The sequence below is a fragment of the Methylovirgula sp. 4M-Z18 genome, assembly GCF_037890675.1.
In the GTDB taxonomy this organism is placed as follows: domain Bacteria; phylum Pseudomonadota; class Alphaproteobacteria; order Rhizobiales; family Beijerinckiaceae; genus 4M-Z18.
This window is the reverse complement of record NZ_CP149574.1, coordinates 4,361,518-4,473,830: the sequence shown is the minus strand read 5'-3', so window position 1 is coordinate 4,473,830 and position 112,313 is coordinate 4,361,518. Positions and strand designations below refer to the sequence as shown.

General features: G+C 61.5%; 105 protein-coding genes, 4 tRNA genes, 3 rRNA genes and 1 pseudogene. 70 read left to right on the top strand and 43 right to left on the bottom strand.

The window, feature by feature from the left end; all coding sequences use genetic code 11:
• Positions 1 to 61: 61 nt before the first annotated feature.
• On the top strand, positions 62 to 1,018 hold the full coding sequence (locus V9T28_RS20665; RefSeq protein WP_116401936.1) for a DMT family transporter: 957 nt from the start codon (positions 62 to 64) through the stop codon (positions 1,016 to 1,018).
• A gap of 30 nt (positions 1,019 to 1,048) precedes the next feature.
• Here V9T28_RS20665 and V9T28_RS20660 read toward each other — a convergent pair whose 3' ends face one another.
• The gene (locus V9T28_RS20660) at positions 1,049 to 2,665 is read right to left on the bottom strand and encodes a glucan biosynthesis protein (RefSeq protein WP_116401842.1); all 1,617 of its coding nucleotides are present in this window, start codon (positions 2,663 to 2,665) and stop codon (positions 1,049 to 1,051) included.
• A gap of 168 nt (positions 2,666 to 2,833) precedes the next feature.
• Here V9T28_RS20660 and V9T28_RS20655 point away from each other — a divergent pair, with 168 nt between their 5' ends.
• The 5 genes from V9T28_RS20655 (at position 2,834) to V9T28_RS20635 (ending at position 8,544) form a co-directional block, all read left to right on the top strand.
• Positions 2,834 to 3,253, top strand: a complete 420-nt coding sequence (locus tag V9T28_RS20655; protein ID WP_116401841.1) for a DUF3224 domain-containing protein — start codon at positions 2,834 to 2,836, stop codon at positions 3,251 to 3,253.
• Between the two features lie 582 nt (positions 3,254 to 3,835).
• Positions 3,836 to 4,978, top strand: a complete 1,143-nt coding sequence (locus V9T28_RS20650; protein ID WP_116401840.1) for a type III PLP-dependent enzyme — start codon at positions 3,836 to 3,838, stop codon at positions 4,976 to 4,978.
• Between the two features lie 103 nt (positions 4,979 to 5,081).
• Positions 5,082 to 5,702 (top strand): GNAT family N-acetyltransferase, encoded by a 621-nt coding sequence (locus tag V9T28_RS20645; protein WP_245424164.1) that lies wholly within the window; start codon positions 5,082 to 5,084, stop codon positions 5,700 to 5,702.
• 196 nt (positions 5,703 to 5,898) lie between these two features.
• Complete coding sequence (locus V9T28_RS20640) at positions 5,899 to 7,332, top strand: homospermidine synthase (protein WP_116401839.1); 1,434 nt, start codon at positions 5,899 to 5,901, stop codon at positions 7,330 to 7,332.
• A gap of 186 nt (positions 7,333 to 7,518) precedes the next feature.
• Positions 7,519 to 8,544 carry an SPFH domain-containing protein gene (locus tag V9T28_RS20635; RefSeq protein WP_158554848.1) on the top strand — a complete coding sequence of 342 codons (1,026 nt, stop codon included), beginning with the start codon at positions 7,519 to 7,521 and terminating at the stop codon, positions 8,542 to 8,544.
• Between the two features lie 311 nt (positions 8,545 to 8,855).
• Here V9T28_RS20635 and V9T28_RS20630 read toward each other — a convergent pair whose 3' ends face one another.
• A complete protein-coding gene (locus tag V9T28_RS20630) occupies positions 8,856 to 9,596 on the bottom strand; it encodes an acetoacetate decarboxylase (protein ID WP_116401934.1) in 741 nt (246 codons plus the stop codon).
• Positions 9,597 to 9,707: 111 nt separating this feature from the next.
• On the opposite strand from V9T28_RS20630, the gene V9T28_RS20625 reads away from it, so the two are divergent.
• Positions 9,708 to 10,685 carry a 2-hydroxyacid dehydrogenase gene (locus V9T28_RS20625; RefSeq protein ID WP_116401837.1) on the top strand — a complete coding sequence of 326 codons (978 nt, stop codon included), beginning with the start codon at positions 9,708 to 9,710 and terminating at the stop codon, positions 10,683 to 10,685.
• Between the two features lie 135 nt (positions 10,686 to 10,820).
• Positions 10,821 to 11,243, top strand: a complete 423-nt coding sequence (locus V9T28_RS20620) for an AprI/Inh family metalloprotease inhibitor (protein ID WP_116401836.1) — start codon at positions 10,821 to 10,823, stop codon at positions 11,241 to 11,243.
• 154 nt (positions 11,244 to 11,397) lie between these two features.
• On the opposite strand, the gene denD is transcribed toward V9T28_RS20620, so the two are convergent.
• A complete protein-coding gene (gene denD / locus V9T28_RS20615; RefSeq protein WP_116401835.1) occupies positions 11,398 to 12,381 on the bottom strand; it encodes a D-erythronate dehydrogenase in 984 nt (327 codons plus the stop codon).
• Positions 12,382 to 12,609: 228 nt separating this feature from the next.
• Here denD and V9T28_RS20610 point away from each other — a divergent pair, with 228 nt between their 5' ends.
• Complete coding sequence (locus V9T28_RS20610) at positions 12,610 to 12,954, top strand: septal ring lytic transglycosylase RlpA family protein (protein WP_245424176.1); 345 nt, start codon at positions 12,610 to 12,612, stop codon at positions 12,952 to 12,954.
• A gap of 74 nt (positions 12,955 to 13,028) precedes the next feature.
• On the opposite strand, the gene V9T28_RS20605 is transcribed toward V9T28_RS20610, so the two are convergent.
• From V9T28_RS20605 to V9T28_RS20595, 3 genes are read right to left on the bottom strand one after another with little or no spacing between them, the layout of a single operon-like run.
• Positions 13,029 to 13,775 (bottom strand): SDR family oxidoreductase, encoded by a 747-nt coding sequence (locus V9T28_RS20605; RefSeq protein WP_116401833.1) that lies wholly within the window; start codon positions 13,773 to 13,775, stop codon positions 13,029 to 13,031.
• Between the two features lie 18 nt (positions 13,776 to 13,793).
• Positions 13,794 to 14,948: a GNAT family N-acetyltransferase gene (locus V9T28_RS20600; RefSeq protein WP_116401832.1), complete on the bottom strand. Its 1,155-nt coding sequence runs from the start codon at positions 14,946 to 14,948 to the stop codon at positions 13,794 to 13,796.
• Between the two features lie 48 nt (positions 14,949 to 14,996).
• The gene (locus V9T28_RS20595; protein WP_116401831.1) at positions 14,997 to 15,836 is read right to left on the bottom strand and encodes an isocitrate lyase/PEP mutase family protein; all 840 of its coding nucleotides are present in this window, start codon (positions 15,834 to 15,836) and stop codon (positions 14,997 to 14,999) included.
• Between the two features lie 166 nt (positions 15,837 to 16,002).
• On the opposite strand from V9T28_RS20595, the gene V9T28_RS20590 reads away from it, so the two are divergent.
• Entirely contained in the window at positions 16,003 to 16,200 is a 198-nt protein-coding gene (locus V9T28_RS20590; protein WP_116401830.1) for a YqaE/Pmp3 family membrane protein, read from the top strand.
• Between the two features lie 10 nt (positions 16,201 to 16,210).
• Here the strand turns inward: V9T28_RS20590 and V9T28_RS20585 are convergent, their stop codons facing one another.
• Entirely contained in the window at positions 16,211 to 17,803 is a 1,593-nt protein-coding gene (locus tag V9T28_RS20585; protein WP_116401933.1) for a gamma-glutamyltransferase family protein, read from the bottom strand.
• Positions 17,804 to 17,936: 133 nt separating this feature from the next.
• Between V9T28_RS20585 and V9T28_RS20580 the strand changes: the two genes are divergently transcribed.
• The 7 genes from V9T28_RS20580 (at position 17,937) to fabI (ending at position 24,882) form a co-directional block, all read left to right on the top strand.
• The gene (locus V9T28_RS20580) at positions 17,937 to 18,173 is read left to right on the top strand and encodes a hypothetical protein (protein ID WP_339071791.1); all 237 of its coding nucleotides are present in this window, start codon (positions 17,937 to 17,939) and stop codon (positions 18,171 to 18,173) included.
• 64 nt (positions 18,174 to 18,237) lie between these two features.
• A complete protein-coding gene (locus tag V9T28_RS20575; RefSeq protein WP_116401829.1) occupies positions 18,238 to 19,824 on the top strand; it encodes a glucan biosynthesis protein in 1,587 nt (528 codons plus the stop codon).
• Positions 19,825 to 19,932: 108 nt separating this feature from the next.
• Positions 19,933 to 20,967, top strand: coding sequence for a CobW family GTP-binding protein (locus V9T28_RS20570; RefSeq protein WP_116401828.1), 1,035 nt, complete (start codon positions 19,933 to 19,935; stop codon positions 20,965 to 20,967).
• Positions 20,968 to 21,071: 104 nt separating this feature from the next.
• Positions 21,072 to 22,076, top strand: a complete 1,005-nt coding sequence (locus tag V9T28_RS20565; protein ID WP_116401827.1) for a WD40 repeat domain-containing protein — start codon at positions 21,072 to 21,074, stop codon at positions 22,074 to 22,076.
• 156 nt (positions 22,077 to 22,232) lie between these two features.
• A complete protein-coding gene (fabA, locus tag V9T28_RS20560; RefSeq protein ID WP_116401826.1) occupies positions 22,233 to 22,748 on the top strand; it encodes a 3-hydroxyacyl-[acyl-carrier-protein] dehydratase FabA in 516 nt (171 codons plus the stop codon).
• Positions 22,749 to 22,806: 58 nt separating this feature from the next.
• Positions 22,807 to 24,030: a beta-ketoacyl-ACP synthase I gene (fabB, locus tag V9T28_RS20555; protein ID WP_116401825.1), complete on the top strand. Its 1,224-nt coding sequence runs from the start codon at positions 22,807 to 22,809 to the stop codon at positions 24,028 to 24,030.
• A gap of 15 nt (positions 24,031 to 24,045) precedes the next feature.
• On the top strand, positions 24,046 to 24,882 hold the full coding sequence (gene fabI, locus V9T28_RS20550) for an enoyl-ACP reductase FabI (RefSeq protein ID WP_245424163.1): 837 nt from the start codon (positions 24,046 to 24,048) through the stop codon (positions 24,880 to 24,882).
• Positions 24,883 to 24,892: 10 nt separating this feature from the next.
• On the opposite strand, the gene V9T28_RS20545 is transcribed toward fabI, so the two are convergent.
• Positions 24,893 to 25,657: a haloacid dehalogenase type II gene (locus V9T28_RS20545; protein WP_116401824.1), complete on the bottom strand. Its 765-nt coding sequence runs from the start codon at positions 25,655 to 25,657 to the stop codon at positions 24,893 to 24,895.
• On the bottom strand, positions 25,654 to 25,956 hold the full coding sequence (locus tag V9T28_RS20540; RefSeq protein ID WP_116401823.1) for a YciI family protein: 303 nt from the start codon (positions 25,954 to 25,956) through the stop codon (positions 25,654 to 25,656). Before V9T28_RS20540 ends, V9T28_RS20545 begins: the two co-directional genes overlap by 4 nt.
• A gap of 110 nt (positions 25,957 to 26,066) precedes the next feature.
• Here V9T28_RS20540 and V9T28_RS20535 point away from each other — a divergent pair, with 110 nt between their 5' ends.
• From V9T28_RS20535 to V9T28_RS20520, 4 genes are all read left to right on the top strand, one after another.
• A complete protein-coding gene (locus V9T28_RS20535; RefSeq protein ID WP_158554847.1) occupies positions 26,067 to 26,897 on the top strand; it encodes a LysR family transcriptional regulator in 831 nt (276 codons plus the stop codon).
• Positions 26,898 to 27,112: 215 nt separating this feature from the next.
• Positions 27,113 to 27,706 (top strand): ribosome hibernation-promoting factor, HPF/YfiA family, encoded by a 594-nt coding sequence (gene hpf, locus V9T28_RS20530; RefSeq protein ID WP_116401821.1) that lies wholly within the window; start codon positions 27,113 to 27,115, stop codon positions 27,704 to 27,706.
• 100 nt (positions 27,707 to 27,806) lie between these two features.
• Entirely contained in the window at positions 27,807 to 28,271 is a 465-nt protein-coding gene (gene ptsN / locus V9T28_RS20525; RefSeq protein WP_116401820.1) for a PTS IIA-like nitrogen regulatory protein PtsN, read from the top strand.
• Positions 28,261 to 28,842: a tyrosine phosphatase family protein gene (locus tag V9T28_RS20520; protein WP_116401819.1), complete on the top strand. Its 582-nt coding sequence runs from the start codon at positions 28,261 to 28,263 to the stop codon at positions 28,840 to 28,842. The genes ptsN and V9T28_RS20520 overlap by 11 nt, the downstream gene beginning before the upstream one ends.
• Here V9T28_RS20520 and gloB read toward each other — a convergent pair.
• Positions 28,839 to 29,609: a hydroxyacylglutathione hydrolase gene (gene gloB / locus V9T28_RS20515; protein ID WP_116401818.1), complete on the bottom strand. Its 771-nt coding sequence runs from the start codon at positions 29,607 to 29,609 to the stop codon at positions 28,839 to 28,841. The genes V9T28_RS20520 and gloB overlap by 4 nt on opposite strands.
• A gap of 118 nt (positions 29,610 to 29,727) precedes the next feature.
• Between gloB and V9T28_RS20510 the strand changes: the two genes are divergently transcribed.
• Positions 29,728 to 30,516 carry a class I SAM-dependent methyltransferase gene (locus V9T28_RS20510; protein WP_116401817.1) on the top strand — a complete coding sequence of 263 codons (789 nt, stop codon included), beginning with the start codon at positions 29,728 to 29,730 and terminating at the stop codon, positions 30,514 to 30,516.
• A gap of 181 nt (positions 30,517 to 30,697) precedes the next feature.
• Positions 30,698 to 31,201, top strand: coding sequence for a peptide-methionine (R)-S-oxide reductase MsrB (gene msrB / locus V9T28_RS20505; protein WP_116401816.1), 504 nt, complete (start codon positions 30,698 to 30,700; stop codon positions 31,199 to 31,201).
• A gap of 45 nt (positions 31,202 to 31,246) precedes the next feature.
• Here the strand turns inward: msrB and V9T28_RS20500 are convergent, their stop codons facing one another.
• The 3 genes from V9T28_RS20500 to V9T28_RS20490 are packed head-to-tail and all read right to left on the bottom strand — an operon-like array spanning position 31,247 to position 33,622.
• The gene (locus V9T28_RS20500; protein ID WP_116401815.1) at positions 31,247 to 32,008 is read right to left on the bottom strand and encodes a short-chain dehydrogenase/reductase; all 762 of its coding nucleotides are present in this window, start codon (positions 32,006 to 32,008) and stop codon (positions 31,247 to 31,249) included.
• 42 nt (positions 32,009 to 32,050) lie between these two features.
• Positions 32,051 to 32,770 (bottom strand): SDR family oxidoreductase, encoded by a 720-nt coding sequence (locus tag V9T28_RS20495; RefSeq protein ID WP_116401814.1) that lies wholly within the window; start codon positions 32,768 to 32,770, stop codon positions 32,051 to 32,053.
• Positions 32,771 to 32,788: 18 nt separating this feature from the next.
• Positions 32,789 to 33,622: an SDR family NAD(P)-dependent oxidoreductase gene (locus V9T28_RS20490; protein ID WP_116401813.1), complete on the bottom strand. Its 834-nt coding sequence runs from the start codon at positions 33,620 to 33,622 to the stop codon at positions 32,789 to 32,791.
• 103 nt (positions 33,623 to 33,725) lie between these two features.
• On the opposite strand from V9T28_RS20490, the gene V9T28_RS20485 reads away from it, so the two are divergent.
• Positions 33,726 to 34,568, top strand: a complete 843-nt coding sequence (locus V9T28_RS20485; RefSeq protein WP_116401812.1) for a helix-turn-helix transcriptional regulator — start codon at positions 33,726 to 33,728, stop codon at positions 34,566 to 34,568.
• A 180-nt stretch (positions 34,569 to 34,748) separates the two neighbouring features.
• Here the strand turns inward: V9T28_RS20485 and V9T28_RS20480 are convergent, their stop codons facing one another.
• Positions 34,749 to 35,120, bottom strand: coding sequence for a hypothetical protein (locus tag V9T28_RS20480; RefSeq protein WP_245424162.1), 372 nt, complete (start codon positions 35,118 to 35,120; stop codon positions 34,749 to 34,751).
• A gap of 24 nt (positions 35,121 to 35,144) precedes the next feature.
• Here V9T28_RS20480 and V9T28_RS20475 point away from each other — a divergent pair, with 24 nt between their 5' ends.
• Together V9T28_RS20475 and V9T28_RS20470 are read left to right on the top strand one after the other, a co-directional pair.
• The gene (locus V9T28_RS20475; protein WP_245424161.1) at positions 35,145 to 35,492 is read left to right on the top strand and encodes a helix-turn-helix domain-containing protein; all 348 of its coding nucleotides are present in this window, start codon (positions 35,145 to 35,147) and stop codon (positions 35,490 to 35,492) included.
• Between the two features lie 118 nt (positions 35,493 to 35,610).
• The gene (locus V9T28_RS20470; protein ID WP_116401810.1) at positions 35,611 to 36,486 is read left to right on the top strand and encodes an NmrA family NAD(P)-binding protein; all 876 of its coding nucleotides are present in this window, start codon (positions 35,611 to 35,613) and stop codon (positions 36,484 to 36,486) included.
• 279 nt (positions 36,487 to 36,765) lie between these two features.
• Here V9T28_RS20470 and V9T28_RS20465 read toward each other — a convergent pair whose 3' ends face one another.
• The 3 genes from V9T28_RS20465 to rplU all read right to left on the bottom strand — a co-directional run bounded on the left by V9T28_RS20465 (position 36,766) and on the right by rplU (position 38,278).
• A complete protein-coding gene (locus tag V9T28_RS20465) occupies positions 36,766 to 37,389 on the bottom strand; it encodes a GNAT family N-acetyltransferase (RefSeq protein ID WP_116401808.1) in 624 nt (207 codons plus the stop codon).
• A 216-nt stretch (positions 37,390 to 37,605) separates the two neighbouring features.
• Entirely contained in the window at positions 37,606 to 37,872 is a 267-nt protein-coding gene (gene rpmA / locus V9T28_RS20460) for a 50S ribosomal protein L27 (RefSeq protein ID WP_116401807.1), read from the bottom strand.
• A gap of 94 nt (positions 37,873 to 37,966) precedes the next feature.
• On the bottom strand, positions 37,967 to 38,278 hold the full coding sequence (gene rplU / locus V9T28_RS20455) for a 50S ribosomal protein L21 (protein WP_116401806.1): 312 nt from the start codon (positions 38,276 to 38,278) through the stop codon (positions 37,967 to 37,969).
• A 629-nt stretch (positions 38,279 to 38,907) separates the two neighbouring features.
• Between rplU and V9T28_RS20450 the strand changes: the two genes are divergently transcribed.
• From V9T28_RS20450 to V9T28_RS20430, 5 genes are all read left to right on the top strand, one after another.
• Positions 38,908 to 39,630: an SDR family NAD(P)-dependent oxidoreductase gene (locus tag V9T28_RS20450; RefSeq protein WP_445242137.1), complete on the top strand. Its 723-nt coding sequence runs from the start codon at positions 38,908 to 38,910 to the stop codon at positions 39,628 to 39,630.
• A complete protein-coding gene (locus tag V9T28_RS20445) occupies positions 39,627 to 39,842 on the top strand; it encodes a hypothetical protein (protein ID WP_116401804.1) in 216 nt (71 codons plus the stop codon). The genes V9T28_RS20450 and V9T28_RS20445 overlap by 4 nt, the downstream gene beginning before the upstream one ends.
• Positions 39,843 to 40,005: 163 nt before the next feature.
• The gene (locus tag V9T28_RS20440; protein WP_116401803.1) at positions 40,006 to 41,106 is read left to right on the top strand and encodes a Rieske (2Fe-2S) protein; all 1,101 of its coding nucleotides are present in this window, start codon (positions 40,006 to 40,008) and stop codon (positions 41,104 to 41,106) included.
• A complete protein-coding gene (locus V9T28_RS20435) occupies positions 41,103 to 41,870 on the top strand; it encodes a hypothetical protein (RefSeq protein ID WP_116401802.1) in 768 nt (255 codons plus the stop codon). The genes V9T28_RS20440 and V9T28_RS20435 overlap by 4 nt, the downstream gene beginning before the upstream one ends.
• A 3-nt stretch (positions 41,871 to 41,873) precedes the next feature.
• Positions 41,874 to 42,098 carry a hypothetical protein gene (locus V9T28_RS20430; protein ID WP_116401801.1) on the top strand — a complete coding sequence of 75 codons (225 nt, stop codon included), beginning with the start codon at positions 41,874 to 41,876 and terminating at the stop codon, positions 42,096 to 42,098.
• Positions 42,099 to 42,188: 90 nt separating this feature from the next.
• Here V9T28_RS20430 and V9T28_RS20425 read toward each other — a convergent pair whose 3' ends face one another.
• Both V9T28_RS20425 and V9T28_RS20420 read right to left on the bottom strand, forming a co-directional pair.
• Positions 42,189 to 42,845 carry a Vgb family protein gene (locus V9T28_RS20425; RefSeq protein ID WP_116401800.1) on the bottom strand — a complete coding sequence of 219 codons (657 nt, stop codon included), beginning with the start codon at positions 42,843 to 42,845 and terminating at the stop codon, positions 42,189 to 42,191.
• 9 nt (positions 42,846 to 42,854) lie between these two features.
• Positions 42,855 to 44,075, bottom strand: a complete 1,221-nt coding sequence (locus tag V9T28_RS20420; RefSeq protein WP_116401799.1) for a helix-turn-helix domain-containing protein — start codon at positions 44,073 to 44,075, stop codon at positions 42,855 to 42,857.
• Between the two features lie 145 nt (positions 44,076 to 44,220).
• Here V9T28_RS20420 and V9T28_RS20415 point away from each other — a divergent pair, with 145 nt between their 5' ends.
• Entirely contained in the window at positions 44,221 to 45,015 is a 795-nt protein-coding gene (locus V9T28_RS20415) for a DUF899 domain-containing protein (protein WP_116401798.1), read from the top strand.
• 250 nt (positions 45,016 to 45,265) lie between these two features.
• Here the strand turns inward: V9T28_RS20415 and V9T28_RS20405 are convergent, their stop codons facing one another.
• From V9T28_RS20405 to cysD, 4 genes are all read right to left on the bottom strand, one after another.
• A complete protein-coding gene (locus V9T28_RS20405; protein WP_116401796.1) occupies positions 45,266 to 45,559 on the bottom strand; it encodes a type II toxin-antitoxin system RelE/ParE family toxin in 294 nt (97 codons plus the stop codon).
• Positions 45,556 to 45,804, bottom strand: a complete 249-nt coding sequence (locus V9T28_RS20400; RefSeq protein WP_116401795.1) for a type II toxin-antitoxin system ParD family antitoxin — start codon at positions 45,802 to 45,804, stop codon at positions 45,556 to 45,558. The genes V9T28_RS20405 and V9T28_RS20400 overlap by 4 nt, the downstream gene beginning before the upstream one ends.
• A gap of 120 nt (positions 45,805 to 45,924) precedes the next feature.
• Positions 45,925 to 47,940, bottom strand: coding sequence for a sulfate adenylyltransferase subunit CysN (cysN, locus tag V9T28_RS20395; RefSeq protein WP_116401794.1), 2,016 nt, complete (start codon positions 47,938 to 47,940; stop codon positions 45,925 to 45,927).
• A 1-nt stretch (position 47,941) separates the two neighbouring features.
• Positions 47,942 to 48,793 (bottom strand): sulfate adenylyltransferase subunit CysD, encoded by an 852-nt coding sequence (gene cysD / locus V9T28_RS20390; RefSeq protein ID WP_245424175.1) that lies wholly within the window; start codon positions 48,791 to 48,793, stop codon positions 47,942 to 47,944.
• 339 nt (positions 48,794 to 49,132) lie between these two features.
• Here cysD and V9T28_RS20385 point away from each other — a divergent pair, with 339 nt between their 5' ends.
• Positions 49,133 to 49,915 (top strand): HpcH/HpaI aldolase family protein, encoded by a 783-nt coding sequence (locus V9T28_RS20385; protein ID WP_116401793.1) that lies wholly within the window; start codon positions 49,133 to 49,135, stop codon positions 49,913 to 49,915.
• 46 nt (positions 49,916 to 49,961) lie between these two features.
• A pseudogene (locus V9T28_RS20380) lies at positions 49,962 to 50,156 on the top strand (type II toxin-antitoxin system Phd/YefM family antitoxin); the annotation flags it as partial.
• A gap of 27 nt (positions 50,157 to 50,183) precedes the next feature.
• Here the strand turns inward: V9T28_RS20380 and rfbD are convergent.
• From rfbD to V9T28_RS20365, 3 genes are read right to left on the bottom strand one after another with little or no spacing between them, the layout of a single operon-like run.
• Positions 50,184 to 51,089: a dTDP-4-dehydrorhamnose reductase gene (gene rfbD / locus V9T28_RS20375; RefSeq protein WP_116401792.1), complete on the bottom strand. Its 906-nt coding sequence runs from the start codon at positions 51,087 to 51,089 to the stop codon at positions 50,184 to 50,186.
• A 26-nt stretch (positions 51,090 to 51,115) separates the two neighbouring features.
• On the bottom strand, positions 51,116 to 51,748 hold the full coding sequence (locus V9T28_RS20370; RefSeq protein WP_116401791.1) for a LysE family translocator: 633 nt from the start codon (positions 51,746 to 51,748) through the stop codon (positions 51,116 to 51,118).
• A gap of 46 nt (positions 51,749 to 51,794) precedes the next feature.
• Positions 51,795 to 52,955 (bottom strand): phospholipase D-like domain-containing protein, encoded by a 1,161-nt coding sequence (locus V9T28_RS20365; protein WP_147306477.1) that lies wholly within the window; start codon positions 52,953 to 52,955, stop codon positions 51,795 to 51,797.
• Between the two features lie 447 nt (positions 52,956 to 53,402).
• Here V9T28_RS20365 and V9T28_RS20360 point away from each other — a divergent pair, with 447 nt between their 5' ends.
• Positions 53,403 to 54,107 (top strand): L,D-transpeptidase family protein, encoded by a 705-nt coding sequence (locus V9T28_RS20360; RefSeq protein WP_116401789.1) that lies wholly within the window; start codon positions 53,403 to 53,405, stop codon positions 54,105 to 54,107.
• Between the two features lie 9 nt (positions 54,108 to 54,116).
• On the opposite strand, the gene V9T28_RS20355 is transcribed toward V9T28_RS20360, so the two are convergent.
• Positions 54,117 to 54,380, bottom strand: a complete 264-nt coding sequence (locus tag V9T28_RS20355; RefSeq protein ID WP_116401788.1) for a hypothetical protein — start codon at positions 54,378 to 54,380, stop codon at positions 54,117 to 54,119.
• 53 nt (positions 54,381 to 54,433) lie between these two features.
• On the opposite strand from V9T28_RS20355, the gene V9T28_RS20350 reads away from it, so the two are divergent.
• Positions 54,434 to 54,742 carry a GlsB/YeaQ/YmgE family stress response membrane protein gene (locus V9T28_RS20350; protein ID WP_116401787.1) on the top strand — a complete coding sequence of 103 codons (309 nt, stop codon included), beginning with the start codon at positions 54,434 to 54,436 and terminating at the stop codon, positions 54,740 to 54,742.
• A gap of 89 nt (positions 54,743 to 54,831) precedes the next feature.
• Here V9T28_RS20350 and V9T28_RS20345 read toward each other — a convergent pair whose 3' ends face one another.
• Positions 54,832 to 55,755 (bottom strand): hypothetical protein, encoded by a 924-nt coding sequence (locus V9T28_RS20345; RefSeq protein ID WP_116401786.1) that lies wholly within the window; start codon positions 55,753 to 55,755, stop codon positions 54,832 to 54,834.
• Positions 55,756 to 56,086: 331 nt separating this feature from the next.
• On the opposite strand from V9T28_RS20345, the gene dnaK reads away from it, so the two are divergent.
• The 6 genes from dnaK to V9T28_RS20315 all read left to right on the top strand — a co-directional run bounded on the left by dnaK (position 56,087) and on the right by V9T28_RS20315 (position 65,240).
• Positions 56,087 to 57,991 carry a molecular chaperone DnaK gene (gene dnaK, locus V9T28_RS20340; protein WP_116401785.1) on the top strand — a complete coding sequence of 635 codons (1,905 nt, stop codon included), beginning with the start codon at positions 56,087 to 56,089 and terminating at the stop codon, positions 57,989 to 57,991.
• Between the two features lie 220 nt (positions 57,992 to 58,211).
• Positions 58,212 to 59,357, top strand: a complete 1,146-nt coding sequence (gene dnaJ / locus V9T28_RS20335) for a molecular chaperone DnaJ (RefSeq protein WP_116401784.1) — start codon at positions 58,212 to 58,214, stop codon at positions 59,355 to 59,357.
• 67 nt (positions 59,358 to 59,424) lie between these two features.
• Positions 59,425 to 61,545, top strand: coding sequence for an acyltransferase family protein (locus tag V9T28_RS20330; protein ID WP_158554846.1), 2,121 nt, complete (start codon positions 59,425 to 59,427; stop codon positions 61,543 to 61,545).
• Positions 61,546 to 61,670: 125 nt separating this feature from the next.
• On the top strand, positions 61,671 to 63,641 hold the full coding sequence (locus tag V9T28_RS20325; RefSeq protein WP_116401782.1) for a nucleoside-diphosphate sugar epimerase/dehydratase: 1,971 nt from the start codon (positions 61,671 to 61,673) through the stop codon (positions 63,639 to 63,641).
• A gap of 139 nt (positions 63,642 to 63,780) precedes the next feature.
• Positions 63,781 to 64,791 (top strand): cupin-like domain-containing protein, encoded by a 1,011-nt coding sequence (locus V9T28_RS20320; RefSeq protein WP_116401781.1) that lies wholly within the window; start codon positions 63,781 to 63,783, stop codon positions 64,789 to 64,791.
• A 134-nt stretch (positions 64,792 to 64,925) separates the two neighbouring features.
• Positions 64,926 to 65,240: a polysaccharide biosynthesis protein gene (locus V9T28_RS20315; protein ID WP_116401780.1), complete on the top strand. Its 315-nt coding sequence runs from the start codon at positions 64,926 to 64,928 to the stop codon at positions 65,238 to 65,240.
• Here V9T28_RS20315 and V9T28_RS20310 read toward each other — a convergent pair.
• The gene (locus V9T28_RS20310; RefSeq protein ID WP_116401779.1) at positions 65,209 to 65,628 is read right to left on the bottom strand and encodes a cupin domain-containing protein; all 420 of its coding nucleotides are present in this window, start codon (positions 65,626 to 65,628) and stop codon (positions 65,209 to 65,211) included. The genes V9T28_RS20315 and V9T28_RS20310 overlap by 32 nt on opposite strands.
• A gap of 60 nt (positions 65,629 to 65,688) precedes the next feature.
• Between V9T28_RS20310 and V9T28_RS20305 the strand changes: the two genes are divergently transcribed.
• Positions 65,689 to 66,219 carry a MarR family winged helix-turn-helix transcriptional regulator gene (locus V9T28_RS20305; protein ID WP_199500192.1) on the top strand — a complete coding sequence of 177 codons (531 nt, stop codon included), beginning with the start codon at positions 65,689 to 65,691 and terminating at the stop codon, positions 66,217 to 66,219.
• Between the two features lie 341 nt (positions 66,220 to 66,560).
• Here V9T28_RS20305 and V9T28_RS20300 read toward each other — a convergent pair whose 3' ends face one another.
• The 7 genes from V9T28_RS20300 to V9T28_RS20270 all read right to left on the bottom strand — a co-directional run bounded on the left by V9T28_RS20300 (position 66,561) and on the right by V9T28_RS20270 (position 74,567).
• On the bottom strand, positions 66,561 to 67,622 hold the full coding sequence (locus V9T28_RS20300) for a glycosyl transferase (RefSeq protein WP_116401778.1): 1,062 nt from the start codon (positions 67,620 to 67,622) through the stop codon (positions 66,561 to 66,563).
• Between the two features lie 24 nt (positions 67,623 to 67,646).
• A complete protein-coding gene (locus V9T28_RS20295; protein WP_116401777.1) occupies positions 67,647 to 68,549 on the bottom strand; it encodes a sulfotransferase family protein in 903 nt (300 codons plus the stop codon).
• A gap of 256 nt (positions 68,550 to 68,805) precedes the next feature.
• Complete coding sequence (locus V9T28_RS20290; protein WP_116401776.1) at positions 68,806 to 69,069, bottom strand: hypothetical protein; 264 nt, start codon at positions 69,067 to 69,069, stop codon at positions 68,806 to 68,808.
• A 400-nt stretch (positions 69,070 to 69,469) separates the two neighbouring features.
• Positions 69,470 to 69,766 (bottom strand): spore coat protein, encoded by a 297-nt coding sequence (locus V9T28_RS20285; protein WP_116401775.1) that lies wholly within the window; start codon positions 69,764 to 69,766, stop codon positions 69,470 to 69,472.
• 660 nt (positions 69,767 to 70,426) lie between these two features.
• Positions 70,427 to 71,992: an HlyD family type I secretion periplasmic adaptor subunit gene (locus tag V9T28_RS20280; RefSeq protein ID WP_116401774.1), complete on the bottom strand. Its 1,566-nt coding sequence runs from the start codon at positions 71,990 to 71,992 to the stop codon at positions 70,427 to 70,429.
• On the bottom strand, positions 71,989 to 74,148 hold the full coding sequence (locus tag V9T28_RS20275) for a type I secretion system permease/ATPase (protein ID WP_116401773.1): 2,160 nt from the start codon (positions 74,146 to 74,148) through the stop codon (positions 71,989 to 71,991). Before V9T28_RS20275 ends, V9T28_RS20280 begins: the two co-directional genes overlap by 4 nt.
• A gap of 170 nt (positions 74,149 to 74,318) precedes the next feature.
• Positions 74,319 to 74,567: a hypothetical protein gene (locus V9T28_RS20270; protein ID WP_147306476.1), complete on the bottom strand. Its 249-nt coding sequence runs from the start codon at positions 74,565 to 74,567 to the stop codon at positions 74,319 to 74,321.
• A gap of 244 nt (positions 74,568 to 74,811) precedes the next feature.
• On the opposite strand from V9T28_RS20270, the gene V9T28_RS20265 reads away from it, so the two are divergent.
• The 5 genes from V9T28_RS20265 (at position 74,812) to trmB (ending at position 79,983) form a co-directional block, all read left to right on the top strand.
• On the top strand, positions 74,812 to 75,669 hold the full coding sequence (locus V9T28_RS20265) for a hypothetical protein (RefSeq protein ID WP_116401771.1): 858 nt from the start codon (positions 74,812 to 74,814) through the stop codon (positions 75,667 to 75,669).
• A 44-nt stretch (positions 75,670 to 75,713) separates the two neighbouring features.
• Entirely contained in the window at positions 75,714 to 76,181 is a 468-nt protein-coding gene (locus V9T28_RS20260; RefSeq protein WP_116401770.1) for a YybH family protein, read from the top strand.
• A 7-nt stretch (positions 76,182 to 76,188) separates the two neighbouring features.
• Entirely contained in the window at positions 76,189 to 77,898 is a 1,710-nt protein-coding gene (gene lnt / locus V9T28_RS20255; RefSeq protein ID WP_245424159.1) for an apolipoprotein N-acyltransferase, read from the top strand.
• 120 nt (positions 77,899 to 78,018) lie between these two features.
• The gene (gene metK / locus V9T28_RS20250; protein ID WP_116401769.1) at positions 78,019 to 79,224 is read left to right on the top strand and encodes a methionine adenosyltransferase; all 1,206 of its coding nucleotides are present in this window, start codon (positions 78,019 to 78,021) and stop codon (positions 79,222 to 79,224) included.
• Between the two features lie 63 nt (positions 79,225 to 79,287).
• On the top strand, positions 79,288 to 79,983 hold the full coding sequence (gene trmB / locus V9T28_RS20245; RefSeq protein ID WP_116401768.1) for a tRNA (guanosine(46)-N7)-methyltransferase TrmB: 696 nt from the start codon (positions 79,288 to 79,290) through the stop codon (positions 79,981 to 79,983).
• A 9-nt stretch (positions 79,984 to 79,992) separates the two neighbouring features.
• On the opposite strand, the gene V9T28_RS20240 is transcribed toward trmB, so the two are convergent.
• Positions 79,993 to 81,063, bottom strand: a complete 1,071-nt coding sequence (locus V9T28_RS20240; RefSeq protein ID WP_210210421.1) for a maleylacetate reductase — start codon at positions 81,061 to 81,063, stop codon at positions 79,993 to 79,995.
• Positions 81,064 to 81,607: 544 nt separating this feature from the next.
• Here V9T28_RS20240 and V9T28_RS20235 point away from each other — a divergent pair.
• The 15 genes from V9T28_RS20235 to V9T28_RS20165 all read left to right on the top strand — a co-directional run bounded on the left by V9T28_RS20235 (position 81,608) and on the right by V9T28_RS20165 (position 97,356).
• Positions 81,608 to 82,138, top strand: a complete 531-nt coding sequence (locus V9T28_RS20235; RefSeq protein WP_116401766.1) for a MarR family winged helix-turn-helix transcriptional regulator — start codon at positions 81,608 to 81,610, stop codon at positions 82,136 to 82,138.
• 182 nt (positions 82,139 to 82,320) lie between these two features.
• The gene (gene rimP, locus V9T28_RS20230) at positions 82,321 to 83,055 is read left to right on the top strand and encodes a ribosome maturation factor RimP (RefSeq protein ID WP_116401765.1); all 735 of its coding nucleotides are present in this window, start codon (positions 82,321 to 82,323) and stop codon (positions 83,053 to 83,055) included.
• A 27-nt stretch (positions 83,056 to 83,082) separates the two neighbouring features.
• A complete protein-coding gene (gene nusA, locus V9T28_RS20225) occupies positions 83,083 to 84,678 on the top strand; it encodes a transcription termination factor NusA (protein WP_116401764.1) in 1,596 nt (531 codons plus the stop codon).
• Positions 84,679 to 84,754: 76 nt separating this feature from the next.
• Positions 84,755 to 85,405 carry an RNA-binding protein gene (locus tag V9T28_RS20220; protein ID WP_116401763.1) on the top strand — a complete coding sequence of 217 codons (651 nt, stop codon included), beginning with the start codon at positions 84,755 to 84,757 and terminating at the stop codon, positions 85,403 to 85,405.
• A gap of 139 nt (positions 85,406 to 85,544) precedes the next feature.
• Entirely contained in the window at positions 85,545 to 88,415 is a 2,871-nt protein-coding gene (infB, locus tag V9T28_RS20215; RefSeq protein WP_116401762.1) for a translation initiation factor IF-2, read from the top strand.
• A 125-nt stretch (positions 88,416 to 88,540) separates the two neighbouring features.
• Positions 88,541 to 88,960 carry a 30S ribosome-binding factor RbfA gene (rbfA, locus tag V9T28_RS20210; protein WP_116401761.1) on the top strand — a complete coding sequence of 140 codons (420 nt, stop codon included), beginning with the start codon at positions 88,541 to 88,543 and terminating at the stop codon, positions 88,958 to 88,960.
• Complete coding sequence (gene truB, locus V9T28_RS20205) at positions 88,957 to 89,865, top strand: tRNA pseudouridine(55) synthase TruB (protein ID WP_116401760.1); 909 nt, start codon at positions 88,957 to 88,959, stop codon at positions 89,863 to 89,865. Before rbfA ends, truB begins: the two co-directional genes overlap by 4 nt.
• Before the next feature lie 800 nt (positions 89,866 to 90,665).
• Positions 90,666 to 92,152 (top strand): 16S ribosomal RNA (locus tag V9T28_RS20200).
• A gap of 196 nt (positions 92,153 to 92,348) precedes the next feature.
• A tRNA-Ile gene (locus V9T28_RS20195) sits at positions 92,349 to 92,425 on the top strand.
• A 10-nt stretch (positions 92,426 to 92,435) separates the two neighbouring features.
• A tRNA-Ala gene (locus tag V9T28_RS20190) sits at positions 92,436 to 92,511 on the top strand.
• A gap of 41 nt (positions 92,512 to 92,552) precedes the next feature.
• Positions 92,553 to 92,628: transfer RNA gene (locus V9T28_RS20185), tRNA-Ala, on the top strand.
• A 338-nt stretch (positions 92,629 to 92,966) separates the two neighbouring features.
• Positions 92,967 to 95,814 (top strand): 23S ribosomal RNA (locus tag V9T28_RS20180).
• Positions 95,815 to 95,962: 148 nt separating this feature from the next.
• Positions 95,963 to 96,078 (top strand): 5S ribosomal RNA (gene rrf / locus V9T28_RS20175).
• Together the 16S, 23S and 5S rRNA genes with 4 tRNA genes alongside form the textbook arrangement of a ribosomal RNA operon.
• Before the next feature lie 74 nt (positions 96,079 to 96,152).
• Positions 96,153 to 96,229, top strand: a tRNA-Met gene (locus tag V9T28_RS20170).
• Between the two features lie 134 nt (positions 96,230 to 96,363).
• On the top strand, positions 96,364 to 97,356 hold the full coding sequence (locus V9T28_RS20165) for a hypothetical protein (RefSeq protein WP_116401741.1): 993 nt from the start codon (positions 96,364 to 96,366) through the stop codon (positions 97,354 to 97,356).
• 84 nt (positions 97,357 to 97,440) lie between these two features.
• On the opposite strand, the gene V9T28_RS20160 is transcribed toward V9T28_RS20165, so the two are convergent.
• On the bottom strand, positions 97,441 to 98,457 hold the full coding sequence (locus V9T28_RS20160) for an alpha/beta fold hydrolase (RefSeq protein ID WP_116401740.1): 1,017 nt from the start codon (positions 98,455 to 98,457) through the stop codon (positions 97,441 to 97,443).
• Positions 98,458 to 98,610: 153 nt separating this feature from the next.
• Here V9T28_RS20160 and V9T28_RS20155 point away from each other — a divergent pair, with 153 nt between their 5' ends.
• Entirely contained in the window at positions 98,611 to 100,185 is a 1,575-nt protein-coding gene (locus V9T28_RS20155; protein ID WP_116401739.1) for a winged helix-turn-helix domain-containing protein, read from the top strand.
• Between the two features lie 133 nt (positions 100,186 to 100,318).
• Positions 100,319 to 101,230, top strand: a complete 912-nt coding sequence (locus V9T28_RS20150; RefSeq protein WP_116401738.1) for a pirin family protein — start codon at positions 100,319 to 100,321, stop codon at positions 101,228 to 101,230.
• 137 nt (positions 101,231 to 101,367) lie between these two features.
• On the opposite strand, the gene V9T28_RS20145 is transcribed toward V9T28_RS20150, so the two are convergent.
• Positions 101,368 to 102,012 carry an NADPH-dependent F420 reductase gene (locus tag V9T28_RS20145; RefSeq protein WP_116401737.1) on the bottom strand — a complete coding sequence of 215 codons (645 nt, stop codon included), beginning with the start codon at positions 102,010 to 102,012 and terminating at the stop codon, positions 101,368 to 101,370.
• Between the two features lie 145 nt (positions 102,013 to 102,157).
• A complete protein-coding gene (locus V9T28_RS20140; protein ID WP_116401736.1) occupies positions 102,158 to 102,601 on the bottom strand; it encodes an Rrf2 family transcriptional regulator in 444 nt (147 codons plus the stop codon).
• A gap of 219 nt (positions 102,602 to 102,820) precedes the next feature.
• On the opposite strand from V9T28_RS20140, the gene V9T28_RS20135 reads away from it, so the two are divergent.
• Positions 102,821 to 103,642, top strand: a complete 822-nt coding sequence (locus V9T28_RS20135) for a hypothetical protein (protein ID WP_147306474.1) — start codon at positions 102,821 to 102,823, stop codon at positions 103,640 to 103,642.
• Positions 103,643 to 103,691: 49 nt separating this feature from the next.
• Here the strand turns inward: V9T28_RS20135 and V9T28_RS20130 are convergent, their stop codons facing one another.
• The 3 genes from V9T28_RS20130 to V9T28_RS20120 form a co-directional block, all read right to left on the bottom strand.
• A complete protein-coding gene (locus tag V9T28_RS20130) occupies positions 103,692 to 104,093 on the bottom strand; it encodes a DUF427 domain-containing protein (protein ID WP_116401733.1) in 402 nt (133 codons plus the stop codon).
• A 116-nt stretch (positions 104,094 to 104,209) separates the two neighbouring features.
• A complete protein-coding gene (locus V9T28_RS20125) occupies positions 104,210 to 104,782 on the bottom strand; it encodes an NADPH-dependent FMN reductase (protein WP_116401759.1) in 573 nt (190 codons plus the stop codon).
• Positions 104,783 to 104,842: 60 nt separating this feature from the next.
• The gene (locus V9T28_RS20120; protein ID WP_116401732.1) at positions 104,843 to 106,414 is read right to left on the bottom strand and encodes a hypothetical protein; all 1,572 of its coding nucleotides are present in this window, start codon (positions 106,412 to 106,414) and stop codon (positions 104,843 to 104,845) included.
• A gap of 156 nt (positions 106,415 to 106,570) precedes the next feature.
• Between V9T28_RS20120 and V9T28_RS20115 the strand changes: the two genes are divergently transcribed.
• The 4 genes from V9T28_RS20115 to V9T28_RS20100 all read left to right on the top strand — a co-directional run bounded on the left by V9T28_RS20115 (position 106,571) and on the right by V9T28_RS20100 (position 112,224).
• The gene (locus V9T28_RS20115) at positions 106,571 to 107,743 is read left to right on the top strand and encodes a phosphoserine transaminase (protein WP_116401731.1); all 1,173 of its coding nucleotides are present in this window, start codon (positions 106,571 to 106,573) and stop codon (positions 107,741 to 107,743) included.
• Positions 107,744 to 108,100: 357 nt separating this feature from the next.
• The gene (serA, locus tag V9T28_RS20110; protein WP_116401729.1) at positions 108,101 to 109,687 is read left to right on the top strand and encodes a phosphoglycerate dehydrogenase; all 1,587 of its coding nucleotides are present in this window, start codon (positions 108,101 to 108,103) and stop codon (positions 109,685 to 109,687) included.
• A gap of 208 nt (positions 109,688 to 109,895) precedes the next feature.
• Complete coding sequence (locus V9T28_RS20105; protein WP_116401728.1) at positions 109,896 to 110,759, top strand: type 1 glutamine amidotransferase; 864 nt, start codon at positions 109,896 to 109,898, stop codon at positions 110,757 to 110,759.
• Between the two features lie 109 nt (positions 110,760 to 110,868).
• Positions 110,869 to 112,224 (top strand): anion transporter, encoded by a 1,356-nt coding sequence (locus V9T28_RS20100; protein ID WP_116401758.1) that lies wholly within the window; start codon positions 110,869 to 110,871, stop codon positions 112,222 to 112,224.
• Positions 112,225 to 112,313 lie beyond the last annotated feature (89 nt).

The following is a 112,313-nucleotide window of genomic DNA, read 5'->3' as shown; positions in this document are numbered from 1 at the left end:
ATCGCTATGTAAAACGCACGATCTGCGCGCGATGATGAGGGCATTCAGCAGCGAGTTCATCATGCCGATCGGAATCCTTGCCGGCCTCCTCACTTGCGCGCTATGGGGACTGACCTTCGTCGCGCCGCTCATTGTCGCGCCCTACACGCCGTGGGATCTCACCATCGCGCGCTACGGCATTTTTGGCGCGCTGTCGCTGCTGCTGCTCGCATTCCGCCCGTTCCGGCAAGGCCCCTGGACCTTGCCGCGATTGGTCACTGCGCTGCTACTCGGCGGTCTCTGCTACGTCGGATATTTCGTCAGCGCGGCCTTCGCCGTGCGCTTCGCCGGCGCGGCGATTCCGCCGCTGATCATCGGCCTGATGCCGGTCACGCTCGCCGCGATCGCGAATCTGCAGGAGCGGAAACTACCGTGGCGCCGGCTGTCCGTGCCGCTTGCGATGATTCTTACGGGCCTGTTGATCGTCAATCTGTCGGCGCTTTGGACTGCGCCGCCGGCAGGGCGTGGCGAGAGGTGGCTGGGCATTCTCTGCGCCGCCGCATCTCTCCTCATCTGGATCGTTTACGGCCAGGTCAATGCGTCGGCACTGCGCCGGCGGCAAAGCCCGAGTGTGCTGTCATGGACCTGTGTGCAGGGCATCGGCGCGGGGCTCGGCAGCTTGACCTTGCTGCCAGTCTCCTCCTTCGTCACCGCGCAGCATTTCGCGCCCGATACGTCCGTCCGGTTTTGGTCATGGGCGCTGATCATGGGGGTCGCCGCGTCCTGGCTGGCGGCCTATTGCTGGGCCGAGGCCTCGCGCCGCTTGCCGCTCGTCCTAGCATCGCAATTGATCGTCGCGGAAACGGTCTTCGGCTTGGCTTATGGGTTCGTCTATGCGATGCGCTGGCCGACGCCAATGGAGGCCAGCGGCGCACTGTTACAAGTCGTCGGCGTTTGCTTGGCCATCGCGCTGTTGGCCAAGCAGGAGCGTTTGGCGAACGCCGGATCGACGCCTCGCAACCCGCTTCTGGCCGAGTGACGACGGGCCGGATGCGGCAGCGGCGTCTCCTTACAGCTGATCCACCGTCCAGCGATACGTCCAGGTTTCGGTCAGCGCGCGGTTGCCGCTGCGCAGGAAGGCGCGCACGACGGTCGTTTCGCCGACCGGCAGGTCGATGTCGAAGGCGGCGCGCAGACCGTTGATCTGCGGGTTGCTCACCAGGAACGAGCCCGTCACGGTGCCATTGGTCGTGCTTGGGACCAACTCGACCATCTCCGGCGTCTTCGAGAAATAGTCGAGATCGCCGCCGGCAAAATCGATCAGGAAGCGGCGTGAGCCCGGCGTCGGCGGATCTTTCGAGCCGAGCGCGCGCGCCGGCGCGGTGAATGTGTGCTCGGTATGGCCGCCAGGTACCATGCGCTTGTCGTCGAGCATGGCGGTGATCTTGTAGCTGTAGGTCAGCGCCTTGCCCGGCTCGACCGGCGCATTCGGAATCCAGGAGGCGATAATATTGTCGGCGGTCTCGCTGTTGGTGGAGAGTTCGACGAGTTCGACCCGGCCGTCGCCCCAATCGCCATGCGGCTCGATCCAATAGGACGGCCGCGACTGATAGGCGAGTTCGAGGTCCTGATAGGTGTTGAAGGAGCGGTCGCGCTGCATCAGTCCGAAGCCGCGCACATTGTTGGCATCGAAATAGGAGACCTGCTGAATCTGCGGATTCTGCAGCGGCCGCCAGATCCACTCGCCCGTGCTCGAATGAATAAGCAGGCCATCTGAATCGTGCAGTTCCTCGCGATAATCGTCGTAACGGTTGCGGTCGTTTAGATGCCGGTCGTTCTCGCCAACGAAGAACATCGACGTCAGCGGCGCAAGGCCAATATTCACAATCTGCTTGCGCGGAAACAGGGTCACATTGATGTCGACGGCCGTCTCGTTGCTCGGATAGACGTCGAAGCGGTAGGCGCCCGTGGTCGAGGGACTGTCGAGCAGGGCATAGAGGGTCAGCCGGTCGGCATTGGCCTCCGGCGTGTCGAACCAGAATTCGCGGAAGAACGGAAATTCCTCATGGCCGTCGAGCAGCCCTGTGCCGATGCCAAGGCCTCGCGCCGAGAGGCCATATTGCTGGTCGCGGCCAAGGAAGCGGAAATAGCTTGCGCCAAGGAACGAGATCAGCTCATCCCATACTTTCGGCATGTTGAGCGGATAATGGACCCGGAAACCGGCAAAGCCGAGATTCACCGGCAGCGGCTTGTCGAATTTCGTCTTGCCGTAATCGAACAGGGACGCGGAATAAGGGATCGGCGTCACGATGCCGTCGCGGATCGTGTTGATCGTGACCGGCCGCTTATAAAGATGGCCGAGGTGGAACGTCTGCACCTGGAATTGGCCGCCGCTGCCGGCGAGCAGCGCCTTTTCGGGCCGGAAGCGGATGTCACGCCAGGCGTCGAAATCGAGTTTCTCCAGGGCCGGCGGCAGGGGCGGGATCGTCGCGTCGAAGGGGGCGGACGAGAGGTCCTGCGCGCGCTTCACCACATCGTCATAGCCGAATTTGGCCGGCATGCCCGGAATCTGGCCGTTTTGGCCGGCCGCTGCAGGCGTCTGTGCCGCTGCAGGCAAAATCTGGAAGGCGGTGGCTGCGCCAAGGAGGGAAACGAGACTGCGGCGGGTAAGGGTCGTTTGTACCATCGAACCTGATAACCTGAAGAAAAGAAGTCCCGGTTGCCTAATGCGGAACGGCGGCAAGAGCAACCCGACAAATGGTCCCGGGTGCTATGATGGGCCGCGGTTGAGCGTGGCTCACGCAAATGTTATGGAGGCCGGCACCGCCATCGCACGAGACGAAGAGGGTTCGACATGTCGCACAGCCAGGCCTCCGGCCAATTCGACGTTACGCTTCGTCCCGAGCCGCTCAGCGCGGTCGCCGAGACGTCCGGCATGAACCGCATGTCGCTCGACAAGAGCTATCACGGCGATCTGGCGGCGGTGAGCAAGGGAGAAATGCTGGCGTTTCGCAGCGCCATCGACGGTTCGGCCGGCTATGTGGCGATGGAAACGGTCACGGGCACCTTGCGAGGCCGCGCCGGCGCATTCGTGCTGCAGCACAGCGCGACCATGATTCGCGGCACGCCGGCGCAATCGATCGTGGTCGTTCCCGACTCAGGCACGGGCGATCTTTCCGGCCTCTCCGGCAGCCTCAAGATCACGATCACCGAGGGCCAGCACGCCTATACTTTCGAATATATGCTGCCCGAATCCGCCGAAAACGCATCGTGATGCCCGCTTTGCGGCGGGATTTTACCGCCCCGCGATAAAAAATGCGCCGCGTACCCGAAGTCGGCAAAAAAATCCTTGAAGGCTTTGGAAAAATGCGTATCTATCGCCTTGCCCAATTTCGCACGTGCCTGTGGTCGTGTGTCGGTTGGCGGGGATCCGGACAAGAGGCCGGTTAACCGCCAGATCAAAACCGGCAGCCGGAGGCGAACCGGCGAACCCCGCCAAACGGGGGACGCGACTTAAAGCAACGACGGACCGGGCTTTTTTGGTCTCTATTGCGCCTCCAAAGCGCGGTAACCGAAGAGGCTTGTCTTTCTTGCCGGGCGTGCGGTGAGGGATTCTCCCTTTCCAAACGATGGCTACGACACCGACGGCTCGCTCTCCGCTTGTCCGTCTGTATGCGTATCCAACGGCGCAGCATCGACCGATGGCAACATCGGTCACGTATGTGTCATTTGCTCCATCGCGTCTCCATCGCGTGGTGGTGTGCTGCTGCATACGAAGAGTCAATCGCTTCCGTATTTAAAACACGGAGCACCTCCCGCAGGCGAAACCTGCGGCCCTGATTTAGGGGATGCCGCCATGACTGATCGTATCCAAGAATTCTTGCGCAACCGACGCGAAGCAGGCCGCGACACCGGCCCTTGCGTGGTTGTCGACCTTGAAGTCATCCGCGACAATTACACCACCTTCGCCAAGGCGATGCCCGACACCCGCGTCTTCTATGCGGTGAAGGCCAATCCGGCTCCGGCGGTGCTCGATCTGCTCGCCCGTCTCGGCTCGTGCTTCGACACGGCTTCGGTGGTCGAAATCCAGCAGGTGCTCGCGACCGGCGCGAGCCCCGATCGCATCTCGTTCGGCAACACGATCAAGAAGGAGCGCGACATCAAGCGCGCCTATGAACTCGGCATCCGCCTGTTCGCGGTCGATTCGGACGTCGAAGTCGAGAAGGTCGCCCGTGCCGCCCCTGGCTCGAAAGTGTTCTGCCGCATTCTGTGCGACGGTGACGGCGCCGAATGGCCGCTGTCGCGCAAGTTCGGCTGCGCGCCCGAAATGGCGCCGCGCGTGCTCGAACTCGCGCATCGCCTCGGCCTCAACGCCTATGGCCTGTCGTTCCATGTCGGATCGCAGCAGGGCAACCCACGCATGTGGGACGGCGCGTTGAAGTCGTCGTCGGCGATCTTCAAGGACCTGGCCGAGCGTGGCATCCAGTTGCAGATGGTCAATCTGGGCGGTGGTTTCCCGACCAAATACCTCAAGAATGTGCCGGCCGTGAAGGCTTACGGCGAAGCGATCTTCCGCTCGCTCAAGAAGCATTTCGGCAACCGCCTCCCCGAGACGATCATCGAGCCGGGCCGCGGCATGGTGGGCAATGCCGGCATCATCGAGGCGGAAGTCGTTCTGATCTCGAAGAAGTCCGACGAGGACAAGATGCGCTGGGTCTATCTCGACATCGGCAAGTTCAACGGCCTCGCCGAGACGATGGACGAGATGATCCGCTATCCGATCCGCACCGCGTTCGACGGCGATGCGAAGGAGCCGTGCATCATCGCGGGCCCCACCTGCGATTCGGTCGACGTGCTGTACGAGAAGGCGCCGTATGACCTGCCGATCAGCCTGGAAATCGGCACGAAAGTGCTGATCGAAGGGACGGGCGCCTATACGACCACCTATTCGGCCTGCGAGTTCAACGGCTTCCCGCCGCTCGAAACGCACGTGATCTGACAAAGGACCGCGACCGTTCCGGTCGCCGTCCGCTTTCGCTCTTTCCCTGGTTCCTGAAGCCTCACCCGAGGCGCGAGGATCGTCCTGCCCGATGGAGGCAAAGATGACCTTGATGTTTGACGTGCGCGCGCTGCGCGCCGCGCCGCATCTCCTGCCGCCGCAAACCAATGCGCGCATTGCCGATCCCATCCGTGTGCGCGACGAAACCGCGCGGGACGTGGCTGCGCGCGAGCGGCTTCTCGATGCCGCCATGGGTCCGCAGCGGTTCGAGAAATCGAGCGAGCGTCTGCGCGAAGGCCGCTTGGCCGCGCAGGGGTTGTCCGTCGTCGCCACGCATGGCGATACGCTGGTTGGCACGGTGCGCTTGTGGCACGTCGATGCCGGCGGCGTGCCGGCCTTGCTGCTCGGCCCGCTCGCGGTCGATAGCGCCCATCGCGCCCATGGCATCGGCGGCCGGCTGATGGATGCGGCGATCGCGCGCGCCAAGGCCGATGGCCACAAGGCGATTCTGCTGGTGGGCGATGCCCCCTATTACCAGCGCTTCGGCTTCGATGCGGCGCTCACGGGCAAGCTCGACATGCCCGGGCCGACGGACCGGGCGCGTTTTCTCGCCCTGGAGCTGGAACAAGGCGTGCTCGCCGGCGCGAAAGGCAAGGTCCGCCCGACCGGCGCCCTGCACATGCGCCGCCGCCCATCCGCCCGGAAGGCTCGCCGGGCCGCATAACCTGCCGTGCCGCTCACGTCCGACGCTCCACCCGGGGTTGCCGCGCGTGGAGCCGGCCGGCGTTGCGCGTTCGGCAAGCCCCCCGGGGCGAGAATGCCCCTTTCACACGGATGTCACAAAATATCTATGTGACACGTCTTGACCCCATGCGCGCATCTTGCTTTGAACGCGCAGTTTTCTTGTGGAGTTGCCCCTGATGTCTCAATGGCCCGTTCATGCCACCATTTCCGGCCCGATCGTGATGATCGGCTTTGGCTCCATCGGCAAAGGCACCTTGCCGCTGATCGAGCGGCATTTCCATTTTGACAAATCCCGCTTCATCGTCATCGACCCGGACGATACCGACCGCGCATTGCTCGACGAGCGCGGCATCGCCTTCAAGAAGCTGGCGCTCACCAAGGACAATTACCGCGAGGCGCTCGTGCCGCTGCTCACCAACGGCGACGGCCAGGGTTTCTGCGTCAACCTGTCGGTCGATACGTCCTCGCTCGCCATTATGGAACTCTGCCGCGAGATCGGCGCGCTTTACATCGATACGGTGGTCGAGCCGTGGCCGGGCTTCTATTTCGACAAAAACATGGGTCCTGAGGCGCGCACCAACTATGCCCTGCGTGAAACCGTGCTGGCCGCCCGGCGCAAGAACCCCGGCGGCACGACGGCGGTTTCCTGCTGCGGCGCCAATCCCGGCATGGTGTCGTGGTTCGTCAAGCAGGCGCTCGTCAACCTCGCCAAGGACCTGGGCCGCAGCGATCCCGAGCCGACGACCAAGGAAGAATGGGCGAAATTCGCCCAAAGCCTCGGCGTGAAGGGCATTCATATCGCCGAGCGCGACACCCAGCGCGCCAAGACGCCGAAGCCTCCGGGCGTTTTCGTCAACACCTGGTCGGTCGAAGGCTTCTTGTCGGAAGGCGTGCAACCGGCCGAGCTCGGCTGGGGCACGCACGAAAAGTGGATGCCCGAGAATGCCGGCACCCATCCCACGGGCTGCGGCGCGGCGATCTACATCAACCAGCCTGGCGCCAACACCCGCGTGCGCTCCTGGACGCCGACGCCGCAGGCGCAGTTCGGCTTCCTCGTGACCCACAACGAGGCGATCTCGATCTCCGATTATTTCACCGTGCGCGAGGCCGACGGCAAAGCCGTCTACCGGCCGACCTGCCATTATGCCTATCACCCGTGCAACGATGCCGTTCTTTCGTTGCATGAAATGTTTGGCCAGGCCGGCAAAATGCAGGAGACCCACCACATCCTGACCGAGAAGGAAATTCTCGACGGGATCGACGAACTTGGCGTGCTGCTGTTCGGTCACGAGAAGAACGCCTATTGGTACGGCTCGCAGCTTTCGGTGGGAGAAACCCGCCGCATCGCGCCCTATCAGAACGCGACGGGCATGCAGGTGACCTCGGCCGTGCTCGCCGGCATGGTGTGGGCGCTCGAGAATCCGAACGCCGGCATCGTCGAGGCGGACGAGGTGGATTATAAGCGCTGCCTCGAAGTGCAGATGCCCTATCTCGGCCCCGTGATCGGCGTCTATACCGATTGGACACCGCTCACCGATCGCCCCGGCTTTTTCCCCGAGGACATCGACGAGAGCGATCCATGGCAGTTCCGGAACGTGCTGGTGCGGTAAGCGACGTTCGCGTTCCGCGCAGCCAAATCTGAACATGTTCGATGCCGAGTCCGGGCCGCCGGGCTCGGCATTATCTTTTGGAACGAAGCGCACCGGTGTGTTGCCGCGCACCGCGCAAGACCTTCGCTGGATGCAAGAACTGGATTACTATCTGCGGCATCTCTCACCTCTCCGATGAGGTTGGCTATGGATCAGGATCACCTCCCGGCAAAACTTGCCAAGCGCGGCTCAACGATCGTCGTTCCTTTGGTTGTTTTGGCGGGCATTGCCGCCATCGGCGCGGGCTCATTTTATACGGTCAACCAGAATGAAGTCGGCGCGGTGACCAGATTCGGCCAATTGGTGAGCGCTGCTCCGGTCTCGCCGGGCCTCCACTTCAAGCTCCCCATCGCCGATACGGCGCATACGATTCGCACGTCGATCGAACGGATCAGCGTTCCGGAAATGCGCGTCAAAACCATCGACAACCAATTCGTCTCGGTGGACCTCAGCCTCACCTACCGCACCGCCGATCCGTTCAAGGCTCTGTTCCAGGTGGGCGACATGGGCTCCGGTTCGATCAACGACAAGCTCATTCCCTTCGTGCAGTCCCGCACGCTCGACGTGTTCGGACAGGTGAATGCGCTGGAAATCACTGATAAAAAGAAACAGCTGGAATCGAACATTCTGACTGCGGTGCAAACCCCGGCGATCGACCTCTTCGGCGAGCGGATCGAGGACGTGCAAATCACCAATCTGCACTACGACGAAAACTTCGAACGCAACATCCAGCAGACGGTGCAGACCCGCAATCAGCAGCTCTCGGCCGCGAATCTTCTAAAGGTCCGCGAGACCGAAGCGCAGCAAGCTGTCGCCACGGCGAAGGGCCAAGCCGATTCTGCGGCCGCGATCGCCGAAGGGCAAAAGCGTGTCGCCATCGCTCAAGCCGAGGCCGATGCACAGCGCGTCCGCCTACGTGCCGACGCCGATGCTTACGAGGTCCAGAAACGTTCGGAAGCGGAGGCCAACGCCAAGACGATCGTTGGCAACGCTGAGGCCGCGATTATCGTGGCCAAAGTCAAAGCCACGGGCTCTGCGGACGCCTACGCAGAAATCCTGCGCGCCGACGCCGCGAAAAACTGGAACGGATCGGTGCCGAGCATCCAAATGGGCGCGGGCGCCAATGCCGCCCAGCCGGTGATGGTGCTGCCGCCGATTGGCCAGAAGCCTTGATATGAATGTCGTCGTCTCAACCGATGTGATGCCTGCGATTGTTTTCGCAGGTTTGATGCTACGACATCCACGCGTCTCCCGTCATTGCGAGGAGCGAAGCGACGAAGCAATCCATCCACTTCGATCGAAAGTCTGCGGCAGCTTGTGCAGTCGCGACCAAGGGCAAAAATATGCTCGAAGCGAGCGTTGAGAGCGTTACAAATAATTAATCAGTTAGGGATGGATTGCTTCGCTTTGCTCGCAATGACGGCGGCATTTGCTTTCCGTATTTCCCCGCATAGTCTCTATGCGGGGAAGAAGGCTAGGCGATCTCACTTCTCCAGATAATCGTACACCACCTCACCGAGCCCCAGCGTCAGATCCGCCTTGAAATGCAGCGCTGAAACCACTTCGCGCACCGGCAATTTGGCGACGTCGGCCATCACGTGGTGGAACAATTGCAACTCGCCCGGTGCCGACCATGCGCCTTTCATGTTGACGTCGGTGATGTAGTAGCGCACCAGCTCGCAAATGCGCGGGCTGCCGTCCACATGCGGGATGATCTTGATGAGGAAGCTCGCCTTTTCCAGCGAAGCCTTCACCGGCGCCTGGTGGATGATCTTGTGCTTGTAGCCCATCGAGGCGTTGACGCACAGAGTGGAGCCGTAATGCAGCTTGCCGACGATCACATCGCCTTCATGGGTAATTTTCGGACTCGCCAGCTTTTTCGGAAAGCCCCAAAGTTCGCGGCCGCCAGCGATCGGCGCTTCGTCATCGAGATACATCGAATGCACATAGCCGCCGTCTTCGCCATTGAGGCGGACGGGAATGACCTGCCCGGTTTCGGTGTAATCGCCGAAGCCGGTCGAATCCGGCATGCGGATGAATTCGTATTTGACGATCGGGTCGGTGATTTCGAGCGGTTCAGGCACGACGGCGCGCAACGCGTCCATATCCGTGCGGTAGGTGATGATCATATATTCGCGATCGTAAAAACGGTACGGCCCAACCGGGTAGGCAGGGCTCGTGAGTGGCATCGCAAAGGCGGATTTCTTGACGTCTTCAATCTTCATCAGGTCATCTCCTTGATGGCGGATGGAAACTTGTAGCATAAGTTGCGCCGGTAACCGTTTCTTGTCGGCGGCCAAAAATCGAAGCCAAATGTCCGTTGGGAGCATCTTTTCATGTTCGAAGTCCTCATGCCGGCCGCTCTGAGCAATCCTCTGGTGGCGCAGGAGGTCGGAGCCAAGCTCACCTTGCATAAATTATGGGAAACGCCGGACGCGGACGCAGCTTTGAAAGAGCTGGCGCCGCGTATTCGCGGCATTCTGGCCGGCGCGCCCGGGCATCGGCGGGTCGGTGGCGAGTTTCTCGGGCAATTTCCCAATCTCGAAATCGTCAGCAGTTTCGGCGTCGGTTATGATCATATCGACGCGAAATGGGCCGCCGCCCATGGTGTCGTCGTCACCAACACGCCGGATGTGCTGAACGAAGAGGTGGCCGACACGGCCATGGGGCTGCTGCTCTCGACGCTTCGGCAATTGCCTCAGGCCGAGCGCTATCTGCGCGCGGGGAAGTGGCAGCAGGCGAATTTTCCGCTCTCGGATTCGTTGCAGGGCCGCACCATGGGCATTCTCGGCCTCGGCCGGATCGGCAAGGCGATCGCCCGGCGGGCCGAGGCTTTCGGGGTGAAAATCGCCTATCACGGCCGCAGCCGGCAGCCCGACGTGCCTTATCCGTATTATGCGACGGTGCTGGAAATGGCGGCGGCCGTCGACATTCTCATGGTCATTGCGCCGGGGGGCCCAAGCACCAAACATCTCGTCGATGCTGCGGTGTTGCGCGCGCTCGGGCCGCGCGGCGTGCTGATCAATGTGGCGCGCGGGTCGCTGGTTGATGAGGACGCACTTGTCGCGGCGCTGCAAAAGGGCGAGATCATGAGCGCCGGGCTCGACGTCTTCGCGCACGAGCCCCAAGTGCCACAAGCGCTGCTCGACATGGATCATGTCGTGCTTTTGCCCCATGTCGGCTCGGCGTCGCACCGGACCCGCGACGCTATGGCGCATCTGGTGGCCGAAAACATGCTGTCCTATGCCGCCGGCAAGGGGCCGCTCACACCCGTGGCCGAAACCCCTTGGCCGCGGCTGGAAAAGGCGGATTGACCCGGGCGGGAAGCGTGTTGGCCGCCGGCCGGCGCTCATCTGGCCGGCGGAAATTGCTCTTGCGCATCGCATGAGCTTGCGCGATAGGCTTGACCCGGCGACCTATTGGGCAAACGATATTTTTGAGGATCTTCCATGCGGCGGCTTGTTCGAGTGGCTTTTTCGGCGTTGCTCCTGGGTGCATCCGGCCTGTCCCTGGGTGTTTCGGCCCTGCATGCCGCCACCAAGCCGCGCCTCGTCGAACAGACGCCGCATAATATCGTATCTCCGGGCAGCCTCGCAGGCCGCTATCGTGTGTTTCGCGAGAACGAGAAGGACACCGGCTGCCTCGTGACCCTGGAAAGCGCGGGCCGCGGCCGTGCCTATCTTTCGCCCGCGTGCCGCGACCAGGGCATGGTCATTTTCGATCCCGTGGCCTGGTCCTACAGCGGCGGTTGGCTGGTCTTGACGGCGCGCGGGGGCCACCAGGCGCGGTTCGAGCTGGAAAATACCGGCTATTGGGTCAAGGAAGCAAAAGAAGGCGGCAAGCCGCTGATGCTGCGCAAGATCGAAGACTGACCCCTCTTTAAGCATTCAGGCCGCCTTCCTCTTCAGGCGTTGTGCCAAAGGTCGCAAAGAGCGACCTTTGGACCACTCTTCATTTTTCGCTATCGCCTTGAAAAGGCGAAAAATGAAGAAAGGAACCAACGGTCACTCTTCGTGACCGTTGGTATTAAGCTAGGCGGCCACCAAGCTCATCCTCGATATGGATGCGGATGATCTCCTCGAAACTCGCATCCGCGCGGAATCCGAGCGCCAGCGCCCGTTTCGGATCGAAGCGGCGCGGCCAGCCGGCGACCATTTGCCCGATGCGCTGATCGGGCAGCCGGCGAATCAGGTCGACCGCCTTTTGGCCGGCCACCTGCCGCAAAGCCGCGATCTGTTCCGCCACCGTCACCGCCAGGCCGGGCAGGGTGAGCGCGCGGCGCGGCCCCATCGTCTCGGTGTCGAGGGCCGCAGCGTGCAAAAGAAAGCCGACCGCCGCACGCGGTGAGGCATGCCAATGCATCACATCGTCCGGCACCGGCAGCACGGCTTCAACGCCGACCAGCGGTTCGCGGATGATGTTCGAGAAGAAGCCCGACGCCGCGAGATTGGGCTTTCCCGGCCGCACGCAAATGGTCGGGAAGCGCAGGGCAATGCCATCGACGAAGCCTTTGCGCGTGTAGTCGGAGAGCAATAATTCGCCGATCGCCTTCTGGGTGCCATAGCTGGTGAGCGGCTGGCAGAAAAACTCGTCCGCAATCGGCTCGATGAAGGGCGCGCCGAACACCGCGATGGATGAGGTGAAGACGAGCCGCGGCCGATAGGGCCCGCGCCGGGATTCCGCCCGGATCGTCTCGAGCAGGATCCGGACGCCGTCCATATTGATGGCATAGCCTTTGTCGAAATTCTCCTCGGCCTCGCCCGAGACGATGGCGGCGAGATGGAAGATCACATCCGGCCGCTCGGCGATCAGGGGTGCCGCGAAATCGGGCTGCGAAATGTCGCGGGCCAGGCAGGTGACCGGCATGCCGGCTGGCGGCGCCGACGGCTCGATCACGTCCACCAAGGTCATTTTTCCGATCTCCCGGCCGGCCAGATGGCCGTCGTTCACAAGGCGCTCGGTGAGCTTGCGCCCGACCATGCCGGCCGCGCCGAGTATCAAAATATGCATCCTGTCTCTCCACGGTTAAGCGAATATCGCGTGCGTATATGCAAATGAATCCAGGTTTCCTTGATCGAAAAACGCCTATATTTCAACGTACTTAAGGCAAAAGTCCTGACATTTCAGGCTATATCTTGACACAAAATCGCCTCATGCCTCGTTTTGACCTTATTTCGACGTGAGAACCGCGCCCTCAAAGCCTCGCCCATGCCGGTGAGTGCAAACGGAGCGGAAGTGTTGAACAAGATAATCCTAAGTGTATTATTCATATCCTCATCTATTCTATCGGCGCATGCCGCCACTTGGACGGGTAAAGCCTCCTATTATTCCGGCGGCGGCCGCACAGCGAGCGGTGCCAGGTTCAACCCCGGCGGCCTCACGGCAGCCCACCGGTCTCTCCCCTTCGGCACGCATCTTCGTGTCACCAATCTTGGCAATGGCCGCTCGGTCCAGGTGACCGTGAACGATCGCGGCCCCTTCATTCGCAGCCGCCTCATCGATATGTCGCGCGGCGCCGCCGATGCTCTCGGCTTCCGCCGCGCCGGAACCGCACGCGTCAAGATCGAAGTCGTCGAAAAGTGAGAATGGGCTGAACGGGCGGGGCCGTGCCGCTCCCCTGGGATCTATCGCCAGGACGGCCTCAGCCCGATCAGTTTTTACAAAGCAAATCCGCCGTCGGCCAAATGGGTCTGCCCGGTCGTGTAGCTCGACTCGTCCGAGGCGAGATAGACTGCGAGCATCGCAATCTCATATGGCGTGCCAAGCCGCCCCATCGGCTGGCGGTCGACGAAAGCCTGGCGCACGGCGTCCACCGCTTGACCCGAGTTGTGGGCCAAGGTCGCGATCCGATCGTCGAGCGACGGGCTCTCAATCGTGCCCGGACAAATCGCGTTGCAGCGGATGCCGCGCTTGATGAAATCCGCCGCCACCGCCTTGGTCAGGCCGATCACCGCGGCTTTGGTCGCACCATAGACATAGCGGTTGGGAATGCCGCGGATCGATCCGGCGCCGGACGCGACATTGACGATCGAGCCTTTGCCCTTCTCCAGCATGCCCGGCAAAAAGGCGCGAATGGTGCGGTGCATCGACTTGACGTTCAGGTCGAATGAAAATTCCCAGTCGGCATTCGAGCAGTCCAGAATCGTGCCGTGATGCACATAGCCCGCGCAATTGAACAGGATGTCGACGGGACCGTATTGGCGCGCGAGCGCCTCGACATCATCGCTCGAGCGCACATCGAGCGCATGCAATGTCGCGCCCAGCAATCCTTCCATCTTGGTGATGTCGAGGTCGGTCGCGATGACTTCCGCGCCCTCGGCAACAAAGGCCTCCGCCGTCGCGCGGCCGATGCCCGCGCCTGCAGCCGTCAAAATCGCTCTCTTGCCTACGAGACGTCCCGCCATGCTTCACTCCCCGACCCATCAGTTTAGGTTCTTGCTCATGTGCACAATAACGCGATCGGGGAGCTGTTCAATACGGTCGATGGCAAAACCATGGCGCTGATACCAGGCGACGTTTCGTTCAAGCTTTTGGCCGGTGTAGAGCCGTAAAAGCGCAAAACCCATTTGCCGCGTATGTTGTGCGGCAAAGTCCAGAAGGCCGTTCGCGATGCCTTGCCGCTGAAAGTGCGAAGCGGTGGCGATGCTCCAGATCAGCATGTGATCGTCCTGCGGTTGCAAAATCAGCGCACCAGCTATGTCGCCATGCACATCCGCGACCCACACATCGTCACGCGAAAGAATCTCGGCATAATTCGCGAGCAGGGGAATCGGCTCCGCGCCGATCAAGGCGCGGTTCGCCGCATAGGCATCATGCTGAAGTGCGATGATCTTCTCCGCATCATGCGGCGTGGCGCGGCGGATACTGGGCGTGATCATGGCGGGGCGGCATGCGGTGAGGGATCGCTTTTGCCGGCCTTGCGCGTCGAAATTCGAAGGATCGAGCCAGGCTTCGAATGCCGCTTTGTAACGCGGCCATTCATGATCGAGCATCGCGAGCCAGCACGTGTCGCGATTGCGGCCCTTGATGATCATGTGCTGGCGGAAGATGCCTTCGAAGGTGAAGCCGTATCGTTCCGCTGCCCGCCGCGACGGCGCATTCAAATTGTTGAGCTTCCATTCGTAGCGCCGGTAGCCGAGATCGTCGAAGATGTAGCGCGCGAACAAATATTGCGCTTCCGTCGCGGCTTGGGTGCGCTGCAGGCTCGCGCCATAAACGATATTGCCGACTTCGATCACGCGGTTCGCCGTATCGATACGCATCAACGTCTGCCACCCGAGCGCGCGGCCGCTGGCATTGTCGATGATCGCAAAGAACAGTGGATCGGCGGAAGCGGATTTTGCTGTGACATGCGCATCGAATGCGGCGCGGTCGGCGAAGGGTCCTTCGCCCATATATTGCCAGATCCGCGGCGCGTCCGGCCCATGGGTTTCGGCATAGATCGACTCGGCATGTTTGATCGGATCGAGCGGTTCAAGCGTGACGTAACGGCCGCGCAGCGTCACACGCTCGGGACGTGGTGCAGGACGCGTGTCGACAATATCGCCGATGGGAAGATCAGGAGCAAAGGATGTCATGGTGCCAACTCGTCAATGAGCGATGAAGACGGTTAGTGCGATGCGCGCTTACAATTGCGCGGCATGCTGTGCGAACAACTCGTTCAGCGGCGCGGTTGGCATAAGCTTGGCGGCCGAATCGAACGAACCGGACTCGCGGATTTCCTTCGCCATCTCGACGAAAGCCGTCCACGCCGCGCGCGCCAGCAATGGGCCGACACTGATCCGGCGTACGCCAAGATCGGCGAGTTCGCTGACGGTCAAGCCGGGTGAATTGCGGATGACGCTGACGGGGTGCGGCGCGACCTCCTTCACCAAAGTCGCGATCTGTTCGCGCGAAAGCGCGCCCGGCACGAAGATGCAATCGGCGCCGGCCTCCGCGAATGCCGTCGCACGCTTAATGGCTTCATCGAACGGGCCGGGCGTGCTGAGCCAGAAACATTCGGTGCGGGCGATCAGCATGACGTTCTCACCGGTCGCATCGATCGCGGCACGTGCCGCGCGGATGCGCCTCACCGCGAGATCGAAATCATAGAGCGGCTTGTCCTTGCGGCCGGTGAGATCCTCGACGGAGAGGCCGGAAACGCCTGTCGCAACGGCCTTCGTCACGTTTGCGGCAACTCCTTCAAGGTCATCTGCGAAAGCATTCTCGAAATCGGCGTTCACACCGATCTGCAATTCGCCGCTCAAATCGCGCAAGTGTTGCAGCAGCGCGGACAAAGGAATACCGTTGTCGGGACGCGCCAGGGTGAAGGCGAAACCGGCGCTTGTCGACGCAACGGCCGGAAATCCCATGTGCTGCAGATAGACGGCAGAGCCGACGTCCCAGGCATTCGGGATGACGAAGCAGCCATGATCGTGCAGTGCCCGGAATTTGGCACGAATATCTGGCAAAGACAGTTTGGACATGAAGATCTCCCCGAGAACGGCGGCAGTATGTGGGGCAGACCTTGCGTTTTCCATCAAATCTTTGTGATGAATCGCATCTATCAAACCGATAGGCGTCTGGAGCCGCCGTTGAACGGCGAGGCCGGCGCGCTTATGTGTGCACGATGAGCCTCAAGAAGGACGCCCCATGCGACTGATCATAGCCTTCCTTTTGCCGTGGCTGACGTTTTTCACCATCGGCCGGCCTTTCTCGGGGCTTGTGTGCCTCATTCTGCAGATCACGCTGATCGGCTGGATTCCGGCGACCATTTGGGCGGTCTATGCCCTGAGCCAGTACAGGACCGATCAGAAGATCGAGGAGGCGTTGCGCGAGCGGCAAGGCTGAGCGCACGTCGTTAGAGACCGAGCGCGGTGCCGTCCGCGCGCGGGTCGTGCGCCGCGTCGATGCGGCCATTTGGGTGACGCACCAGCATGCCGGCATGGCCGAACATGTCGGCATAGGCATGCGGCGAATATTCGATCTCGTGTCCGGCCCGCGCCAAGGCGCGCGCGACACCGGACTCGAACCGGCTTTCGAGTTTGACCGAGAAGCTGTCCGCGCCCCAGGTGCGGCCGTAGAGAAACCGCGGCGCGTCGAGCGCGGCGGCGACATTGGTTCCGCTTAAGTAGCGCGACAGAATCTGCGCCTGGAATTGCGGCTGTCCGTCGCCGCCCATCGAGCCATACGAGATCACACGACCGTCATCGCACAGGGCGAGCGGCGGGTTGAGCGTGTGGAACGGCCGCCGTCCCGGACGCAGCGTGTTCAGCGCCTGCGGATCAAGCGAGAAAGACATGCCGCGGTTCTGCATCAGCACGCCGGTGCGCGGCAACACGCAGCCCGAGCCATATTCCCAATAGATCGATTGGATATAGGAGACGGCCAGGCCGTCGGCGCCGATCGCGCCCATCCAGATCGTGTCGCCTTTGTGGGGCCGCACCGGCACGCTGGCCGTGCGCGACATGTCGATCATTTCGGCCTCCTGGCCTAAGCTGTCCGCGGTGAGAAGGGATTTGGGATCTTCCACCAAATGCGCAAAATCGATGCAGACGCGGTCGCGGATCGCATAGGCGCGCTTGGTCGCCTCGATCAAGCCGTGCGTATGGGCGAAGGAGTCGGGACCGCCGTCTTTTTTGAGCCGGGCGAAAATGCCGAGTAGGATGAGGCTCGCGAGCCCTTGCGTCGGCGGCGGCGAATTGTAGAGCGAAATATCCTTTTGCCGCAGGGTGAGCGGCGCGCGCCAGCAGGCTTCGTAGCGGCGCAGATCCTCGCGCGTGACGGCCGAGCCGATCTTCTCCAGATCGGCCGCAAGCTCGCGCGCGACGTCGCCGCGGTAGAAATCGGCAAGCCCGGCATGGGCCAGTTGGTCCAGCGTCGCGCCGAGGGCCGGATAATGCCGCACCGTGCCGGCGTCCGGGACCTTGCCGTCGATCAGGAACGTCTCGCGAAAGCCCGGTGCGCTTACAAGGCTCTCCCATTCGTCGGTGGGATAGCGTGCTTCGGATGGTGAGACCGGGCAACCTTTCCGCGCCTGCTCAGCTGCATGCGACAGCAAGTCCTTGAGCGGCAGCCGCCCGCCGCGCGCCTGCGCCATGTCGAGCGCCTGAATCCAGCCGCCGATCGCCCCCGGCACCGTCAATGCGGCGTGCGGGCCACGCACGGGAATGCGGTCCAACTCCAGCTTGCGGTAGCGCTCGACCGTCGCCAGCGCGCCAGCGGGGCCGCAGGCCTCGATATAGTGCACTTTGCTGCCCGGCGCGTGGATGAGCCAAAAGGCGTCACCGCCGATCCCGTTCATGTGCGGATAGACCACGGCGATGGTTGCGGCCATGGCCACCATCGCCTCCAGGGCGTTACCGCCTTCTTGCAGAATGGCGAGGCCGGCTTCGGAGGCAAGTCGATGGGGGGCCGCGACGGCGGCCTTTCCGAAAGTATGCGTGTCGGTCACGTTCACGTCCAAATTTGTCGGCAAAACGGGGCTATACCGCAGACGCAGATACTGCGGTTTTTAAGCCCCTCCCTTGCACGGATTCCCGCTATGCTATAGTGCCAGGGAATTAAAATGAAACAGGAGTTTCCCCTTGGCTGGTGGCAGGACGATCATCTGGCGCAACATGCGGACCATCATTGCCCTGTTTTTCCTGGTGGGAACCGAATTCGTCGGCGCCGCCTGGGCGGCGGGCTGGGCCTTGGGCGGCATGTTTCAGCTTGGCCCGACCTTGAGCCATATCTGCGAAATCTCTTTTGCGCTGCTCGGTCTCGTCGCGCTCTATTATTTCCTGCGCACTGCGATCCGGCACGAACCCATTTTCGACTGATCTTTAGCAGGACGGTTCGACCGGCCGCCTCTCGCCCTTAAGACTCTGCATTGCAAGGACAATCATGACTGAGCCGATGGATCGCCGTCATCTGATCAAAGCTGCGGGCGCCTCTTTCGTCGCAGGCCTTGCCGCGTCCGGCGGCACGGCGGCGCTTGCGGCCGAGGGCCTGAAATTCGGGCCGAGCACGCCGTTTTCTTTCGAGGTGCTCAAGGAGCGGGCGGCCGCCATGGCCAGGCAGGATTACGTCGGGCCGGACAAACCGTCGCCAGAGATCCTCGACAAGATCGATTACGAGGCGCACGGCAAGATCCATTACCGCACCGAAATGGCGCTGTTCGCCAACGGTCCGGGCAAATATCCGGTCACGTTCTTCCATCTCGGCAAATTCTTCAAAAAAGCCGTGGGGATGAATGTGGTGACGGGCAATCAGAGCCGCCGGATCATCTACAGCGCGAATTATTTCGACATGCCGGCCGATTCGCCGGCCAAGCAATTGCCGGAAGGCTCTGGTTTCGCCGGTTTCCGTATCCAGGAGCCGCGCGACGGGCGTCTCGACTGGCACAAGAACGATTGGGTCGCGTTTCTCGGCGCGTCCTATTTCCGGGCGATCGGCCAGCTTTACCAATACGGCCTGTCGGCGCGCGGCCTTGCCCTCGATGTCGCGGTGGCCGGCAAGGCGGAAGAATTCCCGGATTTCACCGAATTTTACATCGAGCCGGGCAAAAACGACGGCTCGATCACCGTTTACGCCTTGCTCGACGGCCCGTCGGTGACCGGCGCCTACCGCTTCGTGATGACGCGCAGCAAGGGCGTGATCATGGAGATCGAGCAATCGCTGAATTTGCGCGCCGATATCGCGCGTTTCGGCATCGCACCGCTGACCTCGATGTATTGGTTCTCCGAAACCATGAAGCCGACGGCGATCGACTGGCGTCCCGAAGTGCACGATTCGGATGGTCTGGCCATGTGGACGGGCTCGGGCGAGCGCTTGTGGCGGCCGCTGAACAATCCGCCCCGCATCATGGCCTCGGCCTTCCAGGACATCAACCCGCGCGGTTTCGGCCTGCTGCAGCGGGACCGCGCGTTCGATCATTATCAGGATGGCGTGCATTACGAACGCCGCCCGAGCCTGTGGGTCGAGCCGCTCGCGCCTTGGGGCAAAGGGTCGGTCCAATTGGTCGAAATTCCGACCGACGACGAGATCCACGATAATATCGTCGCCCAATGGGTGCCGGCCGAACCCGCCACGGCTGGGCAGACCTTCAATCTCAAATACCGCCTGTTCTGGCTCGACGGCGAGCCCTATCCGGCGGTGACCCTTGGTATCTGCACCGCGACGCGCCTCGGCAACGGCGGCCAGCCCGGCCAGCCGCGCCCGAAGGGCGTGCGCAAATTCATGATCGAATTCCTCGGCGGCCCGCTGCAGAGCATCCCGTTCGGCGTGAAGCCCGAGGCCGTGCTGTCGGCCTCGCGCGGGACCTTCTCCTACGTCTTTACCGAGGCGGTGCCGGACGGCGTTCCCGGCCATTGGCGCGCGCAATTCGACTTGACGGTGGACGGCTCGGATCCGGTCGAAATGCGCTGTTTCCTGAAGACGGGCGATCGGGTGCTGACCGAGACTTGGCTGTACCAGTACCACCCGTTTTAAGCCCTCACCCTAGGCGAGGGCTTCCAATCGGCGCTCGGCAAGCCATATTAGAGGCACAAATTCTCTCTACCGCCCGGTTGGGGCGCGTTCAGGACTCTTGGAGTTGCCATGTCCGACAAAATTCCCGTCACGGTGCTTACTGGTTATCTGGGCGCCGGCAAGACCACTTTGCTCAACCGGATTCTGTCCGAGCCGCACGGCAAGAAATATGCGGTGATCGTCAATGAGTTCGGCGAAATCGGCATTGACAACGACCTCGTCGTCGGGGCCGATGAGGAAGTGTTCGAGATGAACAACGGCTGCATTTGCTGCACCGTGCGCGGCGACCTCATCCGCATCCTCGAAGGCCTGATGAAGCGCAAGGGCAAGTTCGACGCCATCATCGTCGAGACCACCGGTTTGGCCGATCCGGCCCCGGTCGCGCAGACTTTCTTCGTCGATACCGATGTGCAGAACGCGGCGCGACTCGACGCCGTCGTGACGGTGGCCGACGCCAAATGGCTGGCCGCACGGCTCAAGGACGCGCCCGAAGCGAAGAACCAGATCGCCTTTGCCGATGTGATCCTGCTCAACAAGACCGATCTCGTAAGCCCTGAGGAGCTGCGCGAGGTCGAGGCCCGCATTCGCGCCATCAACCCCTATGCGCGGCTGCACAAGACGGTGAAGGCGCAGGTCGAGCTCGATGCGGTGCTTGGCCGCAATGCGTTCGATCTCGACCGCATCCTCGAGATCGAGCCGGAGTTCTTGCACGCCGACGAGCATGATCACGACCACGATCACGATCATCACCACCATCATGACCATGATCACGGCCACCATCATCACGGCCTCAAACATTATCATGACGAGGACATGCAGTCGGTCGCGCTCGAGATCGAGGGCGATGTCGATGCGGAAAAATTCATGCCCTGGATCAACGATCTGGTGCAGCGCGACGGCCCGTCGATTCTGCGCTCCAAGGGCATTCTCGCCTTCAAGGACGAGCCGCGGCGCTTCGTCTTCCAAGGCGTGCATATGATTTTGGACGGCGACACCCAGCGCCCCTGGCGCGCCGACGAGAAGCGCACGTCGAAAATCGTCTTCATCGGCCGCGACCTGAAGGAAGACGAGATCCGCAAGGGCTTCTTGGCCTGCGCCGCGTGATGAACGGAGCGCGGGCGTCTCGCCCGCAAGGTCGGCCGGCGCTCCATTTCAAATATTCGAGAATTGCTTTATGAGCGGGCGAAACGCCCGCTCTCCGGTTGATCATGTCCCAAACCTCCTCCCTCACCCAAAACGTCGCTCCCATCGCCGCCGGCACCCATGTCGTTGCGGCTGCCTTTCTTGGCCGCACGCCCGTCTTCGCACTGGCGGACGGCCAGGTTCTCTTGGCCGAAATCGGCGACGAAAAGCGGGTCGTGGCCCATGCGGAGGGGGCGATTCTGGTAGCGGCGAGCGACGGCCAGCGTCTTGTTACCGGCGGCGATGACGGCCGCGTGGTAAGCGTGAGCGTCTCCGGCGACATCCAGGACATCGCCGACGAGAAAGGCCGCTGGATCGATGCGCTGGCGTTGCGCGACAGCGGCGAATGCGCGTGGAGCGCCGGCAAGATCGTTCGTGCCCGCGATGCGAAAGGGACGATCGCCGAATGGCAGGCGCCCTCCTCGGTGCGAGGGCTGACCTTCATGCCGAAGGGCTACCGTCTCGCAGCCTCCCATTATAACGGCGTGTCGCTCTGGTTTCCCGCCACCAAGGCGGCGCCCGAAGCCTTGACCTGGAAAGGCTCGCATCTCGATGTGACCACCTCGCCGGACGGTCGTTTTGTGGTGACTTCGATGCAGGAAAACGCCCTGCATGGCTGGCGGGTCGCCGACCGTCAGGACATGCGGATGACCGGCTATCCCTCAAAGCCGCGCTCCTTCAGCTGGTCGCATGACGGCAATTGGCTGGCGACCTCCGGCGCCGAGGCCAGCATCATCTGGCCGTTCCAAGCCAAAAGCGGCCCCATGGGCCAGCAGCCGCGCGAATGCGGCGTGCGTCCGGCCAAAGTCTCGAAAATCGCCTTTCATCCCAAGGCGCTCGTCCTTGCCATCGGCTATGAGGACGGCTGGCTGATGCTGTGCCGTCTGACCGACGCCTCGGAAATCCTGGTGCGGGCGCCGGAGGTCGGCACCGACGCGGGCGAGATCACGGCTCTGTGCTGGGACAAGGACGGCAAGCGCCTGGCGTTCGGCGCGGCGGACGGATTTGCCGGACTTTTGACCTTGCCGTGACCTGGGCGTTTTAGCATTTTTGTCGAAACCCGGCATTCCCCATTACCCGAAGGGCCAATCGGCGATCACACGGCTTTCAGCCGTCCGTCGGCTGTGTTAGAAGGCCGCGATGACCAAAAGCTCCGGCGCGCCGGAAGAACACGAACAGGGGTAAATATGGCCGAACGGCGTTCCGCGTTTTCTTATGAAGATCTGCTCTCCTGCGGCCGCGGCGAATTGTTCGGGCCGGGAAATGCGCAATTGCCGCTTCCCCCCATGCTGATGTTCGATCGGATCACCGAAATCTCCGAGGATGGCGGCGCCCATGGCAAGGGCCATCTGCGCGCCGAATTCGATATCAAGCCGGATCTGTGGTTCTTCGGCTGCCATTTCAAAGGTGATCCCGTCATGCCGGGATGCCTCGGCCTCGATGCGCTGTGGCAGATGACCGGCTTTTTCCTCGGTTGGCTCGGTCTACCGGGCCGCGGCCGGGCGCTCGGCGTCGGCGAGGTGAAATTTAGCGATCAGGTGCTGCCGACCATCAAGAAAGTGGTTTACGGCGTCGATTTCAAGCGCATTTTCAAGGGCAAGCTGGTGCTGGGGATCGCCGACGGTTGGCTCGAGGCTGACGGGAAGCGAATCTACGAGACGAAGGACATGCGCGTGGGTCTGTTCAAGCCCGAAGCCGCTTGAAAAAATCGGGAGTCATGCCGATTTGCCGATACACGGCCGTGAATTTTAGGAGAAGAGTATGAGACGCGTCGTCGTCACCGGCATGGGCATCGTGTCGTCCATCGGGAACAACACGAACGAAGTGCTGGCGAGTTTGCGGGAAGCCAAATCCGGCATCGTGCGGGCCGAAAAATACGCAGAACTCGGCTTTCGCAGCCAGGTGCACGGCGCGCCGACCCTCGACCCGAGCACGATGCTTGACCGCCGTGCGCTGCGCTTTCACGCCCAAGGCACAGCCTGGAACCATGTCGCCATGGACCAGGCCATCGCCGACGCCAATCTTCCCGCCGAACTCGTTTCGCATGAGCGCACCGGCATCATCATGGGCTCGGGCGGCCCCTCGGCCAAAACCTTGGTCGATTCTGCCGACATTGCGCGCAAATCCGGCCCGAAGCGCGTCGGCCCCTTTGCCGTGCCGAAAGCCATGTCGTCGACGGCCTCGGCGACCCTTGCGACCTGGTTCAAGATCAAGGGCATCAATTATTCGATCTCCTCGGCCTGCGCGACGTCCAATCATTGCATCGGCAATGCCTATGAAATGATCCAATGGGGCAAGCAGGATCTGATGTTCGCCGGCGGCTGCGAAGAGCTCGACTGGACCCTGTCGGTGCTGTTCGACGCCATGACCGCGATGTCGTCGAACTTCAACGCGACGCCAGCCGTGGCCTCGCGCGCCTATGACAAGAATCGCGACGGCTTCGTGATTGCCGGCGGCGCGGGTGTGCTCGTGCTCGAGGAATTGGAGCATGCCAAGGCGCGCGGCGCCAAGATCTATGCCGAGCTTGTCGGGTATGGCGCGACTTCGGACGGCTACGATATGGTCGCACCTTCCGGCGAAGGCGCGATCCGCTGCATGAAGCAGGCGCTCGCGACCGTGAAGACGCCGATCGACTACATCAATCCGCATGCGACCTCGACGCCGGTCGGCGATGCCAAGGAGATCGAGGCGATCCGCACGGTGTTCGGCAACGGCGAGAAATGCCCGCCGATCTCGGCAACGAAATCGCTCACCGGTCATTCGCTCGGCGCGACCGGCGTGCAGGAAGCGATCTACTCGCTGTTGATGATGCAGAACGGCTTCATGTGCGAAAGCGCGCATATCGACGAGCTCGATCCGGACTTTGCCGATATGCCGATCCTGCGCGAGCGGCGCGACAACGTGTCCCTGCGCGCGGTCCTCTCCAATTCCTTCGGCTTCGGCGGCACCAACGCCACGCTCATTTTCAAACATATGGATGCATAAGGCGAAATCATAACGATGAACATATCCGAAAAAGGTCTGATGCGCGGCAAGCGCGGCCTCATCATGGGGGTGGCGAACAATCACTCGATCGCTTGGGGCATTGCCAAGGCGGTGGCGGACGAAGGCGCTGAACTCGCCTTCACCTACCAGGGCGAGGCGCTTGGCAAACGCGTGAAACCTTTGGCCGAAAGTCTCGGCGCGTCCTTGGTCATTCCCTGCGACGTTGAAGACATCGCCAGCGTCGACACGGCCTTTGCCGAGCTCGAAAAGGCCTGGGGCACAATCGATTTCGTCGTTCATGCGATCGGCTTTTCGGACAAGAACGAGTTGAAGGGCCGCTATATCGACGCGACCACGCGCGAGAATTTCTCGCGCACCATGGTGATTTCGGCCTTCTCCTTCACCGAGATCGCGCAGCGGGCGCAGAAGCTGATGCCGCACGGCGGTTCGCTGTTGACGTTGACCTATGGCGGCGCAACGCGCGTGATGCCGAATTACAATGTGATGGGCATTGCCAAAGCGGCGCTCGAGGCGAGCGTGCGTTATCTCGCCGGCGATCTCGGGCCGCAGAATATCCGCGTGAACGCGATTTCCGCCGGCCCCATCCGCACGCTGGCAGGCGCCGGCATCGCGGAAGCGCGCGCCATGTACAATTACCAGCGCGCCCACGCGCCGCTGCGCCGCTCGGTGACGATCGAGGATGTCGGCGGTTCGGCGCTTTATTTGCTGAGCGATCTGTCGCACGGCGTGACGGGCGAAATTCATTTCGTCGATTCCGGCTACAACATCATTTCGATGCCGCGGCCCGAGGATTTACGCGCCGAAGAGGTGAGCGAAGAAGCGGCGGAGTAGTTCGTCGCCGTCAGCCAATAAACGCCGTCAGGCCCGATAAATCAGCGCCCATCGCGTCGGCTTTGTCGCCCAATGTTTCGCTGGGCGCTCCAGCGCGATTGGCCCAAAAGGTTGGATAGCCGAAGCACTTCGCGCCAACGGCGTCCCATCCCGCATAAGCGATAAACGCTATGTTCTCGCGTGGCAGTTTGAGTGCATCGGGCGCAAGCGCATAGGCTCTTGGATCGGGCTTATACGTTCGCGCGGCATCGGTGCTTAACACGTGATCGAACAGATCGCGCAGGCCGGGATTGGCGCTGAGACAGCTTTGCAACATCTGTGGCGTCAAGTTGGAAAGTATCGCGGTCCTGACGCCGGTTTGTCGAAGTTTCTGCAGGCTCGGCACCGCGTCTGGCCATGCGGGCATGCAAGAATAGGCCTGCAGCAATTGCTTTTTCTGATTGTCGGCCAGATCGAGTTTTAATGCGTTGGCAGCGAAGGAGAGCGATTGCGCAGTCACGCGCTCGAAATCGGCATATCGCCGCATCAAGACCTGCAACCATGCATATTCGAATTGGTGGGCGCGCCACATTTTAATGAAAGCTTCGCCCTGGCCCGGAAAGAGAATCTCACAAAGCCGGTCTACTGGTCGGGAATCGAAAATAGCGAAAGCGTCAAAAGCAGTGGCTTTATAGGTCAGCCCTTTTCGTGGAGTGCTTAATGTTTTGACGGATGAATGCAGCATGCCCGCGCTCGCCGCGCCGCCAGTCAGAATTTTGCGCCGGCTCATGGTCATGCAATTGAACCGTTGGAGTCGCGGACAAAAACTTGTCGCCACTGCAAGATGCGAAACGATTCACGCAGGCCGCTTGGCCAGAACGGATCGTCATGGACGAGTTGCAAGACCCTATCCGCACTGTCAGCTTCGACCAGCCAGAGCCCACCGGCGCTCTGCTCGTTGGACGTTTCGAGCAGCGGTCCCGCCGCTTGGATATGCTCTCGATGGGCATGCAAAAACGCGAGATGTTCAGGCATCAGACGCCCTCGCGCGCTGGCGCTTTGCAAATTGTCGGTGAAAAGAACGGCATAGAGCATTGGCCTTCTCCTATTTGGCTCCGTCTGGCGTAATGGTTTGGCGGGGTCGAAAAAATCCGTGTTACTGCCGTTCGAATCTGCAAATATGCAGCCCCATGGATTGGGACGATTTGCGTTTTCTGTTGGCGATCGGACGGGCAAGCACGCTTGCTGGTGCCGCGCGTCGCCTGGGTGTCAATCAAACAACTGTCGCGCGCCGTCTCGCGAGCGCCGAAAAGCAGCTCGGCAGCAAGCTTTTCACGCGCGTGGAAGGGAATTTGCATCCAACACCCGCGGGCGAGGCGGCTTTGCAACATGCACGCGCGGTCGAAGAGGAAATCGCTGCATTGAAAGCCGACGCGGGCCGCACGGATGATGCCCCATCTGGCAATGTACGCATCAGCGCCGTCCCGCTCCTCGTCAATCATCTGCTTGCGCCGGCGGCGCCGGATCTCCTGAAGACCTATCCGAAACTGCGTCTCGATTTTCTCGCCGACGGCCGCAATGCGGATCTGCGCAAGGGTGAAGCGGACGTCGCTTTGCGTCTCGGACGGCCGGAAAAAGGCGGCGCACATCTCATGCAGCGCCTTGGCCTCGTGACTTACGCGGCTTATGGCCCCGCGGAGCGGTCCGACGATTCGCCGTGGCTCGTTTATGACGAAAGCTTGAGCCACTTACCGCATGCGCAATGGCTTGCTGCCGCAGCAGAAGTGGCCAATGCGCAAATGGCCTTCAATGACGGAGACGCGATTCTACAGGCGATCGAGGCAGGGGCCGGCCGTTCGCTCGTGCCTTGTTTCATCGGTGATCGGCGCCCGCGTTTGCGGCGTTTGCCGGGTCCGCCGGGCTTGGCGCGCGAACTATGGCTTCTCACCCACGCAAGCCTGCGCCATCAGCAACGGATCGTCATCCTGCGCGATTGGATCGCAACCCTCGTACGGCAAAAATTGAATGGCGCCTAGTTTCGGTGCGTTGAAGAATTTGGCCTAAAATCAAAGACTAAGAGAATAGCGTGGCAAAACTCATGTTGCAGCGCACACATTGACTTCGCCAGCAGACGCTCCTAATCCAGTAGAACAGGGAAAGCGCAAATGAATCTTTCCCTCGGCACGATCCGACTTCGGTGGATTGCCGGTTTCGGTTCGTGCGGTCGAAACAGAAAAGAGAGGGAGCGCGAATGACCTTACGCGTTTCAGGTAAAAACTTCGACATCGGCGAAGCTCTCCGCACACACGTTCAAGATCGCATCGCAGGCGCCATCGGCAAATATTACGAAGGCCGCGTCGGTGGGCACGTGACGCTGGAGCCGGAAGGATCCGGGTATCGGACCGATTGTACGCTGCATTTGTCGTCGGGCATTACACTCCAGGCGGAAGCCTTGGCGCACGAGCCTTATGCAAGTTTCGACCAGGCGGCTGACCGCATCGAAAAGCGTTTGAGCCGATATAAGCGACGTCTGAAAGACCACCACGGACCCAATGGCGTGCACGAGGGCGAGGAGCGCGTGGGCGCGATCATGGCCGCTTATGTGCTGGAAGCGCCGGACGAGGATGCCGACGAAATCCACGATTTCAATCCGGTCGTCGTGGCCGAAAGCACCGCGCGGCTGCGCGAATTGTCAGTGTCCGCTGCCGTGATGGATCTCGATCTGTCTGGTGCCCCGGTCATCGTGTTTCGCCACGCCACCAACGGCCGCGTCAACATCGTCTACCGTAGATCCGATGGCCATGTCGGCTGGATCGATCCCGCCACACCATCCGCGAAAGCGTGAAAGAAAAGCGTGAACTTTTTGGTTCGCGGACATATAAGGACGGGCAAGCGGCATACGTTTTGCCTGTCCAACGCCATATGCCCACCGGGTCAGAGCTCTTATGTCTTTAACTGATATTCTTTCGCCGGACGGCATTTTGCCGTCGCTCAAGGTGAATACCAAGAAGCAGGCCTTGCAGGAGCTCGCGGAACGTGCCGGACTTGTGTCCGGTCTGTCGTCGCGCGAAGTCTTCGACGCCCTGTTGCAGCGGGAGCGACTGGGTTCGACCGGGGTTGGCAACGGAATCGCCATTCCGCACGGAAAATTAGCGAAATGTGCGAAGATTTTCGGCATTTTTGCGCGGCTCGAGCGTCCGATCGATTTCGAGGCCCTCGACGGTCAGCCCGTCGATCTGATCTTCCTGCTGATCGCGCCGGAGGCGGCCGGGGCCGATCACTTGAAGGCGCTCGCCAGTATCGCGCGTGTGCTGCGTGATCCCGCCGTTACGCAGAAGCTGCGGGCGACGCGCGCGACCCCAGCGCTTTATTCAGTTCTCACCCAGTCGCCGTCGTCCAATGCAGCCTGACGGTTTTTCCGCCCTCACCGTGTGCGGTGTCCGTGAGCTGGCCGACCATCGCGCCCGCGGCGTCACCCATGTGCTCTCGCTGATCGATGCCGATTGGCCGGAAATGCAGGCTTTTGCCGATTACGACGACCATCACCGGGTCGTTCTCGAGTTCGACGACATCATCGAGCCCATCGCGGGCAAAATCCTGCCGGCGCAGCAGCATATGGAAGCGATCCTGCGCTTCGGCGAGACGCTCAAATCGGTGAAATTCGACCGCGACGGCCATCTCCTGGTGCATTGCTATATGGGCGTTTCGCGCTCGACCGCCGCCATGGTCACGCTGCTCACCCAGGCTCTGCCCGACGCATCCGAAGAGCATTTGTTCGCCCGGCTGCAGCATATTCGGCCGCAGGCCTGGCCCAATTCGCATATGATCTCCCAGGCCGACCATATGCTCGGCCGTGGCGGGCGGCTGACGCAGGAGCTGCGCCGGCATTATGGCCGCCAATTGCAGCGCGAACCGAATTACCGCACCTGGATGCGGGAACTCGGCCGCGAAAGCGAATTGGCGATGGCAGTTACCCCTTAAGCCCGGTTCTTCCGTTCCCGGATCTCCGCGAACACCTGCGAGGCATCGGCGTCGCTCATGCCGAGCGCGGCTTTCACGGCCGGCTCGTCGGCGCGCAGGAAGGGGTTGGTGGCAAGTTCGAGCGCGATCGTAGTCGGCAACGTCATCTCACCCTTGGCGCGCTGAGTCGCGATTTCGCCGGCGCGGTCTTGCAGCAAACTGTTGTTAGGTTCGATCGTCAACGCGAATTTGGTGTTCGATAGGGTATATTCGTGGCCGCAATAGACTTGCGTCTCGCCCGGCAGGCGCGACAGTTTCGACAGGGATTCCCACATCACCTCCATCGACGTTTCGAACACGCGGCCGCAGCCGAGCGCGAACAAAGTGTCGCCGGCGAACAGCAGATCGTCTTCTTCGAACCAATAGACGATATGGCCGGCGGTGTGGCCCGGCGTCGCGATCACCTTTGCGGCGGTCGCGCCAAAGCGGACGAGATCGTCTTCCTTGACCTCGACGTCGAGCGCGCCGATCTCCTTGGCTTCCGCGGCGGGACCGGTCACTTTGGCGTCCGGAAATTTCGCCTTCAGGGCCGGAATGCCTTCGACGTGATCGGCATGTTTATGGGTGATCAGAATGTCGGTGAGCTGCCAGCCGCGCGCATCGAGGGCGGCGAGGAGCGCCGGGCCGTCCGGCGCATCGAGGGCGGCGGTCGCTCCGGTTTGCGGGTCGTGAATGAGAACGCCAAAATTGTCGGTACGGCAGATGAACTGATGAATCTGGAGCGGCATGAGGGCCTCGAACTGAAGGTCGACGAAGATGCGCCACCAAGCCCCAGGCCCGCGCGCGCGTCAACCATAAATCGTTTGCCCCATTTGCGCGGCCACCCGCTTCATGGGACAATCGGCCATGTCCTTGGATGTGATCGATCTTCGCACCTTTTACGATGCCGCTTTGGGCCGCGTGGCCCAGCGATTCATTCATCGCATTTTGCGCGAACGCTGGAGCAATTGCATCGGCCTTTCGGTGGTGGGGATCGGCTATGCGACGCCATTCTTGAGCGAGTTCCACAAGGAAGCCATGCGCACGCTCGCCTTCATGCCGGCCGCGCAAGGGGTGGTGAATTGGCCGCAATCCGGCCTGTCCGCATCGACGCTGGTCGATATGGAACTGCTGCCGTTGCCCGATAGCTGCATCGACCGGGTTCTGCTGGTGCATGCGCTGGAAGTTGCCGAGCAGCCGAGCGAGGTCCTGTCCGAAATCTGGCGCGTTCTCACCCCCGGCGGCCGGCTGATGATCGTGGCGCCCTCGCGCCGCGGCCTCTGGGCCGGCATGGACAACACGCCGTTCGGGGTCGGCCAGCCCTTTTCCAAAAGCCAGTTGCGCAACTTGATGCGCGACACGTTGTTTTCACCGATTCATTGGCAGGAAGCACTGTTCATCCCTCCGTTCGAGCGCCGGCTCTGGCTCTCAGCGGCCGGTGCCTTCGAGAGGATCGGTAACATGCTGCCCGTGCCGGGGGCCGGCGTCTATGTGGTCGAGGCGACGAAACAGCTCTACCGCCCCGTCGCCATCCGCAAGCTCGCACGGCGCATGTTGCCGAAACTCGAGCCGGCGATCGCCGCGCCGAATGTCGGGATGCACGAGCCCCTCGGCCGCGACGGCCGGCGTCATGACGCAAACGTGAAACGGCCTTGAACGCGGTAGCGCTTGCGCAAAACGGCCGAAGGCCCATTTTATGGACGTTATGCCAAAGGTCGCGAGCAGCGACCTTTGGACCGCTCTTCATTTTTCGCTCTCGCCTTGAAAAGGCGAAAAATGAAGAAAGGAACCGACGCTCACTCTTTGTGAACGTTGGTATTATTTTGAGGAGAAGCGCATGTTCCGTGATGTCTTTCGCGATCTTGAGACCCGCCCGCGGCCGCAGAGCCCTTCGCACGCGGGCTACGATATCGCGCCGCTCAGCGAGGCGGAGGTGGAGCGGCTGGCGCAGGATCTGACGCCCGAGGAGCGGCGCATCCTGCTCAACCACGGCACCGAGCCAAGCTTCTGCGGCGTGCTGCTCGACAACAAGGACAAGGGCACCTACGCCTGCCATTTGTGCGGCCTGCCGCTGTTCCGTTCAGGCGACAAATTCGAGTCGGGCACCGGTTGGCCGAGCTTCTTCAAACCCTATGACCTCGATCATATCCGCTACATCAAGGACACGAGCTACGGCATGTCGCGCACCGAAATCCGCTGCATGCGCTGCGACGGCCATCTCGGCCACGTGTTCCCCGACGGCCCACCGCCGACCTATCATCGCTATTGCATGAATTCGGCGGCGATGGAGTTCTTCCCCGAAGGCACGCAGCCGGTGCAGAAGGCCAAAGCTGCGGCGTAACATATATCGGACCGCGACCGTCCTGGTCGCGGTCCTGTTAACAGTTCACCGCCCCGCGCCATCGATCGTTAGGATCGTTCCGGTCGTATAGGCGGAGCGCGGGGACGCCAGGAATGCCGCCGCATCGGCGATTTCCTCGGGGGTCGCCGCGCGGCCGAAGGGCATTTTTTCCAGATACTCCTGCCAGCGCGAGGCATCGCCAAAATCCTTTTCGGCGCGGCCGCGGAGCATCGTCTCCATGCGGTCGGTCGCAACAGGCCCCGGATTGATGCCGACGGCCCGCATGCCGTCGCGCGGCGCTGAATGGCCGAGGGCACGCGTGAACGCCATCAGTGCGGCATTGCCGCTGCTGCCGGCGATATAATTCGGGTCGAACCTTTCGCCGGCGGTGCCGATGATATTCACAATCACACCGCGGCGTGTTTTCAATTTCGGATAAAGCGCGCGCGTCAAACCGATGAAGCCGAAGACCTTCAAGTCCCACGCGGCGCGCCAGCGCGTATCGTCGATATCGAGCAGCGCGCCGGGCGGAATCGCGCCGGCGTTATTGACCAGAATGTCGAGCGCATCCACGTCGGCGGCGATGCGCTCGATTTCGCCTTGCTGCGCGATGTCGGCGGCAAGCACGCGCACCGGCACATTGTGACGCTGGCGCAGGTTCGCCGCGGTTGCGTCCAACGTCTCGGCATTGCGGGCGACGAGAATGAGGCCGCAGCCCTCCTGCGCCAATCGCATGGCAATCGCCCGGCCAATTCCTTTCGATGCGCCCGTGACAAGCGCCCGTTTGCCCGCAAGATCGAGATCCACGAATGTCTCCTTAAAAGCTGAAGTTCGACGTGGAACTAGGCTTCAAGCCGCAAGATGCAAGCCGCCATCGCAGACGATGGTGTGGCCGGTCATGAAGCGGTTGCCGATCAGGAAGGCGATGGTCTCAGCGATGTCTTCCGGTCGGCCCACGCGGCCGACCGGCGTTTTCGCGGCAAAATCGGCGAAGACCGGCGCTTTTTGCGCCTCGGGCAGGAAGTCCCACCAGGGCGTGTCGATCACGCCGGGCGAGACGCCGTTGACTCGCAACGGTTGCAGCTCGCGCGCGAAAATCGGCACCATCGCCGTGATTGCGCCATTGGCCGCGCCAAGCCCGGCCGATCCCGGCAAAGCAGCATGGGCCGAGACGGCGGCGATGAAGGTGATGCTCCCGTTGCCGGAAAGATGTTTCACCGCGGCCCGCGCGCAATCGAAATGCGGAAAGACCTTTTCCGCGAAGCCTTGTTGCACGTCGTTTAGATCGACATCGGTTACCGGCCCTGCGCCTTTACGGCTGCCGAAGGCGAGCACGAGATGATCGAAGGCGCCGATCTTTTCGAAGGTTGAGCGCACCGCGCGCGGATCGGCGGCGTCCATTTCGAGGCACGTCGCCTGATGTTGCAGCGTGGCTTGCGCCTGCCGCAAGCGTTCCGGATCGCGGCCGGTGATCGTGACGCGATGACCTTGGGTCAACAGAAGCTGAGCGGTAGCGAGGCCGATGCCGGACGATCCGCCGATGATGACACTATGCATTTTCGAAGACATGGGTTGCTCCGTTCAGGTTTAAGAAAGGGACTGCGGCAGAGGGATTTGCGTCCACTCGTGGCTCAACGCGCGCAAGCGGCGGCGCGCGCTCGAATCGTAGGCTTGCGCATGAGCGCGTGCCGGTTGCCGGCCGTTGAAATAGGTGCCGCTTTTTGCGCGCGAGAGGGGCACAGACAGCGCGTGCAGAATCGCGTCCGCGCCTTCCTCCACGCTGCTCATCGGCGCAATGCCCGATTGCCGCACCATGGTCGTATCCATGTAGGAGGCGGGATGCAGGCAATGGGCGACGACGGGCGTGTGTTGCAGCTCTTGTGCGAGGTCGAAGGTGAACATGATCTGCGCGAGCTTGCTCTGGCAATAGGCGCGGTTGCCGCTATAGCCGCGCTCCAGCATCACATCGTCGAAATCGATTGCCTGCTGGCCGGCCGAGGCCACCTGCACGATGCGGCCGTTTTCGCTCGCCTGTATGAGCGGCAACAGCAGGCGGGTCAGCGCGAAGCCGGCGAGATAATTGACGGCGAAACGCAACTCGAACCGGTCGCGGCTCAATTGCCTGTCGCCGCGCCCGCCGCCGGTGCCGATGCCCGCATTGCTGATGAAGCCGTCGATGCGGCGATGATCGCGCTGGATCGCCGCCGCCAGCTCGCGGACTTCGGCAAGGGAGGAGAGATCGGCAGGATAGAATTTGCCGGTGCCGCCCGCTTGGGCGATAGTCGCGAGAAGTTGCTCCGCCCTTTGCCGGTCGCGGCCGTGGATCAGCAACGTGCAGCCTGGCCGCGCCAGCCGCTCGGCCACGCGCCGTCCGACCCCGTCCGTCGCGCCGGTGATGAGAATGATTTGATTGTCCGCCATCGCTGGCACCTCTTTCGTGATCGCTGATGAAACCAATCTGGCGCGGCGACGGGGGCTTAAGAAGTTCTAGATTTATTCTAGTATTGATACTACTATTTTAAGGATGAACACGCTACATTTGCCCGAAGACATCAAGCGCCGCGCGTTCGGCGATTTCCTCCGCTCGCGGCGCGAGCGGCTGCAGCCAAGCGATGTGGGCCTCAGCAACGGCTTTCGCCGCCGGGCCAAGGGATTGCGGCGCGAAGAGGTCGCTTTGCTCGCCGGGGTCGGCGCCACCTGGTACACATGGCTGGAGCAGGGCCGCGAGGTCCGCGCCTCGGTCGAGGTACTCTCAGCGCTTGCCGATGCGCTGCGGCTCGACGCGGCGGAGCGGCGGCATCTGTTCGTGCTAAACGACCGGCCGCCACCCGAAAGCCGGAAGACCGGCCCTGAGGTCGTGCCGGACACGTTGCTGCGCATGCTGGCGAGCCTGGCCGGCCAGCCGGCCCATATTCTCGGCCGCCGCTGGGACGTTCTTGCCTGGAATCGCGCGGCGGAAATCGTGTTCGGCGATTATGCCCGGCTTGACGGGGATGCGCGCAACATCATGCATCTGGTGTTCGCGGACCCAGACCATCGCCGCTTGCTGCTCGATTGGGAGGAACTGGCGACCACCGCTCTCGCCTCTTTCCGCGCTGACAGCGCGCGTTATGCCGGCGATCAGGATTTCGAGCGCTTGATCGCGACATTGATGCGGGCAAGCCCGGAGTTTCGCGCCTGGTGGCCGAAGCACGAGGTGGCGCGGCCGTTCTCCGGCTACAAGCGCATTCGGCATCCCCTCGGCGGCGAGATGCGGTTTGAATATACGATGCTGTCGGTGATCGGCGAACCGGACATGAAAGTCGCGATCTACACGCCGCTGGAAGACAGTATCGCAAAGTTGGAGCAGTTGCTGGCTGTGCGCTGAACAACACCAATACCGCCGCGACCGCAACTTGCCCGATGAAGCACGGCGACCTATTTTGGATGTGTCAATGGATATTTGACGCAACAAATGGAACGGGGCGACTTCGTGTTGGATGATGGGTTTGCCACATTCGGCGTCAAGGTGGAGCGACGGGCCATCAGCGCAGGCGTCACCTATGCGTCAGCCTTGCCCTATCATCGCCTTAGCCTCCACCTTGGCCCGCCAGTCAATGCGTCCTGTCGATGCGGCGACCAACGCCGGACGCGCGTTCAATCGCATGGCGATATCGATATCGTTCCGGCGGGCCTCGACGGCGAGTGGGAAGACGATCGCGACTGCACCATCCTGCGCGTCGCGATAAGCCCGGCTCTCTTGCGTAGGGCCGCGCAAGAGCTTGAGATCGATCCGGATCGCGTCACGCTCGCACCCAAGTTTCAGCATCGCGACGCGCGCATCGAACACATTGCGTTCGCACTCGAAACGCAGCTCGGTTCGAACATCCGCACGGATCGGCTTGTCACAGAAAGCCTTGGCACTGCGCTTGCGATTCAATTGCTAGGCAGTCAAGTGCGGTGGATGGAACCCGCCGCAAAGCAGACGCTGTCGCCAAGTCAGAAACGCCGCCTGGTCGCATTCATCGAAAGCCATTTGGAAGAAGATCTTTCCCTCGCACATCTGACGCAAATTGTAGGCATCAGCGTCTCGCATCTCAAAGTTCTCTTCCGGCGCTCGTTCGGCATGCCGGTGCACCAATATGTGATCCGCCGGAGAGTTGAGCGCGCGCAGGCTCTGATCATGTCCGCTGAACTCCCACTCAGCCAAATTGCGCTGATGACAGGGTTCGCGCATCAAAGCCATATGACAAGCATGATGAAGCGATTGCTCGGCGTGACACCTGCGAACCTCTCCCGGATAAAATTGTAACGCGACGCCGCCCCGCGCATAATTTTCATCCGATTCTGCTTTTCACTGTCCGTTTCTGTGCGACTCCATCTCGTCCAAGATGTCACTTGTTCCGCAACACAGATTAGGGACGAAAGACATGTTTGCGATTCTTGGAGCGACGGGGAATATCGGGCGAAGCACGATCGGCGAATTGCGTCGCGTGGGCGCGCCGGTCAGAGCGATTGTTCGAAATCATGATGCGGCACAGGCACTGCGCGCCCTCGGTTGCGAGGTCGCCTTTGCGGACATTGGCGACAGCGACGCTCTGCGCAACGCCTTGCGGCGCGCAACCGCGGTTCAAGTCATTTGTCCGATGAGCGTCAGCGCCGAGGATTCGACCGCCGAAATGCAATCAAACATTGCGGCAATCGCCGCGGCGCTCGACGAAACGCGCCCTCGATCGGTTCTGGCGATTTCGGATTACGGCGCGCACCATGCGTCAGGCACTGGAATCGCGCTGATCTTTCGCCATTTGGAAGATGCGCTCAAAAAGCTCAATGTCTCGTTGACCTTGCTGCGCTCGGCCGAGCATATGCAGAATTGGCGGCGCTTGGCGCGGCGCGCGATCACGAGCGGCGTGTTGCCGAGCCTGCATCACCCCACGACCAAACGTTTCCCGACGGTCTTCGCCTCCGATGTCGGCGCGATCGCCGCGGATCTCTTGAAAGATGAAGAACAAGCGCTGCTTCGCGTCGTGCATGTGGAAGGGCCGGAGCGTTACAGCGCCGAGGATGTCGCGCGCGTCTTAGGGGAACTCGCCGGTCGTCCGATCGTCGCGCGCGAACTCCCGCAAGGCGATTGGGCTCCGGCGCTCGTGGGCGGTGGCCTCAGCGCCGATTATGCTGACCTGGTCGCCAAGATGTATGCCGCCCACAATGCGGGGCGCATCGATGTCGAACAAGGTGTTGGCGAAACGCGATTTGGCAAGACCGGATTGCGGCAAGCGCGTGCGTCGATGATTGCCGCCGGCTGATATTGCGGATCGCTCGAAACTTGACGCGAGCCTGCTCGCGCGGGGCAAATGGACCTAAAGGGCGATTTCGGCACGGCCTCCGTTCCCGGCCGTGTGGGCTCGGCGGAAGAGATCGCTGAAGCCGCGGTGTTCCTGGTCTTGGATGATTCGTGCTTCGTATCCGCCTACGGCCGGCTAACCGATGGCGGCAATTTCGTTGCGAGACAGCGGAAATCCGCGGGCGGCATGGGGCCCGCTTTTAAAATCGAGTCCCATGCCCTCATACGTAAGGCGATTCGTTCAGCCCGCCAAGGCTTGACCCGTTTCGTCGCGCTGTAGCGCCGGCATCGACCAGCCCTTCAGGCTCGCCCAGGCCTTGCGGTCGAGGCGGAAGCGGTCGCACGATTCCATGCCGCCCCGGGCCGGCAGAAGCTCCAGCCCCGAGCCTTCATAAGCAAAGCCGCACTTTTCCAGAACCCGGCGCGAGGACGGATTGATCACCCGGGTCGTCGCCCGCACTTCGCGCACCTGGGTCAGGGTGAAGAGGGTGTCGATCATCCCCTGCGCCGCCTCGGTGGCAAGGCCGTTGCCCCAATAGGGCTTGCCTAGCCAGAAGCCGAGCAGCGCATCGTTGCGCGGGCTTTCGCGGAAGCTGATGGCGCCGATCGGCTCCATCGGCTTGTGCTTCTTGGTGATGATGAGGCCGATGCCGCGGCCGCCGGCATTGGAGGCCCTGGTGTCGAGAATGAACCGCTCGGCGGCGTCACGCCCGTAAGGGTAAGGCAGGCGGGCCGTCATATACGCGACGTCTTTGTCTCCGGCGAGGCGGGCGATCTCTACAGCATCCGTGGCGCGCGGCCAGCGCAGCCACAGCCGCCGGGTCTCTAATCTGAAGACGTCGTCGCGTGTTATATCGGGAAACATGCCCGCCTCGCTTTTCATCCAGAACAACCCCGAAACCGGGGCGACAAACGACGAAGGGGAGGTGACACTCACCTCCCCCGAGACCGTCTGGTCTTTTCTGGATGCCGTCTCTATCGAACCTTGGTTCTTTTGAGAGCGGGCGGGTCTTGTTGAGAAGGACCCTTATCCACCGGGGGCTTTGAGTGCCGGTGGAGGTCCTTCGTCAAACCACCACCTTTATTCTGCGGCTTTCGCCGGAATGACCGAAATATAGGCTCGGCCGTTTGCTTTGCTTTTGAACTCTACTTTCCCTGCCGTGAGGGCAAACAACGTGTGGTCGGTGCCCATGCCGACGTTCTGGCCGGCATGCCACTTCGTCCCGCGCTGACGCACGAGAATATTGCCACCTACGACGGATTCGCCGCCGAACTTCTTGACGCCGAGACGACGACCGTCCGAATCGCGCCCGTTGCGCGAGGAGCCGCCAGCTTTTTTGTGAGCCATGATGCTCTCCAATGAACCTTTAAGGAATCGCCAAGGCGATCCGACTGTTAAGGGTTTATAACCCGAAAATTGTGAAGGTGAAAAGCACCAATTATCAGTGCTGAATCCCGGTGATCTTGACGACCGTCAGATCCTGACGGTGGCCGCGCTTGCGCTTCGAGTTCTGGCGACGGCGCTTCTTGAAGGCGATGACCTTCGGACCGCGCGTCTGCTCGACGATCTCGGCGGAAACGCTTGCACCCTTGACGAACGGAGCCCCGACCTCGGCCGCATCGCCGTTGGTGAGCATCAAAACTTTGTCAAACGTGATCTTGTCGCCGGCTTCGCCCGCGACATGCATGATGGAAATCGTATCTTCGGCAGCAACTTTGAACTGTTTGCCACCGGTCTTGATAACTGCGAACATCGTTTTCTCCGTGTTCCATTTGCCTCTATCCGAACCCGGACGGGCAACTTCTTTGCAGGCAGAACCAGCAGGTGAATGCTTCTCTTTCGCCCAAACGAAATCGCGCGAGCCAAGGCCCGCGCACGAAAAGCAGGCGTTCTGTACGGGGTTAGTGTGTAAGAGTCAATGGCGGCGCGGTCCAAAAACGTCGCGATGGCGCACCGTGACCGGCTCTGACGGTGGTGGAATTACCCGAGATCCAAAGCGACGCAAATGTAACAAATCTTCCATCGACCCGGATCGTCCTATATAAGCCATTAAATTTACTGAATTATTCGCCCTATCAGTTTGTTTCAAAAAATGGTCTTCAACTAAACGATCAGCGCCCGGCGCAAACACTTTTCACGCGGATAATCCCGCTGGTTCGAAGCATGTGGCAACCAACGATTTCAAACAGCGACTGAGATAATGTAGAACATATAAGGAACATTTGTCAATCGTCCGGCCATGCCGCAATCACGTCTTCTCTCGGGAATGTGTTCCGGCGTGTCTTGTCACTGGGCCATTTCAGGGTTTTATTTCGTCCGTCCCAGGGGCTCGGACGGGACATTGGACGGCGAGCGCTCTACAGATAATGAGGGTCGGACACCGTGAACAGCCATAACATCGTGATGATTGCTGGCGCCGGCGGAAATCTTGGCAGCGCCGTTGCCGTCGAACTTGCGCGAGGCGGCGCCCGCGTGGCCTGTATTGACCGCTCGGCCGAGGCCCTCAAACGTCTGGCGGAGCACCTGCCCGCGAATGCGGAGAGCCTTCCGATCGTCGTCAATGATCTCAGCGACGACGCGGCCTGCGCCGCGGCCGTCGCGCAAGTCGAGGAACGCTTTGGCGGTATCGATGCTCTCGTCAATACCGTTGGCGGCTTCCAAGTCGGCCCCGTCGCCACCGAAGCGTTGCGGCAATGGGATCTGATGATGAATCTCAATGGCCGCACCGCCTTGGCGATCAGCGCGGCTGTGTTGCCAGCAATGCAGACGGCGGGCTACGGGCGCATTGTGCACGTTGCCGCCGCGCCCGGCTTGAAGGCAGCTGCGGGCCAGGCGGCCTATGCCGCCTCCAAGGCTGCCGTGATCCGGCTGACCGAGGCGATCGCAGCCGAATATCGCGCCAACGGCATCACGGCCAATTGCATCCTGCCCGGGACTATCGATACGCCGCAGAACCGCGTGGCAATGCCCAACGCCAAGAAGGATAGCTGGGTGTCGCCGCAATCGATCGCGCGGCTGATAGCCTTCCTGGTTTCGCCGGCGGCTGCCGTGGTGACGGGCGGCGCGATTCCCGCGACAGGTCTTGATCGCGAGGTAACGGCATGATCGACACGGCCGATCCGATCCAGCTCGCGCTCGGTATCTGGGGCCTGATCGGTCTTACGGTCGCAATCGCATTTCTGGCGCTGGGATTCGATAAGATCGATGAAGCCGCTCACGGCGCTTACGCGGTGCGGCCGCTCCTCGTGCCTGGCCTCGTTCTGCTCTGGCCCCTGGTGATCTGGCGCTGGACGGCCTTGTCGCGGCAGAAACACTGACGATGCGGCGCGCCCACAGAAAGGCCCACGCGGCCATCTGGCGCAGCATTGCCATACTCCTGCCGCTGGCTGTGGCGGTCATCTTCGCCAGCCAGCCGAAACTTGCCCCAGATGCGCCCGCCGTGAGGCTGGACGCCGGCCCGGACGGCAGGAGCCCCATGCCATGAGCGTGTCCTACCAGCCAGTGATCTGGAACCGCACGAAGCTTATATACGACAGCTTTTTGCTCTGCGGCGTCGTCCTCTACATTCTGACGTTTCTCAAGCTGGCGCCGCTGCTTTTGCGCCCCGACCAGCTGCCCGATTTACCGACCCTGCGCATGTGCGCCTTCGGCTCGCTCGCCTTTCTGCTCTTGACCATCGTGCTCGCGATAGGTCCTCTGGCACGTCTGGACAGCCGCTTCCTGCCACTGCTCTACAATCGGCGGCATTTCGGCGTGGTCACGGCCATCGTGGCCGCCACCCATGCGCTGTTCGTGTTGAACTGGTACTTCTCCTACAGTCCCACGCCGATGCTCCGGGCGCTTTTTACGAGTAACACCAGTTTCGGCCACATAGCCGGTTTTCCGTTCGAACTGTTCGGCGTCTTCGCGCTTCTGGTGCTCGCTGTCCTCGCAGTGACGAGCCACGATTTCTGGTTATCGTTCCTGACGCCCCCATTGTGGAAGGCCATCCACATGAGCATCTATTTCGCCTATGCAGCGGTCGTTCTGCATGTGACGCTGGGCGTTCTGGTCACTGGCCAGAATTTACTTCTGACGATCTTGGTCGGCGTGAGCCTTGCCCTTCTGTGCAGCCTTCATCTCGTGGCGGGTGGACGCGAGCGCGCCGCCGATCATGCCGGCTCGCCGGCAGCACCTCAACCCGGCTGGATTCTTGTTGGGGATGTATCCGAAATACCCGAGGGCAGGGCTGTCGTCGGTGTCGCGCCCGGCGGCGAGCGCATTGCCGTCTTCCGCTCCAAGGGGCGGCTATCCGCGCTTTCCAATGTCTGTTCGCATCAGAACGGGCCGATCGGCGAAGGCAAGGTGGTGCTTGGCTTCGTGACCTGCCCTTGGCATGGCTACCAGTATCGGCTCGACGATGGCTGCTCCCCGCCGCCCTTCAAGGAGAGAATCCGCAAGTACCGCGTCGCGCTTTCCGGCAACCAGGTTCATGTCGAGGCGACCCCCGTTCCCTTGGGCACGAGGATCGAGCCTGTTGCAATTCCCGACACCGTCCTCGCCGCCATCGGTTCTGCTCCGCAAGGCGCGAGGCCGTCATGACCTTGCGCGCGCCCGATCCCGGCTTCTTCGTCGGCTATTTCAAGAAAGTGCCGCCGGCCATCCAGGCTTTCGTGCTGGCGTTCGGCGTTTTGTTCGTTTCCGGACTTACGTGGGCGTCCGTGATGCTCGCCCTGGCCGCGCAGAGCCCCGGATCGGGAGATTATGTCGATGAGCTGCGTGGGGGCTCGCTCACCGGCGTTCTTGAAACGCGGCCCTATCCGATCCTCAGGGTGCCGGCGACGGGCCAGATGCCGGCGCGAGCGATCATGCTCTCGGGAGCAGGAAAATTCGGCGTTGACGATATTGCGGATCCGCTTGGCGGCACACCGGTGGATGCAGCAGGTATCTTTCTCAAGAGGGGCGACCTTGACATGTTGCTCATCGACGGGCCGGCTGCATTGCATGCAGCAGTGCAGGCGACGCACGACACAACCAGGCCGGCCGCAGCGGAGCCGCTCGGGCGTTGGCGTCTCACCGGTGAGATCTGTGACGGCAAATGCTATTCTGGCGCGATGCGTCCGGGTGGCGAGCTCGCGCACAAGGCATGTGCCAATCTCTGCATTACGGGACGTGTCCCGCCGGTTTTTGTTTCGACGGCGCCGGTCGCAGGTCATATTTTCTTCCTGCTCGCGAACGCCGATGGCGGCCCGATACCAGCGGCGCTGAAGGACCGGACGGCGGTTCGCATCGAACTCGACGGCGAGGTTGAGCGCCGCGACAATCTCATGGTCTTCAAAGTCGACCCCGCCTCAGTGAGGGAGTGACAGATGGGCGAAGAGACACCCGTCCGGTATCGCCCGCCGCGCTATCTTGGCCTTCTCCTTGCCCTGAGTGCGGCGCTCGTCCTCGCTTTGGCGTGGATCTACCTCGTTCCTCTTCTCGACGGAACGGCGGCGGAGGAACTGAAATATGTGATCTATGCCGCTTGCGCGATCGGGGTCCTTTCGGCTTTCCACTGGCTCGAACAAAAGCTCTTTCCTTCCGATGCATAGGCCTGTGCCGAGGGAGACGCGCGCTGCAAGCGCGCGGTCCAGACGATTCTTTGCAAAGCGGCAATTTCTGAGGATCGCAACCGGTCGCGCCTAACCCGCGGTGGCGGCACGATCCCGTCTTGGCCGGCGGATGGCTCTCAGCTTCCCGCTCTTTCCGCCGCCGCAGAAGAACTGGTCGCCGCCGTCGGATTCAAGGCCCGACACGCCCGTTCCGGCCGGCATGTCGAGCCGTTCCAGGACCTCTCCGGTTTGCGGGTCGACGCGGCGCACATCGCTTTCATCGCCTTCCCAGGTGCCGTGCCAGAGCTCGCCGTCGACCCAGGTGACGCCGGTGACGACGCGCTTGGACTCGATCGTGCGCAGAATCGCACCGGTCTGCGGGTCGATTTGATAGATTCTTCGGCCGCGGTGCTGCCCGACCCATAGCGTCCCTTCGGCCCAGGCGAGCCCGGAGTCGCCGCCCTTGCCCGGTGCCGGAATCGTCGCGAGCACGGCGCCGGTCTTCGGATCGATCTTGTGAATCTGGTCCTCGGCGATCTGGAACAGGTGTTCGCCGTCGAAGGCCGTTCCGGCATGGGCCGCGACGTCGATCGAGCGGGATATTTCCCCGCTCGCCGGATCGAGGGCGTTCAGTCTGTCCCCGGACGCAAACCAGACATGCTGGCCATCGAACGTCACGCCAGCCACGTGGCCGGCATCGGGGAAGGGGCCATATTCGCGCAAGATTTCGGCAGCTGATCGTTTCATGGGGAGAACCTAGCCGTTCGGCAGTGGATCGGGGAGTAACAAGATTGTCGGGAAACCCGGCACGGGCGGGGTCATCCAGCGCCGCGCCCGCCCGAGGCCATAGGATTGCACCTTGCCCGCCGCCGCGAGCTGTTCGAGCGCCCGCTGCACGGTGCGCGGGCTCGCGCTGAGCGCGATCGCCAAGGCTGAACTCGACCAGGATTCGCCGTCGGCGAGGAAGGCGAGGACCGCCGCGTGCTGCTCTTGCACGAGGGGCGCCAGGATGACGATGTCGCGGGCGTGGCGCGGGGTCAGGGCAAAACCGTGCGGTGTCGCGTCGACCTCGGCGAGCAGCCGCAGTTCCGCGCGCAGCCGGCCGATTTCGACCCGCAGTCGCGCGCGATGGGACTCGTCGGCGTGCTTCGCGCGGAAGGCGCGGGCGAGGAGGGCGCTCCGCGTCGCATCCACCGGCCAGGCTTGCGCCAAGGCATAGGCAAGTGCGAACAGGACCGGACGCGTTGCGAGCGACACCATCGTCCGCGCGTCGCGCACCACATGACGGCACGCATCTACGACAAGGGCGCCAGAGGCGAGCAGCGCCTCGACCTCCTCGAGCAGCAGCGGGCGTTCATCGCCGCGTTTGATCAAGCGTGCGGCGGGCGCATTCAGCACGAGGGCCGCGTTCTCGACCTCCGCCGTCAGCGCAGGGATATCGGCCTCGCGGGCGGCCTCATCGGCGCGGGAGAGGGCGGCGCGAGCTGCTTTCGTCTGCAGGCGCCGGATGGCGATGCCCGCCAGCACCAGGTCCCGGCCGACCCGCAGCGCCGGCGGGAGCGGGGTGGGAGCTTGCGTCGCGAGCACGCGCTCGGCCTCCTCAAGCCGGCCGATCAGCAGGAGGCGCTGGGCTTCGAGATTGCGGGCATGGGCGGCATTCGCAATATCGCCATGCGCTTCCAGCGTCGCCCGCGCTGTGTCGAACATTTTCGCGGGCCAGTTCAAATCGCGCGAGACAAGCGCAATCTCGGCCTCGGCGATCACGCACCTTGCGCGCGCCATGGCTTCCTTCGGGCCGAAGGCGCGCGCGGCGCTTCGCAGCAGCGCCTTGGCACGCACGAGATCGCCAAGCTGCGCCATTGCGATACCGCGCAGCGCCAGCGCCGGGGCATCGTCGCGTAGCGCGACCCGCTTCAGGGCGCCGAGCGGATCGCCCGCGGCCAGGGCGCGGGCCGCGGCGGTGATCAGCGAGTCCATGGAAATCCCGCCATACTTGTAACTCCCACCAATCCAGGCTCCGCCCCTAGGTTAGTGCATCACCGACAAACGTGATCGGCAGCGATGGAGCCGCATTCTTACATAGAGGCTCCAAGAGCTTGCCCAATTCGGAGGTTACAACGTTATGACTAAGTCACCTGAGAACGGCCAGCAAGGTGGACAGCTTGCCTTCAAGACGCCGCCCATCGTTTCGCCGGATGCGTGGGAAGCCGCGCGGCAAGACTTGCTCGTGAAGGAAAAGGCGCAGACGCGGGCGCGCGACGCCTTGGCCGCGGAACGCCGGCGGATGCCGTGGATGGCCGTGGAGAAGACCTATGCGTTCGAGGGGCCCAACGGCCGGTTGAGCCTTCTCGATCTGTTCGAAGGCCGGCAGCAATTGATCGTCTACCGCGCCTTTTTCGAACCCGGCGTGTTCGGCTGGCCCGATCATGCCTGCCGCGGCTGCTCGCTGGGCGCCGATCAGGTTGCCCATCTCGCCCATCTCAACGCCCGCGACACCACGCTCGTCTATGCCTCGCGTGCCCCGCAACAGGATATTGCCCGGCTCAAGGCGCGGATGGGCTGGGACATGCCCTGGTACACGATCACCGACAGTTTCGATGCCGATTTCGGCGTGGATGAGTGGCACGGCCATAACGTCTTCATCCGTGACGGGGCCCACGTGTTCCGCACCTATTTCATCAATAATCGCGGTGACGAAGCGATGGGAACCACCTGGAGCTATCTCGACCTGACGCCGCTCGGACGGCAGGAGATGTGGGAGGATTCGCCCGCAGGCTACCCGCAGACCCAGACCTATAAATGGTGGAACTGGCACGACAATTACGCCGCCGAGGCGGCGCCGAACACCAAATGGGTCGAGGTGTCGGACGCCGGAGAGGCCGCGTTCCGCAAAGCCAGCGCGGACGCGAAGCAATGATCGGGCGAGCGGTTCTTGACGATGGGGGAGGGGCGGCGCGCGGCGCCGCCCAGTGCCTAAGCCTCGCGGCCGCCCCCACCTTCGCGGCAATGGCGTTGCTCACGGCGGTCTTCGGTGGAAGCCCGATGGATGCGCTCTGTTCGGCGGCACATGGGTCGCCGCTGAGCGGCATGGTCCCGATGTACCTGCTCATGAGCGCGTTCCATTTGGCGTCGTGGCTGAAGCTGGCCTCCGGCCGGCGAAGGACCAGCTAGGCCGGCAGGTTTCTGCTTACGTCCTGCCTCTGGTGCAGGATGCGGATAATTTCCACACGGTCGCCGTGGTCGCGGAAATAGATCATATGCGCTCCGGTGGCATATTTCAGGTAGCCGGGGCGCACATCGACCGGCCGACCCCGTCGGACGCCGGAGGCCAGGGCCTGGCAGGCGTCCCGGATTTCATCCGTGTAGCGATCCGCCTGATCCGGACCCCAATGCTCGGCGCTGTGGTCCCAAATGTGATCAAGATCCGCCTGCGCCGCGGGCGAGAGGGCGAGGGCCTTCACCGGCCTTCATAATCCGCGCGTTTCCGGGCCTTGAACGCTTCGAAATCAAAGGGCTGGGGCTCCCCAGACTGTTCCCCCGTGATCAGGGCATCCTGTAGGGCCTTTACCTTGGCCTCGTGCTCTTCCAGAAGCCTCAGCCCCGCCCGCACAACGTCACTGGCTGAGCCGTATCGGCCTGCCTGTACCTGGTCGCTGATGAAGCTGGCGAAGTGATCGCCGAGCGTGACGGACGTGTTGCGAGCCATCGGTGTCCCTTCCAGTTCCTGACAAATCAGCCTGTACCAATATGTATTACATATGGTCAGGCTGGACAAGGACCGGACACGACAATCAGGCGACCTGTTGTGGCGCCACTGCGCTAGCGTTTACACGCCGGCGCCGTCGGTGAAGAGGGCGGAGCCTTCGAAGCCTTCGATGATCTCGTGCTTTTGCAGCAGCGAGAGCACCTTGGCCGTGAGGTTGTCGAGCGAGTCCTGGCCTGACAGCAGCGTCAGGTCGGGCCGCTCCGGCCGCTCGTAAGGTTGGTCGATGCCGGTGAAGTTGCGGATCTCGCCGGCCAAAGCCTTCTTGTACAGGCCCTTCGGGTCGCGGGCGATCGCGACGTCCAGCGGAACGTCGACGAAAATTTCGAAGAAGCGGTCCGTCCCGATCACTTCGCGCGCCAGCCGCCGGTCGTCGGCGAAGGGCGAGATGAACGAGCACAGCACCACCAGCCCCGCATCCGCCATGAGCTTGGCGACTTCGCTGACGCGCCGGATGTTCTCGACGCGGTCGATATCGCTGAAGCCCAGGTCCTTGTTCAGGCCATGGCGCATGTTGTCGCCATCGAGCATCATCGTATGGATGCCCATTTTGTAGAGCTGCAGATCGGCCAGATTGGCGATGGTCGATTTGCCCGATCCCGAGAGGCCGGTGAACCACAGCACGGCGGGCTTGTGATGGTTGATCTTCGAGCGCGCATGCGACGTGACGGTCACATCGTGATGGTGAACATTGGTCGCCTTGCGCAGGCCTTGGGTGATCGTGCCGGCGGCGGCGGTCAGGTTCGACAGACGGTCGATCAGGATGAAGGCGCCGGTCGTGTGGTTGTCGGCATAGGCATCGAAGGCGACCGGCGTCGCGCTGGAGAGGTGGCAGAAACCGACCTCATTCAGCTCCAGCGCCTTGGCGCTGTGTTCGTCGAGCGTGTTGACATCGACCCGGTGCACGATCTGCGCCACTGTGACGGGCACGGTGCGGGTCGCGAGCTTCATCAGATAGGAGCGGCCGGGCAGCAGCTTTTCCTGGCTCATCCAGATGACATGGGCGGCGAATTGCTCGCCGACCTCGGGCCGTTCCTTCGGATGGCAGAGGATGTCGCCGCGGGCGATGTCGATTTCGTCGGCGAGGGTGATGGTGACGGCATCGCCGGCGCGCGCCTCCTGCCATTCGTCCCGGCCGTTCGCGACACTGGGCCCGGCGTGCCATTGCGGCGGCACGATCGAAGCGACGCGGCTGGTCTTGCCCGAACCGGAGACCACGATCTCGTCGCCGACTCGCACCTTGCCGCTGGCGATCGTGCCAGAAAAGCCGCGGAAGTCGAGATGCGGTCGGTTCACCCATTGCACCGCCAGACGGAAGGGCTTGCCCTCGGTGTCTTCCTCGACATCAATGGTCTCGAGATGCTCGATCAGGGTCGGACCCTGATACCAGGGCATATGGGCACTGAGACTCGAAATATTGTCGCCGAACCGCGCCGAAAGCGGGATGGGCGTGATGGTCTTGAAATTCAGGTGTTCGGCAAAAGCCTTGAAATCATGGACGATCTTGTCGAACGTCTTCTTATCGTAGTCGACAAGATCGATCTTGTTCACCGCCAGCACCACATGGCGGATGCCGAGCAGCGAGACGATGTAGGAGTGCCGGAACGTCTGGGTCAGCAGGCCCTTGCGCGCATCGACCAGGATCACGGCGAGATCGGCATTCGAGGCGCCGGTCGCCATGTTGCGGGTATATTGCTCGTGGCCGGGCGTATCGGCGACGACGAAGGAGCGCTTCACCTCGCCGGTGCGCTTGCCATTCGCGTCGCGCGTGAAAGTCGCGAAATAGCGGTAGGCGACGTCGATCGTGATGCCCTGTTCGCGCTCCGCTTCGAGGCCGTCGACCAGCAGCGCGAAATCGATGTCGTCGCCGGTGGTGCCGTGCTTCTTCGAATCCTTTTCGAGCGCCGAGAGCTGATCGTCGAAGATCATCTGCTGCTCGTAGAGCAGCCGGCCGATCAAGGTCGATTTGCCGTCGTCGACCGAGCCGCAGGTCAGAAAGCGCAAAGCGGGAAGGGTCTTGTGCTGAGGGGCCACTTGCACTTCGGGTTCCGTAACTTGTGAGGGATTCGCGAGGGTCATCTTAGAAATAGCCCTCGCGCTTCTTCTTCTCCATCGATCCGGCTTCGTCCTGATCGATGAGGCGGCCCTGGCGCTCCGACGTGGTGGAGGCGCGCATTTCCGCAATAATATCTTCCAACGTCTCGGCGTCCGATTCAACCGCGCCGGTGAGCGGATAGCAGCCGAGGGTGCGGAAGCGGATGCGTTTCATCATCGGCACTTCGTTCGGCAGCAATGGCAGGCGGTCGTCGTCGACCATGATCAGCGCGCCATCGCGCTTCACCACCGGGCGTTCCGCCGCGAAATAGAGCGGCACGACCGGGATCTTTTCGGCGGCGATATAGTCCCACACGTCGAGCTCGGTCCAATTGGACAGCGGGAAGACGCGCATGCTCTCGCCCTGCTTGATGCGGGTGTTGAACAGGCGCCAGAGTTCCGGCCGCTGGTTGCGCGGGTCCCAGGCATGGCTCTCGCTGCGGTGGGAGAAGATGCGCTCCTTGGCGCGGCTCTTTTCCTCGTCGCGGCGGGCGCCGCCGAATGCGGCGTCGAACTTCCACTTGTCGAGCGCCTGGCGCAGGCCTTCGGTCTTCATCACCTGGGTGTGGATCGCCGAGCCGGAGGCGACCGGCGAAATGCCGCGGCGGACCCCATCCTCATTGACATGGATCAGCAATTCCATACCGAGGCGCCGGGCGGTCGCGTCGCGGAATGTGATCATCTCGCGGAATTTCCAAGTCGTATCCACATGCAGCAACGGAAAGGGCGGCTTCGAGGGATAGAAGGCCTTCATTGCGATATGCAGCATCACGCTCGAATCCTTGCCGATCGAATAGAGCATGACCGGATGGCGGAATTCCGCCGCGACTTCGCGCATGATCTGGATGGCTTCCGCCTCGAGGCGGCGGAGATGGGGAGGTAAACGCAAGGACAGTCTCTTTGTGACGCGACGATGAAAGGCGTGAGCGCGTTCTATATAAATCGCGAGCAGGGTAAAATACAATAGTTGGCGTATATTTTTTAAATTTACTACATAATTATGTATATATGAGTGAGCGCCAAGCCCTATTCGGGCATCTCACGCGCGGTTCGCGGCCGCTCGCATTGCCTCCGCAAAATCGGTCCTCTGATCTGCATCCGGCACAGGGGCGCGGCCTCGACACAAACGGACCGAGATGCAAAGACTTCAGGACCTCCCTTCCATTCGGATGTGCCCATGACCGCGACCGCTCCCGCCGCTCTCCTCTCGCAACAGATCCGCGCCGGCAAGCCGGTCTTTGCCGCCTGGTGCGGCTATCCCGAGCCGGCGATTGCCGAGCAGCTTTGCCGCGATGGGTTCGATACGGCGGTGCTGGACATGCAGCACGGCGCCTTCGAGTTGGATTCGGCGATCCGCGGCATCGCCCATGTGGCGCTCGCGGGCAAGCCTGCCATCGTCCGCATTCCGGTCGGCGCTTTCGCGACTGTTTCGCGCATCTTCGATTACGGCGCCGCCGGTGTCATCGCCCCGATGATCAATTCGGCCGCCGATGCGCGCGCCTTCGCCAGCTTTGCCAAGCTGCCGCCGGTCGGCGACCGGTCGTGGGGACCGCGCCGGGCGCTGCCGCTCACCGGCCTCGCGCCGGACGAGTATCTGCGTGCGGCCAACGACCAGCATCTCGCCATCGCGATGATCGAGACGCGCGAGGCGATCGCCGCCCTCGACGATATTCTCGCGACCCCCGGCATCGACGGCGTTTTCGTCGGCCCGTCCGATCTTTCGATCGCCTTGAGCCACGGCCAAAAGGTCGATTGGGCCGCGCCCGAAGTCGATCAGGCGCTGGATCATGTGGCGGCGCGGGCCAAGGTGCACGGCAAATTCTGCTCGGCTTTCACCTTCAACGGCGTGGTGGCGAAGAACCTGGCGAGCCGCGGCTTTTCGCTGCTGTCGATCGGCACCGATGCATTGCTGATGAAACAGGCGGCTGCGGCGGAATTGCAGGTGGCGCGCCTGACGTAATGCTCGCGCGGGATATTCATAAGAAGAGCCACCGGCGGCCGCGCTCTTGAAACAATTTGGCGTTTATTAGGATGCCGCCGTTCGCGAGCCGGTTATCATCACCAAGAGCGGTCGCTCGAGCACGGTACTGCTCGCCTATGACGAGTTCGTGCGTTTGTTGAAGCGCGACCGCCGTGTTGAGCGGACGACCGATCTGAGCGAGGCGGAAATTGCCGCGGCCGAAGCTTCGGAGATGGCGCCGGCATCTCCGAAATGCAGAAGATGTGCATCATTTCATCTCCGTACGAACAGCTTGCAGACCGGCTATCTGCCCTATCGTGTGGCGCAGATCGACCGAGAAATCCCGAAACGAAATCCCGAACGTTCCTTCCGCTTTCGTCGTATCCAAAACGGCATTGAGAGGCCGTCGCGCGGCTGCGCCAAATTCCGCTGTTGTGACGGCGGCGCAGCTTGCCTTCGGGAAGCCAAAAGTTGCTGCCGTATCCAAGATCTTCTCGGCCTGTTCGTACCGGGACATGATGTTGGGGCCGGCCACGTGAAGGATCCCGCGCGGCGAATTCTTTTCGCCTGAGATCATGAGTGCCATCAGACGAAGCAGCTCTTCGGCCAATCGGGGGCCATAGGTTGGCTTGCCGATCTGATCGCAGACAACGGAAAAGTCTGCTTGGCGTCTCGCGGCATCGAGGCAGAGATGGATGAAGTTTCTTGCCGAAGGTCCAAAAATCCATGAGACACGGACGATCAATGATTCTTCCGCATATTTTCCAACCCGCTCTTCGCCGCGCAATTTCGTCATGCCGTAGACGTTCAAGGGATTGGGTGTGTCATTTTCATTATACATGCCATGCTTCGCACCATCGAAAACTTGGTCCGTCGAAACATGGATCAGCGGAATTTTCATTTTTTCACAAGCGATCGCCAATCTCTCGGGAATCACCTCATTCAAGAATGATGCTTGCTCATGATTGCTCTCCGCCTGATCGACGGACGTATAGGCCGCTGCATTAATGACGCCTTTGGCCGCAAACCGATGAAGAACGTCATCAACCTCCGCCAAAGACGCGAAGCTGATATCGTTTCTTCCGAAGAACACCATGTCTCCGCTGTATTGCGCTCTTGCTCCAGCCAAATCGGTCGCCAACTGACCTGACTTACCAATCACAACAATCGTCATTCTTTATCGGCTTTCGCATTTTGCTATTACCGGCTCACCATCAGCCGCAAGCCGAGGCCGACGAAGATGCCGCCGGCGACACGGTCGAGCCATAGACCACCCTTCGGGTTGCGCGCCAGCCACTGCCCGACCCGGCCGGCAAAATATCCCAGCGTGCCGAACAGCACGGCGGCCTGCAGCGTAAACAGCAGGCCAAGTTGGGCGATCTGCCAGCCGGCGTGGCCCTGCGCGGTGTCGACGAATTGCGGCAGGAAGGCAAGGAAGAACAGCACCACTTTGGGGTTGATCGAGTTGGCGAACAGCCCTTTGAGGAACAGGGCACGCAGCGTTTCCGAACTGCCGCCGCCGTTGTTGGCGGCGAGTGCGCTGCCGCGGCTTTTGAGCGCCCGTACGCCGAGATAGATCAGATACAGGCCGCCGGCGATCTTGAGCGCGGTGAAGGCGACGACCGAAGCGGCGATCAGCGCACTCACGCCGAGCGCGGCGAGCAGCGTGTGGTTGAGGCAGCCCAGGGCGCAGCCGAGACCGAACACCATGCCGCGCTTATGCCCGCGGCTCGCGCCCAGGCTCAGCACCATCAGATTGTCCGGGCCGGGCGACAGGGTGATGAGCACGGCGGCGGCCAGGAAGGCCAGGCTTTGGGTGGCGGTGAGCAGCATGGTGATGTCCCGAAGTGCGAGCGATGGCCTCGTGTGTTGAAATGAGCTATTTTCGATACATCGCCACGATCTTGGCGAGATAGGCGCGATACCGCTCGGCGATCGCGCTGTTGCGGATGAGCAGCGTGTTCTCCGCATTCATCATCGCGTGATGGGACAGGTTGAAACTGCCAGTCACGACGCAATCGTCCGCCACCACCAGCTTGTTGTGCATGAAATTATGCGGCTGGCCGGGGTTGGCGGCGCTGAAGGGAATGGAATCTTTCCGCGCCATGGCTTTCGATATTTTCTGCCACGCGGCGATGCGGTCGGCGCCGATGCCGGCGGCCTGCCATTGCCGGATCACCTGATCCATCTGCGGCCCGTCGTAGATGCCGGAGAACGGCACGCCGCGGTCGAGCGCTTCCGACAAAGCGGCCAGGATCGGCGCCGACGAAAGGACGACCGAGGCGACCGCGAGCGACGATTTCGCGCCCGCAATGACGCCGACGATTTCCTTGACCACCGCCTTGCTCTCGCCCGGGGTGAAGACCACAGTCACCTCTGTATCACCAATGGTGACGGTGCCGGTATCGTGATAGCCGGTGGAATCGGCGATCTTGCCGCGCACCCACAGATCGTTGAAATCGACCGTGTAGTAAGTCGACAATGGTTGCGAGCGCAGGGTGAGAATATTGTTCTCCTGCAGCCCCCAAGAATCATTGGTGAAATTCGCCGTGCCCATGAACACGGCGGCCTCTGACGACGCGCCGTCGCGGATGATGTATTTGTTGTGCATCAGCGCCTGATAGGCCTTGATCGGTTTGATCTGGGCGACGTCCTTGAACGTGCCGACGAAATTGTCGGCGCCCGGCGTCTTGGCCTCGGCATGGTCGCGCTGCGGGTCGGGCAAGGCCGGCCCTGGCGCATCGACGGAGCCGCCGGAGGTCGCCGCATCATAGGCGATGCGGACGGCGACGCCGCGCTGCGCGGCAGCCCGGATCGCCGCGGTGAGAACGGCGGCCGGCGCGTCATGCAGGCGGAAATCGTAAATCGCGAGATCGAGCGTCGCCTTCGCCCCATTGATGAAATCGGCGATCTTCGTCGCGACGGCGGCGATCTGCGCATCGCGCTCCGGGTTGGGGTTGAGCGGGTCCGGGCCGATTTGGGTGAGGAAGGAGATCTCGATGGCGCCGGAGGCGGCGGCAAAGGTTTCAAGCGAAGACATGAAAAATCCAATCTGCTGCAACCAGGGCGCGCAGATTGGCTAGGAATTGGGCGAATTGCAAACGGGGCCGTTGTCCCGGTCGTGTACCTACAATTTGGTGGCGTGACGCGACGATGCCGTGTCCGCTTGGCGGCGAATGCCGATATTGGGCCCCGTCCCTCCAGGGGAGGCTTCCGACCGCTCTCGGCCACAGAAAGCCGGACGGATGAGCCAAGGCGCCACTGATCTGACCGCTGCCAAGATGTGCATGTTTGTTGACGTTCTGCGCGACGTGAGACCGCGAGACCCCGCGGACGTTGCCGGCTTTGGTGCTTGGCCAGCCCCTTGCAGCGAAGGCCCGAGCTTGCGAATCGAGCCGTTTGACGGCAATCTCCGCTCGGAAAAGCGTTTGTGTCTGTATGCCGGAGTATTCTCTGGTCAGGCAACGGGACATGGGAAACTTTAATCATGATCATGAACGGTGAGATTACCAAATCCGGCGAGATGGACGAGGGAGCTCTGCCTGGACTTCGGTCGGGGCTTCTCAACCGCCGGTCGTTTCTGCTCGGCTCCGCTGTCAGTCTCGGCGCGCTGGGGCTTGCCGGTTGCGCCGACTACATGAGCCTCGCCGAGGCGCAGAAGGTCTATGGGCCGGTGCCCGACGAGAAATTCCCGATCCCGGCGGTCGATGTCAGCAAGATCGATCCGAAATATTATCGCAAGACAGTGCGCTACGACAGCAATGAAGAGGTCGGCACGATTGTCGTCGATCCCGCCAATTACTACGTTTACCGTATCGAAGGCGACGGAAACGCCACCCGCTATGGCGCCAATGTCGGCCGCCAAGGGTTCCTGTGGAGCGGTGATGCTTATGTCGGGCGCAAGGCCGAATGGCCGACGTGGACGCCGCCCAAGGAGATGATCGCGCGCCAGCCGGAGGCAGGCAAATATGCCCGCGGCATGCCGGGTGGCCTCGAGAATCCGCTGGGCGCGCGCACGCTCTACCTCTATCAGGACGGCAAGTACACGCTCTACACTCTCTACAGCACCAGCGACCCCGAGACGATCGGGACCAACGTGACGAGCGGCTGTACCGGCCTACTCAGTCAGGACATGATCCACCTCTATTCGCGAACGCCGGTCAAGACGAAGGTGGTCGTCCTGCCGGCATAGGCGACGGCGTCAGGCCCCGGTCCAGGCGCCGCCGGTGCGGGCGGTGCCGTTCGTTCGAGCCATAGCGATTGTGGGGTTGGCGATCCGTAGAAGGTCGACGACGAGGTCTTGCTTGTCACGCAAGACCTCCAGGATGGCGGCGCCAGCATGCAGAGTGTTGAAGAGGATGCTGCGGAGGTCGTCAGTAATCTGGAGATCGGTTTTCCTGCTCTTTGCGTCGGCTAAGGGCCAGTAACGGCCGCAATTGGCGGCCATACTCTCGAGCAGCGGCATTTGCTTGGGCCGCCGCCAATCGCCCCGCGAAAAAGAAGCCCGGGAGGATCACCATGCATCTGTCGAACGAGAGCATCTTTGTCATATTGGCCGTCGGCCTTATTGCCGGATGGTTGGCCGGGAAGATCGTGCGGGGGGCCGGCTTTGGTCTGATCGGGGACGCAGGAGTCGGGATCGTCGGCGCGTTCATCGGTGACGAGTTGCTGCCGCGCTTAGGCGTCCATCTTGGGGTCGGAACGATCGGCTTGATCGTCAACGCTACCCTCGGCGCGATTGTGCTTCTCCTCGTCGTCCGGTTGTTTGCGGGCAGCGGTCGTTTCGGCGGCGGATGGCGCGGTCGATTGGGGCGGCGATGGTGGTAGCCCGGAATTGTCGAGAGGATTCGACACGATGTATCCGGAGCCTCTGCCAATAGCACGGGTGCCAAGGGGGTCCGCCGGGTCACATCCCGTTAAAACTGCTCCGGCGCCGGCGCGGCGGCCGGTTGCATGACCGGTTTCTTCCGCTTCGGCTTCTTGGGCTTGTCGGCCGCGACGCTCGGCATGCCATTGAGGCGCACGTTCAGCAGCGCCGCGCGGGCTTCGGTGAAGGCCGTGTCGCAGAAGCCGTGCTGGCCTTCACGCGAATAGTCGCTGCAGGTTTGCGCCCGCTCGGACGAAAAGCTGGCCTGTTCGTGGGCGATCGGCTTGACGTCGCCCTTTTCCTTATGGGCCTTTTCCATCAGGACCTTGTAGTCCTTGCGGATGGCGTTTTCGGCGGCGGCGCGGTTGCGCCCGAGTTCGGCGATCTTGTCCGGCCCGAACGCAGCCGGGGAGGGGCCCCAGACGCCCGATGGATCGGCCTGGCAATCGGCTGCCTTGAAGACGCAAACGGCGTCCAGTTTATGCACCCGAATCGCGCCGTCCATGACGTCGAACGAGAACGCGCAGCCGGCGAGATCGGTCTGGAATGATTTGAGGGTGCCGGGCTGGCTGACATCATGCGCGGTGATCGCCGTCGCCGGGGCGATATCCACCTTGCAGCTTTCGGCCTGGCTCGTGATCTTGTCGCCGGCAAAGCTGAGCTTGCTGATCTTCAGCGTGACATTGGACTTATCGGCGGAATCGACCTTGTCCAATTGCATCTCGCCCGCAATGCCGTTGAGATAGATCGAATGGCCCGTCACCGTGTCCTGGGTCGGGATCCGGTCGGCGACGGCGCCGTCGACGACATGATGGTGGGCCTTGTGAGGTGCGGCCGGCGAGGGGGTCGCGCCCGCCTGATCGGGCTCTGTCGCACCGGGGAGATCGAGCTGGGCGAGCGCCGGTCCGCTGCATGCGAGGGACAGGGCGGCACCGAAGAGTAAGCCACTGAATGGACGAAAAGAAAATGTCATTTGCAACCTGACCGAGGCACCCTTGCGCGGGGCGGGGGAACATTAGAAAAATACTGAAATAAGATCAATGCGGCTTTCATGTCATCAGATGATGGCGGAAAGCAAGCGGCATTTCACGGATCCGTCAAATTCTGGGCCAAAGCGCTGCTTAGCTGTCTTGCACCCCCGTTTCAGGCTGCCTATATAGCGGCCAGCTCCGCTGGAAACGGCGGGAATTCTAAGACACGGGGGCCGGGCGCCCGGCGGGCAGGTTTGACTGGCTCGCGAGCGCCCTTCGGCCGGGTTGCTGCAACAGAACCCGGTGGCTCTGCGAGATAGGGGATTTTGTAACATGGGAAAAGTCATCGGTATTGACCTTGGCACGACCAATTCCTGCGTCGCCGTCATGGAGGGCACCAGCCCGAAAGTTATCGAAAATTCGGAAGGCGCGCGCACGACGCCCTCCATCGTCGCCTTCACGGATGACGGCGAACGCCTCGTTGGCCAGCCGGCCAAGCGCCAGGCCGTGACCAATCCGGAGCGCACCTTCTTTGCGATCAAGCGTCTGATCGGCCGTACCTTCGCCGATCCGATGACCCAGAAGGACATGGGTCTCGTGCCTTATAAGATCGTCAAGGCCGCCAATGGCGATGCCTGGGTCTCGGCGGACGGCAAGCAATATTCGCCCTCGCAGATCTCCGCCTTCACGCTGATGAAGATGAAGGAGACGGCTGAGGCGCATCTCGGCCAGGAAGTGACGCAAGCCGTCATCACCGTTCCGGCCTATTTCAACGACGCCCAGCGCCAGGCCACCAAGGATGCCGGCAAGATCGCCGGCCTCGAAGTGCTGCGCATCATCAACGAGCCGACGGCTGCGGCGCTCGCCTATGGCCTCGACAAGCGCAAATCCGGCACGATCGCGGTCTATGACCTCGGCGGCGGCACGTTCGACGTCTCGATCCTCGAGATCGGTGACGGCGTGTTCGAAGTGAAATCCACCAACGGCGACACGTTCCTCGGCGGTGAAGACTTCGACATGCGCCTGGTCGAATATCTGGCGTCGGAGTTCAAGAAAGAGCAGGGCATCGACCTCACCAAGGACAAGCTCGCGCTGCAGCGCCTGAAGGAAGCGGCTGAAAAGGCCAAGATCGAGCTCTCGAGCTCGACCCAGACCGAAATCAACCTGCCCTATATCACGGCGGACGCGAGCGGCCCGAAGCACCTGACCTTGAAGCTCACCCGCGCCAAGTTCGAGGCGCTGGTCGATGATCTCATCCAGCGCACCGTCGATCCTTGCCGCAAGGCGTTGAAGGATGCCGGCCTGTCGGCGGGCGAAATCGACGAAGTGGTGCTGGTCGGCGGCATGACCCGCATGCCCAAGGTCCAGGAAGTGGTGAAGAACTTCTTCGGCAAGGATCCGCATAAGGGCGTGAATCCGGACGAAGTGGTGGCGATCGGCGCGGCCGTGCAGGCCGGCGTGCTGCAGGGCGACGTCAAGGACGTTCTGCTGCTCGACGTGACGCCTCTGTCGCTCGGCATCGAGACCCTGGGCGGCGTGTTCACCCGCCTGATCGAGCGCAACACGACGATCCCGACCAAGAAGAGCCAGGTCTTCTCGACCGCCGAGGACAACCAGACAGCGGTGACGATCCGCGTGTTCCAGGGCGAGCGCGAAATGGCGGCGGACAACAAGCTGCTCGGCCAGTTCGACCTCGTCGGTCTGCCGGCTGCGCCGCGCGGCGTGCCGCAGGTGGAAGTTACGTTCGATATCGACGCCAACGGCATCGTGAACGTGACCGCCAAGGACAAGGCCACGAACAAGGAACAGCAGATCCGCATCCAGGCTTCGGGCGGCCTGTCCGACGCCGATATCGACCGCATGGTCAAGGACGCCGAGCAGAACGCCGCGGAAGACAAGAAGCGCCGCGAGCTGGTCGACGCCAAGAATCATGGCGAGGCCCTCGTCCATTCGACCGAGAAGTCGGTGAAGGAATATGGCGATAAGGTCTCCTCGGCCGACAAGAGCGCCATCGACGCGGCGGTTGCGGAACTCAAGACCGCGCTCGCCGGAGAAGACATCGACACGATCAAGGCCAAGACCGACGCCTTGATGCAAGCCTCGATGAAGCTTGGCGAAGCCATGTACAAGGCCCAGCAGGCCGATGGCGGCGCCGGCGCGTCGGAACCCAAGAAGGACGACGACGTGATCGACGCCGACTTCAAGGAAGTGCACGACGACAAAGAGAAAAAGGCTTAAAGACAATGAAGCCTCCCGCCGCTGATCGCGGCGGGAGGCTGTTAATTTGTGATCAATCACGAACGAACAGCGTTTGCGCGGTTCGCAAGGTTTTGAAAGACCTCACTTGGGCGGGCCCAGGGTGAGGGAAGAGAGCGTAGTGACGAAGCGATCCGCCCCGTGAGAGGCGGTTTGTTTCGTCCCTGCGCTCTTCGCACTCAACTACGGATTCACGATTTAGATGGCGAAGCGCGATTTCTATGAAGTTCTCGGGGTCACCAAATCCGCGTCCGATGCGGACCTGAAATCCGCCTTTCGCAAATTGGCGATGAAATATCACCCCGACCGCAATCCGGGCGATCACACGGCGGAGGTGAAGTTCAAGGAAGTCAACGAGGCCTATCAGACCCTTTCGGACGCGCAGAAGCGCGCGGCTTACGACCGCTTCGGCCATGCGGCTTTCGAACAGGGCGGCATGGGCGGCGGCGCGCCCTTCGGCGATGGTTTCGCCTCGTCGTTCAGCGACATTTTCGACGATCTGTTCGGCGGCATGATGGGCGGTGGCGCCCGCGGCGGCCAGCGCCGCGACGGCCGAGAACGCGGTTCCGACATCCGCTACGACCTGGAAATCACCTTGGAAGAAGCCTTCAAGGGCAAGACCCAGACGATCAAAGTGGCGACCTCCATTGCCTGCGACGCCTGCCACGGCTCTGGCGCCAAACCCGGCTCGCGGCCCAAAACCTGTCCGACCTGCCAGGGCCATGGCCAGGTGCGGGCACAGCAGGGCTTCTTCGCGATCCAGCGTACCTGCCCGACATGCCATGGCCGCGGCGAGATCATCGACAATCCCTGCGCCTCCTGCTCCGGCATGGGCCGGGTGACGCGCGAGAATGCGATCACGATCAACATTCCCGCCGGCGTCGAGGACGGCATGCGCATCCGCCACACGGGCGAGGGCGAGGCGGGCTTGCGCGGCGGCCCGCCGGGCGATCTGTACATCTTCATTTCGATCAAGCCGCACCAATTCTTCCAGCGCGACGGTGCCGACCTTTATTGCGTCGCGCCGATCTCCATGGTCCAGGCGACCTTGGGTGCCGAATTCACCCTGCGCGCGGTCGATGGCACCCAAACGCGCGTGTCGATCCCCGAGGGCACCCAGACGGGTAAGCAGGTCAAGGTGCGGGGCAAGGGCATGCCGGTGCTGCGCACCCGCAATTTCGGCGACCTCTACGTGCATCTCAAGGTCGAGACGCCGCAAAACCTCACCCGCCGCCAGCGCGAGCTGCTGCAGGAGTTCCAGGCAGAATCCTCCAACAACACCCAGCCCGAGGCCGCGGGATTCTTCTCGCGGATGAAGGATTTTTTTGACGGGCTGAGCGGGCAGTAAGGGGGGCCCCGCGCGACAAACGACGGATATTTCTCTTCGAAATGCCAAATCGCGGAGGGGCGCGGCGTTGACCGGCAAAACCGAATACCATCGCCCGGACATTGATGGTCTGCGCGCGGTCGCCGTCATTCCAGTGATATTATATCATGCGCTGCCACGAGCCTTGCCCGGCGGGTTTATCGGCGTAGACATCTTTTTCGTCATTTCCGGCTTCCTGATCTCGCGCCACATTTTTCAGGAACTCGATGCCCGCGCGTTCAGTCTGGCCGGCTTCTATGGCCGACGGGTGCGCCGCATCTTTCCGGCGTTGATCGTCGTGCTGTTTGCCAGCCTGGCCTATGGCTTCGTTGTCATGTTGCCGAGTGAGCTGGCGCAACTGGGCAAAGATGCCCTTGGTGGCGCCGGCTTTCTGTCCAACATTCTGCTCTGGCAGGAATCAGGATATTTCGATCGTGTCGCGATTTTCAAACCGCTCTTGCACTTGTGGTCTTTGGGTGTCGAGGAGCAATTCTATATTTTTTGGCCGCTGTTTCTCATCATCATATCTAAGCTGAACAGAAATCGGTTTTATTCGATCGCCGCAATCACGGCCCTATCGTTTGTGGCGAATATATATTTCAGCCGTTGGAATATAACGGCAGACTTCTATTCGCCGTTCACGCGTCTGTGGGAGTTGGCCTGCGGCGGCATTGTGGCCTATCTCTCGCTGTATGCCACGGGCGGCCGCCCAGCGAATGTGCTGGCCGGAAGCGCGTGGATAGATGCTGCATATGCCGCCGCGCGTAAAGGGTATCCCGATCAAAAAAGCTTGGGCATCGCGCACGCGTCGAACGGCTTGGCGTCCGGACGTGATACGTCCCGCATCGGGGACGTGATGGGGTGGGTGGCGCTCGCCGTGATCGTCGCTGCCTGCGGCTTGATGAATCCGCGGATGACATTTCCGGGATGGTGGGCGGCGCTTCCGGTCGGCGCGGCCGCCGCGATCATTTATGCGGGCCCGTATGCCCTTGTGAACAGGACGATCCTGGCGCACCGCGTCGCAACCGCCATCGGTGTCATCAGCTATCCGCTTTATCTATGGCATTGGCCTCTCATTTCATTCGCCTATATGATTCGCGATGGGCGGCCGCTGAAGCCGCTCGCCGCGCTTGGCATCCTTGCCGTCAGCTTTGCGTTGTCGTGGCTGACGTATGTAGCAATCGAGAAGCGCTTTCGGTTTCGGATGAATCGGCGCATCAGCGCGATCATTCTCGTTGGGACGATGAGTGCGGCTGGAGTGGCCGGGGCGACGGTTTGGCTACAGGGCGGCTTCGCCGGGCGTTACGCGAACGACCAGCACCTGCAGATTTCGAAATTGAATGCCGCCGTCGAAGATGGTGTGTTCCAGTCGACAAAGGATATGACGCGGTCGCTGACCGGCGACATCGAGGTTTCGAAAATCGGCTCCGGTGCGAGCAAAGTGTTGTTCGTGGGGGATAGCGTCGTCTATCAATACGGGCCGCGCGTGCAGGAACTTTATGACGAGGGCCGGTTGGACAAGACGGTCTATTTTGTCGTCGGCCGGGCCTGCGCGCCCGTCCCGGATATCAAGAAGCCGCACCCTTTCGAGCACTGCCATAGGTTCCTCGAAATCCTCGACAAAGTCATGGCCGAAAATCATATCGATACGGTCGTACTGGGCTCGCTATGGGCTCTCGAAACTGACACGGGCGTATTGGTGCGCGATGGCAAGAAATATGTGCCGGTTAAGGGCGAGCGCGGCACAAGTCTGTTTTATGAGAAGCTCCGCGACGAAGTCACGGAGCTGATCAAACAAAAGCTCAAAGTGTATCTGATCCTTTCGCCGCCAACCTATCAGGGGTTCGATCCTCGGGAAATGGTTCGGCGGTCGCTCTTAGGGGTCAAGATCAACACGGATCTCATCGACGGCGCTAAGGTCTCGGAACTTCGGGAGTTTTCGGCAGACGCCAATAATCGGTTGGCGCAAATCGCCCGGGAAACCGGCGCCGTGACGCTCGATCCCCTGCCCGATATCTGCGGCGCCCAGAAGTCTTGTTCACCATTCTTCGACGAGGGCATCCCGAAATTTGCCGACAGCACCCATTTGCGGCCGTCATTCGTCGCCACGCACATCACGTTTCTGGATGATTTGCTGACGGACGGCGCGAAGCCCCTGGAACAAAAATAGGCGTGCTATTCTCGTTTTCGCTCGGCTAGGGTAGATACGGACATTCGCCCGGCGTATTTGCGGGGAAAGTTGTAGGGATTTTCCGGTACGATGGGATCGGAAGGTCTTTTGGGAAAGAGTTCGTCTTGGTCAGTGGCTTCAAAAATACCGCAAAACGGACGATCGTGATCGTCTATGACCTGCTCGCGACCGCCGCTGCGCTGGTCCTGGCCTTGTTCCTGCGGTTTCAAGGGGACGAATTCAGCAGCCGCCTCGCGGTACTCACCTTCATCTTGCCGGTTTTCGTGGTTTTTGCTGGCATCGTCTATAACCGGTCGGGGCTCTACCGCTCCAAATGGCGTTTTGCGTCTCTGCCAGACCTTTTCAATATCACGCGCGCCGCAACGATCCTGGCGGCGGCGCTTCTCGCGTCCGAATACGCGCTGCGCGCCCGCGATCTCATTCCCGACCTCACCTTTGGCGGACGGACGGCCTTCATCTACTGGATCCTGCAGATGTTCTTCCTCGGCGGGGCCCGGCTCGCCTACCGCTATTACCGCTATCACCAGTCGCGCCGCGCGTCTGATCGCGGCGAAGCGGCCAATGTGCTGGTGCTCGGGCGTACCACCGAAGCTGACGTTGTCTTGCGTGCGTTCGAAGGCATGCTCCGCCATCGCTATATCGCGCGCGGCATCCTCTCGCCGCAGGCGGGCGACATAGGCATTTCGATTCGCGGCGTCAGCGTTGTCGGCGGCTTTCGCGATCTCGAGCGGATCTTGACCGAGTTTCAGGACCGCGAGCAGGCCATCACGAAGCTGGTGTTCGCGCCGTCCGACAACACCGCCGATCTCGAACACGAGGCGCTCGTCTCCACTGCGCAGAAGCTTGGCATCGGTCTCGCGCGCATGCAGGCGCTCGATTCGGAAACGGACGGCGACAGTGCGTTCCGGCCGCTCGAAATCGAAGAGCTTCTATTCCGCCCGCCGGTCGAATCGAACAAGGAGGCGATCTCCGCTTTCTTGGCCGGCAAACGCGTCGCCGTCACGGGCGGCGGCGGCTCGATCGGCTCGGAGCTTTGCGCGCGCGTTGCAGCGTACGGCGCCGACGAACTGCTGATCATCGACAATTCGGAACCCGCGCTCTATGGCGTGACCGAAGCGCTGCACTTGCACAAGACCAAGACGATCATCAGTTCGGCGATCGCGGATGTGCGCGACGGCGATCGCATGCGCGCCCTGCTGCAAGGCTTCCAGCCCCATCTCGTTTTGCATGCGGCCGCGCTCAAACATGTGCCGATCCTGGAGCGCGACTGGGCCGAGGGCGTCAAGACCAACGTGTTCGGCTCGATCAATGTGGCCGATGCGGCGCAGAGCGTCGGCGCGAGCTTCGTGATGATCTCGACCGACAAGGCGGTCGACCCCGTCTCGGTGCTCGGCGCAACCAAGCGTTTCGCCGAAATCTATACGCAGCTCATCGATGCGGGGAACGCTGCGGCCCAGGGCCATTTGCGCCATATCGCCGTGCGCTTTGGCAATGTGCTGGGCTCGGTCGGGTCGGTGGTGCCGAAATTCAAGGCGCAGATCGAGCGCGGCGGCCCCGTGACCGTCACCCATCCCGACATGGTGCGTTATTTCATGACGGCGCGCGAAGCCTGCACGCTGGTGCTGAGCGCTGCGACCCATGCCGACGGCATGCCGTCATCGAATATCCAGCGCGCCTCGGTCTATGTGCTGAAGATGGGCGAGCCGGCGCGTATCGTCGATCTCGCCAGGCGGATGATCCGCCTCACCGGGCGCGAACCCGATCTCGACATCAAGATCGTCTTCACCGGCATTCGCGAAGGCGAGCGCCTCAATGAATATTTGTTCGCGGGGCAGGAGCGCACCATCGACATCGGCGTCGACGGCGTCATGGCGGCGCGCACCTCCTCCGCCGATCAAAGCCGCCTTCAGCGCTGGATCGCCACCTTGCAGGAGGCGGTCAAGACGAGCGACCGCGACGCGGCCGAGCGGGTCTTTGCCGAAGCGATCCCCGGCTATGCCGACCCGCGGGATACGCGCAGCGAAAGCGACAATGTGATCGTCGATCTGCCGGTCAAGCCAAGGGCCAGGACCTGAGTGCAACGGGCAGCGTTGCGCGCCCGGCTCATCCTTTTGTCCGTATCCTTTTGTATGAGAAACCCTTGCGGGAGTGGATCTAGCCATCATCAGAGCCCTGTAATACTCTGCCGACACATACCAGAGATTGGGTGCTTCCATGGCGGGCGCTATCGAAGTTGAACGCGAAGTGACGCGAGCGAAAGGCGAGGACGCCTTGATCGCCGCGAGGCGGGGCGAGTTCGCCGGCAAACTCAATGCCCAGCCCTTCGTGGTCAAGCATTCCCTGGTGGACCATCCCCTTTTCACGCTCGAGCGTCTGGCGCAGCTCGCCGATCTCGTACGGAGAGAACGGGGCGAGGGCAAGGTGCACTATCGCAAGGCCCTCACTGTCCCCCACACGGACGCGGCCTGGAACGGGCTGACCCACGTCTCTGACGTGGCCAGAATGATCCGCACGAGCGAGGAATCGGGTGCCTGGGTCATGATCGAGGACTCGGAGACCGACCCGGAATATAAAGCCCTTCTTCGCAAGGTCGTGGGTGACCTCTCCACCGCAGTCGGACGCGATATGTTGAAGGAAGCGGTTCACATCACCGGCTATATTTTCATCGGCTCGCCCAACTCGGTCACCAATTTTCATATCGATTCAGAGACGAACTTTCTCTGTATCGTGCGGGGCACCAAGAACTTCCATATGTTCGACGGCTCCGACCGCTCGCTGCTCAGCGAGCAGGAAATCGAGCAATTTTACTGGGGCGACCTGCATGCCTGCCGGCGAGACACCACAAAGGACAAACAGGAGCATCTCTTCCACCTTTCGCCGGGCGAATGTCTGCATGTGCCGGTCAATTTCCCGCATTGGGTCCACAATGGTCCGGCTTCATGTGTCGCGCTGAGTGTTCTGGTCTACCTGCCGGAGAATGTAGAGCGGGCCCATGCGTACCAGATGAACCACTTCCTGCGCATGCTGGGCGTCAGGCCAAGGCCTCTGGGGCATGACCTGCCGAGTGACCGGCGGCGTGGCTGGCTGTTCCGGACGTTGTCCAAGAAAAACCCTGATGAAAAGCGCGACATTGTCAACTCAGGTCTCCAGCGCTTCAAAGCCTCGATCAACGCGCCGACCACGCTGGTGAAACGGGCCGTGCAGGGTGTCCGCCGGCACGCTTGACCTAGATTGGCAAGCGTTAAGGCGACTCTAGCGCAGAGTGACTGTCTCAAAAGGTTGAGGGTCACGGCCAGGCAATAAGTTAGCTCCTCGCCAGGGCTGATGATCGACGCCGGAGACAGGCGGCTCAGGGCCATTTGCGGCATATCGCTGGGCGTTTCGGCAACGTGCCGGGCTCGGTCGGGGCGGCGGCGCCGAAATTCAAGGCGCAGATCGAGCGCGGCGACCCTGTGACTGTCACCCATCCCGATATGGTGCGTTATTTCATGACGGCGCGCGAAGCCTGCACGCTGGCGCTCAGCGCCGCGATCCATGCCGATGGCATGCCTTCGTCGAATACCCGACGCGCCTCGGTCTATGTGTCGAAGATGGACGAGCCGGCGCGCACCTCCTCCGCCGATCAAAGCTGCGTTGTGACACCTAAACGGGAACGAGCCCGTGGCGGAGCATGATCTCTTTGGCCTTGGCCAGGTCCGGCTTGCCGGGGACGTTGATGACCTCCGCCATCTCTTCGAAGTAGCGGCGCCCGATGGTGCCGGGGGTCAGCACCGCCAAGGTCCGGGACCTGCCCTCATGCAGATTCTCGTGATGATGCACGCTCCCGCGCGGGATGAACACGGCCTCACCGGGACTGAGGAGCTGCTTCCGGCCATCAACGGTCACCGTCATAACGCCTTCCAGTCCGTAGACGGTTTCGTCGGCCTCTTGATGGTAGTGAGGTACAGGCACACGAGCGCCCGGCGGAACAACGCACTCGAAGACCGTGGCTCCTTTCTCATTGACAAGGAAAGTCAATTCCAATTCGCCGATCCGAACAATGTTATCCGAATGCGCTTCCATTGCTCCACTCCCTGACGTAAAATGACTTTACGAAATATTTCGTAAAGTGGCTTTACTAACATGTCAACACCCAATTTACCCGCGGATCGTCAGGCCACCGGCAAGGTGCCGGGCCAACCGTTTTTCGGCGCTCTCCTGCGAATGACTTGGGAGCGCGTGCGCGACCATCTGTCCCGCGCTATCCACGATGCCGGCTTCAGCGACTTGCAGGAAGCGCACTTTCCCGTGTTCACCTACCCGGTGCCGGACGGTATCCGGCCGTCAGAATTGGCGCGCCAAAAGCGAATGTCGCGGCAGGCCATGAACTACCTGATCGTCCAACTCGAGGAGCTTGGCTATATCGAGCGGCGCGCCCCCGAAGACGGCGATCGGCGCCTGATCTATCTAAGTGCACGCGGGAAGCAGGTTGTCGATGTGATCTTGGCCTGCATGCGCCGGTTGCACACGGAATGGGCGCACGACATCGGCGACGAGCGCTTCAACGACTTCGTCGACGTGTTGAGGCAGCTGTCCGCCCGGGCACAGAATGAGCACGCAAAAACCCCAGGCTCGTCGCAAGGAGCACTGCCGACTGACGACGGCCCGCCCTGACAATAGTCAGCGCGTGGACAGCACGGCTGTGTCGGCTTCCTCCCGCTTGTCGGGGGCTGTCTTAATGGTCGCCACGATGGCAAATTTGCCCGGCTGTTGTTCCTCTCCCATCTCAAGATCATAGGGGAGCTTAATCGGCCGAAAAAAGCGCATACATTCACGCCGATTCGTCACCCAAACGGACGTCCGGGTCGGGCACCAAACATCAGGTTTTCACCGCCAGCGCATTTTGCGTTCTTTCAGAACCGCAAAATTGCTCTACGCCTTTGTTTTATCGCATTTTCGCTGCGCGGACCCTGGATCGTTAATTGAAAAGTCGAACAACTCTCCTGGAAAATGTTTTAAGCTAGCCCACCCGAAAAAGACCCGAGCGTCCAGCCCGTTAGGGCGGCGCCGCAGAGAAGCAGGAGCGCCGCAACCGTCGCGTCCGCATAGATCGTGCCGATCGCCAGCGCCGCCAGGATGGCGTTCAGCCCGAAGACCCAGGCCGCGACGCGGGCGGCGCTCCATCCCTTCATCGCTGCCTGCTGATAGAAATGCTCGCGGTGCGCCTCCCAGACTTTGGCGCCGCGCACCAGCCGCCGCAACAGCGTGATCGTGCTGTCGGCAAGATGGTAGAGGCACAACAGCAGCGCCGCCGCGAGATGGCCTTGCACTGCCAAGAGGACGAGAAGGGTGCCGACGATCAGGCCGATCGCCAGGCTGCCGGCGTCGCCCAGGAAGAGCCGCGCGACCGGCCAGTTGAAGGGCGCGAAGCCGAGAAGTCCGCCCAGCAGCGCCGCGGCCATCATGCCGGGGACGGGGGGGAAATCGAGTGTGCCGGTCAGAACGAGCAGGCCGGCGAGCGCCGGCACGAAGCCGGCGGCCGTCATCAAATCCATCCCGTCCATGAAATTGGTCAGGTTGACGAACCACACCAATCCGACGAGGAGAATCGTGCGCTCGAGCCAGATCGGCACGAAGCCGGGGAGGGCCTGGGCGCCGGCGGGCAGAACCGTCAGGGCCGCTGCGGCGATGAGAAATTGCAACGCGAGCCGGAGAAACGGGCTGAGCGGCCGGATATCGTCAAAGGCGCCGAGGGCGCATGCGGCTGCCGCCGCGGCAGCAAGGGTCGCCACCTGGCGAGCCCCGAAACTCTGCGGCATGGGCATCAGCCCGATGAAGACGGCGGCCGCCAACCCGCCGATGACGGCAAAGGCGAGAACAATGGCGATACCGCCGCCTTGCGGGGTCGGCGTCCGATGCAGGCCGCGCGCGCTTGGCCGGGCCAAAGCATAGCGTTGCAGCAGCGGCCGCAGGGCAAGGATCAGCCCATAGGTTGCGGCCGCGGCGAGGATCACGATCATGCACAGGAGACCTGCCACGATGAGCGTGATCTGATCGAGCAGGGAGGGTGCGATCATGCGGCGCGCATCCGGCCGGCGAAATCAAACGCCGGCCGGCGGTCCCATGCCGCGCATCATCTGACGCGGACCGCCCGGCGGCATGATCGGCTGCTTCAGGTTCGCGGGCAGGAGGATGGCCGCCTTGCGCGCCTGGGCCGCTGGGCGGCGCCAGAAATTGCGCCCCGAGAACCGTTCGACCAAATCGGGCGGGAGAATCGTCGGGCGCTCGGAATATTGCACCTTCTTGGCCACCCGGTGCAGTCCGGGCACGCCAATCTCCTTGTCGAATTCCTCGTTCGCCTCGAATTCGACATTGTCGAAATCATGCTCGAACTCTGGCAGCCCCAGCTTCTCGTAAAGGAAAGTCATGGCACGCTTCGGATCGCGGGTCAGTGCCTCGTAGTCGATCACGATCAGGCGGTCGGCAAAATCGCCGAAAAGGGCTTCCTGGGTCGCGTTCCAGGCGTAGCCCACGGTGCCGTGCGGATTGCCCAGCGCATTGACCCGCGTATAAATGGTCGCGGCATCCCGCGGCTTGAACATCTTCGAAATGATGAGCGGGCTTTTCGCCTGGATGCGCTCGAACGAATCCATGATCCACGCGAGTTCGCGCACGCAGACGATCACTTTGGATTGCGGAAATAGATGCGCGACCAGCGGCATCTGGCTGCACCACAAGCGGTTGGTGTCGAACACCAGCTTGGTCGGGTGGGTGGCCTTGTAATAGATGTCGAAAATGCCGCGCAGGATATCCTCGCGCTGCGCGTCGTCCATCATCACCGCGAAGCCGCCCGGCGCAGCCATGCCATGGTGCAACCGCTGGAACAAGGAGCCGACCGGGCTCGACATGGTCGCGTGAAATTTTGGGTTCTGCCGCAAAATGGCTGACAGCAACGTCGATCCGGACCGTGGCAGGCCGGAAATGAAATGCAGACCGTTATCCATCTGTTTTGAACCCTCGCAGAATGTCTTCAAGCGCTGTCGCTATTGACATATTCTTACATGTTTTTCGACCCCGGGAGGGGAAGATCCTGTTGCGCTTGCGGTCTATGCGCCTTTTCAACCGAAAAGCGGCCCCGCAAGGCCCATAAAATAGAGCACATCCATATTGATGGATGTGCTCTCGAGCATCTTGCGAAAGGTGCGGGTATCGGCCCGTTTCGCGAGTCCCCGGCGCGTCGGCCGTGAACATGCGCGACGATTAGTGCACCACTACGTACGCACCGTTGTAATAATAGGCCGGAGCCGCGTAGGCATATACAGCCGGTGCATAGCCGTAATAAATGACCGGAGCCGTGTAGATATAAACGGCGGGGGCATAGCCGTAATAGACGATGGGGCCGCCGTAGACATAATAGCCCGGGCCATACGAATAGTAGACTACTGGACCGTAGTAAAAATAAGGGCCGGGGCCGAAATAATATCCGGGGCCATACCCGTAATATTGTACCGTTACATAGGCCATCAGACTCTCCCTTGTCGCTGCGCTCCCACGCGGCCATCCTCAAGGAATCGCAAGGCTAGAGCAGCTTCTCGCCAAACTCAAGTGCGCATGGCGCTGTGATCAGGCGGAACCTTAAACCTTTAATCCGTCAAAATTTTGGTGAAAGCGGGTTGGGGAAATATCCTGGGGACTCTTGCAGCACCCCATGCAATCCGAGGCGGTTGTTTTTGATACTTTGGATTTGTACCGATGAGGCCGGATCGGCTGCGACGGCGTGGGCCGAATTCTTGGATGATCGGGCACAAGACTGAAAGTGGGTCGCAAACCATTGTCACTTTGTGTTCGCTCGACCATAAGGCGGTGCGCCCAAAACAAAAGGCCCTCCCCACATGCGTGGGGAGGGCCTTTTGAAGCGTCTCACTTAGTGGACGGTGTAGTAAGCGTAGCTGGGCCCAGTATAGCCGACGTAGCCGGTGCCAGTATAGCCGACATAGCCGGTGCCAACATAGCCGACGTAGCCGGTACCAACATAGCCAACGTAGCCGGTGCCAACATAGCCGACGTAGCCGGTACCAACATAGCCAACGTAGCCGGTGCCAACATAGCCGACGTAGCCGGTGCCAACATAGCCAACATAGCCAACATAGCCGGTGCCAACATAGCCGGTGTAGCCAGCATAAACAGGCGCGCTATAGCCGTAATAAGTCGTGTAGGCCATTTATCTCTCCATTGCCTCGTTCCGATTTCCGAATGGTGGTATTGTCTTAACATCACGTTAAAACTCTACCTTCGCAAACCCCTGTTCCAGACACTTATATCTCACTGCCGTTCATTCATGCATCGGGTAGACCCACTTATACTGCGGAACCCATCCGAATTATCACGTAAGCAATGCAGATATCTTGCTGTTCCCTAACAATCCCACCTAAACAAGCGATTTGCCCAGATGCCACTATTTCAAGTTATCATGAGCACCGCTCTTTAAGTCAAGCTCACTGTTCCATGAAATAACGGTCAAAAATGTGTGTTAAATCACATTTCGGGTCATTATCGCCCGCCGTTCCTGTACCTAAGCTGAACGAGCAATCAAAAACGGCGACAAATTGTAACGACTCGGGGCAATTTGTGTCGTTCGACGGGGCCGCCGGCGTGCACCACCGACGGTCCCGACGAGGATCTATGTGTCAAAATAACGACATAAAATCAGTGCTTTAGCCGATTGCATCACAGCTGCGGCCGGCGCTGCCCTCGTTTGTGGGCGATCAAAATGGGTCGTGACGTCCTTTTGCGCCCGTTCGCCAGGACCACCCAAGTGTGGACTTTTAACCACTATGCGCAAAATTCTGCGGGCGCTTTATTACTAATTTTTCATGATTACTTATCGTTCATGTGCCGCCGTCGCCAGAACATCCGCGACCGGCGACAAAATGTAGCTCAGCGCCCGGCGGCTTTCCGTCTTGATGTCGACCGTGACGGTCAGGCCGGACGACAATTGTACCGGTTTGCCGTCGATCGAGACGGACGTCCGATCGGGGTGAATAATCACCGGAAAGACGAGGTCCTGATTGTTCTGCGCCGCGGTCGTGATCGACAGGTCGCCGCTGGCTGACGGCGGCAGGGACGGGTTGTTCTGCTGGTTCTGTGCCTGCTTGCCGGGAATCGCGTCATTGGCGACTTTCACCACTTTTCCCGAAATCGTGCCATAGCGGGTGTAGGGGAACGTATCGACCTTGATGATCGCATTCTGTCCGGCCCGCACGAAACCGGCATCGGTGTTGAGAATATAGGCCTCGATTTCGAGCGGCGCGTCGGTGGGCACGACCTGCATCAGTTGCGCGCCGGTATTGACCACCTGCCCGACAGTGGTGACGGCCGAGGCCTCGACCGTGCCGTCGATGGGCGCGCGCAGGGTCTGGTTCTTGACCGTCTCCTGCGCCTTGATCAGGTCTTGCTCGGTCGAGTCTTCCTGGCGCTGGGCGGTCGTCAGGGCATCGACATTGGTGGAAATGAAGCCTTCGCGCGTCTGCACGATCTGCGCGTCGAGCACGGGGATCGCGGCCTCGGCGTCGGCGAGACTGCCCTCCAGCGCGGTCAGCGCCGACTGGGTTTGCAGGAGCGTCTGCTGCTGGTCGAGATAGGTGGCGCGGCTTGCCCAGCCTTTCTGCCATAAGGTCTCGAACATTTTCGTGCGTTCGGTGATCACGTCGAGCTGCTGCTGCGAGACTTTGATATTGGCGGCATATTTGTCGCGCGTCGAAACCTTAACCGTCCGCTGCGCCTGGAGATTGTCAAGCGTGGCGGACAATTCGGTCAGCGCCGCGGTGAGATTCTTTTGCTCCCGGTCCTTGATCGCCTGCGGAATGTCGCCGGTCCACTGGATTTGTGTCTGCGTGTCGATCGGAGTCGCGCGGCCGGCCGTCATCGCGGCTTGCCGGCGCTGGACCTGTGCGCGCAAATCGGCGAGGCTGGTGGCGATCGACGCTTCGCTCGCCAAAGCCTGGGTCGGATCGAGCTGCACGAGCGGATCCCCCTCCTTAACCTTATCGCCATCGTGGAAGTAAATCTGCTGCACTTGCCCGGATACGAGCGGCTGCACGACCTTGGTCCGCCCCAGCGCCTGGAGCTTGCCGGGCGCCGTCGCATAGACATCGATATGCCCGAAATAGGACCATGCCAGCAAGGCGGTGAACATCGCGCAAAAGACATAGATGAAGGCGACCCGCGCCGGCGACACGGGCGTCTCGATCATCGCGAGGGCGGCCGGCAGGAATTCGCGGTCACCCTCGTCGCGATCGGGCTGGTGCGGCGTGTGCAGGACCAAGAGATTCGGACGCGCGGGCTTTTTCGGACCTTTGCCCTGGCCGCCGGCGGGGACAAGGCTCAAACCCTGGGGAGGCCGCCCTGCCGGGTCCTGGCGCTGCGGTTGATTGGGTTGCTGTGTCATCCGTTCGCCTGCTCCGACTGAATGGCCCAGAGCCGCGCATAAAGGCCGCCTTGCTTCGTGAGCAGACCGGAATGCGTGCCGACTTCCTGCACTTCGCCATCGAGAACGCCGATGATCCGGTCGCAATCCTTAACCGCCGCCAGGCGATGGGCAATGATGATCACTGTCCTGTCCCGCGCAATCTCCTGCATATTCGCGCGGATCGCACGCTCGCTCTCATAGTCGAGCGCGCTCGTGGCTTCGTCGAAGATCAGGATTCGCGGATTGGTCGCCAGGGCGCGTGCGATGGCGATCCGCTGCCGCTGTCCGCCCGACAAATTCGCGCCGCGTTCCTCAATCTTTGTGTCATAGCCTTGTGGCAATTTATTGATGAATTCGTCGGCGCCCGCGAGCCTGGCCACGTGGACCACTTCGCCGCGGGTCATGCTGGGCTTGGCGAGCGCGATATTTTCGTGCACGGACTGGTTGAACAGGAAGTTCTCCTGCAGCACCACGCCGAGCTGGCGCCGCAGCCACGCCGTATCGATCTGGCTCAGATCGACCCCGTCCAGCAGGATCTGGCCTTGGGTGGGCTCGTACAAGCGCTGCAGCAGCTTGGTCAGCGTCGATTTGCCTGAACCGCTCGGTCCAACCACGCCGACGACTTCGCCCGCCGCGATTCTCAGCGAGATCGACTTGAGCGCGTCCGGTAATTCGGGCCGGTAGCGGAAGCGCACGTTGCGCAATTCGATCGCGCCGCGCAGGGGCGGCAGCTCGGTCAGGCCCGGCTCCAGCTGTTCGGAGGGCGCGTTGAAAATGTCGCCGAGATGCTCGATCGACACCTGCACTTCCTGGAAATCCTGCCACAATTGCGCGACGCGCAGGATCGGCTGGGTCACGCGGTTGGCGATCATCACATAGGCGATCAATGCGCCGATCGTCATGGAGCCGGAAATCGCCTGCTGGACGCCGAAATAGAGGATCAGCGCGGTCGACAATTTGGTCACGAATTCGGTCGACCCTTGCGCGATTGCGCCGAGCAGCGACGTTTCGAAGCTGGTTCGGATATAGCTCGAGAGCCGCTCCTCCCATTTGCGCTGGAACATCGGCTCCACCGCGGAGGCCTTCAGCGTCTGGACGCCGACGATGCTCTCGACCAGCAATTGCTGGGAATTCGCCCATTTGCGGAATTTGTCTTTGGTCTTGCGGCGGAATGCCGGCCGGATCACCGCGCCGATGAAAATATACAGCGGCCATGTGGCAAGAACGATGAAGGTCAGCGACTGCGAATACAGGAAGAGAACGGCGATATAGAGCAGGACGAAGGTGAGATCGATCACCGAGGGCAAGCTCTTGCCGGTGAGGAAGCGGCGCACGTTCTCGATCTCGCGCGCCCTTGTGACGATGACGCCGGCTGCGCGGGTCTCGAAGAAGGAGATCGGCAGGCTCAACAGATGTTCGAACAGGCGCGCGCCGAGCTCCACGTCGATCCGGTTCGACGTGTGGTTGAGCACGTAGGTGCGCATGTATTTGAGGGCGGCCTCGAAGATCGACAGTAACAGCAGCGCCGTGATCACCAGCAGCAGCGTCGAGTAGCTCTTGTAGACGAGAACCTTGTCGATCACGAGCTGGAATGTCAGCGGCAGGCCGAGGCCGATGAGCTGGATGAAGAACGACGCCACCAGGACATGGCTGATCGGCTGCCAGTAGCGCCGGACCGGGATCATGAACCAGGCTAGGCCGAATTTGAAGCTCTCCGAGGCGATCTGCGATGGCTTCGTGACGAGAACGACATCGCCGGCCATGCGCTGCAGCAGATCCGGGAGCGATACTTGCTCCTCTTTCTGGCTCATCGGATGATAGAGGCGATATTTGCCGAGCGCGGTCTCGATGCCGAAAATGGCCCATGTCCCGCTCTTCATCTGCACCATGGCGGGCACCGGCAAATTGCGCAGGCGCTGCAGCGAGGGTTTGCGCACCAGTCTTGCTTTCAGGCCGATTTTCCGCGCGACGACGACGAGGTCCTCGCTGGTCACCGCCTCGCCGTTGACCGCGATCCTGTGGCGCAATTCGGCAGGCGTGGTTTTGATGCCGTGATGGCTCGCAACTTGAGCCAACGCCAGCAAGCCGCCTCCGGGAGGTTTCGCCGCGCGGACGTTTTCGTTGATATTGCTCATAGATGCGCTTTTCTTAGGTCACAGCCAAAATATAACGTTTGCAGGCGCAAACAAAAAGGGCCTCCAGGCCCACCAAAAGCCGACCAAACCTTGAACCTGCGCCCAAAGTCTTGCAAGCAAATTCAATCAAATGACGCTGCTGCGGGAGGTGCGCTGGCGCACTTTGCAGCTTAGCTGAAGGGGCGAAATTGCGTTTGGCCGGGCGCCGGCCCACGATTTTGCGTGAGGCTCACTTCGTGGCCGAGCGCGCGTTCCACCGTGTCGATGAATTGCTGCAGGCCCATGAAATGGCCGATGGTTTCGTGCCGGGTCTCGGTGTCGGCAAAGCTGTCGCTCAGCAGGTCCTGGACAAGGTTCCGGCGCTCGACGACCAGGCGATCCCGCAATTGTGTGAGCGCGTCGAAATGCTCATCTGCCATCAACTCGATCCCTTCACGCTTGACGTGTGACATGTCGCCTGTGGCTTAAAGGACTTTCCGACACGAGGCAAGATTCGCCATTCCCGACGGGCACGGGCGTGATCAGGCGCCGCAAAACCGCCGTTTTTCTGCCAAAGGGATAGAATTGACCGTTGTCGCGGCTTCTCCTGCCTCGCGTTGCGTTTGCCGGCCGAACGTATTACCGGACAGAGTAGACGCCGCAAATATATTAGGTTTGAGTCCCATGGCTTCGTACCGTTTTACGCTTTCTTCCATTCTTGCCGGGATTGCCGCGGCCGCACTGGCGGCGCCAGCGCTGGCCGCGTCCTTTCCCCGGGTCGAGGTCCCGATCAGCCAGACGCAATTGCCGGATGGCAATATCCGCTATTCGGTGCCGGTCAGTTTCGGCGGCGACACGGCGGTCATGGCCATGGTCGATACCGGCTCGATCGGATTGCGCGTCCTCACCAAGGCTTTTTCTGCTTCTGCGCCGCAGGCCGAGGATACGGGTGTCGTCCGGTCCTATCCTTTCGGTTCGGGCGTCGTCCTGCGCGGCTCGCTGGTGCGCACGGTGGTCGCGGTCGGTGACGCCGCGACCGCGCAGCCGATCGTCGTGCAGAATGTCCAGGAAGTGACCTGCGGCCCGGAGCGGCCGAATTGTCCCGCCTCCAAAATGGATGCCGACAGCTATGGCATCGGCGGCGACGGTATCCCCAACCAGGGTTTTCAGGCGATTTTGGGTGTGTCCATTCACAAGCCGCGCATCCCGCTCGCCGCCGGCAATCCGCTCAGCGATTTGGGTGACTCCTGGATCGTCGAACTGCCGCTGCCCGGCGACAGCAGTCCCGGACGCTTGATCATCAACCCGACCGCGGCCGAGCGCAAAGGCTACAAGATGAGCTCGGTTCCGAAACCGCAGGTCGATCCCGCGACGGGCGGCATCAGTCCGGACACCGTCAACAAATTCTCGGTGTGCCCGAAGCGCTCGCATTGCGAGACGGTCAAATTGGATACGGGGGCGCCCGACAGTCTGCAGGTGTTCTACACCTATTCCGTCTTGTACGATCAGGCACACAATGCGATCGGCGTGAAGTCGCGTTAAATCTAAAGCGCATCGTTCTTAAAGACCGCAAATCGGGGGTATGGATGAATACGGAAGCCGACCTAACCGCGGCGATTCAGGCGCTTGTCGGCGACCTGAGCGCGGCGTTGAACAACCATGATGTCGCCGCGTTCACAGCGCTGTTTTCGGAGAGCGGGTTTCTGCTGGCGCCCAGCAAGCCGGTGATCAAAGGGCATGCCGATATCGCCACCTTGTGGGACAATACGCTGAAGAACATCCAGGCTTTCGAATTCACCGTCTTCAACGTCAAAGCCTTTGGGGCGGACCATGCCCGCGCGGTCGGGCGGCTCACGCTGCGCTCCGGCGGGCAGCAGCAGATGATCGTCAGCAAATATCTGCTGGCAGCCGAAAAGGGCGATCAGGCTTGGAAAATCGAAAGCTTCATCTGGAATCGCGTGCAGACGCAGGGCGGGCGCCAAGCCGGCCAGGGTCAACAGACGGATCAACACGTCGATGGACCGTCGCGCATCGGTGACCTCTATTCGAACTGAGCGGCCCATGTCGCGGCCCGCGGACATCATGCCGGCCGCAAGGTCGCCCATCGCGCCGGACAGGCCGGCCATCCCCGTGCCGCTGCGCCGCCTTTTGCTCGGTGCAGCGCCCGCTTGGCGGCGGTTTCTTTTTGCCTTCGCGAGCGGCGCGAGCGGCGCGCTCGCCATGGCGCCGGTGAATTTCTTTCCGATCATGATCGTCGCCCTCGGTGCCGCCGTCTGGCTGATCGATGGCGCCGTGGACGAAAACCCTGCGTTCTCGGGGCCGGCGCTGCGCCGGGTTGCGGTGCTCGGGTGGTTCTGGGGTTTTGGCTATTTCGTCGCCGGGCTGTGGTGGCTGGGGGCGGCGTTTCTGGTCGATGCGGCGCAATGGGCCTGGGCGTTGCCGCTCGGCGTCGTCGGACTGCCGGCGGTTCTAGCGTTCTTTCCCGCTTTGGGCTTCGTGCTGGCGCGGCTCCTGTGGTCGCGAACGCCGGCGCGCATCCTCGCGCTCAGTGCGGGCCTCGGCACGACGGAATATCTGCGCGGCCATATCCTGACCGGCTTTCCATGGAACCTCCTCGGCATGGCCTTGTGCGGGCGGGACGATTTGAGCCAGTTCGCCAGTATCGTGGGCATCGACGGGATGACTTTCCTCGCCATTGCGATTTTCGCCGCGCCGGCGACATGGACCGATCGCGGCAGCGTTCGGGGCCGGCTCAAGCTTCCGACAGTCTTCGCCGCCTTCGCGCTCCTGGGCTTGGGGCTTTTCGGTTTTGTGCGTCTGCCCGACGGGCCGGCCGCAACCGTGCCGAATGTCCGCCTCGGCCTCATCCAGCCCAACCTCACCGACGACGATTATTTCCGCCCCGAGAATGCGGGCGAGATCATCGACAATTACCTTGCCCTGTCGCAGAAGACCTTCGAGGCGCCAGCGAATGCCCCATCCTTCACGCCGGCGACCCATGTGATCTGGCCCGAATCCGCCTTTCCCTTGATTCTGTCGCGCAACCCCGAGGCGCTGCAGCAGATCGATTCCGGCCTGCCGGACGACATGCCGCTGATCACGGGGGCGGCGCGGCAGGGCGAAAAATTGCCGGGGGCGCAATATCCGCAATATTTCAATGCGCTGCAGGTGGTGCGGAACGGCGAGATCGTCGATTCGTACGATAAGGTGCATCTCGTGCCGTTCGGCGAATACCTGCCGGCGGATTTTCTGCTGCGCGCGATCGGCCTGACGCAATTCGTGCATCAGATCGGCGGTTTCAGCGCCGGGCAGGAGCGTCATCTGCTGCACGCGCCCGGCCTACCGCCGATTGCGCCGCTGATCTGCTACGAGGCGATTTTCTCCGGCGCGGTCATGCCGCAGGGAGAGGTCGGCGAGCGCCCAGGCCTGTTCCTGAATGTCTCGAACGATTCCTGGTTCGGCCGCACTTGGGGGCCGTATCAGCACCTGGCGCAGGCGCGGCTGCGCAGCGTCGAGGAGGGAATACCGCTGGTGCGTGTCGCCAATACCGGCGTTTCGGCCGTGGCCGACGCCTATGGCCGCATTCTCGCCCAGTCGAAGCTTGGCGAGGAAGCGGCCCTCAATGTGGCGCTGCCGACCGCCCTTCCGCGCACCCCGTTCTCGCGCCAGGGCCCCGTGTTCATCGCCCTGATCTGGCTGGTCGCCTTGGCCGGCGCGGTGATCGGGGTCCTCGCGCGCCGGGCGGGAAATGCGGCGCAAAGCGTTCTCTAAAAAGAACGCTTTTCGCGAAATTGCTTGACGAAACGAACGCGCCCTGGCAGAACGGCGCGCTTGCCCGCTGTCGCGCTGATGCCGGGCCTGCATGACGAATGAAAGCCGGAGTCCTTAGCCTTGGCGCGCCAGAATTACCTTTTTACCAGCGAATCCGTGTCTGAAGGTCATCCCGACAAGGTTTGCGACCGCATTTCCGACGAAGTGGTGGATCTGTTCTTCAAAGAAGCGATCAAGGCGGGCATGGACCCGGCCCAGGTGCGCGTCGCCTGCGAGACCATGGCGACGACCAACCGCGTCGTGATCGCCGGCGAGGTCCGCACCTCGCTCGATGAAAAGACGCTGAAAAGCAAGGTGAAATCCGCTGCCCGCCGGGCGATCAAGGCGATCGGCTACGAGCAGGACGGCTTCCACTGGAAGAAAGCGAAGATCGACGTGCTCCTGCACGCCCAGTCGGCCGATATCGCGCAAGGCGTCGATTCCAACGGCAACAAAGACGAGGGCGCAGGCGACCAGGGCATCATGTTCGGCTATGCCTGCCGCGAAACGCCGGAGCTGATGCCGGCGCCGATCTATTATTCGCACAAGATCCTGGAAGTCCTGACCAAGGCCCGTCATGCCAAGGAAGGCGAGGCGGCCAAACTCGGCCCCGACGCCAAGAGCCAGGTTACGATCAAATATGAAAACGGCAAGCCGGTGGGCGTCACCCAGATCGTGCTGTCCACCCAGCATCTCGATGACAGCCTGACCTCGGATGATGTGCGCAGGATCGTCGAGCCCTATATCCGTGCGACCCTGCCCGAAGGCTGGATCACCGACGAGACCGCCTGGCACGTCAATCCGACCGGCAAATTCGTGATCGGCGGTCCGGACGGCGATGCAGGCCTCACCGGCCGCAAGATCATCGTCGATACTTACGGCGGCGCGGCGCCCCACGGCGGCGGCGCATTCTCGGGCAAGGACCCGACCAAGGTCGACCGTTCGGCGGCCTATGCGGCGCGCTACCTCGCCAAGAATGTCGTGGCGGCCAAGCTCGCGGACCGCTGCACCATTCAATTGTCCTACGCTATCGGCGTCGCCAAGCCGCTGTCGATCTATGTCGACACGCACGGCACCGGCAAGGTGGACGAAGCCAAGCTCGAACAGGCGCTGATGCAGGCGATGGACCTGTCGCCGCGCGGCATCCGCAACCATCTGGCGCTGAACCGTCCGATCTATGCGCGCACCTCGTCCTACGGCCATTTCGGCCGCAAGCACATGCGCGACGGCGGCTTCTCGTGGGAGAAGACCGACCTCGCCGATCAGATCAAGGCGCTCTGCGCTTAAATGGACGTGAACGGACCGCGGCGGCGTGACGCCGTGGTCTGTCGCTTTTGCTGAGCCGTATTCGTGTCCGAAGAGCCTTCCGCCCCGCTTCGTTCGACCCTGCACGGGCGCCGCAAGGGCAAGCCGTTGCGGCGGCATCAGACGCAACTGATGGCGGACTTGCTGCCGCAGGTCGCCGTGCCCGTCGCGGCGCCGATCGCCGATCCGGCCACGCTGTTTCCCCCTCACGTCACCGACCTGTGGCTTGAAATCGGCTTTGGCGGCGGCGAGCATCTGGGGCTCGAGGCGGCGCGTCATCCGCACACCGGCTTCTTCGGCTGCGAGCCTTTCGTCAACGGCGTCGCCAAGGCGCTGGCGTTGATCGAGGAGCACGATCTCGACAATATCCGCCTGCATCCGGGCGATGCCGGGGAGCTCATCGACGCGCTGCCCGACGCTTCGCTCAGTGGAATCTACATCCTCTATCCCGACCCCTGGCCGAAACGCCGCCAGCGCAAGCGCCGGTTCGTCTCCGACGATATGCTGCGCCGTCTCGCGCGGGTGCTGAAGCCGGGCTGCGAATTGCGCTTTGCCACCGATATCGACGATTACGCCGGCTGGGTTTTGGCGCGCATCCAGCGGTCGGCGGATTTCGTGTGGCTGGCCCAAAGCGCGCAGGATTGGCTGCAGCCCTGGCCGCATTGGCAATCCACCCGCTACGAGGAAAAGGCCCGCCGCGAGGGCAGGGCGTCGGCTTACCTGACGTTTGTGCGGCGGTAAGACCCCGTTCTATTCTTCGAACGGCCAAGGCGGCGGTTCGCCGGCCAGCGCGCTGTCCAGAAGCGCGCGGATGGTGCTGCGGCGCAAGGGACGCGGGTTGAGGATCGGATTGGCGACCACCAGTTCGGCCGCCCGTTCGATCTGGTCGCGCTTGAACCCGATCGCCGCAAGCGATGGCGGCAGTGTCAAGCGCCGCGTGAAATCGTACATGCCTTTTGCTGCGTTTTTTGTGCCGAGATTTTCGGCAATGCGCCGCATGGCGTCGGGTGCCGCCGCCGCATTATAGCCGATCGTATAGGGCAGCATCACGGCATGGGTGTTGAAGTGCGACAGGCGAAACGACCCGCCGAGGATCTCGCATAATCTGTGATGCAATCCCGTGCTCGCGGTATTGAGACAGGAACCGCATAGCCAAGCCCCGTGCATGGCGCGGGCGCGGGCGCGCATGTCGAGCGGATCGGCATGAATCGCAGGCAGCGTCTTTGCGAAGATGCGAATGCCTTCTTCCGCCATCAGCGTGACGGCAGGCGTCCTGTCCGGGGCGTAAAGGGCTTCGACCGCATGGGCCATACCGATCAGGCCGCTCGCCAAGACGGCGCCCGTATGGATCACCAGCGTCAGGCTGACATCGTAAAGAATGACGTCCGGCAACACGGCGAGCGTATAGACCTGCGTCTTCAGCCCGCTCACCGTTTCATTGAGGATCGCGGTGACTTCGGCGCCACTGAAGCTCATCGGCAAGGCGATCTGATGCAGGTGGGTCCGCAGCGCGAGCGCCTTGCTGAGTCCGACGGCCGTGCTGCCGCCAAGAGCAACCAGGCAATCGGCATTTTGCCGCCTGACATAGACGGCGGCCCTGTCGGTCACCGCAACGGGCGTATGCGATTCCGCCTCGGCGAAAACCCCAGCGCACAGGCTCCCGATCTGAGCCGCGAGCTCCTGCGCCAATTTGTCGAATTCGGCGACGGTCACGATGACCGCCCGCGCGCAGCCGAGCTGTTTGATTTCGTCGGCGAGGATGCCTTTGGCGTCCGCGTCGAAAACCACACGCACCGGCCGTGGGCGGGGAGCCGGGCTCATCAGCGTGAAATATGCGCGACCACCAGACCTTGCACGAAGAGGCATGAAGGGGTGTCGCTATCGCTCGCCGGGACCCTGATGCGCCGCTCTTGCGCGTCGATCATCCGCTGTGCACCCATCGCCTCTCCCTCTAAAAGTCGCCGCATGGCCGCGTGGGGCTCGCCAGCGGAAGCCGCAACGCAAAACGCTGCAAACGACACTCAACTGGGCAGCAATGCATTTACAAGGTTGGTGGGTCCGATGAGATCAGTTTTCGGGCGCCGGCCGCGCTCCCCCGCGCTGCACCGGCCACCGGCAAAACGCTCCTTTGGCGCGATTCCCGCGACGTGAACCTTCACTCTCGAGGTCTTCTCATTTGAGCGGACTAGATCGCGTCCGCTGGGGCTTGTCAACGAAATGTTGAAAGTGCAATTATTTCGGGATGGAAATATTATAGACGCCAGATCAATGGGTTACGATCCTAGTGTGGAGTGACCATTTGACCTATGGCTGGATGAGGTCAAAAATGGCCACGACACCCTAGGGAAACGAGGCGAGGTCGCGCATGACGTACCGGCTGTCCAATTCCTTGCCCTATTTGGTGACACGTGCCGGCATTCGTGCCCGCGACTTGTTCAATCAGGTCGCGAAAACCCACGGTTTGACCGTACAATCCTATCGGGTTTTGGCGGCGTTGCTCGAAGAGGGGCGGCCCGTGCGCCTCGGCGAACTGGCCGAATTGACCGCGATCGACCTCTCCACCCTGTCCCGTACCGTTGCCGACATGCACCGCAATGGCCTCCTAATCCGCGACCGGCCGGAGCGCGATCGGCGCAGTTTGCAGGTGCGGCTGACACCGCTTGGCCGCACCTTGGTCTTGCGGTTGACGCCGGTTGCCGCCCGTTTTGAAGAAGTCGAGACGACGGGATTGTCGCAGCGCGAAATCACCGCGCTGAAAGCTACGCTCAAGCAGCTCTACCGCAATGTCGACCGGCTGGAAGAGGAGTTGATGCGCAAAGGGATGGCACGCACGGAAGCCGAGCCCGCCGACGAGATGCAGGCCAAGCTCGCCGGGCTCCACGATACGACGACTTAGATGAAATTGTTGGCGATCCCGGCGAGATCCACGCTGGCTTGCCGATTTTGCTTGCACCGCATCGCGCTTTTCCTATATAAGCGCCGTACATTGTAAATCTCTTAGTGGCATCCGGTCACTAGTTGAGAGTGGGCTCCGCGAGGGACCCGCTCTTTTTTATTGCCGGCGCCCCGGACTCTCAGATGAGCGAGCAAAAGCCTGAAATTCCCGATCTTTTGACCGAGCCGCGCCTCGTCAGCGAAACCGGCGTCGCAGCCCGCGTAGCGCATATTGCCGAGCCGGTTTTGCGCGATCTCGGCTACCGGCTGGTGCGCGTGAAGATCTCCGGCAACAACGGCTGCACCGTGCAGATCATGGCGGAAAAGCCGGACGGCACGATGATGGTCAGCGATTGCGAGGCGGCGAGCACCGCTCTGTCGCCCGTGCTCGATGTGGAAGATCCGATCAAGCAGGTTTATCATCTCGAAATGTCCTCGCCGGGCATTGATCGGCCGTTGGTGCGCGTGTCGGATTTCGCCCGCGCGGTCGGCCATGAGGCGCGGATCGAATTGGCCGCCGGTCTCGATGGCCGCCGCCGGTTCCGCGGGATCATCGAGGCGGTCGAAGGCGATGTCGTGGTGGTGCACCGGCTTGAAGTCGGCCCCGGCGAAGACGAGATGGTGCGGCTGCCGCTCAACGATCTCAGCGACGGCCGTCTGGTGCTGACCGACGCTCTGATCCGCGAGGCTTTGCGCGCCGGCAAACATGCGGACGAGGCGGACGACCAGACCGAAGACGAAGCACCGGAACCCGAGATGCCGAAGAAGGGACCGGGCCGGTTCGCGGCCCGCAATGCGCAAAAATACAAGGCCAAGCCCATGTTGCCGGCCGGCGTGCAGATACGCCGCCCAACGGCGCCGGGCAAGCCGACGAAGTAAGAGTTTAAAGGAACGAGGAGAAAAAACATGGCCATCAGCGCCAACAGACTCGAACTGCTGCAAATCGCCGATGCGGTCGCGCGCGAAAAATCCATCGACCGCCAGATCGTTCTGGCCTCGATGGAAGACGCACTGCAAAAGGCGGCACGTTCGCGCTACGGCCAGGAGACGGAAGTGCGCGCCGAGATCAATCCGAAGACCGGCGAGACGCGCTTCTCGCGCCTTCTGCTCGTCGTCGAGCAGATCGAGAATGACGCGACGCAAATTCTCCTGACCGAAGCGCGCAAGAAAAACCCTGCGGCGCAAGTCGGCGACTGGATCGCCGAAACCTTGCCGCCGTTCGATTTCGGCCGCATTGCCGCGCAGTCGGCGAAGCAGGTCATCGTGCAGAAAGTGCGCGAGGCCGAGCGCGATCGCCAATACGAGGAATTCAAGGACCGTATCGGCGAGATCGTCAACGGTGTCGTCAAGCGCGTCGAATATGGCAACGTGGTCATCGACCTTGGCCGTGGCGAAGCCGTCGTGCGGCGCGACGAACTCATTCCGCGCGAAACCTTCCGCCCGGGTGACCGCATCCGCGCCTATGTCTACGACGTGCGGCGCGAGCAGCGCGGCCCGCAGATCTTCCTGTCGCGCACGCATCCGCAATTCATGGCGAAGCTGTTCGGCCAGGAAGTGCCGGAAATCTACGATGGCATCATCGAGGTGAAATCGGTGGCGCGCGATCCGGGTTCGCGCGCGAAGATCGCTGTGATCTCGCGCGATTCCTCGATCGATCCGGTCGGCGCCTGCGTCGGTATGCGCGGCTCGCGCGTGCAGGCGGTCGTCGGCGAATTGCAGGGCGAGAAGATCGACATCATTCCCTGGTCGCAGGATGCTGCGACCTTCATCGTCAATGCGCTGCAGCCGGCGGAAGTCGTCAAAGTGGTGTTGGACGAGGATTCCGAGCGCATCGAAGTGGTGGTGCCGGACGATCAGCTTTCGCTTGCCATCGGCCGCCGCGGCCAGAACGTGCGCCTTGCCTCGCAGCTCACCGGTTGGGACATCGACATTCTGACCGAGGCCGAGGAATCGAGCCGCCGGCAGAAGGAGTTCCAGGAACGCACCAGCGTCTTCATGGAAGCGCTCGATGTCGACGAAGTGGTCGGCCAACTGCTTGCCTCGGAAGGCTTCCGCTCGGTCGAGGAACTCGCTTTCGTCGAAACGTCGGAACTTGCATCGATCGAAGGCTTCGACGAAGACACGGCCTCGGAGATTCAAACCCGCGCTCGCGATTATCTTGCGCGCATCGAGGCGGAACACGATGCCAAGCGCAAGGAGCTCGGTGTCGCCGACGACTTGCTCGAGATCGACGGCATGACGAGCGGTATGCTGGTCAAGCTCGGCGAGAACGACGTGAAGAGCGTCGAGGATCTCGCCGGCTGCGCAACCGACGATCTCGTCGGCTGGAGCGAACGCAAGAACGGCGAAACGGTGAAGATGGCGGGCTTCCTCGACGGATTCGAACTGTCGCGCGAAGCCGCCGAAGCGATGATCATGCAGGCGCGCGTCAAGGCGGGCTGGATCGAGGCCGCGCCGGAAGCGGCTGCCGAAGAGGAAGATCATCAACCCGGCGAAGCGTGATTAATCGAGCCCTTCTCCCATCGGGAGAAGGAGACGCGCGGCGTTTTCACAAAACAAATGAGATAGACTGGAAATAATGTCCGACCTTTCCGCAGATGCGCTCGATGACGGCAAGCCTGCTGGCGGCTCCGAGCGCACCTGCATTGTCTCGCGCGCGACGCTGCCGCCCGCGGCGATGATCCGTTTCGTCCTTGCGCCGGACGGCGAGGTGACACCGGACATCAGGCGGAAATTGCCGGGGCGTGGCGTTTGGGTCACAGCGCGCGCGTCGGTCTTGGCTGAGGCTTTGCGCAAGAAAGCCTTCGACAAGGCCTTTAAAAAATCCGTTCGCGCACCAGATAAGCTCGTATCCCTCGTCGATCATCTTCTGGAGCAGGACGCGCTGCAGAGCCTATCTATGGCCAATAAGGCGGGCGTCGTCACCACCGGCGCCGCCAAGATCGAGGCGGCTCTGGTCAAAAAAACGCTTGCCGCAGTGCTTCATGCGGCGGACGGCAGTGCTGACGGGGTACGGAAGTTACGGCAGGTCTTGCGGCGGCAGCTCGGGGAGGCGGGAAACGCCATCGCCGAGATCGGCGTGTTTTCGTCGGTGCAATTAGATTTGGCCTTGGGGCGGGTAAATGTGATACATGCCTGTCTCGATGCCTCTCCGGTCGCCGACGCTTTCCTCAATCGCGCCCGCAGATTGCAGGATTTTCGCGAGGACCCGGCGCGAGCTGAGCCTTAAGGCTTAATTTTTGCTTGGCGACGCTCTTGCAAAAACGAACGCGGCGGCGCAAGAGAACGCACCGACGTGCGGCGGCACGGAGGTGCGGCGGAATTATGATCATTTGGGCCTCTGAAAGGCCCCGAGGAATTGGGAACGTATGACGGACACGAAAAACAACGGTGACAAGACCCTGACGGTCGCCCCGACCAAGACGCTGAGCTTGAAGCGTCCGGTCGAGCAGGGCGTCGTGCGTCAGAGCTTTTCGCATGGTCGCAGCAAGGCCGTTGTGGTTGAAAAGGTCAAGACGCGCGTCCTGCCGACGACTGGCGCCAAGCCCGCCGCCGCGCCGGCCCCCCAGCCCGTGACGCCGCCGCCGGCTCCGCCGGTGCTGCCGCCCGCGAGTGTGCAGGCGCCGCCGCCCGTGATGGCGCAGATCGTCATTCCGGCCGCGAAATCCGCGCCGCCGTCGCCCCGTCCCGTCGCTGCCCCGAGCACGCCCGCGCCGGCAGCGCCCGCCGCACCGCGCGGCCCGACCGTATCGGCGGCGCCCACGGCGCGTGCAACTCCTGCGCCGCAAGCGCGCGCGGGCACCGCGGCGCCGGCTCCGAGCCGCTCAAATGGCAACCGTCCGGGCCAAGGCCGCCCGACCAATGCGCCGCGTCCGCAGACCGGCGTCGTTTTGCGGACGCTGACCGACGAGGAGCGCGAGGCACGCACCCGCGCGCTCGCCGATGCTGGCCGCCGCGAGGAAGAAGACCGGCAGCGGCAGCAAGCCGAAGCTTCGGCGCGCGCCGAACGCGAAGCACGCGAGAAGGTCGAGCGCGAGGCGGCAGAAGCCCGCAAGCGCGAGGAAGAGGCGCGCCGCGCCCATGACCTCGAAGCCAAGCGCCGGTCGGAGGAAGAGGCCAAGCGCCGTCTGGCCGGCGGCCAGCCAGTGCAGTCGACCTCGGTCCTGCCGCCGAAAGTGCCGAAGGCAGCCACGACCACGACAGCCGGCGCAACCGCGACGGCGCCTGCGGGACGTCGCCCGGTGCAGGCGGAAGAGGACGAAACCAAGCGTACCATGGTGCGCCGCCCCGGCGCGGTTGCCGCGCCGAAGGTTGTGCTGCCGCCGCGTCCCGCCAAGGGCGCCGAGCCTAAGATGCGCGGCCGTTTGACGGTGCACAATGTCGGCCAGGAGGAGGAAGAGCGCACCCGTTCGGTCGCCGCCTTCAAGCGCCGTGTCCAGCGCTTGCACCGCGGCCATGTCGAGCAGAAGGAAAAGATTGCGCGCGAAATCGTGTTGCCTGAGACGATCACGATTCAAGAGCTCGCCAACCGCATGTCGGAGCGCGGCGTCGACGTGATCAAATTCCTGATGAAGCAGGGCCAGATGCATAAGATCACCGACGTGATCGATGCCGATACGGCGGAGCTCATCGCGGAAGAAATGGGGCACACGGTGCGCCGCGTCGCCGAATCCGACGTGGAAGAGGGACTTTTCGACACTGTCGATGAGGCAAGCGATACGGTTTCGCGTCCGCCGGTCGTGACCATCATGGGCCACGTCGACCACGGCAAGACCTCGCTGCTCGATGCGATCCGCCACGCCAATGTGGTGTCGGGCGAAGCCGGCGGTATCACCCAGCATATCGGCGCCTATCAGGTTGTCGCTCCGAGCGGCCTGCCGATCACCTTCATCGATACGCCCGGCCACGCTGCCTTTACCGCCATGCGCGCCCGCGGCGCCAAGGTCACCGACATCGTGGTGCTGGTGGTCGCGGCGGATGACGGCGTGATGCCGCAGACGATCGAGGCGATCAACCACGCGCGCGCGGCGAAAGTGCCGCTCATCGTGGCGATCAATAAGGTCGACAAGCCGGATGCCCATCCCGAGCGCGTGCGCACCGAATTGCTGCAATATGAAGTGCAGGTGGAAAGCCTCGGCGGCGATACGCTCGAAGTCGAAGTGTCCGCCAAGCAGAAAACCAATCTCGACAGATTGCTCGATGCCATTGCTCTTCAGGCGGAAGTGCTCGAACTCAAGGCCAATCCGGACCGCACCGCGGAAGGCACGGTCATCGAAGCGCGTCTCGATCGCGGCCGCGGCCCGGTTGCGACCGTGCTTGTGCAGCGCGGCACGCTGCGCGGCGGCGACATCATCGTCGCCGGCACCCAATGGGGCCGCGTGCGTGCATTGCTGGACGACAAGGGCGAACATGTCACCGAGGCACCGCCGAGCTTCCCGGTCGAGGTGCTCGGCTTCAACGGTGCTCCGGAAGCCGGCGACCGCGTGGCTGTCGTCGAAAACGAAGCCCGTGCCCGTGAAATCACCGAATACCGCCAGCGCCTGAAGCGCGACAAGGCGGCGGCTTCGGGCGGCACGGTGCGCGGCTCGCTCGCCGATATGATGAGCCAGCTCAAGACTGCCGGCCGCAAGGAGTTCCCGCTGCTCATCAAGGGCGACGTGCAGGGCTCGGTCGAAGCGATCATTTCGGCGCTGGAGAAGCTCGGCAACGACGAGGTTCGCGCCCGCGTCATCCATGCCGGCGTCGGCGGTATCTCCGAATCCGACATGACGTTGGCGGAGGCCTCCAACGCGGCCGTCATCGGCTTCAACGTGCGCGCCCACAAGGAAGCGCGCGAGGCGGCCGAACGCCTCGGCATCGAGATCCGCTATTACAACATCATCTACAATCTCGTGGATGACGTGAAGGCGGCGATGTCCGGCCTGCTGGCGCCGACGTTGCGCGAAACCATGATGGGCAATGCGCTCATCCTGGAAGTGTTCAACATTTCCAAGGTCGGCAAGGTGGCCGGCTGCCGCATCACCGACGGCAAAGTCGAGCGCGGTCTCGGCGTGCGCCTCATCCGCGACAATGTCGTGGTGCACGAAGGCAAGTTGTCGACGCTCAAGCGCTTCAAGGACGAGGTCCGCGAGGTGCAGGCCGGCCAGGAATGCGGCATGGCGTTCGAAAATTATCAGGATATGCGCGCCGGCGACATCATCGAGTGCTATCGCGTCGAGGAAGTGAAACGGTCGCTTTAAGGAAACCATTGGGGCCGCGGGCTTATTGAGCCCGCTGGTCCGGCTGCAATTGATGCGGGCTAACCGCGTCGTGCAGCGCCTTGCGGGCGGATCATGCCTGCGGTCCCGGTGCAGGAAATTCAATCATGTCAAGACAACATCACAATGGCGGCGAGCCGTCCCAGCGCATGTTGCGCGTTGCCGAACTCGTGCGCCAGGTCATGTCGGAACTGCTGGCGCGCGGCGACATCAACGATCCGATTCTGACCAGCCACGTCATCTCGGTGCCGCAGGTGCGCATGTCGCCCGACCTGAAGCTCGCCACGATCTATGTCATGCCGCTTGGCGGCAAGGACGTGAAAGAGGTGGTGCAGGCGCTCGAGAGCCACAAGAAATATCTGCGCGGCGAGATCTCGCAAAAGATCAACATGAAATTCGCGCCCGAAATCCGCTTCCGCGCCGATGAGGCGTTTCAACAGGGCGCGCGCATCGACGAGATTCTCAATTCCGACAAGGTGAAGCGCGACACGGCGCAGCCCGACGACGAGGCGGACCCGTCTGCATGAGCGCGCCCCGCTCCACGCGCGTCGAGGTCAACGGCTGGGTCATTCTCGACAAGCCCTATGGCATGACCTCGACCCATGCGGTCAGCCAGCTCAAACGAATTTACAACGGCAAGAAGGCCGGCCATGCCGGCACGCTCGATCCGCTCGCGTCCGGCATCCTGCCGATCGCCTTCGGCGAGGCGACGAAAACCGTGCCCTTCGTGCAGGACGGGCAAAAGGCCTATCGGTTCACCGTGCGCTGGGGCGCGGAGACGACGACCGACGATACCGAGGGCAGCGTGACGCAAACCTCGGACATACGGCCGAGCGTGGCGCAGATCGAGGTTGCGCTGCCGCATTTCATCGGCGAGATTCTGCAACGGCCGCCGGCATTTTCGGCGATCAAGGTCGGCGGCGAGCGCGCCTATGATCTGGCGCGCGATGGCGAAGAAGTCGTGCTCGAGGCGCGGCCAATCACGATCCACGATTTGCGGCTCGTCGACAGCACGGCGGACGAAGCAGTGCTTGAGGCCGAATGCGGCAAGGGAACCTATGTGCGCGCCCTGGCGCGCGATCTTGGCCGCATGTTCGGCTGCTATGGCCACGTCACGGCGCTGCGCCGTACCCGCGTCGGCCCCTTTACCGAACTCGATGCCGTGCCGCTCGACGAACTCAAGGCCTCGGCCGAATCGGCGGTGCACGCGTTGCTTCCGGTCGAAACAGGCTTGAGCGAACTTGCGTGCGTCATCGTCGACCGCAATGGCGCAGCGCGCTTGCGGCGCGGCCAATCCCTCATTCTACGCGGTCGCGATGCGCCGGCCGAGGGCGAGACGGTCTATGCCGCATGCGGCGGCGTGCCCGTCGCCTTTGGCGTCGTCGACCACGGCCAGCTCGTGCCGAGCCGGGTGTTCAATCTACCGGAATGAAACAGCACTGGTGCGGCGCAAAACATTTGTGGCCGTGCCGTTTGAGACGGCTACGCTGTCATGCCGGGCGTGGCCCGGGATCCAGAGCCGCATAACGGCGGATTGAAAATTATCCCCACGGCACAGCTTCTTTCGCCCGCCAGAGGCCTTCATCAGCATCGGATTCCGGCTCAAACGGGGGATGATAATCGCCGCCGTCCACCGACAGCCGCGCACGGGCGCGCGATGGTTAAAAATTCCTTTCATGCCTGCAAATAGGGCCTAACTTGCATTCGGCCGCGTGTCTTTGCCCGTCGCAACGCATGCAAGACACCGACACAATCCCCAGAATCCCCAGCAAATGCAGGCAGCAGCGATTTTTTTGAATTTTTTTTGAAAATTGCGCTTGACGGTTCGCGGGGCCAGGGCCTATACACCCGATCACTGACGGCGCGCCGCTGACGCGGCCAGCGCGGTGATAGTGCTCCTCGACTTGATCGGGCGTTTGTAATCCAGCCGGTTATGCTGGATGACAAAGTACTGTTGCCAAATGCCTTAGGTTGAGAAACCTTTGATGTTTCGTTTCGCTGTATGACAATTGAATCGGAAGAAAGAGAAACGCAGGCGGCGTAGTCCTTGCGGATCGGTCGGAAGATCGGTCGTACGAGACTATGACAGTCGCGTTTACTCAAGACATCGTAGGCATGAGCCTTGGATTTAGGTCTGGGGCTGTGATTGCCAAAGATGTGCTTGGGAACTCGTCAGAGTAATAAACAAAGTGACTAGTCAGATCAAATCTCTGGTGGATTGAATTCCACCTTTAACTTGAGAGTTTGATCCTGGCTCAGAACGAACGCTGGCGGCAGGCTTAACACATGCAAGTCGAACGGGCATAGCAATATGTCAGTGGCAGACGGGTGCGTAACACGTGGGAACATACCTTTTGGTTCGGAATAACTTGGGGAAACTTAAGCTAATACCGGATAAGCCCTTCGGGGGAAAGATTTATTGCCGAAAGATTGGCCCGCGTCTGATTAGCTAGTTGGTGAGGTAATGGCTCACCAAGGCGACGATCAGTAGCTGGTCTGAGAGGATGATCAGCCACACTGGGACTGAGACACGGCCCAGACTCCTACGGGAGGCAGCAGTGGGGAATATTGGACAATGGGCGCAAGCCTGATCCAGCCATGCCGCGTGAGTGATGACGGCCTTAGGGTTGTAAAGCTCTTTTACCTGGGAAGATAATGACTGTACCAGGAGAATAAGCCCCGGCTAACTTCGTGCCAGCAGCCGCGGTAATACGAAGGGGGCTAGCGTTGTTCGGAATCACTGGGCGTAAAGCGCACGTAGGCGGACTTTTAAGTCAGGGGTGAAATCCTGAGGCTCAACCTCAGAACTGCCTTTGATACTGGGAGTCTTGAATTCGAGAGAGGTAAGTGGAATTGGTAGTGTAGAGGTGAAATTCGTAGATATTACCAGGAACACCAGTGGCGAAGGCGGCTTACTGGCTCGATATTGACGCTGAGGTGCGAAAGCGTGGGGATCAAACAGGATTAGATACCCTGGTAGTCCACGCTGTAAACGATGAATGCTAGCCGTTGGGGAGCTTGCTCTTCAGTGGCGCCGTTAACACATTAAGCATTCCGCCTGGGGAGTACGGTCGCAAGATTAAAACTCAAAGGAATTGACGGGGGCCCGCACAAGCGGTGGAGCATGTGGTTTAATTCGAAGCAACGCGCAGAACCTTACCAGCTTTTGACATGCCTTGGACGGATACTGGAGACAGTTTCTTCTCTTCGGAGCCAGGGACACAGGTGCTGCATGGCTGTCGTCAGCTCGTGTCGTGAGATGTTGGGTTAAGTCCCGCAACGAGCGCAACCCTCGCCCTTAGTTGCCATCATTCAGTTGGGCACTCTAGGGGGACTGCCGGTGATAAGCCGCGAGGAAGGTGGGGATGACGTCAAGTCCTCATGGCCCTTACAGGCTGGGCTACACACGTGCTACAATGGCGGTAACAATGGGACGCGAAAGGGTGACCTCTAGCAAATCTCAAAAAGCCGTCTCAGTTCGGATTGTACTCTGCAATTCGAGTACATGAAGTTGGAATCGCTAGTAATCGTAGATCAGAACGCTACGGTGAATACGTTCCCGGGCCTTGTACACACCGCCCGTCACACCATGGGAGTTGGTTTTACCCGAAGGCGTTTCGCTAACCGCAAGGAGGCAGACGACCACGGTAGGGTCAGCGACTGGGGTGAAGTCGTAACAAGGTAGCCGTAGGGGAACCTGCGGCTGGATCACCTCCTTTCTAAGGATTGCTTCTTATGATGAGGGTCATTTTGATCTTCACTATCGAGCGATTTTAGAACAACAGCATCCAGTCAGGATGCAATTGCGGGACGACGCCGTCTACGCTTCTCTTTCTTCTTTTACGGACATCAGACGTCGAGCGGCGGGTGGGAACATTCGTCTGGATCGATCGTCATCCTTTTGTCCTCCGGCAAGGGCTTGTAGCTCAGTTGGTTAGAGCGCGCGCTTGATAAGCGTGAGGTCGGAGGTTCAAGTCCTCCCAGGCCCACCATTGGTTGTGAGGGGCAGTAGCTCAGCTGGGAGAGCGCCTGAATCGCATTCAGGAGGTCATCGGTTCGATCCCGTTCTGCTCCACCATTTTTAACGAGTTGGTGTCGAGGGAAGTGGGTGCTGACTAAGGGGCTGTAGCTCAGCTGGGAGAGCGCGTGCTTTGCAAGCATGAGGTCATCGGTTCGATCCCGTTCAGCTCCACCATCAGCTTGAGATTGCTGGAATGATATCCGTAAAATTTAAGTTTCGCGAAGCATGGAAGATTTAGATCTTCGGCGTCGCGGGTTATCTGACATCGTGAAGAGGAAATGCATCTGGTTAGCGCCAGTAAAGAGTGAGCTTGCGAGCTTGCGCTTTATGGGCTGTCTAAGCACCAGTCGTGAGTGAGCCTTGACCGCACACTCCCGGATGCATTTGAAGTAAACTGGTCTAAGTCGAGAGATTGCAACATATCTCTCGCAAATGAAGATCGTGTCCAAGATGGTCCGTTCGCAAGAATGGCCGTCGACCACGCCGAGTGGTTGGGCATTGATAATGAGATCGATCAAGTGTCATAAGGGTATTCGATGGATGCCTTGGCGCTGAGAGGCGATGAAGGACGTGGTACGCTGCGATAAGCCTTGGGGAGCTGCGAACAAGCTTTGATCCGAGGATCTCCGAATGGGGAAACCCACCTTCGATCTTTGTAATTCCGAGGATGCCTGCCGGGCACGATCGGAATACGCGTGTGAGGCCTGCCTCATTCGCGTGAAAAGAAGTCCATCTTCGGACTTACAAAGATCATCAAGAAGGTATTTGTACCTGAATACATAGGGTACAAAAGCAAACCTGGGGAACTGAAACATCTAAGTACCCAGAGGAAAGGACATCAACGAGACTCCGTTAGTAGTGGCGAGCGAACGCGGATGAGGCCAGTGCCTTTGTTTTTCTAAGTGGAAAAGGTTGGAAAACCTTGCCGCAGTGGGTGATAGCCCCGTACGCGTTTCGAAGAATGAAGGACATGAGTAAGGCGGAACACGTGCAATTCTGTCTGAAAACGGGGGGACCACCCTCCAAGCCTAAGTACTCCTCAGCGACCGATAGCGAACAAGTACCGTGAGGGAAAGGTGAAAAGCACCCCGACGAGGGGAGTGAAATAGTTCCTGAAATCGGATACCTACAAACAGTCGGAGCCCGCAAGGGTGACGGCGTACCTTTTGTATTATGGGTCAGCGACTTAATTTAACGAGCAAGCTTAAGCCGATAGGTGTAGGCGCAGCGAAAGCGAGTCTGAATAGGGCGTGAAGTTCGTTGGATTAGACCCGAAACCTAGTGATCTAGCCATGAGCAGGTTGAAGGTGCGGTAACACGCACTGGAGGACCGAACGGGTACCTGTTGAAAAAGGTTCCGATGACTTGTGGTTAGGGGTGAAAGGCCAATCAAACTAGGAAATAGCTGGTTCTCCGCGAAAACTATTTAGGTAGTTCCTTGCGTGAATACTCCAGGGGGTAGAGCACTGGATGGGCTAGGGGGACTCACCGTCTTACCAAACCTAACCAAACTCCGAATACCTGGAAGTAGTGCGCAGGAGACACACAGTGGGTGCTAACGTCCATTGTGGAGAGGGAAACAACCCAGACCAACAGCTAAGGCCCCTAATTCGTGGCTAAGTGGGAAAGGATGTGGAAATCCCAAAACAACCAGGAGGTTGGCTTAGAAGCAGCCATCCTTTAAAGAAAGCGTAACAGCTCACTGGTCTAAACAAGGGTTTCTGCGCCGAAGATGTACCGGGGCTCAAGCCACGAGCCGAAGCTTTGGGTTTGCACTATGTGCAAGCGGTAGCGGAGCGTTCCATAAGCCGCTGAAGGGACAGCCGTGAGGCATCCTGGAGGTATTGGAAGTGCGAATGCTGACATGAGTAACGACAAACACTGTGAAAGACAGTGTCGCCGAAAGTCCAAGGGTTCCTGCGTAAAGTTAATCTTCGCAGGGTTAGCCGGTCCCTAAGGTGAGGCCGAAAGGCGTAATCGATGGGAACCACGTTAATATTCGTGGGCCAGTGGGTGGTGACGGATTGCGAAAGCTGTACGGGATTATTGGATTTCCCCTGCAGCCTGGCGGTTCCAGGAAATAGCCCCCACATCAGACCGTACCCGAAACCGACACAGGTGGACTGGTAGAGTATACCAAGGCGCTTGAGAGAATGATGTTGAAGGAACTCGGCAATTTACCTCCGTAACTTCGGAATAAGGAGGCCTTCCGTTCGGGCAACCGGGCGGGAGGGGCACAGACCAGGGGGTGGCAACTGTTTAGCAAAAACACAGGGCTCTGCGAAATCGCAAGATGACGTATAGGGTCTGACGCCTGCCCGGTGCCGGAAGGTTAAGAGGAGGTGTGCAAGCACTGAATTGAAGCCCCGGTAAACGGCGGCCGTAACTATAACGGTCCTAAGGTAGCGAAATTCCTTGTCGGGTAAGTTCCGACCTGCACGAATGGCGTAATGACTTCCCCGCTGTCTCCAACATCAGCTCAGTGAAATTGAATTCCCCGTGAAGATGCGGGGTTCCTGCGGTCAGACGGAAAGACCCCGTGCACCTTTACTGTAACTTTGCACTGGCATTCGTGTCGGCATGTGTAGGATAGGTGGTAGTCTTTGAAGCGTGGGCGCCAGCTCGCGTGGAGACACCCTTGAAATACCACCCTTATCTATATGGATGTCTAACCGTGACCCGTCATCCGGGTCCGGGACAGTGCATGGTAGGCAGTTTGACTGGGGCGGTCGCCTCCCAAAGAGTAACGGAGGCGCGCAATGGTGGGCTCAGAGCGGTCGGAAATCGCTCGTTGAGTGCAATGGCATAAGCCTGCCTGACTGCGAGACTGACAAGTCGAGCAGAGTCGAAAGACGGTCATAGTGATCCGGTGGTTCCTCGTGGAAGGGCCATCGCTCAACGGATAAAAGGTACGCCGGGGATAACAGGCTGATACTTCCCAAGAGTCCATATCGACGGAAGTGTTTGGCACCTCGATGTCGGCTCATCACATCCTGGGGCTGGAGAAGGTCCCAAGGGTTCGGCTGTTCGCCGATTAAAGTGGTACGTGAGCTGGGTTCAAAACGTCGTGAGACAGTTTGGTCCCTATCTGCCGTGGGCGTAGGAGTATTGAGAGGATTTGACCCTAGTACGAGAGGACCGGGTTGAACACACCTCTGGTGGACCTGTTGTGGCGCCAGCCGCAGTGCAGGGTAGCTATGTGTGGACGGGATAACCGCTGAAGGCATCTAAGCGGGAAACCCACCTCAAGACGAGTGCTCCCTTAAGAACCGTGGAAGACGACCACGTTGATAGGCCGGGTGTGGAAGTGCGGCAACGCATGCAGCTTACCGGTACTAATAGTTCTTCAGTCTTGATCGTCTCATTAATCAATGTCCAACAGACAACACGATCTTCAGCCCAAACCTGGCCTGCCAGGGTTTGCGCCAACCAAGACCGTAAACTTGGTGTTCCAAGGTTTACGGTAAACAAAAAAGACCCAGTTTACTTCAGCTTTGTCCTTCGCCGGCCTGGTGGCTCTCAGCAAGGTGACAAGACGCGATCCCATCCCGAACTCGAATGTCAAACGCCTTCGCGCTGATGGTACTATGTCTCAAGACATGGGAGAGTAGGTCGCTGCCAGGCCTGCAAAGCACAAAGCTAAATCCTCTTAACGATCAGATAACAAACACACACATCCCCGGATCTCACCACACCGGCGCGGGGTGGAGCAGCCCGGTAGCTCGTCAGGCTCATAACCTGAAGGCCGCAGGTTCAAATCCTGCCCCCGCAACCAAATCAACAAAATCAAAAAGCCCGCTCCAAACAGCGGGCTTTTTCGTGTCCACCACCGCGCATCCCCCACATCATAGCCAAAGCCCGACGTCCTGCGATATATTGCTGCGATCGTTCGACAGAGGAATTGCTCAGGTGCGATCAGGATCCGGCTTCGCCAAAATCATTGGTGTTCTCACCTCAGCCTTCGTTCTTGTCGCATTATTGGGTGCGTGGAACGCTTTTGCTGCGGAGCAATCGCCGGATATTCCGGCTTGGCTCGCGGCCCACATTGGCGACGGCAGGGGACAGATTGCATCACCGGTCTTGCAGCGCGCGCGGACGCTTTATTTGCAAAAGGTGAGCGCGGGAAGAGTGAGAAATCCCTGTTATTTCGCCATGGACGCCACGCGTCCCAATGATTCGCCGGGCCGGTTCTATATCGTCTGCGAGGCACAACATGCGTTTCGCGTGATTTCCGCGGGTCACGGCAGCGGTCGCGATTTGGACGGTGCCGCCAATTTCTCGAATGAGCGGGAATGCGCCAAGAATTTCGGCAATGCGATGGATTCCGACCTGACGATGGGCGGCGCCTATGTGACCGATGCGGCAAAAACCTCCTTCAAAGGCTATTACCGCGTCGCGGCGAACCAGGATGCAGCTCTCATGCGCACGTTCATTCCGTTCGATGGCGAAGGCGAGACCGCAAATGCCCGTGAACGGGCGATCGGCGGACATGCCGCGGTGACGTTAAAGAATGTCTGCCTGAAAAGGGAGCTGAACAGTCCTTACGCCGATCGGGATGGCTATGTTCGATTCGGACAAGTGGTGGAATACACCGGCGGCCGCAGCGACGGCTGCACCAGTTGGTCGCAATCGGACATTCAGCAGATCCTTGCGCTGGTGACGGGTGATCCGACAACGCTGTACATCTACCCAAGTGCGGCCGATATCAACGCCGTCGCGCAAGCGGTGGCGGCCGGCCAATCGCCGGTACGTGCGGGATTATATTGGAATTCTTACTGCTTAAGCAAAATTCACGCGCCCAGATTCTGGTCGAGCCAATCGCTTGAGCCGATCATCGCAAGATACAAGCGCGAGCATCCGGCCCCGCCGCCACAACCGACGCCGATTTGCCCTGGACAGTGATTCCGATCTTCCTGGCACGCGCAGCTCTTCAAGTACCGCGCGTGCCAGAACAAATGTCTTGATAAGTTTTTTCCCGGAGCGCCCTCAGGCGGCGCTTACGTCGATCACCGCCTGGGCGAAGTCCCGCGGTGCCTCCTGCGGCAGGTTGTGACCGATACCGCCCTTGATCAGGCGATGTTCGTATTTGCCCGCGAATTGCTTGGCATAGGCGGCCGGCTCCGGATGCGGCGCGCCATTCGCGTCGCCCTCCATCGTGATCGTCGGCACGTGGATGATGGGAGCCTGCGCCAGCTGCTTCTCGAGGTCGTCGTATCGGCGTTCGCCGTCAACGAGGTCGAGCCGCCAGCGATAATTGTGGATCACGATGCTGACATGGTCCGGATTGTCGAAGGCCTGCGCGCTCCGTTCGAAGGTCGCGTCGTCGAAATTCCATTTTGGCGAAGCGGTCTGCCAGATGAGCTTGGCGAACTCCTTCCGATGGGCCTCGTAGCCGGCCTGGCCCCGGCTGGTGGCGAAATAGAATTGGTACCACCAGGACAGTTCGGCTCGGGGCGGCAGCGGGGCCTTGCCGGCTTCCTGGTTGCCGATCAGGTAGCCGCTGACCGAGACGAGCGCCTTGCACCGCTCCGGCCAGAGTGCCGCGATGATATCCGCCGTCCGGGCGCCCCAGTCGAAAGCGGCCAGGACCGCCTGCTGGATGCCAAGCGCATCCATGAGGGCGATGACATCGACCGCAATGGCCGATTGCTGCCCATTGCGCATGGTTTCCCCGGCGAGGAAACGGGTGGTGCCATATCCCCGCAGATAAGGAACGATCACCCGGTATCCCGCCGCCGCGAGGATCGGGACGACCTCCACGAAGCTGTGGATGTCGTAAGGCCAGCCATGCAGCAGGATGACGGCCGGTCCGGTCGGAACGCCCGCCTCGACATAGCCGACGTTGAGCAGGCCTGCGTCGATCTGCTTCACTTGGCGGGCGAAGGCGTCGGCAGCCGGCGCGCTCCCGGCTTTGGCGCGCCCGGTGAGGCCGAGCTGAGCGGCGGCGAAAGTTCCGGCCGCGGCCACGAGCAGTCGGCGGCGGTCGATGGTTTCGGGTGTCATGGGCAGTTCTCCGATGCGGTTTCGATGGCTCTAAGACTGCCACATCGGTCGCCGCTTCGCTTTCAGACGCGCCGGATTTCTCCTTCAGATTGCCTTGATTTTTGCTGTAGGCCGATGAGGGTGTAAGAAGACCGCCCAGTTTGGATCTCTCCCGTGACCTTTCAGTTCGAAAATTTCACCCTCGACGCCGCCCGGCGGGAGCTGCGCAAGGACGGCGATCTCGTCGCGCTTGAGCCTCAGGTCTTCGACTTGCTGCGATTCCTGATCGGCGCGCGCGATCGGGTGGTGAGCCGCGACGATCTGCTGGACGCCGTCTGGCACGGTCGCATCGTCTCGGAAGCGACCCTCAGCAGCCGTCTCAATGCGGCGCGCAGCGCGATCGGCGATACCGGCGCCGAGCAACGCCTGATCCGGACCCTGCCGCGCAAGGGCGTCCGTTTCGTGGGGGCGGTGCGAGAAATCGCCAATGCAGCACAGGAGGCGGAGCGTGAAGCCATGCCCGTCGCACCGCTCGCGTCGCGGGATGGCGCAAGGCCGCCAGGGGTCGCGGTCCTGCCCTTCACCAACATGAGCGGCGATCCGGAGCAGGATTATTTCGCCGACGGCATGGCCGAGGAGATCATTACGGCGCTGTCGCGCACAAGCGGGCTGCTCGTCATCGCCCGCAGTTCCTCCTTCACCTACAAAGGCCAGGCGACCGATATCCGCCAGATCGGTCAGGAGCTCGGCGTGGGCTATGTGCTCGAGGGCAGCGTGCGGCGCGGCCGGGAGCGGCTGCGCATCACCGGGCAGCTCGTTGACGCCGTAACAGGCGCGCATCTTTGGTCCGACCGGTTCGACGGCGATCCGCACGACGTCTTCGACCTGCAGGAACGCGTTGCGGAGAGTGTCGCGGCCGCGATCGAGCCGACCCTGCAAGTCGCGGAGATCGCCCATCTGGACCGGCACAGGCCGGCCCAGCTCGATGCCTACGACTTCCTGCTGCGCGCCCATGCGCTGCTTGCCGATTTTACCGCCGCCGGCATGCAGGGCGCTCTGCAATGCCTCGATCAGGCCCTGGCGGCCGATCCGACCTACGCGCCGGCGATGGCCGCGGCAGCCTATTGCCGGGCGCAATGCCATTTCCAGGGCTGGGCCCAGCAGGACGAGGCGGATCGCGCCGCGGCGGTGCGCCAGGCCTGGCGTTCGGTCGAGCTCGCGCCGAATGATGCGCAGGTGCTCTGGATGGCGGCCTTCGCGATCTGGAATATGGCGCAGACCGAGCGTGAGCGGGCGCGGGATTTGTTCAACCGTTCGTTGCTGGTCAATCCGAATTCCGCCATGGCCCTGACCCTTGCCGGCTGGATCGAGACCATGTGTGGCAACGGCGGCAATGGCCGCGCGATGGTAGAACGGGCGCAGCGGCTCAATCCGCGCGATCCGCGCGGCTGGCTCATGTCCGGCGTCATGGCGCTCGCGGCGGTGATCGACGAGAATTATGCCGAGGCCCTCAGATGGGCGGAGCGTTCGCTCGCGCAGAACCGGCGGTTCGCACCGGCGCTGCGTGTGGTCGCGGTCGCCAATGTCAAACTCGGCCGTCTCGATCGCGCGCGAACGGCCGTCGCGGAATTGCTCGAAATCGAGCCGGGCCTCACGATCTCTGGCTTCTTCGCCCGCATTCCGGTCCCGCTCGAAAGCATGGCGAAGACCTATGCGGATGCCCTGAAAGCGGCCGGACTGCCCGCGTGATCGAGACCGAAACCGTGGCGGTGATTGCGTACTGCATGCCCGATTGCCAAAATGTGGACACTGTGTCTCCGAATATGACTCTTATCGAAACCGGGGCCTCTACCTATTTCTGTCCAAACGAAAGGTAGATGAAATGTCGATACGACCCATAAAGCACGAAAGCATGGCTGTCCCGACGATGGAAGGCGCTGGCGTCAAGCTGCACCGCGTCTTCGGTTTCGGCGATCCGTCGTTGACCGATCCGTTCCTGATGATGGACGATTTCCGTAACGACAATCCGGCCGAATATATCCGCGGCTTTCCCTGGCACCCGCATCGCGGCATCGAAACGATCACCTATGTGCTCGCCGGCACCGTCGAACACGGCGACAGCCTGGGCAATCGCGGTTTGCTCGGCGCCGGTGACATCCAGTGGATGACGGCCGGCAGCGGCATCATGCATCAGGAAATGCCGAAGGGGGATGTCGCCGGCCGCATGCACGGGTTTCAGCTTTGGGCGAATTTACCGTCTTCGCTGAAGATGACGGCGCCGCGCTATCAGGACGTTAAGTCGGCGGATATTCCCGTCGCGATCGATGACGATGGCACGGCGGTGCGGGTTATCTGTGGCAATTTCTGGGGCAAGGCCGGTCCCGTCGACGGGATCGCGGCCGAACCGATCTATCTCGACGTTTCGGTCCCGCCCGGCAAGAAAAAGCGCCTGCCGGTCGATACCTATCGCAAGGCCTTCGCCTACATCTTCGCCGGTTCAGGCACCTTCCGCGACGCGTCGAAGCCTTTCGGCGTGCGGGTCGAGAAGGAGGTCAACGGCGAGGAGGTCAATATTCGCGACATGTCCGGCAATCGGACGCTTGTCGTTTTCGACAGCGGCGACGAAGTGACGGTTCAGGCTGGCGATGAGGGTATCCGTTTCCTGCTGGTGTCAGGAAAGCCGATCGAGGAGCCCGTCGCCTGGCACGGGCCAATCGTGATGAACTCGCGCGAGGAGATCATGCAGGCCATGCGCGAACTGCAGAGTGGCACGTTTATCAAGGCGGCGCACTGATCAACGCGCACTGGACGAACCCCAAACCCCACGCTGCACCCGGATGGCATTCTCAGCCTGCCAGGTGCGGCCGGGGTGTTTAGGCGCTGCAGAATTTTCGCACCCTTTTTGCATGCGGAATAACGCCTTCCCCGGCGTCAGATCCTGACGAGGTTCGCGGTGCCAAGCGGGCCGAAGGGCAGCGAGGTCAGCGGTCCGCCGACGTCGAGCGTGCCGAGGTCGATCGGATAAAAGCCGGTCTGCTCGATGATCTTGCGGACTTTGGCTTTCGCATCGGCCTCGTCGCCCGAATAGAACAGCGCGCGCTGGCCGCCCGCGACCGCCGGCTTAAGCAAGGCCTCGGCGGCGAGATGGTTGAATGCCTTGACGACGCGCGCACCCGGAACAAATGTGCGGAACACGGCGCTGGAGTGCTTGCCGCCAAGATCGATCACCTTGATGCCGTAGGCAGCGAGCGGATTGGTCGGATCCTTCGCGTCGGGCGAGTCGGGGTCGAGGAACGCGACCGGATTGGTGGCGTCGATCACGATCCGGCCGTTCCAAGCGGGCAGCCCGCCCAGCACCTTTTCCAGATCGACCCAGCGCAGGGCCACAATGACGATGTCTGCGCGCGCGGCTTCCGCAAGGCTTCCAGCCATGATCGACGGGCCAAGCTCCTGGACGAGTTCCGCTAGAGAATCCGGGCCGCGGCGGTTTGCGATCGTCGCCGCGATTCCGTTCCCGGCGAGGACGCGCGCAATGTTGGAACCGAGCGCGCCCGCCCCGATGATACCGATACTCATATGTTGCTCCTGTTGATGGCGGGGCGGCGTTGCGTTGCGGACGGCTGCGCCCCGATGCCGTTCGTCTCCTCACGCCCGGCACGAAGTCGGACGATATAATAATGTGTCAATGACATGATTACATTAAACTCCAAAAAAATGCGCATCATGTCCCTGGCAGGCTGAACTTGCCGAGACGCGCCACTTCGGATGCTATGTCGGCGACCGTGACCTTCGCCAATTCGCTCTCGAGCTTCTTCCGGGCACGCTTCAACGTCGGTTGAATCGCCTCCAGAATATTGCCGCCGACCGGGCAGCTCTCGCACGGGGGCGTCCGCGGCAGCGAGAACAATTCCGTGTCCTCGACCGCCTCGTAGACGTCCAGCAATTTGATTTTCTTCGCAGATTTGGCGAGCAGCATCCCGCCGCCCGCGCCAAGCTGCGACCGGGTCAGGCCCGCCTCGCTCAGGCGCGACAGAAGCCCGCGGATCACGACCGGGCTGGTATTGACGGAATGCGCAAGGTCTTCCGAGCGCAACGGCTTGCCATCGCTGACCGCAAGGGCGGTGAGCGTATGAACTGCGACAGCGAAACGCGTGCTCGTAGGCATGGATGACTCCACAAGTGTGTCGATGCCATTATTACATATTATTCGTGCTGTCAAGACGCTCTTGCGGCGTGACCTGCGCCGGCAATGCTGCATGTCGCGGCATGTGGGGGAGAGATCGCCGTCTTACCTTGATCGTCGGGCTCACTCTCAAATAGGTTGAGATCCAGCGCGACGCCAAATACAGATATATTTTGTATTTTCGCCTGGTGGATGCGGTTTATGAAATTGGCGCTGAGCATCATTTTCTTTTTTGTCGCGCTCCTCATCCTGAGCGGCAGGTGGAGACGCACCAGGAAATTTTCGCCGGGAGATCAAATTTTACGCGGACATCGCAAAACGACAATCTTTCTCGCCCTGGCGTGCGCTTTTGTTCTGGCCGGGTGCAATTCGGCGCCTCGCGTCGCGCGGTATCGCTTTACTGTCGAGGTTGAGGATAATGGCCGTTTGGTCAGCGGATCGGCCGTACAGGAGGAGCATTGTTCCTTCAATGACAACCCGATTACGAGAGGTATGGGAAATGTGCTCAGTTGCGGAATCCTGGGCGAGGCAGTGGTTGTCGACCTCGGAGATAAAGGACTGTTGTTTGTCCTGCTAACTGAAGACCCGGATCGCCAAGCGCCAGACGGCAAACCACGGGGCCTGATCTCGCAAAGCGGGACGCCGTTTGGTCTTCTACAAGATGCAGTTCTGCCATATCAGGACACAACGCCCAAAACATTCGACACGATCAATGCCTTGCGCCATCCGGTTGATGTGCCGATCGCCCACTTGCCGATGCTGGTGCATTTTCGTGACATCAATGATCCGAAAAGCGCCGAGCGGGTTGATCCGAATCATCTTGAAATGAGCTTCGGTCCGAATGTCAAAATCGTGCGTGCCGCAGTCGAAATCACCGAGGACCCTGTGACATTCGGAATCCAAAACAGGGCAGTGTGGATAAAAGAACTTGCCGGCAGCATCGGGAAAGATATGCACCTTCCCTATGGCCACCTGCTCAACCAAATCAACGACGGTTCGTTCAGACAGGGAATTCGAGAATGAGCGTCTCAGCAGATCTCATTCTCGCCATTCTAGCGATGGAGTCCTATAATTAATCGCCGTCGCTCATCTCGATTGCATCGACCCTGTTGGGATAGAAGGCCAGGTGATCCTTGATCTCCGCGACGGCCGCATAGGGCGCCTCGTAGGTCCACACCGCATTGACCGAGCGTTCGCCGCCCGCGCGGATGCTGTAATAGCTGCAGTCGCCCTTGTAGGGGCAATAGGTTGCGTGATCGGTGCGCTCGAGCTGCGCCATATCGGCATCCTGCCGCGGCACATAGAGAACGGCCGGATAGGTCGATTCGCGTAAAGAGAGGGCCTTGGTCGTATCGGCCACGATATGCCCCGCAACCTTGACGATCACGCGCCCCTGATAGGGCGTCACGGTGATCGGGTGATCGGGGGCGGGAATTTTTATTTGCTTCGGCTTCGCAACGGCATCGTGAGACATGGCTTCACTCTCGCTAGCTTCGGCGTCGCGCTCCTCGTGGCGTGACCGGGATGTATATGGGGCGTGGCAGCAAGCTTTCAAACGCCAAAGCCGCGATCCTTGGCGGACTATGCCCCTCAGCCCGAGATGATCCGCCGCACGTAATGAGCAAAAGCATGGAGATGCACGCTGAGAAAATCGCGGGTCGTCGAATCGGTCAGTTCGCCGGCTTCCGCATCGACCTTGGTCTGCACCGCGCCGATCATCACTTCCGGCTTGTTCATCACATGGGCGTCCAGGAACACCAGCGATTGGCGCAGGTGATATTGCGCCCGCGCGCCGCCGATGACGCCCATCGAAGCCGTAATGAGCGAAACCGGCTTGTTGCCCAAGGGCTGCGGATGGGCGCGCGAGATCCAGTCGATCGCATTCTTCAACCCGCCCGGCATGGAGTAATTATATTCCGGCGTGACGAAGATCACCCCATCGGCGGCGCTGATCGCCTGCACTAAATCCGATGCGGCAGGGGGATAGCCCCCCGCCTGCACGTCAGCGTCATAGAGCGGCAATTCGCGAATGGAGGGCGTGGGCTTGATGGTCATGCCTTGCGGCGCCAGCGCGGGCAAGGCGCGCGCCACGATACCGTTGAACGACGCCTTGCGCAGGCTGCCAAGGATCGTGACGACATTCACGGGTCTCGAATCGGGCATCGGCATCTCCTCCGGCGCATGTTGCGCAAGGCGTGAATCGCGGGAGCGGTCAGAATCAGATCACTGCTGCGGGTGGTTCAAGACCGTGCCGTTCACGCTGAAGACTCCGCTTTGATCATAGGCGAAAACCCATGTCGCCGTCCCGTCGGCTTCGGTCTTGGCCAACGATTTGGCAGTCTCAAGCGCTTGCTCGAACTGTGCGGCCTTAGGGTCTGTCAGTGCGGCCTTTTGCATCGCGTCGAGCGCCGCATCCAATCCATGCGCCTTGAGCGTGACCGAACCTCGGGGCGTCGGGAAGACGACGGTGACGGCGCCGTCCATCTCGATGTCGAGCAATTTCGACGTGATGCGGCCGGGACCGAGCGCGACTTTGAGGCCGGTCGGCGGCAGCGCATTGACGCCGATCATCATGGCCTGTTCCGATGTGAACGGCTCATCACCCTGCAGGCTAAAATCGTCGATGGCCTCATTCGCCGCATCGGCGAGATTGTGGTCCGATATGCGCAGCGGCAGTTCGAATGAGTTTGGAATCAGATCTTGCGCCCAGGCGGGCACGACGGACGATGTCAAAGACATACCGTCGGCCTTCATCGTCACGCTCATATCGCCTTGCTGCACCAGGCCGGTCGTATTGAACGCGATTTGCGCATTGGCGATGGCAACATCCGCGATCTTACCGAGCGTGGCGTTGGAAACGCTCAGCTTTGCATCCGTCATGATGCCTTGCTCTTCGATCTTGTCGAACACCGAGCCGAGGCCATGCAGCAAGTCTTTGAGTTCCTCCTCGTGCGCAGCGATATCCGGCTTGGAATGATAGGCGATGAAGAAGGCGATCAGCGCAAAGAGTTTTTGGTTGTGAAACGCGCTTACGTTCGCGTTGACGTCCTGGTGCGCGACGGACATGTCAATCGTTGCATCCGTCTGCGCGTCCGCAGCCGCCGGCGGCTTGAACTCCATATGCCAAACGCTGTTCTCGCGCGCGCCACGCGTCTTCATGTCGATCGTGTCGGCACCCGCGGCAGAACTTTCCCACGTTTGGTTCATCGGTCCAGCGCCTTGTTGAGAGGAGCTCACTGGCGATGTGGTGGATACCCCCTCCTTCGTGACTGTCACCGTCTCTTTGCCCGTTTGTGCCAGCTGCTCCACCGTCATCGTCGCGTGCGTGGCGCTCATCAGCTTGGGATCGAAGATCGCCTCATATTTCATGCCCTTGAACTTCATCGACATGGTTTGGTCTTGCGACCCGGTAGGCTGCCGCGTCGTCATGGTTATGGCCATGTCCAGGTCGGAATCGGCTGTGACCTTCCACATGCCGTCGCTTTGCTCAAACAGCATCTCTTGGACAGGTGCCGATTTCACCGTGAAGTCGATTGGAGCAGACGGCGGCAAAACGGCTTTGAGATCATTGGCGGCGGCTTCAACATCAAAGGAAACCACGTAACCGTCGCCCTTGGGGCTGACGGTCAGCAGCGGATGATCGCCCTGCATGAGCGGGCCAAGGTAGGGCTGCAGCGCATCGGCGATTCGCTTCGCCCCGTCCGCGCTCGGCGGCACATTGTCCGCATAAGCGAAAGGCGCGATCAGCACGGATGAGGCGAGGAAGGTCGTGGCCAAAAGACGGCGGTGAAACATGTTCGTCTCCGAAATGCGCTTTGTGCCGGCGCGGCGCGATTAAGCTACTCTATGCCGGTTTTAAAACAAGCGCTTGACCAAAACCGCACCTGCAACTATGTCCATCCGCGGGACACCTCCCCCCAACGGGAGGCGCCCATCTGAAAGGATGGTTATATGACTGGACAAATTCCGGCTGCGCGGCCGCAGAACGCGCATTTTTCGTCGGGTCCTTGCGCGAAGCGCCCCGGCTGGTCTCTCGAAGCCCTCAAAGATGCAGCCCTTGGCCGTTCGCACCGCGCGAAGGTCGGCAAGGCCAAGCTGAAGCTGGCGATCGATCTGACCCGCGAAATCTTGGGCGTCCCCGCTGATTACCGCATTGGCATCGTGCCGGCGTCCGACACCGGCGCCGTCGAAATGGCGCTGTGGTCGCTGCTCGGCGCGCGGCCCGTCGATATGCTCGCCTGGGAGTCCTTCGGCGAAGGCTGGGTGACCGACGTCGTCAAGCAATTGAAGCTCAAGGACGCGTGTCTCCTGAAAGCGCCGTACGGCCAGATCGCCGATCTGAAATCGGTGAATTTCGATCACGATGTGGTCTTCACCTGGAATGGCACGACCTCGGGCGTGCGCGTGCCGAACGGCAATTGGATCCCGGCCGACCGCGCAGGCCTCACCATTTGCGACGCGACCTCCGCGGCTTTTGCGCAGGATCTCGCCTTGGACAAGCTCGATGTCGTCACCTTCTCCTGGCAGAAGGTGCTGGGCGGCGAAGCGGCGCATGGCATGCTGATCCTGTCGCCGCGCGCGGTCGAGCGTCTCGAAACCTATACGCCGGCATGGCCGCTGCCGAAAATCTTCCGCATGACCAAGGGCGGCAAGATCGTCGACGGCATTTTTGAAGGCGAAACCATCAACACGCCGTCCATGCTCTGCGTCGAGGATTACATCGACGCGCTGCAATGGGGCAAAAGCGTCGGTGGCCTGAAAGGCCTGATGGCGCGCGCCGATGCCAATACGCAAGTGCTCGTCGATTGGGTGGCGAAAACGCCGTGGGTCGACTTTCTCGCCGCCGATCGTGCGACGCTCTCCAATACCAGCGTGTGCATGAAAGTCGTCGATGCCGCAGTGACTGCGCTTCCCGCTGACGCGCAGGCGGCTTTTGCCAAGACGCTGGCGTCGCTGCTGGAGAAGGAGAAAGTCGCGTACGACATCGGCGGCTATCGCGATGCGCCGCCCGGCCTGCGCATCTGGTGCGGCGCGACGGTGGACGCTGCCGATATTGCGGCGCTGACGCATTGGCTCGATTGGGCGTTCGCGCAGGCGAAAGCCGGCTTGGCCAAGGCGGCTTAAAGATCTGGCGCTCCTCCCATCTCCCGCACTTACGCGCGGGAGATGGTGGCCTCGCAATCAAATCGGGCCTGCCCGATTTGATCATTAAAAATGATGAACTTGGGCAAGCCCAAGTTCATATGCGAGGTCGGATGAGGGAGATACAGCCTGTAGAATCTGAAAAAATTCCTGCGCTGCAAAGCATTCGTAGATAGGAACTCACCCAGTCGTAAGTCCCTCATCCGTCATGCTGCGCATGCCACCTTCTCCCGCACTGAACTCGGGCTTGCCCGAGTTCAGCATCAAAAATGCACAAACCGGGTATACCCGGTTTGTGATGCGGGAGAAGGGAGAAATCCTCCAATCAGGACCACACCCATGGCACCCCGTGTACTCATTTCGGACGCTCTTTCGCCCGCTGCTCTTGCGATCTTCAAAGAGCATGGCGTCGAAGTCGATTTTCAGCCCGAGCTTGGCAAGGACAAAGACAAGCTTGCCGCAATCATCGGCAATTACGATGGCCTCGCCATTCGCTCGGCCACCAAAGTCACCGCCAAGATCTTGGACAATGCCACCAATCTCAAGGTGATCGGCCGCGCCGGCATCGGCGTCGACAATGTCGAGATTCCGGCCGCCACCGCCAAGGGCGTGATCGTGATGAACACGCCATTCGGCAACTCGATCACCACTGCCGAACATGCGATCGCGATGATGTTCGCGCTTGCGCGGCAAATCCCATCGGCCGATGCCTCGACCCAGGCCGGCAAATGGGAAAAGAACCGCTTCATGGGTGTCGAAATCACCGGCAAGGTGCTCGGCATCATCGGCTGCGGCAATATCGGCTCGATCGTCGCGAGCCGCGCCATCGGCCTCAAGATGCGCGTGATCGCCTTCGACCCGTTCCTGTCGCCCGAGCGGGCGCTCGAACTCGGCGTCGAGAAGGTCGATCTCGACGATCTGCTCGCCCGTGCCGACATCATCACGCTGCACACGCCGATGACGGCGCAGACCAAGAACATTCTGTCGGCCGAGAATATCGCCAAGACCAAGAAGGGCGTGCGCATCGTCAATTGCGCCCGCGGCGGGCTCGTCGACGAAGCGGCGTTGCGCGCGGCGCTCGATTCGGGCCATGTCGCCGGCGCGGCTTTCGACGTCTTCGTCGAGGAGCCGGCGAAAAGCAATCCGCTGTTCGGCCATCCGAATGTGGTGGCAACGCCGCATCTCGGCGCGGCCACTAGCGAGGCGCAGGAAAATGTCGCCTTGCAGGTCGCCGAGCAGATGTCGGATTACCTCATCCGTGGTGCGATTTCGAATGCGGTGAATTTCCCGTCGATCACGGCTGAAGAGGCGCCGAAGCTGAAACCCTTCATCGCGCTCGCCGAGCGGCTCGGCTCTTTTGCGGGCCAGTTGACCGAGAGCAGCATCAAGAGGGTCACGATCACCTACGAAGGCCATGTCGCGGATCTGAAGACCAAGGCGCTGACGGCCGCCGCCGTCGCGGGTCTGCTGCGTCCGTCTTTGGCGGACGTGAATGTCGTCTCGGCGCCGAGCGTCGCCAAGGAACGCGGCATCGTCATCGACGAGGTGACGCGCGCCGCGGTGGGCGATTACGAATCGCTGATCACGCTTGCGGTCGAGACCGAGAAGCAGACCCGCGCGGTTGCCGGCACCGTCTTCCATGACGGCAAGCCGCGCATTCTGTCGATCAAGGACATCAAGGTCGATGCGGAATTCGCCCCCTCGATGATCTATGTCACCAACGAGGACAAGCCGGGCTTCATCGGCCGTTTCGCCTCGCTCCTGGGCGAGGCGGACGTAAATATCGCGACCTTCGCGCTGGGCCGCGACCGCGAGGGCGGCTCGGCGATCGCGCTCGTCGAGGTGGACGGCAAGGTGCCGGCCGAGGTTCTGGCGAAAATCCAGACCATTCCTGGCGTCAAGCAGGCGAAAGCGCTGAAGTTCTGAGAATCGGGTTCCCAATAAACAAGCCGGGCGTTCTTGACGGATGTCCGGCTTTTTTCGTTTTGGCAGAATTGCGCTGCAGGACAGGATTGCACCGGCCACTCTTCTCGCGATGGCGCATGAGTCTTCACATTTGCGACGCTTTTTTCCGTAAAACATGGGGCTGTGCGTCGGCGGCACGTTTTCCCACATTTTAAGGGGCTTCTTGGTTATGGCGTTACGTTTATTGGTTGTCGAAGGCAACGTGCAGGAAGCCCGGGCAGTACAGAAAACCACGTTTGGGAAAACCGCAGCCGAATCCTACGCCGATACGCTGTGCATGCTCGCGCCTGGCGCGGCGTGCGATATTTGCTTGCCGGCGGATGCTGGCAGCAATCTTCCCGATTCCGGCGGCCTCGATGGCTACGATGGCGTGGTGATCACCGGGTCAGGGCTCAATCTTTATGACGGCGGCCCCGAGATCGAGCGCCAGATCGAATTGGCTCGCGCTATCTATCGCTCGGGCGCGGCGTTTTTCGGGTCGTGCTGGGGGCTGCAAGTGGCGGCCGCGGCGGCCGGCGGCTCGGTGATGAAAAATCCGCTGGGCCGCGAGGTCGGTTTTGCCCGCAATATCCATGTGACCGAGGCGGGGCGCCATCACCCGCTGCTGGCGGGCCGGCCGGCGGCCTTCGATGCGCCCTGCCTCCATCTCGACATCGTCACGCTGCCGCCGGAGGACGCGATCATCCTTGCCTCGAATGCCCATGCGGTGGTTCAGGCCGCAGAAATCCGTTACGAGGGTGGGACCTTCTGGGGCGTGCAATACCACCCCGAATATTCCTTGTCCGAAATCGCGGCGATCATGGGCCGCCGGGCCAAGATGCTCACCGAAGACGGAATTTTCGCCTCCGAAGAGGAAGGCCGCCGCTATTGCAAGGATTTGCGCGTGTTGGAAAAGGCGCCCGAGCGGCGCGACATTGCCTGGCGGCTCGGCCTGCAGCCGGAGGTCATCGACCCCTATCTGCGTCTCACCGAATTGCGCAATTGGCTCACCCATCGGGTGCGGCCGCTCAAAGTCCTGCGCGGCCGCGCGTAACGGATCGCCAAAGGCCGCGCCGCGGCTTGACCGGATAAGAAACGCTTCGCACCAAGCCACGCCAAGTAGGGGCGGCTGGGCGTGCAGCAAATGTCGGGATCTAATGAACATGAGCGCTCGGGCAACGCGTATCAATGGCCGTCCTCGGGCGGGTTTCAGTTTTCTACTCATTTTCGCGGTGGTCGGCATCGCCGTCGTGGCCGCCCTGGCACCGGTATTCCTGCCCGCCGATGGCCCTCTCGTCGCCAAATATCGCGATGCCGCGGCGGCGATCATCTTTGCCTCGAGCTATATAGCGCTCGCGGTCGGCCGCATTCCGGGCTTTCGCATCGATCGGGCCGGCATTGCCCTTGTCGGCGCCGGCCTGATGGTGGCGGCGGATGTGGTGACGCTGGACGATGCTTATCAAACCGTCGACCTCAACACCGTCACGCTGCTGCTCGGGATGATGATCGTCGTCGCGGTCCTGCGGCTGTCCGGCTTTTTCGCGGTGGCGAGCAATTGGCTGGCGGCATGGGCCCGGCGGCCGGTCCAATTGCTGGCGGCCATCATCGTTTTATCGGGCTTTCTATCGGCGTTTCTCGTTAATGACGCGATCTGTCTTGTCCTGACGCCCCTGGTCTTGGATTTGTGTCTGTCGCTCAAGCGCCCGCCCGCGCCTTACCTGCTGGCCGTGGCCATGGCCTCGAATGTCGGCTCGGTCGCGACCATCACCGGCAATCCGCAAAACATCCTGATCGGCAGTTTCTCGCATATTTCCTATGCGCACTTCACCCTCGCGCTGGCGCCCGTCGCCCTGATCGGCCTATGCATCACCGGCGCCTTCATCGTGTTGTTCTACCGCCGCGAGTTCATCGGTGCGCCGCACCTCTCCGTGCCGCCGGCGTCGGCAACCGTGCATCACGCGATCATGGGCCGCGCGCTCCTGGCGACCTTGATGATGATCGGCCTGTTTTTCGCGGGCGTCGTGCCGGCGAAAGCGGCGATCATTATCGGCGGCCTGCTGCTGCTCACGCGGCGGATCAAGAGCCGGCGGGTCTATGCCGAGATTGATTGGTCGCTGCTGCTGATGTTCGCCGGGCTGTTCGTCATTGTCGGCGGTGCGGAACATGCGCTGGTGACGCCGGACGTGGTCGCCTGGGTCGGGCAATGGCGGCTCGACCAGATTCCGGCGCTCACGGCGGTGACGGCTGGCCTTTCCAATCTGGTCAGCAACGTTCCGGCGGTGCTGATGCTGAAACCCTTCATCGAGCCACTGCCGAATCATACGACCGCCTGGCTGGTGGTCGCCATGGCGTCGACCCTGGCAGGCAATTTCACCGTCCTCGGCTCGGTGGCCAATCTGATCGTGGTGCAACGTGCGGCCTCGGCCGGCGTCGCGATCAGTTTCTGGGACTATTTCAAGGTCGGCGCCCCCGTCACCTGTGCGACGCTGATCGTCGGCGCCCTGTGGCTCTGGCTGTGAACGGCTTCGGACCTGCCTGAATCGTGTCCTTTCGGCAACGCGGCGGCGCCCAAATAAGGCATTGCCGCGCCGATTTGCCATATTGCACT

Coding starts and splice junctions, on each gene's coding strand:
- V9T28_RS20665 (WP_116401936.1), top strand. CDS start 62: ATGCCGATCGGAATCCTTGCCGGCCTCCTCACTTGCGCGCTATGGGGA.
- V9T28_RS20660 (WP_116401842.1), bottom strand. CDS start 2,665: ATGGTACAAACGACCCTTACCCGCCGCAGTCTCGTTTCCCTCCTTGGC.
- V9T28_RS20655 (WP_116401841.1), top strand. CDS start 2,834: ATGTCGCACAGCCAGGCCTCCGGCCAATTCGACGTTACGCTTCGTCCC.
- V9T28_RS20650 (WP_116401840.1), top strand. CDS start 3,836: ATGACTGATCGTATCCAAGAATTCTTGCGCAACCGACGCGAAGCAGGC.
- V9T28_RS20645 (WP_245424164.1), top strand. CDS start 5,082: ATGACCTTGATGTTTGACGTGCGCGCGCTGCGCGCCGCGCCGCATCTC.
- V9T28_RS20640 (WP_116401839.1), top strand. CDS start 5,899: ATGTCTCAATGGCCCGTTCATGCCACCATTTCCGGCCCGATCGTGATG.
- V9T28_RS20635 (WP_158554848.1), top strand. CDS start 7,519: ATGGATCAGGATCACCTCCCGGCAAAACTTGCCAAGCGCGGCTCAACG.
- V9T28_RS20630 (WP_116401934.1), bottom strand. CDS start 9,596: ATGAAGATTGAAGACGTCAAGAAATCCGCCTTTGCGATGCCACTCACG.
- V9T28_RS20625 (WP_116401837.1), top strand. CDS start 9,708: ATGTTCGAAGTCCTCATGCCGGCCGCTCTGAGCAATCCTCTGGTGGCG.
- V9T28_RS20620 (WP_116401836.1), top strand. CDS start 10,821: ATGCGGCGGCTTGTTCGAGTGGCTTTTTCGGCGTTGCTCCTGGGTGCA.
- denD (WP_116401835.1), bottom strand. CDS start 12,381: ATGCATATTTTGATACTCGGCGCGGCCGGCATGGTCGGGCGCAAGCTC.
- V9T28_RS20605 (WP_116401833.1), bottom strand. CDS start 13,775: ATGGCGGGACGTCTCGTAGGCAAGAGAGCGATTTTGACGGCTGCAGGC.
- V9T28_RS20600 (WP_116401832.1), bottom strand. CDS start 14,948: ATGACATCCTTTGCTCCTGATCTTCCCATCGGCGATATTGTCGACACG.
- V9T28_RS20595 (WP_116401831.1), bottom strand. CDS start 15,836: ATGTCCAAACTGTCTTTGCCAGATATTCGTGCCAAATTCCGGGCACTG.
- V9T28_RS20590 (WP_116401830.1), top strand. CDS start 16,003: ATGCGACTGATCATAGCCTTCCTTTTGCCGTGGCTGACGTTTTTCACC.
- V9T28_RS20575 (WP_116401829.1), top strand. CDS start 18,238: ATGACTGAGCCGATGGATCGCCGTCATCTGATCAAAGCTGCGGGCGCC.
- V9T28_RS20570 (WP_116401828.1), top strand. CDS start 19,933: ATGTCCGACAAAATTCCCGTCACGGTGCTTACTGGTTATCTGGGCGCC.
- V9T28_RS20565 (WP_116401827.1), top strand. CDS start 21,072: ATGTCCCAAACCTCCTCCCTCACCCAAAACGTCGCTCCCATCGCCGCC.
- fabA (WP_116401826.1), top strand. CDS start 22,233: ATGGCCGAACGGCGTTCCGCGTTTTCTTATGAAGATCTGCTCTCCTGC.
- fabB (WP_116401825.1), top strand. CDS start 22,807: ATGAGACGCGTCGTCGTCACCGGCATGGGCATCGTGTCGTCCATCGGG.
- fabI (WP_245424163.1), top strand. CDS start 24,046: ATGAACATATCCGAAAAAGGTCTGATGCGCGGCAAGCGCGGCCTCATC.
- V9T28_RS20545 (WP_116401824.1), bottom strand. CDS start 25,657: ATGACCATGAGCCGGCGCAAAATTCTGACTGGCGGCGCGGCGAGCGCG.
- V9T28_RS20540 (WP_116401823.1), bottom strand. CDS start 25,956: ATGCTCTATGCCGTTCTTTTCACCGACAATTTGCAAAGCGCCAGCGCG.
- hpf (WP_116401821.1), top strand. CDS start 27,113: ATGACCTTACGCGTTTCAGGTAAAAACTTCGACATCGGCGAAGCTCTC.
- ptsN (WP_116401820.1), top strand. CDS start 27,807: ATGTCTTTAACTGATATTCTTTCGCCGGACGGCATTTTGCCGTCGCTC.
- V9T28_RS20520 (WP_116401819.1), top strand. CDS start 28,261: ATGCAGCCTGACGGTTTTTCCGCCCTCACCGTGTGCGGTGTCCGTGAG.
- gloB (WP_116401818.1), bottom strand. CDS start 29,609: ATGCCGCTCCAGATTCATCAGTTCATCTGCCGTACCGACAATTTTGGC.
- V9T28_RS20510 (WP_116401817.1), top strand. CDS start 29,728: ATGTCCTTGGATGTGATCGATCTTCGCACCTTTTACGATGCCGCTTTG.
- msrB (WP_116401816.1), top strand. CDS start 30,698: ATGTTCCGTGATGTCTTTCGCGATCTTGAGACCCGCCCGCGGCCGCAG.
- V9T28_RS20495 (WP_116401814.1), bottom strand. CDS start 32,770: ATGTCTTCGAAAATGCATAGTGTCATCATCGGCGGATCGTCCGGCATC.
- V9T28_RS20490 (WP_116401813.1), bottom strand. CDS start 33,622: ATGGCGGACAATCAAATCATTCTCATCACCGGCGCGACGGACGGGGTC.
- V9T28_RS20485 (WP_116401812.1), top strand. CDS start 33,726: ATGAACACGCTACATTTGCCCGAAGACATCAAGCGCCGCGCGTTCGGC.
- V9T28_RS20475 (WP_245424161.1), top strand. CDS start 35,145: ATGGAACCCGCCGCAAAGCAGACGCTGTCGCCAAGTCAGAAACGCCGC.
- V9T28_RS20470 (WP_116401810.1), top strand. CDS start 35,611: ATGTTTGCGATTCTTGGAGCGACGGGGAATATCGGGCGAAGCACGATC.
- V9T28_RS20465 (WP_116401808.1), bottom strand. CDS start 37,389: ATGTTTCCCGATATAACACGCGACGACGTCTTCAGATTAGAGACCCGG.
- rpmA (WP_116401807.1), bottom strand. CDS start 37,872: ATGGCTCACAAAAAAGCTGGCGGCTCCTCGCGCAACGGGCGCGATTCG.
- rplU (WP_116401806.1), bottom strand. CDS start 38,278: ATGTTCGCAGTTATCAAGACCGGTGGCAAACAGTTCAAAGTTGCTGCC.
- V9T28_RS20445 (WP_116401804.1), top strand. CDS start 39,627: ATGATCGACACGGCCGATCCGATCCAGCTCGCGCTCGGTATCTGGGGC.
- V9T28_RS20440 (WP_116401803.1), top strand. CDS start 40,006: ATGAGCGTGTCCTACCAGCCAGTGATCTGGAACCGCACGAAGCTTATA.
- V9T28_RS20435 (WP_116401802.1), top strand. CDS start 41,103: ATGACCTTGCGCGCGCCCGATCCCGGCTTCTTCGTCGGCTATTTCAAG.
- V9T28_RS20430 (WP_116401801.1), top strand. CDS start 41,874: ATGGGCGAAGAGACACCCGTCCGGTATCGCCCGCCGCGCTATCTTGGC.
- V9T28_RS20425 (WP_116401800.1), bottom strand. CDS start 42,845: ATGAAACGATCAGCTGCCGAAATCTTGCGCGAATATGGCCCCTTCCCC.
- V9T28_RS20420 (WP_116401799.1), bottom strand. CDS start 44,075: ATGGACTCGCTGATCACCGCCGCGGCCCGCGCCCTGGCCGCGGGCGAT.
- V9T28_RS20415 (WP_116401798.1), top strand. CDS start 44,221: ATGACTAAGTCACCTGAGAACGGCCAGCAAGGTGGACAGCTTGCCTTC.
- V9T28_RS20400 (WP_116401795.1), bottom strand. CDS start 45,804: ATGGCTCGCAACACGTCCGTCACGCTCGGCGATCACTTCGCCAGCTTC.
- cysN (WP_116401794.1), bottom strand. CDS start 47,940: ATGACCCTCGCGAATCCCTCACAAGTTACGGAACCCGAAGTGCAAGTG.
- cysD (WP_245424175.1), bottom strand. CDS start 48,793: ATGCGCGAAGTCGCGGCGGAATTCCGCCATCCGGTCATGCTCTATTCG.
- V9T28_RS20385 (WP_116401793.1), top strand. CDS start 49,133: ATGACCGCGACCGCTCCCGCCGCTCTCCTCTCGCAACAGATCCGCGCC.
- rfbD (WP_116401792.1), bottom strand. CDS start 51,089: ATGACGATTGTTGTGATTGGTAAGTCAGGTCAGTTGGCGACCGATTTG.
- V9T28_RS20370 (WP_116401791.1), bottom strand. CDS start 51,748: ATGCTGCTCACCGCCACCCAAAGCCTGGCCTTCCTGGCCGCCGCCGTG.
- V9T28_RS20365 (WP_147306477.1), bottom strand. CDS start 52,955: ATGTCTTCGCTTGAAACCTTTGCCGCCGCCTCCGGCGCCATCGAGATC.
- V9T28_RS20360 (WP_116401789.1), top strand. CDS start 53,403: ATGATCATGAACGGTGAGATTACCAAATCCGGCGAGATGGACGAGGGA.
- V9T28_RS20355 (WP_116401788.1), bottom strand. CDS start 54,380: ATGCCGCTGCTCGAGAGTATGGCCGCCAATTGCGGCCGTTACTGGCCC.
- V9T28_RS20350 (WP_116401787.1), top strand. CDS start 54,434: ATGCATCTGTCGAACGAGAGCATCTTTGTCATATTGGCCGTCGGCCTT.
- V9T28_RS20345 (WP_116401786.1), bottom strand. CDS start 55,755: ATGACATTTTCTTTTCGTCCATTCAGTGGCTTACTCTTCGGTGCCGCC.
- dnaK (WP_116401785.1), top strand. CDS start 56,087: ATGGGAAAAGTCATCGGTATTGACCTTGGCACGACCAATTCCTGCGTC.
- dnaJ (WP_116401784.1), top strand. CDS start 58,212: ATGGCGAAGCGCGATTTCTATGAAGTTCTCGGGGTCACCAAATCCGCG.
- V9T28_RS20320 (WP_116401781.1), top strand. CDS start 63,781: ATGGCGGGCGCTATCGAAGTTGAACGCGAAGTGACGCGAGCGAAAGGC.
- V9T28_RS20310 (WP_116401779.1), bottom strand. CDS start 65,628: ATGGAAGCGCATTCGGATAACATTGTTCGGATCGGCGAATTGGAATTG.
- V9T28_RS20305 (WP_199500192.1), top strand. CDS start 65,689: ATGTCAACACCCAATTTACCCGCGGATCGTCAGGCCACCGGCAAGGTG.
- V9T28_RS20300 (WP_116401778.1), bottom strand. CDS start 67,622: ATGATCGCACCCTCCCTGCTCGATCAGATCACGCTCATCGTGGCAGGT.
- V9T28_RS20295 (WP_116401777.1), bottom strand. CDS start 68,549: ATGGATAACGGTCTGCATTTCATTTCCGGCCTGCCACGGTCCGGATCG.
- V9T28_RS20290 (WP_116401776.1), bottom strand. CDS start 69,069: ATGGCCTATGTAACGGTACAATATTACGGGTATGGCCCCGGATATTAT.
- V9T28_RS20285 (WP_116401775.1), bottom strand. CDS start 69,766: ATGGCCTACACGACTTATTACGGCTATAGCGCGCCTGTTTATGCTGGC.
- V9T28_RS20280 (WP_116401774.1), bottom strand. CDS start 71,992: ATGACACAGCAACCCAATCAACCGCAGCGCCAGGACCCGGCAGGGCGG.
- V9T28_RS20275 (WP_116401773.1), bottom strand. CDS start 74,148: ATGAGCAATATCAACGAAAACGTCCGCGCGGCGAAACCTCCCGGAGGC.
- V9T28_RS20270 (WP_147306476.1), bottom strand. CDS start 74,567: ATGGCAGATGAGCATTTCGACGCGCTCACACAATTGCGGGATCGCCTG.
- V9T28_RS20265 (WP_116401771.1), top strand. CDS start 74,812: ATGGCTTCGTACCGTTTTACGCTTTCTTCCATTCTTGCCGGGATTGCC.
- V9T28_RS20260 (WP_116401770.1), top strand. CDS start 75,714: ATGAATACGGAAGCCGACCTAACCGCGGCGATTCAGGCGCTTGTCGGC.
- lnt (WP_245424159.1), top strand. CDS start 76,189: ATGTCGCGGCCCGCGGACATCATGCCGGCCGCAAGGTCGCCCATCGCG.
- V9T28_RS20240 (WP_210210421.1), bottom strand. CDS start 81,063: ATGAGCCCGGCTCCCCGCCCACGGCCGGTGCGTGTGGTTTTCGACGCG.
- V9T28_RS20235 (WP_116401766.1), top strand. CDS start 81,608: ATGACGTACCGGCTGTCCAATTCCTTGCCCTATTTGGTGACACGTGCC.
- rimP (WP_116401765.1), top strand. CDS start 82,321: ATGAGCGAGCAAAAGCCTGAAATTCCCGATCTTTTGACCGAGCCGCGC.
- nusA (WP_116401764.1), top strand. CDS start 83,083: ATGGCCATCAGCGCCAACAGACTCGAACTGCTGCAAATCGCCGATGCG.
- V9T28_RS20220 (WP_116401763.1), top strand. CDS start 84,755: ATGTCCGACCTTTCCGCAGATGCGCTCGATGACGGCAAGCCTGCTGGC.
- infB (WP_116401762.1), top strand. CDS start 85,545: ATGACGGACACGAAAAACAACGGTGACAAGACCCTGACGGTCGCCCCG.
- rbfA (WP_116401761.1), top strand. CDS start 88,541: ATGTCAAGACAACATCACAATGGCGGCGAGCCGTCCCAGCGCATGTTG.
- truB (WP_116401760.1), top strand. CDS start 88,957: ATGAGCGCGCCCCGCTCCACGCGCGTCGAGGTCAACGGCTGGGTCATT.
- V9T28_RS20160 (WP_116401740.1), bottom strand. CDS start 98,457: ATGACACCCGAAACCATCGACCGCCGCCGACTGCTCGTGGCCGCGGCC.
- V9T28_RS20150 (WP_116401738.1), top strand. CDS start 100,319: ATGTCGATACGACCCATAAAGCACGAAAGCATGGCTGTCCCGACGATG.
- V9T28_RS20145 (WP_116401737.1), bottom strand. CDS start 102,012: ATGAGTATCGGTATCATCGGGGCGGGCGCGCTCGGTTCCAACATTGCG.
- V9T28_RS20140 (WP_116401736.1), bottom strand. CDS start 102,601: ATGCCTACGAGCACGCGTTTCGCTGTCGCAGTTCATACGCTCACCGCC.
- V9T28_RS20135 (WP_147306474.1), top strand. CDS start 102,821: ATGAAATTGGCGCTGAGCATCATTTTCTTTTTTGTCGCGCTCCTCATC.
- V9T28_RS20130 (WP_116401733.1), bottom strand. CDS start 104,093: ATGTCTCACGATGCCGTTGCGAAGCCGAAGCAAATAAAAATTCCCGCC.
- V9T28_RS20125 (WP_116401759.1), bottom strand. CDS start 104,782: ATGCCCGATTCGAGACCCGTGAATGTCGTCACGATCCTTGGCAGCCTG.
- V9T28_RS20120 (WP_116401732.1), bottom strand. CDS start 106,414: ATGTTTCACCGCCGTCTTTTGGCCACGACCTTCCTCGCCTCATCCGTG.
- V9T28_RS20115 (WP_116401731.1), top strand. CDS start 106,571: ATGACTGGACAAATTCCGGCTGCGCGGCCGCAGAACGCGCATTTTTCG.
- serA (WP_116401729.1), top strand. CDS start 108,101: ATGGCACCCCGTGTACTCATTTCGGACGCTCTTTCGCCCGCTGCTCTT.
- V9T28_RS20105 (WP_116401728.1), top strand. CDS start 109,896: ATGGCGTTACGTTTATTGGTTGTCGAAGGCAACGTGCAGGAAGCCCGG.
- V9T28_RS20100 (WP_116401758.1), top strand. CDS start 110,869: ATGAGCGCTCGGGCAACGCGTATCAATGGCCGTCCTCGGGCGGGTTTC.